The following is a 115,343-nucleotide window of genomic DNA, read 5'->3' as shown; positions in this document are numbered from 1 at the left end:
TGGGCCGCAGAAACATGAAAAAAGTGACGGTTAACGGCTCTGTAACCCTGCACCAGCGGTATGTCTACCGCGGCTATTTACAGATTTCCTGTGTAGACGTGACCCGGAGCGGCCATCCGGCCCTGTGGCATATTACCTGGGATCCCCGGGAAAAAATCGCCACGCGCCCTCTGGCCATCCAGAAGAACGGAACCTGGTATACGTACGGATATGACCTGGCCAAGAATGTCATGGAGGTATTCAACACGCAGGGCACCATTGCCACGGCGTATTCCTATGCCCCCTACGGAGCCGTCACCGCGACCGGAACCGCCCAGCCCATTCAGTGGAGCAGCGAGTTTTATGACTCTGAAATCGGCATGGTTTATTACAATTACCGCCATTACAATCCCCTGGACGGCAGGTGGACCAGCAGGGATTCCCTCATGGAAAAGGGAGGGATCAATTTATACGGATTTGTAGAAGGACGGGTGCCATACACCACGGATTACCGGGGGAATACCGGATTTACCGATATCTTCCCGCCGGACGGCCCCCCTTATTTCAGCCCCCCGGAAGTGGATGAATGGCTCGGGCTGCCTGTAACAATAGACCTGGCCCTGAGTAACGACAAAATGGGCCGTCTTTTACAAAAAGCCATTACCAGAGGGGCCAATAGGATAACTGCCAGTTACGGCAGTCAAAAGTTCTGTGAATTGACCAGTGAAGCAATCACTAAGAAAGTTGAGAAAATAATGAGGGAAAGCAATTTCATGGATAACAATCTGGCTGAAATACGCATGAAAGTGGGCGATTACCAGGATGGCATCTCCCACACCGTTCAGGAAATGGCCGGAATATTTAAAGATTCACGTATTTCATCTACCATGTCATTTTCCATCAGTGCTGAAATGAATGTTCCCTTATGCAGTCTGGGAGGAAAGCAAGTAGGAGGAAAACTGGCGGAAACCCTTACCTGGTCCAAAGGGAATGCTCTGCTCTCCCCGCAGGATAGATTCCGCAGCAGGCTTGGCTTCGTGAGCCAGCAGGATTTCTCTGTCAGAGCCGGATTGACATTAATGGACTTGAAAATAGGCCGTGTTAATATAACTTGTGATTTATCTGCCGGGATCACCACTACGCAATGGAGGAAATTTGAATTTCCCGTATCAGGATCCGTCCAGGTTACGTACTCATTCTAACCACATTGATTATTTTATAACATCTATTATATGTATTTATCAAAATTGTTTGTATTGACATGCATCTTATGGATGAGCGGAGCCCATGGCTCCCTCATCCGGGAGACTGCGGAACCTGTACGGGAAAAATCGCCCGCTCCCGGACAAAACGCCTCTGGAACGGACATTTCCTCATTCAAATACGGTATCTTGCTGGCCAGTAATATCTTGCAGGATTGCCAACAATTGAAAGCCGTTCTTGATTCCATCGCAACACCGGAAACCGGGAAAAGCAAGGAAGAGGAAATTTCCTTTCTCTGGGAACGCGCCGTGCTAAACAATGTTATTCTGGCGGACAGTATCCGGAACAATCCCGCAAAGTACGAGGCAACGAAAGATGAAGCAAAAGAATTGTCCGGCGCCCTGGCAGCAGTTAATCAGCAGCTCAAGGATACTTTGAACCAGTTGCGTGGCCTGCAGGGAAGAAACCTGCTGGAAAATGAATTCGAACTCATGCTTGAAACAAAGCGCTCCATCCTTGAGGGCCATCTGGACAAGCACAAGGCCTATCTTTCCGACCAGTACATCATCAGCGCCTTTGAGAAAAATAAGGGATACCCATGTTTGCTCCAGGGCTTTTTTGCGATGTACCGTGAAAAAGACATGGATGCGGCCAGGCGCCTGTTCCGGGAGGGCGCGCAGAAAGGGAGCAAGGAGGCGCAGCTCATGGAAGCGCTTAGCGCACATCCCGGTCCGCGCAAGATCATGGATGGCATCCTAGAAATTCTTACGCGTTTGAATAAAGCCGCCGCCGGGATCACGGACCGGAACACGGCGGAAGCAGAAGAAGAGGGCCTTGCCACCTTATTTGATTCCCTTGGGTTTCAAATCTCCCTGCTCAACAGAAGTTCCCTGTCTGAAGAAGACTCCGAATACATGCTTCAAACCTGGGCGCCCGCTTACCAAAAATTGATGCAGCAGTTTCATCAGGAATGGACCAGAATAAAATCATCCCAATATTTTGGAAATAAGAATCTGGGAAAAGCCATCTCAGGCAAATCAGTATCCCTGAATGCCGCCATCAATTTGAACACCCTTCTTAAATTACAACCGGAATCATAGGAACACAGGAAGGGATGCAGCCTTGTTCCACCTATTGTTAAAAGGTATCCCCATTGACATTTATTCCAGCCTTTGACGGGCCTGCACTCCAGCAACTCTCCGGAACACCGGAAATTACCTGCTGCAAGCACCATGGCCCTACCATCCGCAGGCCGTTTCCCACCAAGAGGAAACGGCTTGCTACTTTATAGTAGCATGGGGTATCGACTAAACTCCCTCCGGAAAGGCGGAAAAACCACCTCCTTTACCCATTCCGGGCGCTCTGCCATATTCTCCTGCTTTGCTGCTCAAAAAGCGCCGGCATGAAAGCGGACGGCTTTCCCATCCCGTCCGGAAAGCGGTAGCCGCCGTTAAGACAGACTCCGGCAGCCCTATCTGCACCATCCCTTCAACGAAAGAGCCTTCCTGATGGTCGTTCAGATAAGGCCGGTGTCGGCATTTCGATACGCCGTCCCAATTCTCAACCCGGAATAAACCAATGAACAATACGACTCAATCAGGGACCTCTCCAACAGGTCCCGCTACAACCAATAACGCTCCGGCGGTAAAATCCGTCCTTCGCATGGGGGTATTTACGCTCGCCATGATTAACGTTTCCGCCATTGTCAGCTTGCGCGGCATGCCTGCGGAAAGCACGTACGGACTCAGTTCCGTCTTTTACTATATTTTTGCAGCGGTCTTTTTCCTGGTGCCCGTCTCCCTGGTGGCCGCGGAACTCACCACCGGATGGCCGCAGAAAGGCGGCGTTTACCGTTGGGTAGGTGAAGCCTTCGGCAAGAAATGGGGGTTCCTGGCCATCTGGCTGCAATGGATTGAGAGTACCATCTGGTTCCCGACCGTCCTGACCTTCGCCGCCGTCTCCCTGGCTTTCATGGGACCCGGACAGCGATGGGATGAAGCGCTTGCCGCCAACAAGTGGTATGTGCTCATCGTGGTGCTGTGCGTGTACTGGGCGGCTACCCTGCTCAACCTGCGCGGCATGAAGACTTCCGCAGGCGTCACCAAGTGGGGCACCATCATCGGCACCATCATTCCGGGCGCCATCCTGATTCTGCTGGGCCTGAGCTATTGGGCCGGAGGTAACCCGATTCTGCTGGACATGAGCTGGGACAAGCTGATACCGGACATGAGCAATTTCAACAACCTCGTTCTGGCCGCCAGCATCTTCCTGTTCTATGCAGGGATGGAAATGTCCGCCGTGCACGTGAAGGACGTGAATGACCCCGGCCGCAACTATCCGCTGGCCATTCTGATTTCCGCCATCATCACGGTACTCATTTTCGTTCTGGGCACGCTGGCCATCGGCTTCATCATTCCCAACTCCCAGATCAACCTGGTGCAGAGCCTGCTGATTTCTTATGACAGTTACTTTAGCTTCTTCGGCCTTGGCTGGATGAACTGGATTCTGGCCCTTGCCCTGGCCGTAGGCGTTCTGGCCCAGGTAACGGCGTGGGTAGGAGGTCCTTCCAAAGGCTTGTACCAGGTAGGCCTGGCCGGCAACCTGCCGCCCGTCATGCAGAAGCGGAACAAGAACAACGTCCAGATGGGCATCCTGCTCATTCAGGGCTGCATCGTCACCCTGCTTTCCATCATGTTCGTGATCATGCCTTCCGTGCAGTCCGCCTACCAGATTATTTCCCAGCTTACCATCATCCTGTACCTCATCATGTACATGCTGATGTTCGCCTCCGGCATTTATCTGCGCTACCGGGAACCGAATACGCCCCGCACCTTCCGCATTCCCGGAGGCAAGACCCTCGGCATGTGGATTGTCGGCGGCCTCGGCTTCCTGGCCAGCCTGGCGGCCTTCCTGGTAAGCTTCATCCCGCCGAACCAGATTACCGTGGGCAGCAATACGATGTATATTATGCTTCTGGTGGTAGGCACCTTCATCTTCGCCGGCATTCCTTTCATCATCCATGCCATGGCCAAGCCCTCCTGGAAGCGGCCTGTGGATTCTGAAGACGCCTTCGAACCCTTCGGATGGGAAAAAACCAATGGAACCCATCCTACAGTAACCCCAATCCATCCCATATCCCATGAGTAACGTCCCTTCCAATGAACAAATACAGACGGCTCTGGACAATGCGTATGCCTACGCCAAAACCGTCCAGGGAGGCAAAAACGCCTCCTACATTCCCGCTCTGGCCCAAGTTCCTTCCGACCTGCTGGCGATTGCCGTGGTCACTGTCAACGGGGACCTGCTGACCGCAGGTTCCGCAGACACGCCCTTTGCCATTGAATCCATCTCCAAGGCCTTCAACCTGGCCTATGTCATGGACCTGATCGGAATGAAGGAGCTCCGCACGAAGATCGGGGCAGACCCCACCGGGGAGCCCTTCAACTCCGTCATGGCGATTGAACTGCACGGCGGCAAGCCCCTCAATCCCCTGGTCAACGCAGGGGCCATGGCGACGGTCAGCCTGGTCAACGGCTCAGACTCCGATGAAATATGGTCCAACATGATTCATAATTTCAACAACTTCGCCAACACGGCCCTGACCGTGAACCAGGAGATCTACAAGTCGGAAAGCGCCACCAACCAGCACAACCGCGGCATTGCATGGCTGCTTGACAGCTACGGCTATTTTTACAATACGCCGCCCATGATCGTGGACCTGTACACCCGCATGTGCTCCCTGAACATCACCACCTCCCAGCTGGCGCTGATGGGCGCCTGCTATGCCAACGGAGGCGTCAACCCCGTCAGCAAGAAGCGGGTGGTTCAGGATGTCAACGTTCCTCCCATTCTGGCGGAAATGTGCATGTCCGGCCTCTATGATTCCACAGGGGACTGGATGTACAAGGCCGGCCTTCCGGCCAAGTCCGGCGTAGGCGGCGGCCTGGTGGCCGTAGCTCCCGGCAAGCTGGCCATGGCGGCCTTCTCCCCGCCCCTGGACCCCGCCGGCAACACCGTCAAGGGCCAGGCGGCTCTTCAATCCATTATTAAAGAATTGAATTTGAACCTTTTCCGGAGCTGATCCGGGATGAGAAGGTAAACCCGCGGAGCCAAGATCCGAAAGGATTCCCGCGGGTTTACTGTATCCCGGCCATGTGAAAATAACGCAAGGCGGTGCCTTCTGCGCCTGGCGGAACTCGGTTGCCGGGCCATAGACATTAAATCCTGTTTGAGAAGTTGCACAGCTGCATGGGTACGCCGTCTTCCATAACGTGGAAACCGTGCCTTTCATAAAAAGCGGCGTTCCTGCTCTCTTCAGGCATGATTTCAATATAGAGGTAGTCCTTGTACTTCTCCTTGACCATTTCCATCATTTTTCCTGCAATTCGCCTGCCGTGATAGTCGGGGTGCACCAGGACATAGTGCATGTAGGCCACCATCTCACTGTCGTCCAGCAGTCGCACAAGACCGACCAGGCGGTCGCCGTCCCACGCGGTAAACACGGTGGACGAATTCATCAGGGCCTTGTAGAGCCGTGCCGGATACTGGCCGGAAATCCATCCCACGGACAGGAACAGCTCCTGCACTTTTTCCCGGGTAAACTTCTTTTCTTCCGTAAAAACAATCATCTTTCCGCTTGGTTGCAGGGTGAGTGGCCAGCACAGTCCAGGCAATAGACAATGCCATTTACAGCTCTCCTCATGGGACTCATGATAAAGTCCACAGGCCCCGGAGACAAGCAACTATGTGCCGCTCCTTGTGCTTCATTAACAGCACAAGGAGTGGCAGAGGCGCCTGTGGCGCTCTTCCATGCCGGCCAAATGGCAGTTGGTCCCGGACAAGTCCGGACTTTTCTTCATGGAAGCTTAACCACGCGCCCTGGTAAAAAGCTTTCCTTCTCCCCTCTTCCGTAGCCGCAGAGTTGTTTTCCCGCGCTCTTCCCGTGTTTTAAGGACTTGCCACCACAACATTTTTCCCTAGAGTCTTTCCGGTATGCTTGAAGCCCTGCAAAACGCCTTTTTCCAGACCGGGGACACGCTCACGTCCTGGCTGTCCGCCTTCAGCAGTTTCCTGTGGGGATGGCCTCTGCTCATCATGCTGCTGGGCACACACCTGTACCTGACCATCATTCTGCGTTTTCCGCAGCGCTACCTGCTCAAGGCCCTGAAACTGTATTTTGTGAAAGACCATACGGATAAGGGAGACATTTCCCCGTTCAGTTCCCTGATGGTGGCCCTGGCCGCCAATATTGGCGCGGGCAATATCATCGGCGTGGGGGTGGCGATTGCCGCCGGGGGGCCGGGGGCCATTTTCTGGTGCTGGCTGACGGGCGTTCTTGGCATGGCTACACGGTATTCGGAAGGGCTGCTCGCCATCAAGTACCGCGTGGAAAACCCGGACGGCAACATGAGCGGAGGCCCCATGTTTGTGCTGGAACGCGGCATGAAATGCAAATGGCTCGGGGTAGCCTTTGCCGTATTCACGGCCGTTGCCGCCTTCGGCATCGGCAACCTGACGCAGGGGAACGCGGCAGCGGAACAGCTCCACCACGCTTTTGCCATTCCCTCCTGGGGAACGGCTGTGGTGCTGACCATCCTGACGGCCCTGGTGATGCTGGGCGGCATCCGGAGCATTGCCAAGGTATGCGCCTTCTTCGTCCCGTTCATGGCAGTCATTTACATCATAGGCTGCGTCTACATCCTGGCCGTGCAGTCCCACTACATTCTTCCGGCCATCCGTTACATTCTGGACTGCGCCTTTACCGGGGAAGCCGCTGCCGGGGGCGTAGTGGGCGCCGCCGTCATGACGGCCATGCGGACCGGCGTGGCCCGCGGCCTCTTTTCCAATGAAGCCGGGCTGGGTTCCGCCGCCATTGCCTCCGCCGCCGCCCAGAACCGCAACCCCGTACGGCAGGCGCTCATCTCTTCCAGCGGCCCGTTCTGGGATACCGTGGTCATCTGTGCCCTCACAGGCATTGTGCTGACTACCAGCATCCTGGCCCATCCGGACATCTCGTCCGGTGACGGCCCCCGGCTCACTACCCTGGCATTCAGTAAAATCCCTTATGTGGGCTCCCCTCTCCTGACGGTCAGCCTGGTCACCTTTGTGGTTTCCACCATTCTGGGCTGGTCCTACTTTGGTGAAAAAGCCCTGGAATACCTGGGGGGCATCCGGCTGATCACGCCTTACCGCGTCATCTGGGTGGCGGCGGTCTTCACCGGCTGCGTTTCCAAGATAGACCTGGTATGGGTCTTTGCAGACTGCGCTAACGGCCTGATGGCCCTTCCCAACCTCATCTCACTGCTGGCCCTTTCCGGAGTGCTTGTCCAGCAAACGCGGTACTACCTCTGGCAGCACAGGCTGGACGATTATGACGAATCCCACATTCCGGAAGGCAAATAACGATTTTTTTCAATTCAGATTCAAATAATTCTTGCCTTTCGGCCTCCGGTGGTATTTACTTTGCCGCGCAGTCCCTGCAAACCTAAAAGTCGCGTTCGTCTAGCGGTCTAGGACTCCCGCCTTTCACGCGGGCAACACGGGTTCGAGTCCCGTACGCGATGCCACTCCCAAGAAGAAGTGGAAAGAAAAAAGCCTGATTTTATCAGGCTTTTTCTATTTTAGTTTACGGAAGGATGTCACTCTTCTTCCAGTGGATAATATTTATTAAAAAATTTCCTAAATCAGGAATATAATCCCCGACTCCCTCAAGCCTATAGCAATTAGGTAATTCCTGCCACAGAGAAAGATATTCGGACTCTGAAAACTCTCCAATGAAAATCTTTAATTTGTTATTATGGGAATGACATAGTGGAATTTCTAAAGGGTTAAATTGCGGAGAAAACACAATAAGTGTTTCAGGATTTATTTTATTGATCTTTTGTTCTTCTTTCAATAACGAATTACCACTTAAAAGGAGACACTGACATCTATGATTCTCAGGAATATTAGATACAGATTCACAAATACCAATAGAAACATATTTTTTAATAAAGTCATCTTTAAATATATCCTTTAATGAAGACATATATAACTTATTTCCGAAAATAAGAGAATCAGAGACAATCCAAATCCTAGGAACACCAGTCTCTTCACATCCTATTTTGACATAATTTTTTTCTTTTTTTACATAAGAGTCAGAATTTAATATAGCAATAAAAATAATAAGCAAAAAACAAGCAGAACTCGTGCCCAATATAAAAAATTTATTTAAGGGAAATTTGTTTGTGATTCTAAATAAAATCATTCTTCCTAAACAAATACACGGAATAATCCATAACACAAACGATTCTCCTACTGAGCTAAAAAAAGATGAAACAGCAAAAGAAACAATAACAGTTAAAGGTATAGGATTAATTCGAGAGCTTCCAAATGGTAAACATACTCCTACTGCTAGTATCCATAATAAAATATAAGCAAATCTACCAATCCAATTTATTTCTACAAGCCAAGTAAAATGAGAATTGACAAGAGTTCTATATTGTTCACTGGATTCTGCGGGCTGATACCATTTCATAAAAGCATTTCCAGCTTCACCTACTCCCCACCCCCAAGGTGAATCTGCTATCATTTCAGGTACTTTTCTCCAAATAGATAATCTATTCGTAATAGATCTGTCTTCGGAAAAAAAACCATGTACATATCTTTTTTGAGCTCCAAGTACTATACAGTAAGTAAATAGACTAATTATTATTATAAATTTAAATCTCCATTCCTTCCAACTGAACTTATGATATGTAAATGCACCAAAAATAGTTAATCCTACTAAAAGTGCACATATTCCTCCTCTTGAAAACGTATGAAAGATACAAATAACACTCCCCAAAAAACAAATCACTGATACCCACTTTCCCCATTTCCCAAATTTTATTAAAGCAATTGATAATAAAGCGCATTGAACTAATAAAGCTGCAGTCTTATTAGGATTTCCTAATCCCAAATCCAGTCTCCACAATCCATTGTAGAAATATTCTGCTATTTGAGACGTTTCCATTCTTTTGCAAGCTTTTCATTGGGTAGTGGAATTCTATATGAAGAAGACATACTATAAAATTTTTCCGCAGAAAATATATTTTGATTAATGGCATCTCCCCAATAAGGAGGATGGACGAATTCTTTATTCCATAACCCCAAATTTTTATCAAATCCGCCATCTTTTATCCTTTTCTGTTTAGTAGTACAAAGAGTCAAAGCATAATCGAAAAATATGAATCCAAATTTTCTACATCCTTGATGGTCTCTATGTCCTAATCCAGGAATAGCTTTATAAACAATAGGATAAGCCAAAGCTCTACATTGCTGGAAAAAACGTAAACTCCGTTCATATCCATATTCTTGTTCCCCTGTAGTAAGACACCATAGTATATTATTCCCTTCTAGAACAGGTTTATCAAAACTGCTAGGAATATGAACATATACAGCATGAAAGTATTTGGGACATCTCATAGCTAAACGCATAGCGTACTGCGCTGCTTTAGAAGTTCCCCAAAGTAAAAATCCTCCTTCTTTAGGCACTTGATATTCACCGCAAAGCTGGTTTACTCCCCTTTCCCATGCCTGAGCCACATGATCAAAACCATGATCATAATCTCTATAAATATCTTTATTAATCTCGTCCCAACTTCTTCTCTTGTCCCACATTGTCTGAGCCCCCCAACATAACAAAGCGAGATTATTTTTTTTGCAATATTCCATAATGGCAAAAAGTTCGTCACTTTTTTTTGTAAACATAATTCTTTTTCTTATTTCTTCTACATTATTAGCAAGAAGACAAGCAGCAAATACTCCAGCTATTTTTTTTTGGTTCAATTTAGGTAATAAAAAAAGAGTCAATTGATTTTGGCTTCCCTTCCTAATAGTAAAAATGCGCTCTACAAATGGTTTAGAAGCCTCTTCTCGTTCTTTTTTAGGTTGTCTATTGAGATATATTTTTTCCGGAAATGAAAATTGCTGAGGATTTCCCTGTGGATAAACCATAGCGCTAACACCTTCTTTATCACCAAAAACCAGAACGATATACAAATTCTTAGTTTTCCTCAATTTTTCAGGGAAAACAAAAAAAAGACTCTCCTCAATATTTGCTTCAAAAAAAGTTGGAATTGCGTAGCTACCAAAATTTGATCGTTTTACACTAGAAGGAATGGAAAATAAACCAGTAAATTTTTTAGAAGAATCATAAAAATATGCTTTCGCTATAACAGTGGAGCAAAGAGTACGTTTAGCAGTTTTAACTTTCATTTCAATAAATGGCAAAGGTAATCTGCTTTGTTTATTCTTTGCAATATTAACGAGCCGGACAAAAGAAACCCCTCCTTTGTTTTTCACAGTATAGTGCTGAACAGAACCAATAGAATAAAAATCGTCACCGAGTATTGGTTGACATAAAACCATTAACCAAAAAAAATAAAAAACTATATTAAAAATAATTCTCATTTTGATTTATTTAAATTTTTCCATTTTGGTATAAGGGTTTCACTAGGTAGAAATCCAGTTAAGGACGGAACTTTTTTTAAAAACTTTTTACATACTTTTTCTCCTGTTTCTATATCAATCCACACAGAAATATGCGGAATAGAATATTCTTTTATGAGAACTTCAAAATAATCTCTCACAAAATCATCCAGTTCTAAACAAGGTGAATGTCCTACATCAGTGATATTAATCCATAACCATCGTCGTCCTATCTTTCTTCCTTCCTTAAAATAACAGAAAGAAGACCCCAATCTATAATCATTATCACCACACGCAACAATTCCAGGTGGAGTATTTCCCCTTTTACAGGGAGAAGTCCACCATCCAGCAGCATAAGCACACCATCCATTTACTTCCGAGGGAGCCCATTCTACAAATCTAGATACAAAATGTGCTCCCCCAGAAAAGCCATACATATAAAGTGGTCGTTTTTTCGATAACAATCTGCGAAGAAATGCAAGCAATATTTCTCCCGATCCTTTTTCTACATAATAATACCCCTTTCCATTTTGAATATCTTCAATTTTTGAAGCGAAAGAGATACCGATTAAAAGCAATTTATTCTTAACAGCATAATTCTGCCATTTTGCTTCAGCAACCAATGTTTTTCCATTACCATTGAAACCAGGCACTAAAATCAAAATTGCTTGAGGAGAAGTAGCGCCTTGATAACAATAAAAATCGGCTCGCGTCATGCCTGGGACGGTAGGCAAAGAAAAATACGATAATGTCCCCTCTCGGCTTACTCCTTCCTCGGTAAGGAAAAAATAGAGAAGAATAAAAAAAATCCTTACAATATTCAATCTAACGGACAAACTATTTCTTTTAATTACTTACTTTTTTAGAATAACATCCATGGTAATTGTGTCTAATGTATTTTCAAAAGGGATTTTATAATCTTTATTGACAGTTGGAATATTTTTTCCTTCTTTATCAGCGAAATAATAAAGTATATCCAGCATCTCCATAGTTAAGGCTAAAACTTGACGATTCACAGAAAGAAATTCTTTTTCGACAGGTTGATATTTCCCACTACTTACAGACAACTTAAAATTAGGTTTTGGCGAAATATTATTAATCATAAAAATACCCAATTTATAAAAGTCATATATAGGTAGATTATTAATTACATAATATCCCTCTTCATTCGTTTTTACCCTGAATTTTCGAGGAATGTACTCCCGATGTAATTCTTCCGAGGCAGGATTCCTAATTTCAGAAATAAGGATTTCTGCATTAGAAACAGGATCTCCCGATTCCGTTGTCACCTGACCTTTGATGGTAATAGTATCATTTTTAAGTAAAGGAAATAGACGATCATTTAGTAATTTTTCCACTTTCTGAATATTCTCAGCAGATCGCATGGTAGAAAAAACATCTTTCATTTCCTGTGAAAGTGACCGTTGAATTTCTTTTTTAGCTAATGCAGAAAGCGATACATCAGCCGCAATGGAATGCGATACGCTCAATAACAACATTCCAGAGAGTATATATAAAGTTAATGTAGTTTTCATCTCCTCAATATTTAGATTTAGTAATAAGTACCCTAAGGCAAAAAATATGTTTAAGCACTAATTATTTTCGTATCATAAATTATTCCGGATTAGAAGGAAAATCTGGGGTTTCTGAAGTGCATGTGTCATACCCTTTATCAGCACATATATCAATCATCGCACATTCTACAGGATCTACTTCTTTGGAACAAACGTCCGTACTAGATAAACAACCGGGACAATCATCACGATCAGTACCATCGCATACATCAGTAGTAGCCGTTCCTCCATCACAATAATCATCACTAGTACTGTCACATTTATCGACATCATGACCACCACCTGGACATGTATCATATAAGCCATAACTTGTTCCAGTGCATACATCAGTAGCATCCGTTCCATCAGTACATTGATCAGATCCCAGCATTCCTACGCATTTATCTGTACCCCCAGCCCCATCTGAAGTATTCGTGCCATCCGGACAAGAATCATCATCAATCAACGTACATTCATCCGGTTCCTTGGAATTACAATCATCTTCACCTCCGAAACTTCCTGAGCCACATTCATCTCCTTCTCCACCTTCACCACACACATCAACACTAGGATCTCCTCCAGGACACTGATCTCCGGCGGCCTCTCCTCCATTGGGAGGGCACTTATCTTCCGGTTCTTTCCCTGTTCCACAATCATCATGTTCCGGCTTCATATCGGCGCACACATCATCTGGTTCTGCCATGGCCTCACAATTATCTGAGTTTGGATCAACTTGTTCATTGCAAATATCATTACTTACTGTTCCAGAAGCACAATCATCTTCTGCTTTACTACCAGATGGAGGACAAGCATCGCCTGATTGAGCTCCTCCAGGACAATAATCTGCATCAGAATCATCACAGACATCTAATTCAGGAATACCCCCCCCTGAGCACTCATCCTGCTTCTGTCTATTACAACTGTCCTGCTCACCGAAAAAAGTGTTACATGGATCATGATCCTCAGGTGAGGCAAAAACTCTTCCTTCCAGTAGCGTAAAACGAGTAACTATCCCTGCTGTGATTAATTTTGTACAACTCTTAATAAATTCACCTCTACCCATGCGAGATGTACTCGTCAAAAATTTCAAATATTGGGAGTGCTTCATAAATTTATAATTAGAAATAGATTAATTTTAATAATTCTCATTTATTAAATAGAGATTTTTTATAATAAACATAAAATGATTTTTTTACGAATTGTTCCATGCGATCGCAAAAAACGGGTTCACGGAATGTCCCATCAGCATTGGCAATCTCCCATGGACATGGTCCTTTACAAATAGACCATAACCAGCAGGATGCACATTTTTGGGAAATAATCTTATAATATTTTTTCCAGAATTCCTTACATTTATTATAATCTGGCCCATCAAAAATATCACCAATCTGCCATTCCTTCATTCCACCAAAACGGTGACAAGGATAAAGCTTACCGTCTGCTCCAACTGTTGATGTACCACGACAAGCACCACAATGAAAAGGACTAACTTTTGGAGAAAATCCTCCATTTTCTAAATCTCTTACTATATTATTGTATGGGTAGTACTTTGGATTTTCTCCATTTTCTAGTTTATTCAAAATCCAAGGAATCAATACTTTATCTTCTTGCTTGAAGTATTCTTCAAAATCGGAATTATCACAATCAACAGGGCTTGCATTAACAGCATTAATAGCTTTTCCTAAAACAATACGGGTAAAACCAAAATCTTCATAAAATTTGATGAGTTCCATCATATCCGGTAAAGGATGGACCATGGTTCCTCTGACAGTAACCGCTCTGCGTCTTGCCATTAATCGTTTAATTCCTTTCACAGCCATCTCATAAGATCCTTTTCCCCCTTGAGTGGGACACTGCTTATCGTGAAGTTTTTGTGGACCATCTAAACTTACCATTAATCCAAAATTGTATTTTTTAATATAACCAATAATTTCATCATCTAATAAAGTTCCATTTGTAGTCATGGAATAAAATACCTTTTTACTATGAAGCTTTGCCAGATGCTGACTGTACTCTAAGGAAAACCGGATGACAGGTTTATTCAAAAGAGGCTCTCCACCAAAAAAAGTAATGGATACTTGTTCACTCTTTCCACTGAAAGCAAACAACCAAGTAATAGCCATACGTGCCACCTGTTCCGTCATTAATCCTTTACTCGGCATATCTCGGGAAGTTGCACAATAACAGTACTTACAAGCAAGATTACAACTTTCAGAAAGGGCCAATTCCAACTTGTTCCAAGCTCTGGTATATCTTTCATCGAGAAGGTGCTGAAATTTTTCTGGAGTTAATGTATAATCTGGTTGCGTAAATAAACCCTTCTGCGCCATGATTCCCACCTCATTAAAAATATTTTCACATATCTCTAAATCACTACCATTTTTTCTAAGAAATCTTTTCTTGGCTTCTTCGAAAGGGTACTTAAGACAAAAATCTAAAAATTCTTTTGTGAGACGGTCCACTCGAAAAAGTACACAATTGGAAGTATCATAAACAAAATAAACACCATTATGTTCCAATGTGTGATAAGGAGGAGGGAGCACTTTCGTACTCGGAAAAAACTGCTTTTCCTTGAGTTGAGTATTCATAATTATTTGTATTATTAAGATCTATTTTAAATATTCTTTCGCAAATTCTAAAGCATTTTTAGAATATTCCTTCACTAATTTTCCATCTGTGACTAGAGCTACTAATGAACCGGCCGCATCATAAATAAAAAAGGTTTCTTTTCCATCAACAAGTATTCTCATTAAACGTCCATTATCTCCGTAGGAATATTCTTCACAATGTTTCTTTTTTCCTAATGACAACGTTATAGATCTGGTTAATCCTCTCAATTTTCCTGAAGTGAACCAAGTACGTTCCACGGTAACACCATCCGCTCGAAGGGTTATTTCTTTTCCTTTTTCGGTATCCTTATACCAATATTCTTTCTGGTGGTAAAAATTTCCTATACGACTTATAGCAGCATAGAGGCCTTTAGCAGGAAATTTAACAGTATATTTATAATCATCGTCTTCCCTAATAATTCCTGTTTGAAAATCCCAGGTAATCTTCCGTTCCTTATTTCTGAGAATATTATGGATCTTTAAAGTAGAAATTAAAGGATTTTCCTGTTTATAAGTGTACTTTAACACATCTTGTTTTCCGATTTTTACATTAGCAAGAAAATTGAATTTTCTCTCCATATATTTTATTTTCTCTTCCTCCTCCTTTTTAGATTTTTTTTGCACCAATCTAATTTTTTCCTTAACCTCTTCTTGAGTAAAAGTATAATCCATATTAGGATGTTTTCCTTTAAAAATTAATTTATTATTATTAATTTTTCCTTTTAAGAGAACAGAAGAATCATCGGCAAGTTGAAGAAGTCTCCCCTCCTCATAAGTAAAAAAGATTCTTTTTCCATCCTTTTCCATTTTTTCCAATCTTCCTTTTCTATAAGTTAATTTAATACCGTCAATGGACTTTACAAGAAAAGAATCTTTTTTCCTAATAATACTCCAAACAGATGAAGCGATGAATTTATCTTTATTTTGATTACTTTGGCGGAAAAAAAGTACTCTACCGTCTGGCATGTTTACTTTATAACTATTTTCATTATTAGGAACAATTGTTGATTCAAATAAAGGCAACCGCCATCCTCTTCCTAAATGAGGTGATACAAATTTGTTTTGAGAATTAAAAACTACATATAAAGGAAGGCTTAAATCTTTCCCCAAAAAAAGATTTCCAATTCTTTCAAAAATCTCTACATTCCCTTTGACTCCTACTCCCTCAAAATGATTTTGACTCCCACTCCAAAGAAAACTTTTCGAGGTAGAAAAGCCAGAAGCGAAAGCCGAAGAAAAAACTGAGAAACATACTAAACTAACCAAAAATACTGTTTTTGATGAAATATTCATAAATCTTCACTATTTTTATTTATCTGCGGAAAACTCTTTTTCTCCCACAAAACTAACTCCTCTTATCATATTATACAATACACGTCAATAAAAATATTAAAATATTTTAGAAAATAATCCCTAATTAGTTACAATCTTTCTCGGAGATTTTATCGATCACAGTCGTTACTCTTCATAAATTTTCAGTTCATGTCTTACATCCCCCGGATTTGACTTCCAGAAAGCCCTGTTATCTTTTAGAATTTTCACACGCAAACGCCATGGATTACACACCTCTCATTGAAAAACGCCGCCAGCGCCTGGAAGAATTGGAAACGGTCATTGCCGAACCGGATTTTTTCAATGACCAGAAGAGGGCCTCGGAAACCATGAGGGAGCACCGCCGCCTGAAGGAACTGATGGAAACGTGGGATGCCCTGAATGCCACGGAACAGCAATTGGCGGACAACCAGGAACTGGCGAAGACGGATGATCCGGAACTGGCGGAGCTGGCCGCTCTGGAGATTCCGGAACTGGAAACGGCGCTGGAAAAACTGCGCAGCGACGTTCAGTACAGCCTTCTTCCCCGCGACACGACGGAAGACCGGGACGCCATTATTGAAATCCGCGCCGGTACGGGCGGGGATGAAGCCTCCCTGTTCGCCGGGGACCTTCTCCGGATGTACCAGCGCTTTGCGGAAGAACGCGGCTGGCGCTTCGAACACCTGGAAAGCAGCCCTTCCGACGTAGGCGGCTTCAAGGAAGTCGTCTGCCGCATTGCCGGGGATGAAGTCTTCCGCTTCCTGAAATATGAGGGCGGCGTGCACCGTGTGCAACGCGTGCCCGCTACGGAAACGCAGGGGCGCATTCACACGTCCACCGCCACCGTAGCCGTCATGCCGGAAGCGGAAGAAGTGGACATTGAAATCCGCCCGGAGGACCTCCGCATTGAAGTATGCCGTTCCGGCGGAGCCGGGGGCCAGCACGTGAACAAGACGGAATCCGCCGTGCAGATCTGGCACATTCCCACGGGCGTCTACGTCCGGTGTGAGGAAGAACGCAGCCAGATGAAAAACCGTGAGAAAGGCATGAAGATTCTGCGCGCCAAGCTTTTTGAGGCCAAGAAGCGGGAAGAGGCGGAAAAATATTCCGCAGCGCGCCGTAGCCTCATCGGGTCCGGCGGACGTGAAGAAAAAATCCGGACGTACAATTTCCCGCAAAACCGCCTGACGGACCACCGCATCGGCTACACCTCCCACAATCTGGACGGCATCCTGATGGGGCAGATGGAAGACCTGATCATGGCTCTCCAGCATGCGGAAATGCAGGAACGCCTGGCGGAAGCCGGCATGTCCTAACCTTCCCCGCTCTTTTTATGAAAACCTTACTGGAAGTTCTTCAGTCCGGCACGGACTACCTGGCGCGCCAGGGGTGCGAAGAAGCCCGCGCCACCATGCAGCACCTGATGGCCCATGTCCTGCACTGCAACCGCACGGCTCTTTACTCCCAGTTTGACAGGCCTGTTGAGGAAACGGAGCTGGCGCCCCTGCGGGAGCTGCTGAAGCGCAGGGCGGCGGGAGAACCGCTGCAGCACCTGCTGGGCTCCACGGAATTTTTCCGCCGGGAATTCCTGACGGATGCGCGCGCGCTGATTCCGCGCCCGGAAACGGAGGAACTGGTGGAAATGGTGCTGAAGAAGATTCCCCCCCGTCCGGTACGCGTGCTGGATATGGGCACCGGGTCCGGCATCATCGGCGTCACGCTGGCCCTGGAACTCAAGGAACGCGCGAAGGAAGTCGTCCTGGCGGACATTTCCCCGCAGGCGCTGGATCTGGCGCTGGAAAACGCCATGCGCCTGGGAGCCAGGGTCTCCACCATCCAGACGGACCTGTTTGAAAACATCCCCCTGGAAAAAGCCGCCCCGCTCCCGGCGGAAACGGATTCCACCGTGGCCGCCCCGGGAGAGGAAGAAAACAGTCCGGAACAGGAAACGCGCTTTGACGTCATCGTGGCCAATCTTCCCTACATTGCGGACGGAGAGGAGCTTGCCCCGGAGGTCATGAAAGACCCGCACACGGCCCTGTTCGGCGGCCCGAAAGGCTGGGAAATCATTGAACGCTTCCTGGCCCGCGCACGGGATTACCTGAATGATAACGGTTTTGTAGCGCTGGAAATAGGGTATGACCAGGCGCCAGCCGTGACGCAGATCATGGACGGCTACGGCTACAATTACATTGAAGTGCTGAAAGACATGAGCGGCATCGCCCGCTTTCCGTTCGGCTATCGTTAAACTTTAACTTTCCCCTCTCACTCCATGCAGGCGGCGCGTATCCTGGTTGACGGACAGAGCGATCTGGTGCTGGATTACGGCATTCCGCCGGAAGCGGGAGACGTAAAACCGGGCTGCCGCGTCCGGGTGCCCCTGCGCAACAGGACGGCCACCGGCACCGTCCTTACGCTGTCCGAACCGGACCCGGCCTGGAGGGACAAGCTCAAGCCCATTCTGAAACTGATTGACCCGGAGCCCCTGATTTCCCCGGCCATGATGAGTCTGGCCTCCTGGGCGGCGGATTATTATTCCGTAGCGCTGGACCAGATGATCCGCTGCCTTCTGCCGGAAACCGTCCGGCAGGAAAATACGGCGGAGAAAATGCGCAAAGTGGTGCATCTGGAAAAACGCCCGTCCCGTGAGGAACTGGACGCCCTGTACCGCAAGGCGCCGCGGCAGGCCCATATACTGGATTATTTTTCATCTACGGAACAATTGGAAGCCCCGCTGGCGGGATTCGGCCCCGGAGCCCTGAATATTGCACGCAGCCTGGAAGCCAAGGGCTTTATTTCCCTGAGGGAAGAGTCCGTGCACCGCGATCCCAGCACGGGAGAACAATTCGTCCCCAGCCAGCCGATGACGCTGAACCCCCAGCAGGAAAAGGCGCTGGAAGAAATCACGGCCATGTGCGCGGCGGAACAGAAAAAACCGGTGCTGCTGCAGGGGGTCACGGGTTCCGGAAAGACGGAGGTTTACCTTCAGGCCGTTTCCAACGTGGTGAAATCCGGGAAATCCGCCCTGATCATGGTGCCGGAAATTTCCCTGACGCCCCAGACCGTCCAGCGTTTCAAATCCCGCTTTGCGGAACTGCCCTCCTCCGTGGCGGTCCTGCACAGCCTTCTGTCTGACGGAGAGCGCTTTGACGAATGGCACGCCATCCGCTCCGGAAAAGCCCGCATCGTCATCGGTCCCCGCTCCGCCGTCTTCGCCCCCTTGCAGAATCTGGGGCTGGTGATTGTGGATGAAGAGCATGACGCGTCCTACAAGCAGGAAAGCTCCCCCCGCTACCACGGGCGGGACCTGGCCGTGCTGCGCGCGCACCTGGAAAACTGCGCCGTAGTCCTGGGCTCCGCCACTCCATCCCTAGAAAGCACCCACAACGCCCTGACCGGGAAATACGCCCTGGTGAAGCTGACGGAACGGGCGGACGGCCAGCAGCTCCCCCTCATCCGCATTCTGGACATGAAAACGGAGGGAAAGAACAAGTCCGGCCCCAATGTCCTTTCCGAACGGCTCCGGATGTCCATTGACCGGAGGCTGGAAAAGGGGGAGCAGGTTATCCTGCTGCTCAACAGGCGCGGATTTGCGCGCTCCATCCAGTGTCCGGACTGCGGCCATGTGGTCACATGCCTGCATTGTTCCCTCCCCCTGACGTACCACCGCACGGAGGACCGCCTCATCTGCCACCTGTGCGGGTTCAAGGCCCTGCCCCCCCGCGCCTGCCCGGAGTGCCGGTCCGCCAATATCCTGCTCCAGGGGTACGGCACCCAGAAGGTGGAGGAAATCCTGCGCCGCACTTTTCCCGCGGCGCGCATCACGCGCGTGGATGCGGACGTGGCGCGGAAGAAGAACGCCGTCAGGACCATCCTGAACCAGTTCCGCTCCCACAAGATAGACATTCTCCTGGGCACCCAGATGATCGCCAAGGGCCTGGATTTCCCCAACGTAACGCTGGTGGGCGTGCTGAACGCGGACCTGGGGCTTTACATTCCGGACCCACGGGCCGGAGAACGCACTTTCCAGCTCCTGACCCAGGTGGCGGGACGCGCGGGACGCGGCGACCTCTCCGGAGAAGTCATCATCCAGACCTTCACGCCCCAGTCCCCCTCCCTGCAATATGCGCGGCATCATGATACGGACGGCTTCGCGGCCCAGGAGCTGGAAATGCGCCGCGCCTTTGACCTCCCCCCCTTCACCCACATCGCCGTGCTGACCATACGCTCCCAGCATGAAAACATGGCGGAATTCGCCACGCGCACGCTCGCCGGACGGCTCCGCGGGATGCTGCCCCCTCCCGCCACGATGACGGACCCCATGCCGGCTCCCATCCCGCGCGCGCACGGCCAGTTCAGATTCCAGATCACAGTAAAGGGCCCCTCCGCACGCATTCTCTCACGCACGCTCCGGAAGCTGGTTCAGGAAGCCGGACTGGGGGATGACCTGACGGCCGTGATTGACGTGGACGCCATGTCATTCATGTAAGCCGCCTTGCCAAAGCCGGACGGGGATATTAAAATTCCGGCACAACACAATTTACGATCATGCTGCTTCATTTTTATAAAATGACGGGGGCCGGCAACGACTTCATCATGGTGGACAACCGTGACCTGGGTCTTTCCTCCGTGCTGGACAGGGAAACCATTGAAGCCCTTTGCGACCGCCGCTTCGGCATTGGCGCTGACGGCCTGATTGCCGTGGAGCCTTCCCAGGGAAAAGGAGGGACCGTGCGCATGCGCTATTACAATGCCGACGGTGGAGAAGCGGAGATGTGCGGCAACGGAGCACGCTGCTTCGGCAACTTTGCGGCAGCTCTGCTCCGGCATGACAAATCCGCCCCCCTGCCCTTTGAAACGATGGCCGGTATCGTGACCGCCTCCTTTGAAAAAGACGGAAACGTCACCGTCAACCTGACGGACCCTCACTCCCTGCAGCTTTTCGCCCTGAATGCTGATCCCACCGTGGGCGCAGACGTCCATTTCCTGAATACCGGCGTTCCGCACGCCGTAGCGTTCCTGGACAAGCTGGACGGTCTTGACATTCCGCGGCTGGGCGCCTACCTGCGTTATCATGATGCCTTTGCTCCAAAAGGAACCAACGCCAATTTTGCCACCATCCTGTCTCCGGGGCACATCGCCATACGCACCTATGAACGGGGCGTAGAAGATGAAACGCTGGCCTGCGGAACGGGAATGACCGCCAGTGCGCTGCTGCACGCCGTATTGACGGACGCCCCCTCCCCCATCCAGGTGGACGTGGCTGGAGGCGACACACTTAAAGTCGGCTTCCAGCGCATGGGGGACCACTTTACCCATGTCACCCTGACCGGTCCCGCGGACCTTGTCTTTACCGGAGACATTGAGCTCTGAACCAGTGCCCGTGCCGGGCAAGCGCCCATTCTCCCGCCTCAGGGAACCTGCTTGTTCAGCAGGAAACACTCCGCCTTCACATACCCGCCGTAATTATTGCAGAAGGCCTTATAGACGGCAGGCCCCATGTTGGTCTCGCAATAATACTTCACGGTAATAAAATCCTTCCCGCGTTCCACATTCAGAAAACGGGAGGACAGCAGCACCAGGTTCGCCTGGTAGTTCCACAAGGCCATGTCATGCTCCATCTCCTCCTTGATCGTTTCACAGATGAAACTCTCCGGTGGAGGAAACAAAATGGCGCCGACGATGGCAATCAGGCAAATTCCCGGCACTACTCCCAGGGCAAGCGCCCCATGGCATTTCCTGGCCAAGTGGACATGCCGGGGCAACTGACGGCGGATGGTGAAACGGACCAGGTAACCCGCCAGCAGCATCACCGGAAAGGAAACGTTCACGAATTCAAAGGCCAGGCTCATTCCGCCAAGGGCGATAAAGCCGATGCCTTTCCATACCTTCCTGTAAACCGGAATGCATACGCAAAGAATGACGTACAGGATATAGCCCAGCAGGCAAAGAAAAGGCAGAAGCACTCCTGTGAACATGTGCTCCACCATGCAGTCCCACGGATATTCCCTGCTGGGGCAGCAGGCTTCATGAAGAAACATGCATACAATGCTCAGAAGCACCAGTCCGGCCAGAAGAATAGCCTTTAATTTTCTGGATTCATAAAGAAGCCACAGTAAAACCACACCAAAAGGAAGCAAATAACAGCCGATACTGCTGAACACGGTGGACAACATGGGAATGTGCGGGAAGAAATGCATGGCTTGTAATTGGATAATACCCGGTTGAAGCATCAAATGAATGCGTTGACGGTAATCATGATAATTGGAAATAAGACAAATTCAAACATTCGTTTTCAAATAATGAAGAAAAAATCATATTCTTCTCATAAAAAACCGTCCCGGAGGATTACGAAACTTGACAAAACAGACTCCTGAAAAAGATAATAACGCCTTCATGAAGCAATCTTTTCTCATCCCGGCAGCCGTCATTCCGGTTCTCTGCTGCCTGTCCCACTGCACCCGCAAACCGCTTCTGCCGGATTACACTCCCCTGTGCTCCGGAGCGGTCCCCGGGGAGCAGTCCTCCCGCCTCCTGCAGCCAGGAGAAAAGAGAATCTACCGGGTGGGACCTAAAGGCGGCATATATTACATCAATTCCCACAATAAAAAAGTTTACATCAAATCCAGGCGAACTCAATAGAAGAACTGTCCAGCCCCGCATTACTTTCCAAATGGGAAACAAATAATTACCCGGACGCGCCCATATCTTACTTTTGAGAAAATATTCCTCCTAAAAAACTCTCCAGGCTTATTTTCTTCTTGCCAAAACGGAAGAGGGCGGCTAATGTCTGCCGCACCACAACATCAAATGGTGTCGGTAGTTCAATGGTAGAGCCCCAGATTGTGATTCTGGTTGTTGCGGGTTCGAGCCCCGTCCGACACCCCATCCCCTTTCCTTTCTAAAAAAGAGCACCTAGGTGCTCTTTTTTACTATCCAGCCCCCGTCACGCATGCGCAATCCAGAATTCGTCAAAGCCGCTTTTTCCGCCATTGCACCGCGCTATGTGGCCACCAACCATGTGCTGAGCATGGGCGTGGACCTGCTGTGGCGCCGGCGCGTCGTCCAGCTCGTCTCCGAATGGAAGCCGGAACGCCTGCTGGACCTGGCGACGGGAACCGGAGACCTGGCCCTGGCCCTCCTGAACGCGATGCCGGAAATTCACCTGACCGGCTCCGACTTCTGCCAGCCCATGCTGGACGTGGCGGCCAAACGCGGGCTGGACAACCTGGTCTGCGCAGACGCCATGAACTTGCCCTTCCCCTCCGCCTCCTATGATGTGGTCACCGTCGCCTTCGGCCTGCGGAACATGGCCAGCTATCCGGACGCCCTGCGGGAAATGGCCCGCATGCTGCGGCCGGGAGGCCACCTGCTTATTCTGGACTTCTCCCTGCCTGAAAACCTGTTGAAAAGCCCTTACCGGTTCTACCTTCACCGTGTTCTTCCAGTCATCGCCGGGTGGATGACCGGCCACCGGGAGGCTTACGATTACCTGGCGGACAGCATTGAAGCCTTCCCCAGCGGACAGGCCATGAAGGACCTGCTCCGGGACTGCGGCTACCGCAACATCACGGCGGAACCTCTGAACGGAGGGATAGCCAGCATTTACACGGCCCAGAAATGAGTGCGGGAGACGCGAGAGAAGGCATCATACGCGGCAAGGCATCGCGGGCCCGCCTGGGCGGCAAACTTGCCGGACTGTCCCTGCCCCGCCAGATTGCCGTCATTGCCTTCTGGCCTTTCCTGGAACAACTGCTGAGCTTCTTCGTCACCTCGTCCGACCTGTTCATCGCTACCAAAATAGGCGTGGACGCCCAGGACACCATCAACATTTCCGACGGCATGGGCGCCGTCGTCTTCCTCATGTGGTTCGGCTTCGTCATCCAGGGGTCCATCATGATGGGGGCCACGGCCATCGTCTCCCGCATGACGGGAGCCAGGGACTATCCCCAGGCGCAGCACGGCCTGCACCAGGCCGCCATGCTGGGGCTTCTTGCCGGCGTCATCTCCTGCGGCCTGCTCTTCGCGTGCAGCGGCTTCCTGGTCACCCATGTGCTGACCATGAATGAAGCCGCACGGGCCTACGCCCTGCAATACGTGTACGTGGCCGCGTTCGCCGCCCCCTTCAGCGGCGTGGTTTTCGCCATTAATGCCGCCCTGCGCGGCTCTGGAGACACCCGCCTGCCCTTCTGGATCATGATGTGCGTGGGCATTCTCAACGTCATCTTCAGCGTCACCTTCGTCTTTGCGGACGCTCCGCTGGGCGGCTGGCGCATCGGAGGCATTGCGGCGGGAACGGTTTGCGGCTACGCCATCAGCATGTGCGCGCTCATCCTCATCATGCTGAGGCGCAAGAAGAAAATATTTGCGGGACGCCAAAACGACTCCCTGGAAGAACTCGTCAGGGAAAACGGAGAGCACTACGCACCGCCCCTGTATCTTAACTTCTCCAACTTGTGGCCGGACATGGGCATGCAAAAGCGCATCCTGAAAATCGGACTGCCGCAGGCCGTGGAAGTCTTCGGTATGTGGGGCATCCAGATGTTCTGCCTCTCCATCATCAGCGAGCTGCCTATCAAGGGCGTGCTGGGCGTCCACAACATCGCCGTCCGCATTGAATCGCTCAGCTTCCTTCCCGGCTTCGCCATCGGCATGGCGGCCTCCACGCTGGTGGGGCAGTACCTGGGCGCCCGGAACGCGCTCATGGCCCGCATCACCATCTGGAAATGCATGCGGTACGCCATCATCTTCATGACCGGGCTAGGGGTGCTCTTCTGCGTTTTCCCCGCCCTCTTCATGGAGATATTCTCCAACGGGAACATGACCCTCATTGACACCGGCATACCCGTGCTGCGCACCATGCTGCTGGTGGAGCCTTTCTTCGCCGCCTGCATCGTGATGAAAATGTCCCTGCGCGGCGCAGGGGACACCCGGAGAGTCATGTTCATTTCCTACGGCATCATGGGCTTCTTCCGCGTCGTCTGCACCTGGGTGTGGTTCAAGCTTGCCCCGGAAACCATGACCCTCTGGGGCATCTGGCTGCTCTTCGCCTTTGAAATGGCCGTCCAGTCCGTCATTCTCTACAAAATCGTCAAGGGCCGGAGCTGGACGAAACTGCAGGTCTGAGCCTTTTTCCGTCCTGCGCCGTCCTCCCTTCCGTTTGCAAATCCAAAACGTTTACCGCAGGATAAAAACTTTGCTTTTCCCTTCCAATTCTGCTAGCATTCGTCCACGTTGTTCTTCAACGGGCTCGTAGCTCAGCGGTTAGAGCAGGGGACTCATAATCCCTTGGTCGTAGGTTCGAACCCTACCGGGCCTACCAAAACAAACCCCTGCAAGTTAAACGCTTGCAGGGGTTTTCCATTGGTATGCTCAAGCGGAAAAAACCGCGGGCCGCTCCCGTCAGAACTGGTAACGGTAACCCAGATTGATTCCCCAGGGCATGGTGTATTTTTTGCCGAAGGCGGCGTCATAGCTGAAGTGCAGCTGGTTGCGCGCATCCATCTGCCAGATGACGCCGGCGCCGCACCGGAAGACGGAGCCGTCCATGTTGGGCCGCCATTGGCCGTCCCCGGTGTTGACTCGGCCCCCGCTGCTGGCCTGATGGATGCCCTCCGCCGTCACGTAGGGCTGCAGCGCGCCATGTTCCCCAACGCTGAAGGTGCGGCCCAGGTTGACTCCGTAGCGGAAGTTCAGGACATCCGTGCCGCCCAGTTGCGTCTGGAAGGGATTGGCTCCCGTGGTGCAGTAGCCGGCTCCTTCCCCGTGGAAGTAATTGAGCTGAAGCTGCGGTTCAATGAACCAGTCATTCCTGAACCTGAACATTTTGCCCGCTTCTATGGAGGAGCCTACCGCCCACTGGGTGTAGTCCCCGCTGGTGCGGTTGAAGCTTTCATCGTAGGCCCTGAAGTCATGGTAAAAGTGCTGCGCCTTGATGACCAGGTCCACGTAGTAGCCGTGCCGGTTGATCCAGGTGCCGTAGCCGCCGAAGTAGAAGCTGTCCGTGTCCCCCTTGGCTCCCGGCGCCCGGAAGTCCTTGCGCGCGCCGCCGTACCCGGCAAAGAGCCCCGTGTACAGGCGGTTGGCCGGGTCCAGCTGCCAGCCCCGGTCCACCCCGATGTCGGAACCGTAAATGTAGTCGCGGTAGCTGGAGCCGGTGGCTCCGGAACCGACGTTGTACCGGCTGCCGTAGCTGCGGATCCAGAAGTTGTCCACCCAGTTGCCGCTCAGGGGGCCGTTCATGCGCAGTTCACCCATTCTCCGGGTCAGCGTATCCGTCTGGGTGAACCAGAGCAGGCTGATGTCCGAGATGCCCAGGATGCTCTTGCCGGTGTCGTTGACATCGCCGGACGGGTCCTTGGAAGAGTCGTAGACCAGGAACCAGTCTTCCTTGTGGTTGCCTTCCGCGTCCCCGGCCTGGACCACCGCCTTTCTCATGCGCACGTCCGTGCTCCCGTGGAAGGAGGTTTCTCCGTCAGCGTTCCCGGCGTTCGTTCCGTCCACGTCCACCAGCTTCAGGGAGAAGGTCCGGGCGTCCGTCAGGTCGGTCAGCGCATTGCGCTTGATGATGATGTGGTAGGAGCCGGAAACGGAACCGCCCACCTTGATCATGTCCGTTTTCATGGCGGCCAGGCTGACGTTCATCCGGAAGGAGCCGGGAATGTCGCCGTCGTTGTCCATGTTTCCGGTAACGGTCAGCGTCTTGAAGCCGTCCGCGCCGCTGTCCATGAAGTCGATGACGCCGCTGTTCCGCAGGTTCGTCAGGGTGGAATCAGCCGTCATGTTCCAGGTGCTGGTGCCGTCCACGGCCAGGGAGGCCGGGTCAATCATGCCCGTCAGGGTGGTGCCGTCCGCCAGGCGCATGCTCACCGCGGATTCCGGGGCGGCATGCACGTCGCCCCGCACGTCCTTCACGTTGCTGAACACGGCGTTCAAGGAGCCGCTGCCCCTGGCGTCCAGCAGGCGCTGGCCGTCACGGCCCACCGTGTAGCCGGCCATGTTCCGGACATGGAGTTCTCCAGTGGCATCCTCCGCAGCAAAAAGGGTGTCTCCGCTGCTGCCGATGTTGCCGCCGTCCATGTTGACGCGGGAATCCCCCTTGATCGTGACGAGCGGCTTGTTGGCATGGGCGGAAGCGCCGTTCATGGTCAGCACGCCTTCTTCCACCGTAGTCCCCTGCTCGTGCAGGATGCGGCCGCCCTGGAGGGTCAGTTCCCCGGCGCCCGTTTTCACCATGGTTCCGGTCCCCAGCATATCCCCGCGGTAGGTGCTGTCCGCATCCGCCGCATTGCGGAGACGGAGGGTGCCTTCTCCGTTGAAGAGCACCTGCCCCGCTCCCGTCAGGCTGTTGACGTTCTGGTTGGTGCCGTTCATGTCGAACGTCGATCCGCTGCCCAGGACAAGCTGCCTGCTTTCCCCGATGATGTGGTCCGTGGCGGTCTCCGCCCGCAGCGTGGTTCCGTCCGTGACGGTGGTGATGCCGGTGAAGGTATTGCCGCTGTGGGAAAGGGAGATCACCTTGTTAATGTTTCCGGACGCGTGAATGGTCAAATGGCCGGTTCCGGCAAGGTGCGCGGAGAGGTCCGCCGCCGCGCCGGTGGCGTCTTCATTGTCCAGCACCAGGGTTTTGCCGTCCCGGATGTCCACCTGCGTCAGGATGTACCCCACATAAAGGCCGTCCCTCTCCGCGCCCAGGCTGACGCCGTAGTTGTAATGCCCCGTCGCGACGACTTCGTCGCCATGCCGCAGGGAAACCGTCTGTTCGGTGGCGTCCATCGGCATCACGGCGCCGGAATCGCTGTCCACCACTTCCAGGGAAGCGGTGCCCCCCTGCGCCTGTCCCGCAGCGGTTTCCACCAGCTTGACGGGAGCCAGCTCCCTGCCGTCCGGGTCAAAGGCCATGGAGGGGTCTTCATGCGTCAGCAGGTTGGCCGTCGTGTCCACCGTCGTGTCAATGCCGGTCAGCAGGCCCGCATTCACCTTTACCGTTCCGCCCGCCACCGTCAGCGTGCCGTTGGAAGCCACCAGGGAAACGTGGTCCGCGGATAGTCCCGGATGGGCCCCCGTGTGCTGAACGCAGGAGAAGTCAAGCTCGCCCCCGCGGAGGGTCAGCCCACCCAGGGCGTTTTGCCCGCTCCCCCGCCCCACGACGGTGTGGCTGCCGTCCGCCAGTTCCAGCGTGGCTTGGGCAAGGGCCTGCACGTTGCCGCTGCCCGGTCCGTCCAGCCTGAACGTGGCCGTCCCCAGCGTGACGGTGCCCGTGAAGTTCCGGCCCGTATCGGCGGCATGGGATTCCCCGAAGGCGAATTCCTCTGTTTCAGAGAAAAGGTTGACCACCAAATTCCCGGAGCCCGCCAGCGCATTGCGCCAGACATAAACGTTTCCTTCCGCCGGAACGGCGCTGCGAAGGGTCAGGGCTCCGTTCAACAGAACGTCCGCTCTCTCGCCCAGATTGGCCGCCCGGGTGATGGAAACGGCGGCTCCCGCCTCCACGTTCCACAAGGCTCCGTTTTCCCCGTCAAATCCGGAATTGTCCCCGGAAAGGAGCACGTCCGCTCCGGAGAGCACATTCACCCTGCCGGTTCCGCTGATATCGCCGGAAAGAATGAGGGAAGAACCCGACACGTTTACCGTTCCGCCGTTGGCAATCCGGTTGACGAATTCTCCCGTGGCCTTTTCCCCCAGCGTCAGGACGCCGGAGGCCGTTTCCACGGCAATGTGCCCGGTTCCCAGCCCCAGCACGTGTTCCAGCCTGATTTCTCCGGCTTCGATGGAAGTAGAGCCCGTGCGGCTGTTTTCCGCATTCAGGACCACCGTTCCTTCTCCCTTCTTGACGAGTTCCCCGGCGTCCGTTCCATCGTCTGACAACCGGTTGGAAAGGTTCCATTCCGTGCCTTCCGAGGCGTCCAGTTCCAGAACGCCGCCGATGCTTACGGCGGCCTGTCCCAGCGTACCGGAGCCGGCAGCCGTGAGGCGGGAGGACGCGTCAATCGTGAAAGAAGAACCGGCCCCCAGCCGGGAGTTGTTTCCGGCCAGCGTCCATTCCGAATTCGTCAGACGAATGGCCGCGCTTTCCCCTTGCAGCGTTCCGCTCTGCGCGCCACGGCTGTTGACCAGGTCCAGGACGCCGCCGGGCTCGGAACCGAAGGTGACCGTATTGGACAGGTCGCCGGAGGCGGCACCCGTGATGGACAGTTCCCCGTCCAGCCGGATCGCGCCTGTTCCCAGTCCCTTGAAGTCCGTCAGCCGGGCGGCGTTTCCCGCCTGAATGTCCACGGCGGCATTCAACTGGCCGTTGGCTCCGCGGACAACCGTCGTCGTTCCGTCGCCGCCCAGGGTGATGCTTCCCCGGCCCGCCAGCGCATTCTCCCCTTCCAGGGAACCTCCGCCCAGCAGGGTGAGGGAGCCTCCGGCCGTTCCGCCCAGGTGCAGGAAACTTCCGTTGGCGACAGTCATTTTTCCAGAGACGGTCAGAGCGCCTCCTTCCAGCAGAATGCTGCTGCCGTGGTCCATGGCCGCCGTTCCGCCCAGCGCGGCCTGACCGCCTTGAAGATTCATCAGGGCGTCATTGTCCAGCGCGGCGGCTCCCGTGAGAACGAGCCTGCCGGAAGCATTTCCCAGGTCCACCGTACTGCCGGAGAGGGCGGCGGAGCCGCGCACTTCCAGCTGCCCCCCGTTCATCAGGAGTTCCGCCCCGGCTCCGGTCATGGTCAGGCCGCCGATGAAGTGGCTGTCCCCGGTCTGGGTCTTGCCGTTCATGTCCACCTTCGTTCCGGCGGCCAGTTCCAGCTCACTGGTGTTGCCGAAGGCGTTGTCGGCGCCGTAGGTGACTTTTCCGCTGCTCACCAGGGTTTTGCCCGTGTAGTTGTTGGCGGCGTTGGCGATGATGATGCCGTGCTCCCCATCGTCAAAGGCGTGGAATTCAAAGCCTCCCCCCACGGAGGGGGCTCCGGCTTCCTCTCCCTTGGCGGTGCTGGTGAGCTGGGCGCCCATCACGTTGTTGCTTTCCGCGGTGTTGGCAAGCTGGTAGAGCGTGCCGGCCGTGTAGGAATTGATGCGGCTCAGGCCGTAGCCCAGATAGATGCCGTTTTCTCCGGAATTCGGGGCGGCGTCCGTCTTCACCGTCATGATGTAGTCATACACGGCTTCGGCCACTTCCCGGCTGCCGGAGTCGGTCAGCTGCACGTATTGCCTGATGCCCGGATTCCCGGTGACGGTGCCGTCCTCATTGGTGAAGGAAAGCTGGGCGCCGTGGACGGGCAAGGCCGTGCCTTCGGCCCGCACCACCTGATGCTGGTAGGCCTCTGCGTCGTGGTTGTCGTCAAAGAGGGTGCCTTTGGCGTCCGTGATATGGATGGACTGGGGAATGCGCATGGCGACCATTCCGCCGCCGTCCACATTCAGGTCGTCCACGGTCAGCATGCCTGCGGGGGCGCCCTTGGCGTCCGTGCCCACCTTCAGAACGCCTCCGTTCATGGTCAACCCGCCTATCCTGTAATCACCGTCGATGACGGTGGAGCCCCGGCCCGAACCGGAGGCGGAAAGTTCCAGCGTTCCGTGCTGAAGGACTCCCCGGCCGGAAGCGTCCGCCGTGGAAAAGACGTATGTCCCGTTCTTCATGTCCAGTGTTCCCGTAAAGGAATTCCCCGCCGCCGGCGCACGGTCCGCATCAAAGAAGAACCGGCTCTCCTGCGTGCCCAGCACGGCATGAAGAATGCCGTTGCCGGACAGCTTGTTGGCAAACAGCAGGTCCGCGTCTTCCGCATTCGTTCCGGAAAGGGTCAGCTCCCCTCCGTTCAGGAAAATGGAACTGCCCGTGCCGAGATTGTTGAGAACATGGTCCGGAGAAGCCGCGTCCCGGAGCGTGCCGGCGGCGAGGGCCCCGCCCGTAATTTCCCAAGTGCCCGCAAACGCGCTGTTGTCCGCGTCCAGCGTTACCCCGCGGCCGCTGACCAGGACCGTTTCCGCAGCGGTTCCGGCCAGGCGGTTGAAAAAGGTCTTGTCGGAGAAGGCCAGTTCCAGCAGGCTTCCGCCCGCCAGGGTCACTAGTCCGGCGCCCAGGCCTCGCTCCCCGCCCTCCCCAAGCACCACTCTGGTGCCGGAAGCGCGGCGCAATGCCCCGCTACCCGTGATCACGGTACCGCCCGCATACGTATTTTCCCGGCGGATGTTCAGCGTGCCTCCTCCGGTGACGGCCAGAAGTCCCTGGCCGCTGATGGTTCCGCCCGCCGTAACGGTGCGGCCGTTCGTGTCCAGAACGCCCCGCTCCCGTCCCAGGGAAATGGCGTTGGACCACTGGAGGTCGTTCAACGCGCGGATGGTCCCGGAACGACCTTCCATGTTGATCAGGGCGTTCCCGGCGGAGGCGTCCTGCCCCAGCTCCAGAACGGCCCCGTCATGCAGGTTGACCTGCCGGAAGAAATAGTTGCCGCCCAGCAGCGCCAGCGTTCCGTCCGCAACGGAAACGGTTCCCGCGAACGTGTGGTCACGTTCCGAGACGAGCCTTCCCGTTCCCAGCTTTTCCCACGTTCCGGCAGCGGACCCGGCCACCACGTTGTCCAGGGTTCCGGCCGCATTGACTTGCAGCAGCCCTTCCACGGCAATGGCGCCGGCGGAATCTCCCTTGCCCAGGGCATTTGCATGGGTCAGCAGGAGGGTGGCATCCCGGCCTACCGCCGTCTCCGCCTGCACGGAGTCATTGACCCCGGAAATGGTCAGCGTGCCCAGGTTCAGGTGAAGCGTCCCGGCTCCGGCAAGCGCGCCGTTCCCGGCGATGCTGCCGCCCCCGGCAACGGACGGCGTGCCGTCATCTGCATTCGTGCCGATGGTCAGAGCGCCTTCCCCGCCGTTTGCAGTTCCCAGGAAAATGCCGCCCCCGTGGCCGATGCTGACGCCTCCCGTGTAAGCCGCATGGCCGTTCAGGTCAAGCACGGCATTCGCGGAATCCGCGATGAGCAGGGAAGTGTGGCGTCCGGCGCCGCCCAGGGCGGAATCGCCGCCCAGAACCAGCCTGGTTCCGGCCTCGATCGTCGTCGTTCCCGTATAGCTGTTGGTCCCGCTCAGCAGGATGCCGCGGCCTCCGGCGGCATCCTTGAAACTGACATGGCCGGACCCCGCCCTGTCCGCCCCGGCGGGGTCATTCCCGTCCGCCAGCAGGGATTCCAGGGTATAATCCGTCAACGCAACGCTCAGTTCACGCGAAGAGTCGTCCGCATCCAGCACAACCGACAGGGTGCGTCCATCATAAATTTCCACCCGGGAAAGTTCCCGGTAGGCCACCAGGCGCGTTCCGTCCTCCGTTCCCGCCGACCATGCAGTGACGCCGCGGGCGACTTCCGCGCCGCCCTGCACGATTCCCTGCCGTACCGCCTGGAGATCCGCCTGGGTTTTCCCGCCCAGGCGCACGCCGGACAGGGACCACAACCCGGCTCCGCTGACGGCAGTTCCGCTTTCGGCAAGCAGTACGGTGCCCGGTCCGTCAAAGAAGGACAGCCTCCCTCCGTCGTAAACGGCATGTTCGCTGAGATTCAGGTTAAAATCCGTATTCCCCGTCAGGGTGATGGAGCCGGCCTGCAGCCAGGCGGACGCTTCGTTGTCCGCATCCAGGGTCCAGTTCATTTCCCCTCCGGCAAAATTCACGGTTCCCTCCAGCGTTCTGGCGCGCAGGGCCGGGTCTGCCTGGGCTACGGCCTGAAGGGACCCCACGCTCCCGGCAGCCGTCTTCAGATGGGAGACGCTGTCCCCATTCATGAACCATTCCATTTGTTCGTCAACCACATAGGCCGTACTCCGCATTTCCACGGTTCCGGTGAATCCTTTTCCCAGGTCTGCGGCACGACTGCCGAAGGAGAATTGCAGCGGACTGCCATCTTCCGGGAGGCGGTCTTCCGAAAGGTCGATGACCAGCGTGCCTTCTCCCAGGATGTCGTTCGCCAGAGTATAGGGGGCGTCCTGGCTGCCGATGTAGAACATGGCGCCTCCGTGGATGCGGACGGAACCGTTCAGCGCCCCTTCTCCGGTGATTTTAAGGGTGCCGTTTTCCACGACGCTGCCGCCGGTATATTCCTGCGCGACAGTCACCAGCAATGTTCCGGTTCCCCGCTGGACAAGGCTGCCTTCCCCTGCCGCCGTTCCCTGGTAATGGATGTCGTCGCTGCGGTTGAAGGCCAGGGCCGCTCCCGAAGCCACGGTGAGGGAAAGGGAGGGATCAGCCATGGACAGGATGGAACCGGTCCGGCCTCCGTTCCCCACCTGAAGCGTCCCTTCCCGGACGGAAGTGCCGCCGCGGTAGGTATTCTCTCCGGTAAGAACCAGCGTGCCTTCTCCCGTTTTTTCCATAGTTCCGCCGCTGATGATTCCCTGCTGGACAGCCGCCTTTCCTTCATCCACGTTCAGCAGGCCGCTGCCGTTGATGGAGACGTCATTCCCCAGCTCAATGCCCTGGCCGTAGTCCAGAACAGTGCCGTCATTCATCGCCAGGGCTCCGTCTCCCAGGGCCTGGCCGTGGGCCACGGTGAGCGTTCCTTCTTCCAGGATGCTCCCTCCCGTAAAAGCGCTGCTCCCGGACAGGACAAGCCGGCCCGTTCCCCGCTTGACGAGGGTTCCCTGCCCGCTGACGCTTCCGGCATAATCCATGCGGTCGCTGTGATTGAACACGAACTGCGTTCCTTCCGCCAGGCTGGCGCCTGCCGCGAAACCGGCCCCTGTTCCGCCGTTGCCCAGCTGCAGAACGCCTTCCCTCACTTCCGCCCCTCCGGTAAAGCTGTTCCGTCCGGTCAGGATCAGGGAGCCTCCTCCGGTCTTGACCAGCCTGCCCTCTCCGGACATGACGCCGGCCAGCACGGCATCCGTGGCGGAAGAACCGCCGTCCGCCGTCTGGACGGTCAATGCCGTTCCGGCGGACAGGGAAAAATTGTTCAGCACTCCGGTCAGGCTGCGGTCAATCCGTAGGGTGGAATCCCCCAGGACCTCAATGGCGCTGTCGGCATTACCCAGGGAGGAATTCCGGGAAATGGCCAGTATTCCTCCTGCCATTTCCGTTCCCCCGGAGTAGTTGTTGTCTGCCGACAGCACCAAGGTCCCGCTGTTCAGGCGGACTCCCCGGGACAGCGTATTGTCCAGTGTGCTACGCCATTCCAGGAGTCCCAACCCTCCCTTAGTTATATTGCCGTCACAGGAGAAATGATGGCCGTCGCCGATGATGAGCGAGGCTGAAGAAGCTACCGTGATCACCACGTCTCCGTCAATGCGGCTGGAATGGCCGCCGCGGTGGTCCAGCAAAAGCGAATGGGAGCCCTCGATGGCGACGTTTCCGCTCATGGCGATTTCATTGCTGAGCGTCCGGTCCTGCCGCCAAGCTTCCAGCGCGCCGCCGCGGAGCGTCAGAACGCCCGTGCCTACGGCTCCGGAAGAAACGCTCTGGTTGGTCAGGCGTTCGTCCTGGTTGATCCGCAGCGTACCCTCATTCAGGAGGAATCCCCCGCTGAAGGTGCTGTTGCCGCTCAGTGTCAGGACGCCGGCTCCGTTCTTGCTGATCCTGTAGGTGGAATCACTGTCGTGGAAAACGGTCCCGTTGATCTCCAGGTCCGCCCCCTCTTCGTTGGAAATCTTCAAATGGCTGTCCAGGCGGACATTCGTGGAAATAAGGGCGTCTGAATTGCCCGTCATTTCAATCCCGGCGTCAAATCCGGATTCCGGCGTCTGGGCCAGCACCAGAGTGATGCCGCCTGCGGCGCCCCTGATTTCAAACTGCTGGTTCCGCGTGCCGCTGAATTTCAGGTCGCCCACGGTCCGGTCCGCCGTCAGCACGGCGACGGTGCTGGAATCAAGCGCTTCATTGCCGAACGTGACGGAAGCGTTGATGATGTTCGGCACCTGGCCGTCCTTCCAGTCCCCCTGGTCGTCCCAGGAACTGCCCCGCGCGCCCGTCCAAACGTACGTGGCGGCGTACGGCAGAATCTCGTAATGCCCGTCCACCCAGACAATCCGGGCCCCGGTGCTGTACCCTTCAAAGGAAATGTTGCCGATGTACTTGGGGCTGTCCGCGCCGTAGCCGGCCAGCAGCAGCTGGCTTCTCCCGCCGCCGGCGATGTTGCCCTTCCAGCCTTTGATGACAAGGGTGCCGTTTTCATCCCAGGCGCCCAGGCGCCCCGCCTCCATCACCACGTTGCCGGAGGCGGCCGTGCCGCCGAAGTCCAGCGTGGACATGGAGGAACTGCCCAGAGACAGGGTGCTCCCCGTTCCCAGGGACTGGCTCATCCTGTTCAAGGCCAGCGTCCCGCCGTTGAACGTCATGTCCGTTACGGAACCCAGCGCCTTTTCCAGAGCCAGGTTCAGCGTGCCTGAAAGCAGGGTGACGTCTCCGCCCATGTAGGCCCTGAGTGTAACGCTCCTGTCTCCGGCGTCGACGACGATCCGGCTGCCGCCGCTTGCGGAAATCATGCCCTGCCCGGCTTGTCCGTTCCTGCCTGCCAGGGTCTGGTCAAAAGCCGTTCCGTCCCCCTTGCGGCCCAGCAGGAGGCTGCCGCCGCCGGTGACTTCAAACGTGCCGCGCGCCATTTCAAAAAGGCCGTCTTCCAGATAGACGTTCTTCTTCTGGGCGCCCGTGCGCACCAGCAGAAGCCCGTTGAGGCCGTCCAGCAGGATTTCCCCCTGGCCGAAGGGGGTGACGCGGCTGCCGTCCGCCATGGCGCCGATGACCATATCCTTGTCACCCAGCGTGGTAGTGACCAGGCCGTAATTGCCGATGACCAGCGCGTAATGGCTGCTGTCCGGATCATAGCCCGTGCCGAGGAAGCGGCTGCCATGGCCGTCATCCGTATCACCGGAAAAAGTCTTGGTGCCCAGCAGCTCCAGCTCTCCTCCCTGGCCGGCCAGCCATGCCTTGTAATTGGTGGAATTGCCGTCCGCCAGAATGCCGCCGTTGGTCAGGTCGTGCGTCTCCGCGAAGGAAACGATCACGCTGTTGTAAATCTTGCTGTTCCAGGCGGTCTCCGCACTGTTGACCGTGAATTTCCGCTGGTTGTAGGAAAGCCCGGCGTTCAGGTCGGAGGCTCCCGCGCCGTTCAGGTTCAGAGTGATTACTCCTCCCGGCTGTTCTGCTCCGGCAACGCCTCCTTCCTCTACCAGGGAGGAGAAGATCAGCCCTGCATGGAAACGGAACAGGTTGCCGAGCGTACGCACCGACCGGCCCGCTTCCCCCGAGTAAGCCTGAAGGTAGGACTGTGAAGCCGCCGTGGCGCTGGTCCACGCGTAAACTCCTATGGCCTGGTCCCCGAGCACGTTGTCGGCGCCGACGGACACGCGCCCCTCCAGGTTGTTGTAATCGTAGTCCTTTACTCCGATGTTAAATTCCTTGAACACGTTGTCCGGATTGGAGAAGCGGACGAATTCGGTTCCCCGCACCGCGACGGCCGCCTGGGAAGCGTCCACGCGGGAATTGACGACCAGCATGGTGGGGTACTGGCCTCCGGCGTAATACTGCCCCGTGTACAGGAGCCTGTCCGTGGAACCGAAATCCAGGGAGTTGGCGGAATCCAGCGTCAGGGAACCCTTTCCGCCCATGAATCTCAACTCTTCCGAGGTCCCCAGTTCAATATTGTTGTGAAGGACGTAATGGACGGCGGTATTGGTTTCAGGCGAATAAACGCCCAGGCTGTGGTACCGCCCGTTGCCCAAAAAGATGGTTCCCGTCCCCAGGGGGCCGGACTTGATGCCCGCTTCCGGATGCGCCGGATCATTCAGGATGCTGCTGGAGCCTACCTTGAGCGTGACTGTCCCGCCTCCCGTCGCAGTAATGCCGCCGGAAAAAGTGTTCTGCCCCAGGAAAACACCCGTAAGGGAGGTAGTGGACGTGGTTTTGAACTCCAGCATGGAGGGGACATCCCCGTCCGCGTCCGCAACCGTGTAATTCTCCCCGAAGGTCAGCGTGGCGCCGGAATCGGTGGAAACCGTCTGGAGCGGGCCGTACAGAAAGCCGTCCACATCGGAAGCGTCGGCATCGTTGAACGTGATGTTGCCGATGAGAATCCAGGACTTGCCGTCATCGCCGTTCGTGGCTTTCAGATGGAGGTCGTTTCCTACCGTCCGGATGGTATAGCCGGTGAGGTCCTTGCCTCCGAAGCGGCCTTCTCCGTCCACGGTATAGGCCCCCGCCCCCAGCGCATGGTCATGCGTGATCTCCAGCCTTCCGCCCCTCTGGATGACGCCTCCGGTAAACGTATTGTCCCCCTGGAGGCTGATGGTGTTCAAGGTTCCCTTGGAAGCGCTTCCCTCCAAAATCAAGGCGCCGGAAGAGCCGTCGGCCGCGTTGCCGATGCGGCCGCTCAACACAAGCGTCTGGTTGTAGGCGCTGTGGCTGACCAGCAGGCCGCCGAGGGAGATGACCATGTCAGCCCGGATGTCGGGAGACATGGCTCCGGCCATGAAAATCTTGGCGGGAGCGTCCCCCTGGCCTTCCCACGTCAGCACCCCCCGTTGACCGTCGGAAGAGGAATCAATGCAAAAACTGGTGGATTTGGCGCCTTCAAAATTAATCTGGGAAAGAGTGATATCCTCCGTCAGCAAAATCGTCTTCTGGTCCAGGCCCGCATCCTGGTCACGGAAAATGGCGATGTTGCCGCGGGTGGCCGGCACCTTGCCGCCGAACCAGTTGGCGGTGAGCGACCAGGACCGGCTGTCCGCCCCCCCGCCTCCGGTCCATTCAAAAGCGGCGTCCCCGTTCGGAAGCAATTCCCATTTCTTCAAGTCTTCATGGTAATAAAGCTCCGCCCCGCGGGTGTACCCGGTAAAAGCCACCTGGTTGAGCTGGTCCGCCGTCAGGGCGTTTGCCGTCAAAAACCAGACATGTTCCGATGAAACGTCCGGACTGCCCGGCGTATTCCAGGTGCCGGAAGCGTTTTCTATATTGACCAGGTAGGGCAGTCCGCCGTTGGTTCCCCAGTTGCTGACTTTGCTGAAGGTCAATTCCCCGCCTGAACCCAGCTCCATGGTCGCGGCGCCGTTGATGGTCAGCGTGCCGAACGTATTGCTGACTCCCTGGGAGCTGATGATGGAGCCCCCGTACAAATCCAGAGTGGCGTATTCCCCAGCACGGAGGCCCTGAATCTGGTTGTCCCGCGTCAGGGCGAGCCGTCCGCTGGAAAGCCTTACATTGGAGGCACTGACATGGCTGATCGTTTCCTCCAACGTGGAGGTGTACCCTGTACCGTTGATCATCAACCTTAAAAGACCGTCCAAACTGGCTTCGCCTCCGTTCAGGGAACGGACGGAGACGTCCCCTTCCACGGAACCCGAATCATGGCGGTCCATGCTCAGGATCAGGGAGGAGGACCCGCTGTTGAGAAAGTCAACCTGCCCTATCTTCAAGACCTGCCTGCCGTAGGAATTGATGGTCACGGAGCCTCCGAAATTGACGTCGGTCAGCCGGACTTCCTGCGACTTCCCTTGCAGCCACAGGGTGCCGCCGTTTCCGGAAATGTTGACGCCGTTCCGGAAATCCACGATTGTCTGTTCACCGCCCCGGATGTAAAAATTGCCGCTGCCCGCAAAGGTGATGTCGCCCGTGCCGGCGTAATTGGCATTCTGCTCACGTTCCCCGAACACCATGTAATTCAATCCCTCGCCGTCCGTGCCAGTGGCGTCCGCCGCGTACAGCGTATTGCCGTTCAGGGTCAGGCCGCCGCTGAAACTGTTGTTACCGGAAAAATTGTAAATGCTCACCACTCCTCCCGTGGGCGGCCCCAGCACCAGTCCCCCTGCGCCCTGAAGGTCGCGGCCTTCCCGGAAATACAGGCTGCCGGCGCCTGAAATGGTAAACACGCGGTCGAGATGGATCACATCCTTGACGGAGTTACCGGAAGCGGTGAACGCTACCATCCCCTGGGCAAGACGAAAATCATTCTGGATGACAAGCTGGTTGCGGAGTTCCGCGGAATTGCCGTTGCGGCCCAGCGCTCCGCCCTTGATGATCAGGGAACCGGTGCCCAGCACGCCGTTATCCGTCAGCATCAGGGTTCCGGACTCCAGAATGACGTTCCCGCGGTATTCCGTGTTACCCTTCTTCCGGATTTCCAAAATGCCGGATTCCCCTGTGATCACCAGGTCTCCGTCCCCCTGCAGGGCGCCGAATAGCTGCATTTTGCCGTTCTTGCCAATGAACTTCAGGCCGTTTTCCCCGATCAGGATGTTGTTGGAAATGCTGTAAGTATTGTTTTGAGTTCCCACGTACAGTTCCGCCTGGCTCCCGTTGTTGTCAAAAAACAGAACGTCGTTCCCGCTGAGGGAAAAGGACCCGGCCACGTCGTCCGCAATGGTCATCTTGCCGACTACGAACTGTCCCGACGGGGAGTTCAGCTTAATTCCCTTGCCCCGCAAATGGGGATCAAGATTGGCAAACACCATCTCCGCCCCCGCTCCGGCAGGCGCGCGGTTGGCGTCCCAGTTCCCGCCGAAAAGGGCATTCGTATTGGTGGACTTGCTGATGCCTTCCCCCAGGTAGGCCTGGCCGGTCCACGTATAAACTCCCCCCGTATTCACGGAGGCGGGGCGCAGTTCATACGCATCTCCCCGCGCGGCAACCTCAAGCCCCATTTCATCGTTGTAGCCCAGGAAGTGGACCCGGGAAAACCAGGATTCCCCGCTGACGTCATGGTTGAAAAGAAGCTGGTCGTGCCCGTCCTGCCAGCCTTCCAGCGCCAGGTGTCCGGCGCCTCCGGAAAGGCTGTTGCCGGTAAAGTGCAGAATGCCGCCGCCCGAACCCGTTCCGTTGCTCAGCACGATGGTGGACCTGTCCGCCCAGACGGTGCTGGAAGTCCAGGACAAATCGGAAAAGGAAGCGGAAAATCCCCGCGTGTCCAGTGTGGAGGTTTTCCCCAGGGAAAGGGACGGTTCTCCCCCCAGCTGTCCATCCGCGCCCAGCATCAATGTGGAATGGTCGGAAACGGAGGCTTTCGCGGCAAACAGGCCGCCCAGGGAAGAATCCAGCGTGACGGAGTCTCCGGAAAGCTCTTGAAAGCCGAACGTCAGCTCGCCAAACGAGCCTTGCAGGCCGGAACCGTACAGGGTGGCGGAGGAACCGAACTGGACGTTGGGAAGATGGGAGGCAATCCCCTCGTCAATATGCACGTCTCCCCGCAGGATGAACAGGGTGGGAGTGGTTCCGTCAGTTCCGCCGTCCAGTTCCGCGCCTTCTTCCAGGTGCACGGAGGCGCGGTTCATCAGCTCAAAAACGCCGCCGCGGTCCAGGCTGATTCTTCCCCTGACATACACGTCACGCCCGGTATCCGGTGAAAGTTCCAGCCTGCTATTCTCTCCAATGATGGAAAGGGTTCCGGTTCCCAGCGGCAGGGCTTCCCCGTTCTCCGCAGGACCGCCCAGCACATAATCCGCCCCCCTGGCGGTAACGGCCGCGACGCCGTCCCGGACGGAAAAGGAACCGAACGCATGGCTGGTCCCCTGAATTTCAAAACGTCCCAACCCGGACTTGGTGAATCCGCCCGTTCCGGCCGTGGCTACGGTGCTGCCGAATATGAGGCTGGTATTCAGCTCGGTATCAATGCTCCTGTCGCCGTTCAAATCAATGGTCACCTGGTTGCGGGGCGCCAGCGTAATGGCATGCTGCCCGGTGATATTCAAATTGGTGTTCAGCCAGGAAAAATCGTTGGTCAGGACCAGGTCTTTCGTAAGCGCCTGCAGGGAAACGACCTGGTTGCGGAGACCTTCGTCGCCCAGAATCAACACGGCCCCGCCCAGGGACTTGTCGCTTCCCAGATGAAGGGAGCCTTCCCGGACATGGACCTGGTCAATATAGCGGTTGTCCGCAGCCAGCGCGAGAGTGCCTGCGCCGTCTTTGGTCAGCGTATTGATATACGTGGCCTCTTTGCGCATTTCCACGCGGGTGCCGGCGTCCGCATCCACGTTCAGATTATGGTAAAGGTTGGAATACGTGCCGTTGAAAATGACGTTGGAGCGTTTGGAGATGATGGTGAAATCCTGGTCGGTGGAAATGGGAACGTTCAGGTTCAGCGTCATATTGCCGTTCAGGGACATGCCGGGATTTTCCTTGCCGAAGTAAATTCTCGCCCCGCTCCCCGTCAGCGTCAGCGTCTTCTGGTCGTCTGCCGTGCTGACCAGCTGGTTCAGGTAAACGCTGCCGCTCAACGTGATGGTGGTAGCGGCGGACAAAAGCGTGTTGTTGAAAACAACGGTATCATACCGGGCGTAATTCAGGCCCGGCGCTTCAGCGGGATTCCAGTTGGAAGCCTCCTGCCAGGAAGCGCTGGAGGAAGTGGAGGACCAGGTGAATTCATCGGCACGGGAAGCCGCGGCCATGGCGGCCAGCAGCAATGAGGCAAGAAAAAGCGGCAATCTCAATTTCATAAGGGGAATGGGGTATGTGTTTAAAAATGGGATAGGGGATTTTTAAAAGCAGGGGGAGAAAAACGGCCTTCGCCGGGAGCAAATGCCGGTACGCGGATTTGAGCGCATGCGGGGCGTTCCGAAGAACAGCATGCGTTCACGTCAAAGGCCCTGGAACGGGCAGCCGGACTCAAGAATCCGCAAATGTAGAAATAAATGCTACTCTACCATTTACAAAAGCCGGGGCGCCTTTCTCCACGTTAAAGTTGTTTTACCGGACATAACCAACCTTGTGCCGGGAGGAAGGAGCACAACCGAACAAAGCCGATGGAGGAGAGTCGGCCACAGGACAAAAAAAACTTTCTTTAATGAAATAAAGGAATATCGGCCGCAGGGGCGCCGGAAAAGCGGCGGAAGCCATCTTTTCCCGCCGGGAGCGCCAAAGGAAGGAGAAGGCTCTCCCGGGTCCGGACATATGCTGCGCCGGCCCGGCACGGACACAGCCTGCCGGGAACCGTAAACACAGATGAATGGCGGTATTCCCATATTCGTGCTGACCGAAATCGACTGTGTTTGTTCAGCTGAAAACATTCTTTCAACAAACTATGTCAGGGAATAAATCAGCGCAGCAAATGGGGAACAAATACACCTTTGTTCTTTTTTACAATTTGCCTGTTCAATAATACAATAATCCCAAAACAGGAAATGACATTATTACATTAACTATTGTTTTTCAACGCTTTGATCCTGCAAATGAAAACATGTTGCCCGGCAGGGCACAGCCTGATCCTCCGCCAGCCGGGCTGGCCCGTCCTGAAAAGCTCCGGGAATGCGCCATAATCCCGGCGTCTTGAAGCTTTTTCCACAGCCTCGCCGGGCATCACTTCCACCATTCTTGCATTGGGCGCCGCCGACGCCCGTGCAGGCTCTTTTCAGGCCTTCTGGCTCTTCCTTTCTTGCCAAACTGCATCCCGACATGAATCACAAAATCATGACTATCCCTTATTTTTCCATTTTCCTGTGCCTGGGCGCGGCATTTCCCGCTCTTGCCGGGGAAATAGCTTTCCCCAAACTGACCCTGGACGGCCATGTCAATGGCAATGCCGCCATCTCCTGCCAAATCGGCTTCCTGGCTAAAATCAAACATGATGAATAAACAAAAAGCATTCCCACCGCCAAATGGCCCCGGAACAGCGGACGGCCCTGGGCATCATTCCGGAAATGGTTGTCCTTGAATCCGCCAGGGAAAAGCGCGGCAAAAAAACGGCAGGGGAAAGCTTGCCGGGATGCAAAAGCAAAAGGAACAATTTGAGCAGGAACCGGCGCGGCCGGAAAAATACCGTGCGGGTCTACGGCCATACGCCGCCCTTGCCTACGCCGCCGGGCCTTATTCCTGCGGATACCGTGAAATCAAGGAACAACCCTGTAAAATAGCAGGGCTGAAGAACTCCGCCATGCTCCAGAAGGACCAGCTCGTCCATGTTAAAGCCATCACGGAAGGAACGGACATCATCGGCTACAGATCCTTTTCCGTGTTGAAATTCCTTCAATGGAGCACACCAGGAGAAAAGTAGTTGCCGTCCGGACTGTTTTTCCAGAGCCGTTTCTTTTCTCACCCTGTAATTAGGATATTTTTCCGGCAACAACTCTGGACGAACCGGCCGTATAGCACCGTCATGGAAATGATAGTTTCTCCGCTTTCCCTCCACAGGCAGGGAATAAATGGCACATCCGCGCAGAAGAATTCTTAAGAATGACGGAAGAGTTTTTTACTCCACTTTTTCAACTTCGCCTCCAGCTTTTCCCGGGGAGTTTTTCTGCGGCTGCTCAAATGATGGATGAAAAAATTCCTGTAATGATCCAGCCACAGCCCGTCTCCCCTTCTCCTCGCCTGCTCCACGGGGGAAGCAAAGATTTCCAACAGCGCCGCGGTCAGGTTATCTTCCTTTTCCTGCGCGCGCTCAATCTGCCAGGGCAGGCGCTTGGGCTCCTCCACCATGGAACGCCACAGGTCGTCATCCTCGTCAATTCTCCTGATCTCCGCCACTACTTCATCCAGGGAGGAAAAACGGTGGCAATTAATAAACGCCTTGGGATTATATTCCTCCTCAATCAATGGATTGCCCCAGTAGAGAGGAATGGAGCGGGCCTGGAAACTCGTGATGATTTTTTCCGTGGAGTAGCCCCTGTACCAGGCATTCTCACAAGCGATGGAAAATTTATAAGGGGTTTTCAGCAACACGCTTCCTTTCATCCAATCATCGGCTTCCCTGGGAAGGTCACAGGGCGTATTATTTAAATGTTTTCCTATGGCATTGACTTTCTTGTAGGCGGAAAGATGGGAGAACAACTGGATGCGGTACGGATGCCCTTCCCCATGGGAATAAATATAATTGCAGAATCCGCTTTTCCCGTCCAGGGCATCGGCTAAATGATCCGGAGACATACAGTCCAGCGAAGCGCGGTACGAAAAAAGATAGGGAGCTTCCAGCACGCGGCCGTCCAGGCCGGAAGGATCGAACCCGATGTGGTAGTCAAACAAGTTCAAATTGGGGGCAACGGCTTCTCCCAATACATCCATGATCGTAATTCTTCCTGCCGAGTCCTGCAAAAACTGAAGAAATACCTCCCTGGTGGATTTATACAGCCACGGAAAGGCGATAAGGAAATCCGCATTGTCTTTATCAATGTCAAACTCAAGGATGGAGGGATCAATGTTCCTGAAACGGTATAAAAACACCTTGATCTGCCATTCCTCGGCGCCTTCCATGAACCCGATCTTTACCTTCATTGCCGCTTTTCTAAAATACTGGTAAGGAATTATACAGGTCCAAGGCGGATAGTCAATGTGCACAGGATAAGCCCCTGGATATTTTTCTCCCGTAATAGGCTTGTTTAAAACACTTTTTGCACATCAGCGGAATTTCATTTAACCAAAACGGTGCTGAGGGCGTTTTATATGCCCGGATTAATCAACTTCTACAGAATCCCAAATGCGGCAGCGTGGCCAGGCCATGCGTCTTTTAGGGGAAACGAAGACGGCATAAAAATCTTGAAGAACGTCACCATGCAAAAGTTATTTGTCCTCCATTCCTTCCCGCAGTCAGAAAAAGAAGCTGGAAACAAATGCTGAACTTACCGGAGCAAATACGAATAGCCCGCTTTTAACAGGAATTTTCCATCAGAACAGATATAATGACTTTCGCCGTGGACAAAACAAACCTCCCGGGAATTCCCATAGAATTCCCGGGAGGGGAAGATTACGCATGAATGGCGTGCACCATGGCGGACAAGTCGTCGTCATACACGAACTTGCACTGGTCTCCACGCTGTTTGAACAACTCAAACAGGCGCGGCATGTCCGTATCCGGAACGGAAAAGCCTAGTGCATTCAGACGCATCTTTACGGCGTGCCTGCCGGAATGCTTGGTCAGGGGCAGTTCCGTAGCTCCCCAGCCGATTTCCTCCGGGTCCATGACTTCATAAGTGCTCCGGTTTTTCAAAACGCCGTCCTGGTGAATGCCGGAACCGTGGGCAAAGGCGTTCGCCCCCACCACGGCCTTGGAGCGCGAGACGGACAGGCCGCTCATGGCGGCCACCATGCGGCTGGTCCGCACCAGTTCCTTCGTCCGCACTCCGGTCTGCACGCCGGAAAAGAAGTCCGACCGGGAATGCAGCGCCATGATGACTTCCTCCAGGGCCGTGTTGCCCGCCCGTTCACCGATGCCGTTGATGGTGCCCTCCACCTGTTGCGCCCCGGCACGGACGGCTGCCAATGAATTGGCTACGGCCATTCCCATGTCGTCATGGCAGTGGACGGAAAGCCTGGCGCGGCTCACGTTGGGGACGTTGGATTTCAGGTAGGAAATCAGGCGGTAGTATTCCTCCGGCATCGTGTACCCCACCGTATCCGGAATGTTGACGACGGCGGCTCCCGCATCAATCACAGCTTCCACAATCTCCGCCAGGAATTCCGGCTCCGTCCGGGAAGCATCCTCCGCGGAAAACTGCACTTCCCCGCATAATCCGGAGGCCATGGCGACAGCCCTAGTGGCCATCTCCCTGATTTGCCCGCGGCTTTTTTCCAGCTTGTATTTCCGGTGGATGGGGGAGGTGGCCACCACCAGATGGATGCGCTCCCGGTCTCCGGCGACCTTCAACGCTTCATGGGCGGCAATGATGTCTTTCTCCACGCAGCGGGCCAGCCCGCAGACGCGGCTTTTTTTCGTGCGTTCCGCCACAGTGCGGACAGCGCGGAAGTCGCCGTCCGAGATGACGGGAAAGCCCGCCTCAATTACGTCCACTCCCAGAGCTTCCAGTTGCATGGCAACCTGTATTTTCTGCTCCACGGTCATCGCCGCGCCGGGGCACTGTTCCCCGTCTCTCAGCGTCGTATCAAAAATATGTATGTGTTCTTTCATTATAGTAAAAATGTTAAGGGTTCGTTCCTTCGGAAACTGCGCACGGAAACGTTCCTGTTCCGGAATCCTTCCTTTGGCGCAAATCAAGACCAGCCGTTTACTTCCCTCGCGCCGGAACGGCTCACCGGCGCATATCAAGATATCTTCACGGACTACCGTCCGAGAAGTAGCAATAGACGACCTTGAAGGAACAGGGTGTTCATCTTGCTTATTTTTACCATAACTCCGCCCTGAATGGGGGGAACAAGGCAGACGATGCATTTTTGACACGGTTTTGTCAAGGACGGCGGGATGTATGACCTTTTCCGGAGAAGAACCGTGCACGCTCACCTCCCCTTGTGGAGAAACTACATTTCCCGGTGGGAACGTATTTCCTGAATGGAGATGGACAGGGAGGCGCGGCCGCGGTACACATTGCGGTCAATCGTAAAGGCGATGTCCCAGGGGGGATTGGGGAGTTCCCGCTCCGCTCCGTTGAAGAAGATGGCGTCACGCTCCACCATGCCCTGCCGCATGAAGAGCTTCAAATGGTTGGTTCCCACGCGCTTGGGCGGTTCCGTGGGGAAAACGTCGGAACTCATGAAGAGGGGCTGGGGATTGGAGTTGCCGAAGGGCTCCAGCTTTTCATAGCTGTCCAGCAGGTCCAGCGTCAGCGCCTGGAAGGAGACTTCCATGTCAATGTTGAGCACGGGGCTGCGCTGTTCCTCCGTGGTGGTTTCAGAGACGTAACGGTTGAAGGCCTTGCGGAAGTCGTCCATGCGGGATTCCTCAATCACCAGGCCCGCGGCCATGTCATGGCCGCCGCCGGAAACCAGCGTATCCGCACAGTGGTGGATGGCCTGCACCAGGGATACGCCGGGGATGGAGCGGCCCGAGCCCTTCCCCACGCCGCTTTCATCAAAGGCGATGACGAAGGTGGGCTTGTGGTACCGCCTCATGAGCTGGGAGGCCACGATGCCCACCACGCCGGGATGCCACGCGCGGGAACCGAGCACGATGACGTTGTCCCGCTCCGGGTCAAAGGAGTTGTGAAGCATTTCCACCGCATCCGTCCGGATGGCTTCCTCTTCCTCCTGCCGCTTGCGGTTGTGGGAGTCCAGCATCTGGGCGAGCTGCACGGCGCGCCTGTTGTCCATGGTCAGGAGAAGTTCCAGGGCGTCCATGGGGGAGTCCATGCGCCCGGCAGCATTGATGCGGGGACCTATCCTGAAGCCCACATGCGCAGCGTTCAGGAAGCCCGCGTGGTTGGCGGAGTCTGAAGGGCGGATGCCCGCTATTTCCGTCAAGGTTTTCAGGCCCGTATGGCGGCTGTGCGCCAGCCTTCCCAGGCCGTGGCGCACCAGAATCCTGTTTTCATCCACCAGCGGGACGATGTCCGCCACGGTAGCCACGGCTACCAGGTCCAGATAAAGTTTCAGGTCAAAGGTTTTCAGCTTCCGCTCCTTCAGCAGGGCATGGGCCAGCTTGAAGACCACTCCCGCGCTGCACAGGTAGGTGTACGGGCTGTCCTCCTCAATTTTGGCATTGACCACCGCCACCGCGTCCGGCCGGCCCAGCGGCCCCGCCTCATGGTGGTCCAGAATGATGACGTCTATTCCCAGGCCGTTGAGCATGTCCACTTCCTTTACGGAGGAGGTGCCGCAGTCCACGGTAATGAGCAGGCTGGGTTTTTCCGCGCATTCGCAGAGGCAGCGCTCTATGCCCGCTTCACTGAGCCCGTAGCCTTCCCGGGAGCGGACGGGGATAAAGTACTGCGGGTCCAAGTCATAGGACATCAGAATGGCCCGCAGGAGCGCCACGGAGGTGACCCCGTCCACATCATAGTCCCCGTAAATGCACACGGTTTCCCCTTCATCAACAGCCTGGAAAATGCGGTCCACGGCGGCTCTCATTTCCCCCATCAGGAAGGGGTCGCTCAGGTGGGAAAGCCTGGGCTCCAGAAAGAGGTCCGTTTCCGCACCTCCGGTAAATCCGCGCTGCAGCAGGAGCTGCTTGACCAGCAAGGGCAGTTCTGCGGGAAACGCTTTCAAGACCGGATCATCCTCCCTCACGGAGGGGCGGAGAGTCCAATGAAAGCCCGGTGTCATGGAAGTATTTTATCCCGCCGCCCAACAGGGTCAAGGTTGTTTCCATAACAGGCTGTCAAAGCAGAAGAAAAAGGAAGGGCGCCCTGCTCCGGACAAAGGGGTTCTTTACGCCGTAATGAATAATGCGCATTCCCATATGGAAGGAACGGCCTTCATGCCGGATGTCCATGAACGGAAAAGCCCCGTCCGGATTTTCTCCGGACGGGGCCGTCATATCAGGCGCCAGCGCTTGATACCGTTATTTTTTAGAGGAGAAGATCACCTCATTGATGATCGCGTCCGGCTGGGGGGCCTTGTATGTCAGGCGCACGGCGGAAGTCCCGGGGGGAATGGCAAATTCAGAGGCTCCGGGGCCGGCGTTCCTCTTGCCCACAGGCACCCAGGCGCCCTCGCCACGGCGCGCCTGAATGGCAAAGGCGGCGGACCCTACGACTACTACCTTGGAGGCCTTGGGGTTGTCCAGGTTGGGAATGGTCACATCCAGGGGCTTGTCGGCACGGTAGACCGTTTTCAGGTTCCTGTCAGTCAGGGAGACCAGGCTGGTGCCGGGGTCCGAGGGGGGAACGTCAAATTTGAACATGTTCAGGATGATGTCCTGTTCCTTGCCGCTTTTGTTGACCAGTTTCATGCCCTTGATTCCCTTGGGGAGCTGGTTCGCCCTGGCAATGAAGTTTCTGCCCTGCTTGTCCAGCTTCTGTACCACGGGTTTGGCGGAGCCTTCCACGTCCAGCTCAACCTCAGCCCAGGAGTTGAGATCATCCCGTTCCAGGTTGACTTCCAGCCAGGTGGCGTCCGTGGGGCCTTCCAGTTGCAGGGAGATGAATTCGCCGGGCTTCATCTTGTGCGTTTCCATCACGCGGTTGATGCGCACGATTTTGTCGGATTTCTGTACGGAAACCCCTTCCAGCCCCGCCACATTGGAGGCGGCCATGGCTGCAGGAGGCGTGTTGACGGCTATTTCCCGCACGGCGGTCCAGACGGAGCGGCCATTGTCCGTTTTCTTCGGTTCAATGACGCGGTAGCGCACGGCACGGAGGGAGACGGGCTTGGGAGCCTGCCACACCACTTGCATGCCGGAGGTTTCCGGTCCCAGCGGTTTCCACGTCTTCATGTCCCGGGAGCCTTCAAGCTGTCCCCTGGCTACATAGTCGCCGTCCTTGTCATTGCGCCCCATGAGCACTTCCACGCTCCGCACGGGAATCTGCATGCCGTAGTCCACGCCATACCAGTCTCCCGGCTCGCCATAGGCACCGGAATGCCAGAAGGAGCCGCGGTCCCCGTCACAGAAGAGTTCCGCCTTGTCCATGCTGCCGCCCTTGACCAGGGGCTTGGGGGAAAGCGCCGGGGAGCCCGCAATGGCCGGGAAGGCTTTTTTGGAGACGATGTCCGCCAGTTCATTGACGGCGGGCGTCATCACACGGGAACCGGTCTTCACCACGGAACGGTACAATTGGCCTTCCTGGTTGTGGCGGCGGGAGATGCCGTCCATAGCCGCCAGGGCCTGCGTGGCCTGCACCAGCTGGGTTACAGCGTTCTTCGTGTTGTTTTCTTCCAGCGCCGCTACGGCATATTGTCCGGCGCGGCCCAGTTGTTCAAAGGCGTCCACCCACGCGCCGATTTCCTTCATCAGCCGGGGATTGTCCGCCTTGGCCCGGATGACGGGCGCGGCGGCGGCCATGCGCGCGAATTCCTTCTTGAGCAGGGCCGCATCCGCCTTCACTACCTTGCCTTCACGGGCCGCTTCCAGCACGCGCTTGACCACGGGTTCTATTTCCACGGATTCCTCGCGGCGGTAGCCGTGGCCGTTGGGGCCCTGGTCGGAGTTGTGGTTCACAAAAACCTGCATGGCTTCCGCCGCCTGCGGGAACAGGCGCTTGACGCCTTCCTTCCAGGATTCCTCCGATTTAAAGCCGTTGATGTTCCAGGTGTAGTCCGCAAGGCCGAAGAGGGAGACCTTGGACGCCTCCGGCTTGTCCATGGGGTTGGAGACGAAACCGCCCATGGATTCCTTGGCGCCCGGCTCCGTGGCGACGCCGTACACACGGCCCATGCACAGGTTGGAGCGGCAGTAGTCCGTCACCGGGAAGTTCCACCAGACGTAGGAAGGGCGCTTGATTCTTTTGTTCACCCACTGCTGGCCTTCCAGCGTGATGTCATGGCATACGGAATCCCCCGTCCACATGACATGGATGGAGGGGTCCAGACGGTCGCCCAGAATGTCCAGGTAGGTTCCCGGCTTGGGATCAGCCCAGCCGCGGTTGTACTCTGTGGGGCACATGACCAGGGGGGTGACGTCCTTCTTCACCTTGACGAATTCGTTGTTGATCTTGTTCAGCAGAAGGGCCTGCATGTCCCCCCTCTTGCCTTCGCCGAAGATGTCGTCAAAGAATACGGCGAAGGAGCGGACGCCCAGCTTGTACATCATCTCAAACTTTTTAATGACGTTGTTCATGTCCTCTTCCGTCCACTTGATGTCCTTGCCGGGGTGGATGGCCCAGACAAAGTCCACGTGGTTTTCCTTGGCCACCTTCACCAGTTCCTTGATCTGGGCGGCCTGGTCCGCGGGATAGGGGTCCCGCCAGTGGGGGGAGGAGTGGTAGGGATCGTCCTTGGGCCCGTAGATGTATGTGTTCATCTTGTTCCGGCCGTAAAAGCGCAGCTGGCTCAAACGGGCTTCATGGCTCCAGGGGGTGCCGTAGAAGCCTTCTACCGTTCCGCGGAATTCAATGTCCGGCCAGTCCGTGATTTCCCCCACGGGCAGCGTCACGCCCTCACCCCCGGTTTTCGTGCCCAGCTGCCGCAGCGTCTGCATGGCGTAAAACGCGCCGCGTTCGTCATGGGCGCCTATGGCCACTTTTCCCTGCGGGGAGATGACCAGCTTGTAGGCGCCCGATTTTTCCGGAACCCCGTTCAGCAGCTTGCTCCCGGCCGTCTTGGCGGAGCGGATGACCACGGAAGGCTTTCCGGAAAAAGCGACCGTCTGGGAGGAGAGTTTGGACTGCTGGGGAGCCGGATACACGGCGGGCGCCCCCGCAAGAGCGGAACCGCCCAGCAGGGCCGCCACGCTCAAACCACATTGAAGAAGTTGAAAGCCATTCATGATTATGCGCGATAATGGAATCAAAAAAGACTTTCCACCTCAAGAAAAAACGTTTTGTTCAGACACTGCAATATGTCAACAGGAGGAAAACGCAGTCAGGCCCGGAAGATGCCGGCGGATGGAAAAGATTCCCGGGATGAATCCTTTCTCCCCCGGCCTTTTAATCAACCATCCCTGACGTTAAGAGGTTTTTAATTCCATTGCACGGTATGGACGGAAAACGCAGCTTAAGGACGCCACGGCGGAACAATCCGGAAGATGAATGGATTAAACTTCCGTCTCCCGTCCATGGTTTTCCCTCCCAACGGGATGGCCGCGCATTCAGTCCGGCCCTCCCATGTCCCCTTTTGCATCTTGCAGTTCCGTTCTTAAGGTGTAAAATACATTTTCCCTACCCCCCTTCCCTCCCCATGGAATTTTTCATTCTTCTGCTGGTCCTCGGCCTGCTTTCCGGAATGGTCTTCACCTTTGTGAAGGCCTGCCAGGTCACTTCTCTGGAACAAAAAGTCTACACCCTGGAGACGGAAGTCGCCCGGCTGAAAGAACGTTTGGATCCCCGTTCCTCTCCCCGGCATGTCCCCGCAGAGACCAGGAAGAGACTCCCGCCCCCTGCGGAAAGCCCGGCCCAGCCTGTCCGCACGCTTCCCCCTGCCTCTCCGGGCCGGGAACCCGTCCAGGCCCTTTCTCCCCGGCACAGCGTGCAGACGGCCCGGAACATCAAACCCGCCGCAGCCCTGCCCGCTTCCTTTTCCTGGGAATACTTCATCGGCGCCAAGCTGCTCTCCTGGATAGGGGGATTCGTCCTGTTCCTGGGGACCGGCTTCTTCGTCAAGTACAGCATTGACAATGACCTGATCTCTCCGGAATGGAGGGTGGGCCTTACGTACCTGGCGGCAGCCGTCCTGCTGGGCGCCGGGCTGTCACGGCTGAGGAGGAAGTACCCCATCCTTTCCGGCACGCTGACCTCCACGGGCATTCTGGTGCTGTACCTGGCTACCTGCGCCGGGCGCATGTTTTACGAGCTTCCCTTCTTCACCCCTGCCATAGCCTCCGCCCTGCTGGCGGCCACCACGGCGGCCGCGTTTGTCCTGGCGGTGCGGCTGCGGTTCCGGGTGATTGCCTTTCTGGGCATCATCGGCGGGTTCCTCACCCCGGTCATCCTGTCCACCGGCCAGGACCATACGGTTTCCCTGTTCCTGTACATGACCATCCTCAATGCCGGATTGCTCGCCGTCGTTGCCGCCACCAGGTGGACGGCCGCCGGCGGCACGGGCCTAGCGGCTTATACCATCCTGCTGATGGGCTGGTTTGACGAATACGGGAGTCCCTCCCATGTTGCCGCCGTAGCCGTCCTCTCCCTGTGCACCCTGCTGCTGTACGGCGGCTACGGCCTGTATGCCGGCAAGCGGCAGCCTGAACCTGAGAAAAAGGGAATGCCCTTCTTCCTGGCCTTCTGCGCCATTGCCGTGACCTGCCTGGCGGCCTTCCGCCTGGAGTCGGAGTGCAGCTTCCGGTTCCTTTCTTTTTCTTCCCAGGCGCTCCTCCTGCTGACAGGCATGCTCCCCATGATAGCCCTGCTCCCCCTGGCACGCGCCAGAGCCACGTACTGGGGATGCTTCCTGCCCATGGGGCTTTTTACCGTCTTCTTTTTTTACCAGTCTTCCGCAGCGGGGTTTACCCAGTCCCCCCTCTGGCTCCCCGCCCTGCTGCGGGGGCTGTTCTGCCTGTTCATGATTCCGGCGTCCTACACGGTGCTGTCTGCACGCACGCCCTCCGGAGGAGCTTATCTGGCGGAACTCCAGCCGGGCATCAGGATTTCCTGCTTCGCCACGGCGGCTCTGGCGTGGCTGCTGGTCATGCCCCCGTCCGCCTCCACCCCATTATACGTTTTCCTGACAGCCGCCGCATTCTGCGTGATGGCCGTCCGGCACCAGAGGGGGCAGGCCCTGGTGGTCGCGGCAGCCGGGTACACGCTGGCGGCCTCCTGCCAGCAAATTCATCCCGTGGGTTCCGCAGCCGTTTTTCTGGCGGTCTTCCTGCTTCCCCTTGTGCTGGTCCGGCGGTTCCGCAACGGCCTGCTGGCGTGGAGCGCCTCCGCGCTGGCGGCTCCCCTGTTTTACCTTTCCTGGCGGCTCTTCGGGATGGATCATTTTCCGGAGTCCGCCCGTTTCTGGGAGGCAGCCGTCGCCCTCTCCTGTGCGGTTCCTCCCCTGCTGGCTGCCCTGTACTTGCAGAAACTTCCCGCTGAAACGCTTTTGAAACGTTCTTCCGTACTCAGTTTCTACTATGGGGCGGGAATCGGCATGGTGACCCTGGCCATCGGCCTCCAGTGGACCGGAGCCCCCCTGACCGTCGCCTGGTCCCTGGAAGGGCTGGCCCTTCTGCTGCTGTGCGCCAAATTCCCCCTGCCCAGGCTGGCCTGGACGGGTTTTCTCCTGCTGGCTTTCCTGTTTGTCCGCAACGGGCTGTCCCAGGCCTTTGTCCTGCTTGACCCGGCGGGAATGCCGGCCCTGCGCACGATGTTTGCCACCATGGTTTTCTGCTGCATGGCCGGAGCCTGGTGGGTGCAGAGAAAAGTGGCGCCCCGGCTGCCGGAAAACCACAAATCCCGTCTCCGCATCATGGTCACGATCCTGAATATCTTTGGAGCCATTCTGCTCTTCATCTGGATGAACACGGAGATTTCCTGCGGCTTCGCCGCGCCGGGAGACCGTCCGCTGATGATCCAGTTCGGGAGCAGCGTGGCGCAGGACCTGACCATCTCCATCGCCTGGAGCCTCTTTGCCCTGGGGCTGATCGCCACGGGATTTGACATCAGGTCTTCCAGGGTGCGCATGGCGGGGCTAGCCCTGCTGGGCATCACCCTGTTGAAAGCCGTCTGTTACGATATTTCCAGCCTCGGGCAGCTTTACCGCGTGGGAGCCCTCGTGGGGCTGGCCGCCATCGTGCTCATTTCCTCCTTCCTGTACCAGAAGTTCAATATCAAGCTGCGGAACAAAAAGAATCCCCGGGGGGAGGCGCCAAAAAGTTAGCGTCATCTTACTTTAGAAGACAAATTTGACCATTGCATCACCAGCCGGGCGGTCCATAATGCGGAACATGCTCCGGCGCGTTCTGATTCCTTTTCTGTGTCTTCTGGGCCTGTTCTGCACTCTTCAGGCTCAGGATGCCCCCGCCCTGAAAATAGCGGCCCTGCATCCCATCCTAGGAGATATGGCGCGCGCCATCGGCGGCAGCCATGTGCAGGTGGCGGACCTGCTGCGCCCCAACGGAAACCTGCACAGCTTTGAACCCGCACCGCAGGACATCGCCGCCGCCGGGCAGGCGCGCCTGGTGCTGGCCTCCGGCAAGAATCTGGAGCCGTACCTTCCCAAGCTGAAGGACGCCCTGGGCGGAAAAGCGCAAATTCTGGACCTAGGGGCCTCCATTCCGGACGTTCCCGTGGCGGCGGACACCGCAGACCATGACCATGACCACGGGGATGACTGCTGCGCCCACGGCCCCAATGACCCCCACTGGTGGCATACCCCGGCCAACATGAAACGCGCCGCCCGCGCCCTGGCTGCCGCCCTCACCCGGATGGACCCGGCCCATGAACAGGATTACAAGGCGGGACTGGCCCGGTGGAACAGGAAGATGGACCAGCTTTCCTCCTGGGCCAGGAAGGAGCTTGCCGATATTCCGGAAACAGACCGCATCCTGGTAACGGGGCACGCGGCCATGAACCATTTCTGCAAGGAGTTCGGCTTCCGCAGCATCAGCATCCAGGGGGTGAGCCGGGAAGACGAGGGCAATTCCGCCCAGCTGGCCTCCACACTGAAGAAACTGCGCGCCGCCGGGGTAAAAGCCCTGTTCCCGGAATATTCCTCCAACCCCAAGAGCCTGACGGAGATCGCCAAATCCCTGAACATCCCCGTCGCCAAACCGATTAATACCGACGGGCTGGCTCCGGACGGCCACACTTTTGAGACCATGTTCAAGCAGAACGTCGGCATCATCAAGGAAGCCCTTTCCCCGTCACCCAAACCATGACCAGCTCCCCCCTGCGACAGTTTCTCCCGGCCCTGGGAGTCGTCATCCTGCTGGGGCTGTTCCTTTACCGAATGACGGCCGGGACCCCTCCGGCGCAGGAAGCGTCCCGTCCGGCTCCCGCAGAGCAGTCCGCGGACGTCGTTCCCACAGTCATTACGGTCAGGTGCGCGCACCGTCCGGAGTTCCTTTCCATCTCCCAGGGAAGCCGCGTCCTCTGGCAGTCCGCCGCGCCCGGCCTGCATGAAGAAGTGGAATGCGGCCTTCCGCTGGCAAACGGCTCCGTCACCCTCACCGTTTCCGCCCGGTGGCCGGAAAACACGCCGGACACTCCCGTCACGCTGGAACTGGAACCGGAGGGGAGGGAAGCGGCCTCCGCCACGCGGTGGTCCTTCGGCCCTTCCCTGAACGACAGCTACTCCTTCTCATGGAAATAAACAGTCCAGACCCTCACTGCGCCCGGGACCACATCTGCTGGGGGGCCCACGCCAGCCATCCGGACCGCCATCGGCTGGAAGTGCGGAACCTCAGCGTGTATTACGGGCGGCTTCTTGCCCTGAACGGCATCAGCTTTTCCATCACCTGCGGGCACACGCTGGCCCTGATGGGTCCCAACGGCGCGGGAAAATCCACGCTGATCAAGGCCCTGGCCGGCCTGATCCGGCCTGATTCCGGAGAAATCCTGTGGAATGGCCGCCCCCTGCATGATACGCCGGGAGAAATAGCCTACCTGCCCCAGCGTTCCGACGTGGACTGGTCCTTCCCCATCACCGTGCGCGCCCTGGTGGAGATGGGGCGCTACCCGGCCCTGGGCCTGTGGAAAAAGTTCGGGGCGCATGACCGGGACATCGTGGAGAAGTCCCTGCACGTGCTGGGCATGGAGTCCCTGGCGGACCGCCAGATTTCCGAGCTTTCCGGCGGCCAGCAGCAGCGGGCCTTCCTGGCGCGGGCGCTGGCCCAGGAGGCCCACGTCCTCCTGCTGGACGAGCCTTTCACGGGGCTGGACGCCCCCGCGTGCCAGTCCCTGGGGCACCTGCTGGATTCCCTGGCGGCGGAAGGCCGCCTGGTGATCGCCTCCCATCACGACCTGAACACGGCGGCGGATATTTTTGACACTGTCCTGCTGATGAACCGGGAACTGGTCGCCTTCGGTCCCGCCAGGGAAGTGCTTACCACCCGGCGCATCAGTGAGACGTATGGAATGGAACCCCAACCGGAGGCCCGGCTTTCATGATGGACGATTTTCTTCAATTCCTCCGCGAGCCCATCGCCCAGCGCTCCCTGCTGGCCTGCGTCATGATCGGCTTTGCCAACGGCTTCGTCAGCGGGCTGGTTATCCTGAAAAAATCAGCCCTTCAGATCGGCACGCTGTCCTGCGCCCTGCTGCCGGGCATTGCCCTGGCCGTGCTGCTCTTCGGCCTCACCCGCTGGAGCCTGCTGACGGGCGCCGTGGTGGCGGCCCTGCTCGTCGGGCTGGGGTCCCTCTTCGTCTCCCGCACATCCCGGCTGAACCAGGACACGGCTCTGTCCATCCTGCACACCACGGCCTTCGCCGCGGGCTTCATCGTGCTGGTGCGGCTGGGGCTTCAGCAGAAGATAGACGACTGGCTGTTCGGCTCCATCATGAGCCTGTCCGACTCCGACCTGTGGATCGCCTTCGCCATCAGCTCCGTCAGCGTCCTGATCCTGCTGCTTTTCCGGCGCCCCATCCTGATCTATCTGTTTGACCCGGACATCGCCACCACATTGGGCATCCCCTCCCGCCTCATCAGCTACGGCATCTTCACCCTCATCATCCTGGTGCTGGTGTCTTCCCTCCAGGCCGTGGGCGCCTTCCTGACGCTGGGCCTGCTTGTCGGTCCCGCCGCCACGGTGTACATGCTCACCAACAAGCCCTCCCACCTCTTCTGGGGGGGCGGAATCATCGGCGGGCTGGGCTCTTTGCTGGCCTTCTACCTGTCCTTCCCGCTGGGCTGGCATCTGGGCGCAACCATCATTCTGGTGCTGGGAACCATCTTCTGCGCAGCCTATTTGTATTCATCACGGTGCGGGCTTTTGAAACAGCGCAGAAAGAATTCTTCCTCCGTACAATAACAAGGCCCGTTTTCATGACAATCCATGACACGCAGACTACTAGTCCGCCGTGGGGGTTGCCATTATAATGCGGGTTGTGAAAAAATGTGAGATATGCTCTGCACCGGCAACGGTGTTCCTGACACAGATCATCAACGGGAAGTCCACCAAATTCTGCCTCTGCGCCAAATGCGCCCAGGAGCGGGGCCTGCTGGACCCGGACGCCTTTGATCTGGCGGAGAAACTGTTCCCGAACCTTCAGGGGCAGTTCGGCAAGGAAGGAGCAGCGGATCCCTCCGCCCCCATTCCGGCCCTCCAGTCCCTCCCGCTCACAAGCTGCCCGATCTGCTCCTTCACCCTTCAGGATTACAAAAATGTAGGACGCCTGGGCTGCAGTGAATGCTACAACGTCTTTGAAGAAGAGATTCTCCCTCTTCTGGCCCAGATTCAGCCTGATTCCCACCATCACGGAAAGACGCCTGAAAGGGCGGAAAAGCGCGAAACGGAAACCCACACCATCAGTGATCTGGAACAACAACTATCCCTGGCAGTAGCAAGAGAAGATTATGAACGCGCGGCCAAGCTCCGCGATCAAATCAAGCAATTGCGCACGCCGACCAATTAACCTACATGCTCTTTGACGACTTACTGAACAACCCCGCCAAATGGATGGTGGAATCACGGGATGAACACGACATCGTTCTGACCTCCCGCATCCGCCTGGCACGCAATCTGACCGCCACCCCCTTTCCCGGCTGGGCCACGCGCCAGCAGAGGGAAGACACGCTGAAGCTTACTTCCGGAGAAGCGCGCCAAATCCCCGTCATGAAAGGCGGCTACTACGCGGAACTCTCCGGGCTCACCCAGCAGCAGAAGCAGCTGCTGGTGGAACGCCACCTCATCTCCCGGGAACTGGCCGCACGCGCGGAAGGCTGCGCGGTGCTCATCTCACGCAGCCAGAACGCCAGCATCCTCTTCAATGAGGAGGACCACCTGCGCCTGCAGTACATCCTGCCCGGCATCCAGCTTAAAAAGGCATGGGGAGCCATCTCCAAAATAGATTCCGAGCTGGAGGCCAAGCTCCCGTACGCGTACAACACGCGGCTGGGGTACCTTACCGCCTGCCCCACCAACCTGGGCACGGGCATGAGGGCCTCCGTCATGATGCACCTGCCGGGCCTGGTCATCTCCGAACAGATGCAGCAGGTCGTCCAGGCGGCCGTGCAGCTCAACATCACCGTCCGCGGCCTGTACGGGGAAGGAACGGAAGCCACCGGCAACTTGTTCCAGATCTCCAACCAGACCACGCTGGGAGACAGTGAGGACCGGATCGTGGAACGCATGACCCGCTTCACCTCGGACCTGGCCCATCAGGAATGGAACGCGCGCAGGCGGCTTCTCCAGGCCTCCACCCTCCAGGTGAAAGACCGCGTTTCCCGCGCCTACGGCCTCCTGACCAACGCCACCCTGCTCTCCACGCAGGAGGCCCTGGGGCTGCTCTCCTTCCTCCGGATGGGAGCCTCCCTGGACATCTTTTCCCACCAGGCATTAAAAAACGTCAATAAAACCATACTGAACATTCAGCCGGCCCACCTGGCCCGCCTGTCCACCACGGACCAAACCACCCCGGAACACAGGGACCAGATCCGTGCGGACATTATCCGGAAGGAACTGTCCGGAGATTAATGCAACAACAAAACATCTTCATAAAACATGAACAACTTTACGCCTAGGGCGCAACAAGTGCTGGCGCATGCACGCCGGGAAGCGGACCGCTTCAATCATCATTACATAGGGACCGAACACCTGCTCCTTGGCCTGCTCAAGCTGGGCAAGGGCGTAGCCGTCACCATCCTGGAAAACCTGGGGGTGGAGCTTACCGCCGTGCGCAGGCAGGTGGAGGAACAGATAGGCCGGGGTACGGAACCCCAGGCCGAGGGCAACATCCCCTACACCCCCAGGGTGCGCAAGGTCCTGGCCATGGCCAACCGGGAAGCCCAGGAACTCAACCACACGTACGTGGGCACGGAGCACCTGCTCCTGGGCCTCATCCGGGACGGAGACGGCGTGGCCGGGCAGATTCTGCGCCACTTCGGCGTGGACCTGGAACAGGCGCGCCGCGAGCTGCTGGACGTACTCACTCCCAAGTACCAGATGGACGCGGATGAAGACAACATCATCCCGGACGACGATGACGACGAGGAGGAAAACGACTCCCCCGCCATCCCGGCGGATGAGCCTTCCTCCCCCTCCTTTTCCAGGCAGCAGAAGTCCAAGACGCCCGCTCTCCAGGCCTTCGGCCGGGACATGACCCAGCTCGCCAGGGACGGCAAGCTGGACCCCGTCATCGGCCGGGCCTCGGAAATTGAGCGCGTGATCCAGATCCTGTGCCGCAGGAACAAGAACAATCCCGTCCTGCTGGGTGAGGCCGGCGTGGGTAAAACCGCCATCGTGGAGGGACTGGCCCAGGAAATAGCCCAGGGCCACGTTCCGGAACTCCTGCGCAGCAAGAGGGTCATCTCCCTGGACCTGGCGCTGATGGTGGCCGGCACCAAGTACCGCGGCCAGTTTGAAGAACGGCTCAAGGCCGTGATGGATGAAATACGCCGGGAAGGCAACGTCATCCTCTTCATTGACGAGATGCACACCATCGTGGGCGCGGGCTCTGCGGAAGGCTCCATGGACGCCTCCAACATTATCAAGCCCGCCCTCTCCCGCGGGGAGCTCCAGGCCATAGGCGCCACCACGCTCAATGAGTACAGAAAACACATTGAGAAAGACGCCGCCTTGGAACGCCGCTTCCAGCAGGTGCAGGTGGGGGAACCCTCCGTGGAGGATACCATCCAGATTCTGGCCGGCATCCAGCCCAAATATGAGGAACACCACAAGGTGCATTATACGAAGGAAGCCATTGAAGCCTCAGCCAAGCTCTCCCACCGTTACCTCACGGGGCGTTTCCTGCCGGACAAGGCCATCGACATCCTGGATGAAGCCGGGGCCCGCAAGCGTGTCTCCCAGATGACGCGTCCGGACCACATCAGCGAGATGGAAGCCGGAATCGAGCAAATCAGGGAACGCAAGGACCAGGCCGTGGAAGCCCAGCTCTTTGAGGACGCCGCCCGCCTCCGCGACGAGGAAAAGCAGGCCAAGGCGGAACTCCAGAACATGCTGGACACCTGGCGGAACTCCTATGAGACCAATTACGTTCCCGTAACGGATGAAGACGTGATGAGCGTGCTTGCCAAATGGACCGGCATTCCGCTGGCCCGGATGGAGGAAAAGGAGACCACCAAGCTTCTGCGCATGGAGGAAGAACTGAAAAGCAAGGTCATCGGCCAGGACGAGGCGGCCTCCGCCATCGCCCGCGCCCTGCGGCGCAGCCGCGCGGACATCAAGGACCCGCGCCGCCCGATCGGCTCCTTCCTCTTCCTGGGGCCCACCGGGGTGGGCAAGACCTATCTGGCCCGCAACCTGGCGGAAATCATGTTCGGCACCGCGGACGCCCTGATCCAGGTGGACATGAGCGAGTACATGGAAAAACACACCACGTCCCGCCTCATCGGTTCGCCTCCCGGCTACGTAGGCCATGACGAAGGCGGCCAGCTCACGGAAGCCGTCCGGCGCAGGCCCTACTCCGTCATCCTCTTTGACGAAGTGGAAAAAGCCCACCCGGACGTCATGAACCTGCTGCTCCAGATTCTGGAAGAAGGCAGCGTGACGGACTCCCTGGGGCGCAAGATCAACTTCCGCAACACCATCATCATCCTGACCTCCAACGTGGGGGCCGCCTCCGCCAAGAGGCAGAGCACCATGGGCTTCGGCGCCATGTCTGCCGACAGCGCGGATTACGCGGCCATGAAGGAAAAAATCCTGGAGGAAGCGCGCAAGCACTTCCGCCCGGAATTCCTGAACCGCTTTGATGACATCTCCGTCTTCCGCATGCTGGAACGGGATGACCTGGAACGCATCGTGAAGCTGGAAGCGGACAAGCTCATCTCCCGCCTCAAGACCAAGAACATCACGCTGGCCCTGAGCCCGGAAGCCCTGAGCCTGATCATCAAGAACGGCTACGATCCGCAGTACGGGGCACGGCCCATGCGCCGCGCCATCGAACGGCTGCTGGAAGACCCGCTGGCGGAAGCCCTGCTGCGGGGAGACGTGAAACCCGGCGACAAGATTGAAGCCGTGGAAACGGACGGAACGGAAACGCTCACCTTCCTGCACGTCAAGGACAAGGCGTCTCCGAAAGCCAAGACGCCCCGTAAAAGGACGCCCCGCAAGCCGAAGGCGGAATAACCCTACGGACAACCATTAGACAGGAACCCTCCGCATGAATCCATGCGGAGGGTTTTCTTCTTTGGAAGGAACGCCCCCCTGGCGCCGGAACAAAAACCTCTCCGGGCCACGAACAAGCCCTGCTCCCGCTTTTTAAATGGCACGGATTTATAATCCGTTATGAATTAAATCCTGGTGACGGCCATGTCCTCCCTATCCACTTTTAATGATGAGGGAAGCACTCCATGGGAAAACGGAAAATACCGGGCAGCATCAGGAGCGTCCCAGACCTATGCGGCAACTGAATAGGAACTTGAACGTCAGTGAACTTCCCTTTCTCAAAAGCAGCATGTCCTGGCAGACGTGTGAATTCCGGTTGCCGCAGAGGCATTCCGCGTTTCTGGTACGGTTATTCCCAACAGAACAATTTTTCCTTCCGGGAGAAGTTTTAATAATGAAACGAACGTTTAACACAAGTGACTTGCTTTTAGAACTGAAGCTTGACTCCGGATTATAAATCCGCTACTTTCCTATTCCTAGGAAGGGTGTTCTAACATTTCCAATCACATATCTCATTGATAGTATGAAGAAGACATTATTCATTCTGGCAGCCATGGCGGGAGCGGCGGTTGCGGCCCAAGCTTCCACCGTTCTCATTTCGTTCGGGATTAATTCGGGAAATGGTACCGCTGTTATTGACGGTACGTATCTGGGAGAATCCGGCCAAAAAGTGAATAAAATCTCTACTGGAAGCTCCTCTTCCTATACTTCCGGAACACTGGTAACCAGCGGCGGCGACTCTACCGGCATCACCCTGACGACCGGCGGCGTCTGTTGCGGGAGCGGCGGTGTTCTGACTGATTCCTCCGCCAAAGACTCTGCGCTGGGCCTGGACAATAAATTTTACGATATTTTCGGCCAGGATATGTCCACGGGCAATCCCATGGGCGGCGTTATTAACACCAGCGGTTCCGCCAACGCCAATTTCACGATGTCCCTGAACAACCTGTCCGCCGGCACCTACACGCTCACCATGCTGGTAGGGCGCGGAAACAACTACGGTACGGGCAACACTTCTTCCTTCAGCATTGACGGCAGCGGCATCTCCAACATCTCCGCCAGCCTGGACAACTACTCCACCGGTTCCGGCGCTACGCTGAACGGCGCCACCGTCACAGGCAACACGCATACCGGAGACTGGATGGTGGTTACCTATACGTTCGATGTGGCAGCCGACGGAACCCAGCTCAATATCCAGTCCCAGGGCGGAAGCGGAAGCATCAATTCCCTGGCCCTCACCTCCGTTCCGGAACCCGCCGCGGCCAGCCTCGGCCTGCTGGGCCTGGGCGTTCTGCTGATGCGCCGCAGACGGGCGTAACCCCCTGTTTCATCTTCATCAAGCTCCGGCCGTTTGTATAAAAACGGCCGGAGCTTGTTTATTGATCGGGCAGCCTATTGACGCTTCCGCACCTCTTTTGCGTTATGCTCATCAACCTGCTCCGGCCCTGGACACGGCGTGACCGCGCGCATGGAAAACCCCGCACTAAAAAAGGAGCTACGGGCTACATTTCAAACCGATGCAGGTTTTCCAGATGGGAATACCCCATTTTCCTGAGGGTCTCCACAGCCTTGTCCGCCCGCTTGCCCGTACGGCAATACAGCAGAATCACGGCATTCTTATCCGGAAGCAGTTGCGGCGCCAGCTCTTCCAGTTCATCCACGGGAATGTTCACGGCACCCTCCTTGTGGCCCGTGCGGTACTCCTCCGGGGTGCGGACGTCCACCAGCAGAATTTCATGAGGCGTTCCAGCGTCCGGAGACACCACCATGGAGGAAGCCGCAGGAACGCGTTCCGCATTACGCCCCTTCAGCCATACGAAAATGGCGGTCAGTCCGGTCACCATGACCACATAAAAAACCACGTTTTTCACGTTTCCACTTCACTAAACCGCAACGGCGGAATCAAGAAAAAACTCTCAAGCCTTTTTCAGGCTTCGTCATCAATCACCACCGCCTGGGAAGCATAGCCGAAAGCGGGGCTGCCCCACTCCACCACGTCCCCCGGCTTCAAATACTGCGGCGGATTCATCCCCATGCCCACGCCTGCCGGCGTTCCGGTGGAGACTACATCCCCGGGCCACAAGGTCATGAAACGGGAAATGTAGGCAAGCAACTCCGGCACGGGCCAGATCAGGCCGTCCGTATTGCCATGCTGGCGCACTTCCCCGTTCACCTTCAATTCCAGCGGAATGCCGGAGCCGTCCCCCAGTTCCTCCACGGAAATAAACGTGGGCCCCATGGGAGCAAAGCTGTCATAGCTCTTCCCCTTGGTCCACTGGCCGCCGTGCTCCAATTGGTTGGCCCGCTCGGAATAATCGCACATCAGGGTATAACCGCTGATGGCCTTCGCGGCCTCCTCCGGTGAAGCGTTCTTCAGCACATTTTTAATCACGACGGCCAGTTCAATCTCATAATCCAGCTTATCGCAGCCGGGAGGATATAAAACAACGTCACTGCAAGAGGTGATGGCGGAAGGTGATTTCAGGAAAATAGCCGGCTCCTGCACGGGATCGCCGTCAAACTCCTTCGCGTGGGCCGCATAGCTCTTCCCCAGGCACACCAGCTTGGAGGGGGAACAGGGCAGCGCGGTATCAATCATCCAGTCCGGGTCCACAGCCTTGGCGGCGGGATTGTCCAGAAACTCCGCTATGCGCTTCATCTCCTCCCCGCAGGAATCCGTTTCCCCGCAAATGCAGGCATCCACCTCCGCAACCACGGAATCCGCCACCAGGTATTCTCCACGGCTTTCACTCCACAGGGCCATGATGCGTTCCGCCTGGTCATTCAGGTAAAATCTTATTTTCACCCTTTCACTGTACAGTTTTTCCCCTTTTGCGCAAAGAACGGTTCCGTCATTCTTTACCCGGAGCGCCCTCCCGCCGCCCTCCCGCGCCCCTGTGGAGGAATGCAGCGCGTAGGGCTTGCCTTACCGGAGCAAAACACTATTATATGGGCACTTAATCATATCAATCCATGTCCGACCAAATCTACTTTTTTGACACTACCCTGCGCGATGGAGAACAATGCCCCGGAGCATCCATGAACCTACGCGAAAAGCTGGAAGTGGCGCGTCAGATGGAACGGCTGGGCATGGACGTGATCGAGGCCGGCTTTCCCTGCATTTCCGACGGCGACTTTGAAGCCGTGCACACCATTGCCGGTGAAATTAAAAAATGCCGCATCGCCGGGCTGGCCCGCTGCGTGAAGGCGGACATTGAAGCGGCGGCCAGGGCCCTGGAACCCGCCGGGGACCGCGCGCGCATCCACATCTTTCTGGCAACCAGCAAGCTGCACATGCAGTTCAAGCTGAAAAAGGCGGAAACGGAAATCCTGCGCATGGCCGCGGAAGGCGTATCCTACGCCAAACAGTTTGTGCAGGACGTGGAATTCTCCCCGGAAGACGCCTCCCGCACAGACCTGGACTTTCTGACCAGGGTGGTGGAGACCGTCATTGACGCCGGAGCCACCACCGTCAACATTCCGGACACCGTGGGCTACACCACGCCGGACGAATTCTACCGCATCATCCGCCACCTGAAGGAAAACGTCCCGAATATTGACAAGGCCGTCATCTCCGTGCACTGCCACAATGACCTGGGCCTGGCCGTAGCCAACTCCCTGGCCGCCATCCGCGCCGGAGCCCGCCAGGTGGAAGGCACCATCAACGGCATTGGCGAACGCGCCGGAAACGTGGCCCTGGAGGAAGTCATCATGGCCCTGCGCACCCGCGCCGGACAATTCGGCGACGTGACGGACAACATCAACACGCGTGAAATCGTCCGCACCTCCCGCATTGTGGCCCGCATGAGCGGCATGCAGGTGCAGCGCTCCAAGGCCATCGTGGGGGAAAACGCCTTCGCCCACTCCTCCGGCATCCACCAGCACGGCATCCTCAACTGCCGGGAAACCTATGAAGTCATGGACCCGCAGGCAGTCGGCTGGGGCGCTACGGAACTCCCGCTCACCAAGCACTCCGGCCGCGCCGCCGTAAAGGCCAGGCTGGAACAACTGGGCCACGTGCTTACGGAAGAGGAGGTCAACACCGTCTTTGAACGCTTCAAGAAAGTGGGCGATTCCAAAAAATTCGTTTATGACGACGACCTTTCCGCCATTGTGGACGACTCCCTGCATGCCTCCTCCGGCCTGTGGGAACTGGACTTCCTGCAATTTGTGGCAGGCAGCCACGCCCGGCCTACAGCTACGGTTGGGCTGCTCAAGGAAGGCAAAAAGTTTGAGGACAGCTCCACGGGCAACGGAGCGGTGGACGCCGTCATCAAGGCCATTGAACGCATCACCAAACGTAAAGGCACGCTGAAAGGCTACAGCGTCAACGCCGCCTCCGAAGGCAAGGACGCCCTGGGTGAAGTCACGGTGCACGTAGACTTCGGCCTGGCGAAACCCATCGTGGGCAAGGGAGCCTCCACGGACGTCATTGAAGCCTCCGCCCGCGCCTACCTGAACGCGGTCAACCGCTCCATCCGCATGGAAAACATGCCCCAGCCCAACAATCTGGACGCAGGCGCCATCTGATCCCGGCGCTCCGCACGGCAGCGGGGAGGACAACTTCTATTGCTTGATTTTCCCCTGCCGCCGTGCCATAAATTCATAACCTTTTACACGGTACAACCCCATGAAAGCAACATTCCTCCTTCTTTGCCTGGCCGGCAGCGTGCTGGCGGCGCCTCCCGCCAAAAAACAGCCGGCGCCGGCCAATCCCCTCCCTCCCCTGGAAAAAGCTACCATTTCCATTGACGGCCACCCGGAAAGCGTGGCGGCTGATGCGGAAGGCAACATTTACTTCACCTGCATCGGCGCCAAGCTCACGCCCACGGAAAAGGACAAGGACGGCTATCTGGGCGTTATCCCGCACGGCTCCACGGAACCTAAGAAAATCACGGAGGTGGACACCCTGGACGCTCCCAAGGGGCTTCTGTACCAGGACGGCTTCCTGTACTGCACGGATGTGGACATGGTCTACAAGATAGACGCCAAAACCGGCACCATTGAGGGATATGTGGACTTGTCCCCCTCCCGCATGAAATTCCTCAATGACCTGGCGTTCATCAACGGCAGGCTCATGGTCTCCTCCACGGATACCAACCAGATCTTCTATGTGGACACGAATACCAGTTCCTACGGGGAGCTGGTCACCAAGCAGCCCATTTACAAGCCGAACGGCTTGGCCTGGGATCCGGAAAGAAAAGTCATCTACCTCTGCGAATACGCCACGGATGAAAAAGGCAAGCCCAGCGGCCGCCTGCTCTCCATCAACCCCGTCTCCCGTGAAGTCACGGAACTCTCCAAGGAACGGGGACAGTATGACGGCCTGGCCTACCGGGACAACGCCCTTTATTACAGCGACTGGTCCAAGGACAAAAAACCGGAAGCCATCCGCAGGCTGGACCTGAAAACGGGGCGTTCCGCTCCGGTAGCCACCGGCCCCATTGAAGGCACGGCGGACTTCATCCTGTATGACTCCATGATCGTGGCTCCGGGCATGACGGAAAAGAAAATCCACATCATGCCCATTGGCGGGAAAAAATAACCGGAACTATTTCCGTTTTTACAACCTCTCCAGGTCCGCTAGTGGCATCTCCCCCGCTGGCGGCCTTTTTCAATTTACGGCTTGAAGTGCAACGGGGATGCGTTTAGTTAATGGAGATATGAGCAAGATTTCAGACCAAATCATGGAAGGGATGAAAACCGCCATGAGAGCAAAAGACTCTGTCACTCTCAATACCCTGCGCGCCCTCAAGACGGCCCTGACGAATGCGGGCATCGCCAAAGGCGGCCTGGGCACTCCTCTGGAGGAAGCGGAAGAACTGGCCGTGGTCCGCAAGCAAATCAAGCAGCGTGAAGACTCTACGGAACAATTCCGGTCCGCCGGACGTCCGGAACTGGCGGACAAGGAGGAAGCGGAAATAATCGTCCTCAAGCAATTCATGCCTGCGGAGCTCACCGCGGAGGAGACGGCGGCCATTCTGGAAAACGTGATGAAGGAAACGGGAGCCGCCACCAAAAAGGACATGGGCCAGGTCATGAAACTCATGCAGGAACGCACCGCCGGGAGGGTCAATGGCAAGGAACTGGCCCGGATGGTATCAGCCAGACTCTCATGAAAGGCTGCGCCGCCATCATCGTAGCGGCCGGGTCTTCCCGGCGCGCCGGATTTGACAAGCTCCTGGCGCCCCTGCACGGAGTCAAGGTGCTGGAACGCAGTATCCGGGCGTTTGCCGGCTGCCGGGAAATCACGGAAATCGTGGTGGTTTGCCCGGAAGAACGCTTCCGAGCCATTAACGCCGCGGACATGGAGACGGAAGTACCCGTCACCCGCGTGGACGGCGGCAGCGAACGGCACGAATCCGTAAAAAACGGCCTGGCGGCCCTGCTTTACACGCCCGGGCTCGTAGCCGTGCACGATGGCGCGCGCCCCCTCATTACGGTGGAGCAAATCTCCCGCTGCATCCAGACCGCCAGGGAATGTGGAGCAGCCGCTTCAGCCCATCCCGTGACGGACACCTTGAAACGCGCCAATGAAGAACGTTTTACGCTTCCGGAACAGGTGGACCGGGAAGGACTGTGGTGCATGGAAACCCCACAGGTATTTCAATATCAACTGCTCCTGGACGCCTACGCGGCAGTCACGGAACGGAACATGAAGGTGACTGATGAAGTCACCGCCCTGCAGCTCATCGGCCACCCCACCCGCCTGGTGCACAACCATGGGCCCAACCCCAAGATCACCTGGCCGGAAGACATTTCCTGCGCTGAAATTCTGCTGGAACTCAAGCACCGCCGCAATACCTTATGACCAGCCTCCTGTGTACCCCCCCCCGCGCCGTCCTTATCCTGGGAACGGGCTATCTGGGAAAAGCCCTGGCGGAAAGCCTGCGGAAAGCCGGCCACACGGCCCTTACGGCGGACATAGACGCACAGCGGGCCATTTATGAAGCGGATGTCACAAACGCAGACTCCATGCGCAGCCTGGCCGCCCGCATTCCCTCCCCGGACATCATCGTCATGTGCGCCAGCACCCGCGGGGGAAGCGAGGATGCCTACCGCAGCCTCTACATCCGCGGAACGCAAAACACGCTGGAAGCCTTCCCCGGAAAACCGGTCATCTTCTGTTCCAGCACCTCCGTCTACGGCATCACGGACGGCCGCTGGATTACGGAGGAGCACAACGTCTATCCCGCCTCCGGAAAAAGCGGCCTCCTCATTCAGGCGGAACAGGCGGTCCTTGCCGCCGGAGGCACCGTCGTCCGGCTGGGGGCCCTGTACGGCCCGGACCGTTGCGTGCTTGTCTCCCAATACTGTACGGAAGGCACCGCCCTCCCCGGAGACATGGACAGGTGGATCAACTACATCCACCGGGATGACGCCGTGGGCGCCCTGCACCTGCTCTGCACGCTCCGTGAACCGCCCTCCGGCATCTACAACCTGACGGACCGCACCCCCATGCAGCTTGGGGAAATTTACTCTTATCTCTCCGGGCTCCTGGGCAGGCCCGCTCCACAGCCCGAACCGCTCCGGGCGGAGGCGCGCCGCGGCTTCTCCAACCAGAGGATCTCCTGTTCCCGCCTGCTGGCCCTGGGCTGGGAACCGCTTTACCCGAGCTTTGCGGACGGCGTGCACAATGTGCTGGAAGCGCTGGAAGAATAAACCCCGGCGGGACTCCTCCATCCCCACGTCCCAAGCGGCTTTCCGGAGAAGAAGGAAAGGGAGGAACAATGTGCCGGGCATCTGCCGGGGCAAGCGTGGCGCCAGGGCGGCCGTCCCGGCAGTCTTTGACTCTCCCCTTTCTTGACTTGCCGGGCGTGAACGGGCACAATCCTGCGCGCAATGCGTATCATCACAGGACTTCAACCCAGCGGCAAGCTCCACGTCGGCAACTACTTCGGAGCCATGGAACCGGCCGTCCGCATGCAGGAACGCGGAGACTCCTACTACTTTCTGGCGGACTACCACGCCATGAGCACCGTCCATGACGCGGCCGCCCTGCGGGAAAACTGCAAAAACCTGGCGACAGACTTTCTGGCCGTGGGCCTGGACCCTGAAAAATGCGTCTTTTTCCGCCAGTCCGCCGTGCCGGAAGTCAATGAAATGGCGTGGATACTCGGCACCGTCTGCCCGGTGGGCCTGCTGGAACGCTGCCACTCCTACAAGGACAAGATCGCCAAGGGCTTTTCCCCCAGCAACGCCCTCTTCACCTACCCCGTGCTGATGGCGGCGGACATCCTGATGTATGACTCCGACCTAGTGCCTGTGGGCAAGGACCAGAAGCAGCACCTGGAAGTCACCCGGGACCTGGCGGGCAAGATGAACGAACAATTCGGGGAAGGCACCTGCAAGCTGCCGGATGCGCTCATTGCGGAAAGCACGGCCATCGTTCCCGGCCTGGACGGTCAGAAAATGAGCAAAAGCTACAACAACACCCTCCCCATCTTCGGCGAGGAAAAAGCCGTCCGCAAGCTCATCATGAGAATCCCTACGGACTCCACCCCCGTGGAGGAACCCAAGTCCACGGAAGGCTCCATCATCCTCCAGCTTTACAAGCTCTTTGCCTCCGCGGAAGGCTATGAAACCATGGTCCATGACTTCCGGAGCGGCGGCTGCGGCTATGGCGACTTCAAAAAGCGCCTCTTTGACGCGTACTGGGAATACTTCCGCACCGCGCGCGAGCGCAGGGCTGAACTGGAAGCCAACCAGGACTACGTGCACCAGGTGCTGGAAGACGGGGCGCGCAAGGCGCGGGAAACGGCTTCCGTGGTGCTGGACAGGGTGCGCCGGGCCGTGGGCCTGATCTGAACCGCGGGGTTGAAATGCCGGAGAACCCGGAGTGAAACACGTTTTTTAGTGGCATGGAAAAGCACGGAATGTTATACAGGAATATATGAAGAATATTCTGGTAGCCATTGATTTCTCCAACGCCACGGATGCCGTCATTCATCAGATCGGCAAACTGGCGTGCCCCAACGACAGCATCATCCATCTGCTCCACATTGTGGAACCCAGTATCTGTTATGAAGTCTCCGGCGTGCTGCCGGATGAAGTGCCCGTGCCCGTCATGGACCAGACGGAGGAAAACGAAGTCATCTCCATCGCAAAAAACCATCTGAAAAAGACGGCGGAAAAACTCTCCCGGCTGACGGACGCCACCATCATCCAGGCCGTGGAAGACGAATTCGAAATCAGCGAGGCGGTCATCAACTACGCTGAAAAACACCACATCGACATGATCGTGGTGGGCAAACACAACCACGGCTTCCTTTCCACCGTCTTCCTGGGCAGCGTAGCCAGCTCCGTCATGCGTAAATCCCCCGTGCCCGTGCTGGTGGTTCCCGTCACCAAGGAAGAACAATAAAAGCCGCCATCCGCACAAGACCCGTCCCATTTCATGATTACCATACTCTTTATAGGCGATGTGGTCGGCGAACCCGGCCGCACCGCCGTGAAGCACATGCTTCCGGAACTCAAAAAGGAGCACGGGGCGGACTTCATCATCGTCAACGGAGAAAACGCGGCTGCCGGACGCGGCATCACCCCCCGGCTGGCGCAGGAACTGCTGCATGCCGGAGTGGACGTCATCACAACCGGGGACCACGTCTGGGACCAGGCGGAACTGGCGCCGTGGCTGGACTCCGAACCGCGCGTACTGCGCCCCCTCAACTATCCCCAGGGCACGCCGGGGCACGGAAGTGTGGTGGTGGCAACGCCCAGGGGGAAGATAGCCGTCATGCAGGTGCAGGGGCGGTCCTTCATCCAGCCGCCGCTTGAAAACCCCTTCCTCATCTCGGAGGCGGAAGCCAGAAGGCTCAGGGAGGAAGAAGGCGTTAACGTCATCTTTGTGGACATGCACGCGGAAACCACCAGTGAAAAAATCTCCACCGGGTACAATCTGGACGGGCTGGTTTCCGCCGTCATCGGAACCCACACCCATGTGCAGACCGCGGATGAAACCATCCTGGAACATGGCACGGCCTACCTGACGGACGCCGGCATGTGCGGCCCTGCCGCCGGAGTGCTGGGCCGGGAACGGGAACCCATTATCCAGCGCTTCCGTTCCTCCATGCCCGCCAAATTCCCAGTGGCCAACTGGCCCGTCCGCCTCTGCGGAGCCGTCGTGCAGGTGGATGAAGCCACCGGCAAAGCCCTCAACATTGCCCGCATCAGCCAAACCGTGGAAAAACCGGCCTCCTGACCATGCCCAACGCCACAGACCATGAAGCCAGATTCGGCGGCATTGGCCGTCTGTACGGAACCAGCGGGCTGGACCTTCTCCGGAACTCCCGCATGGCCGTCATCGGCATTGGCGGCGTAGGCTCCTGGGCGGCGGAAGCCTTGGCCCGCTCCGGAGTAGGAACCATCATCCTGATGGACCTGGACGACCTCTGCATCACCAACACAAATCGGCAAATCCACGCGCTGGCGTCCACCGTCGGCCAGTCCAAGACGGAAGCCATGGCCGCACGCATCAGGGAAATCAACCCGGACGCGGAAACCATCTCCATCAACAGCTTCTACACGACCTCCAACGCAGAAAAACTGCTGGCGGCGAAACCGGACGTCATCATTGACGCCATTGACTCCCTGGCGCCCAAAGCACACCTCATCGCCTCCTGTTACCGCAGCAAGCAGCTCCTGGTCACCTGCGGCGGCGCGGGAGGACGCGTCAACCCCGCTAAAATAGAAATAGCGGACCTCTCCCGCACCAAGGGGGATCCTCTGCTCTCCAGCCTGCGCTACAAACTCAAAAAAGACTATGGCCTCCCGCTTGGGGAAAAAGCCCGCAAACTGAAAATCCCCTGCGTCTTCTCCCAGGAAACTCCCGTATACCCTACCTGTGACGGAGAAACCTCCTGCAAGCGCGACCCGGAATTCCAGGGGAAAATGGGTTGTGACGCCGGATTCGGCTCCATCACGCACATCACTGGCACCTTCGGCTTCTTTGCGGCCTCCGCCGCCATCCAAATGCTCTTAAACAAGAAACAAACATCACCGCAACCATGAACAAACTCCTGCTTCCCCTGCTGGGGGCTATTCTTCTTCCCGCCCTGACCCAGTGCAACTCCCTGGAAAAAGACATCGCCGGCATCAACGCCCGCAATGCGGAAATTGCCAGAGAACCCAGGGGAAACTACTTTGTCGGCCGCCGCTATCATGTCCCGGCGACCCGCTTCTGGGGCTACCTGCGCCAGCCGGGCCAGACCTGGAGAACGGCCCAGCTCGTCATCATGGATGAAAGCTCCTGCCGTACTCCGGACCGCCTGCCGGAATACGCCGGGAGCCCGCGTTACGCCTATGACAACAACTATGAATACAGGGTGTACGGCAAATACACGGGCAAATACGGTTACGAGCCCAACTCCAATCTGAAGCTGCCTATCTTCAAGCCGACCCGGTTCGAACCCATCAACACCAATCCCGGCTGGCTCTTCAAACCCTCGGAAAAATATGACACCAAGGCCGTCACCCTGCGTCCGGCCATCATGCCCGTGGCAACCTCCCTTCCAGTCCGGTAAAAAAGCCGCCTTCAAAAAACGGAAGCAACAGGATAAAAAAGAAGAAAAAAGCTTGATCTATTCGCTCCTGTGCGCTAAAAACTTCCCGCCTTAAGGCACCCATGCTCGGGTGGCGGAATTGGTAGACGCGCTAGACTAAGGATCTAGTGTCGATAAGACGTAGGGGTTCGAGTCCCCTCTCGAGCACCATTCAATAACCCTCTTTAAGTAAAATGCTTGGAGAGGGTTTCTTGTTGACAGGAGAAGAGGGCCCGAAACGTCAAAGACTGGAGCAACAGCCAATTTTGATGGAATCCCGGAACAGGAAGAAGCATCCGGAGAAAAAACCTTAAACGCCTTCAGCCATCAGGGCCAGGGCTTCTTCACGGGCCGGCATGGAGCGGATGGCTCCCTTGCGCGTCGTCACGATGGAAGCGGCGGCGTTGGCGAATAAAAGCATGTCCGCCAACTGTCCTTCCGTCAGGTTTTCCAGTCCTGTTTCCAGAATCCAGTCCAGGCAGGAACCAAAAAAGGCGTCTCCGGCTCCCGTCGTGTCAATGGTGCTGACCTTTAGGAACGTAGGCTGGTAAACAAGCCTGCCTCCATAGGAAGCCCAACTGCCTTCCCTGCCCCCCGTCACGAGGATGAGGCGGAGATTGCCGAATTTCCTTTTCAGGGCATCCAGTCCTTCCTTCATGGAGGAACAGCCGGTGAGGAAGAGAAGTTCCTCCGTTTCTATTTTCATGACGCTACACGCGCCGCAGCCATAGAGCATTTGTTCCCGGGCCAGTTCCAGACTGGGCCAGAGCGGAGGCCGGAGATTGGGATCAAAGGTGATGAGGGCACCCTTTTCCCGGGCATGGCTGACGGCATGCCGGGTGGCGCGCCGCACGTCGCCGTGCGTCATGGAGATCGTCCCGAAGTGGAAGACGCGCGTGTTTTCCACCAGCGCCATGTCCACCTCTCCGGCGGTCAGCTTCATGTCCGCGCCGGGATTGCGGTAAAAGGAAAAATCACGGTCGCCCTGTTCGTCAATCTGGACAAAGGCCAGGGTGGTGTTGACTTCCCGGGAAGAGACCAGCCCTGAATCGTCAATGCCTTCCTCCTGAAGCGTGCGCCGGAGCATTTTCCCGAACATGTCATGCCCCACCTTGCCGATGAAGGCGGTCCTGCGCCCCAGCCGGGACAGCATGGAGAGGACATTGCAGGGGGCTCCCCCCGGATTGGCCTGGTAAACGGGCAGTTCCTGGGCGCTCACTCCGCAGGGGGTGAAGTCCACCAGCAGTTCTCCGAGAGCTACGACGTCATACATGCTTTTCCAAATGTTGAAGGTGGTTCTTCCGGCGGAAAGGAAAGCCGGGAGAGATAGTGAAGCATAGAACGCGCCGCCTGTTCCGGGAAAGGAAAAAGAGGTTCATTCCAGTCATGCCGGAAAGGGCGCATTTCCGGCATTTTTTCCTTTCCTGAGGAAGCCGCGCCCCAGAGAAAATCCGGGATTTTTCCGCAAACGCTCCCTGCGGCGCGTGATAAACCCGCCGGGTAGGGGAAAAAGTCTGGCATATCCCTAACACCTGCCTCTCCGGAAATGCCCATTAAATGAGACGGCAAATATTGATACCCCATTTCAAGATGAAGAAGGAACTGAAACGACAGGGAAAAGCGAAGATTCCGGGAGCTCCCGTTCCCTATGACAGGACAACCATTCAGCCGGGAATCGTCCACATAGGAGTGGGCAATTTCCACCGCGCGCATGAAGAGTTTTACACGAACCAGCTTCTGGGCATGGGCGGCCGTGATGAATGGGGGATTTCCGGTGTGGCCCTGCTGCCGCAGGACGAGCCCCTTTACAAGGCTCTGAAAAGCCAGGACGGCCTTTACACGCTTACGGTCTGCGGCCGCGACGGCAGGGACGAGTTTTATGAGATAGGCTCCCTGGTGGATCTGGCGTGGGGGCCTGAGCACCCCGAAAAGGTCATCGACAGGATTGCGGACCCCCGGACTAAAATCATCACCCTGACCATTACGGAAGGGGGGTACAATCTGGATAAGGAGACCGGAGAGTTCATGCTCGGCAGCAAGGACGTGAAACATGACCTGGAACACCCGAACCACCCCCGTACGGTTTTCGGCTTCCTGGCCGCCGGATTGCGGAAAAGGCGGAAGGACGGCGCAGGCCCCGTAACCGTTTTATCCTGTGACAACCTCCAGCATAACGGGAATACGGCCCGGAAGGCGTTTACTTCCTTTATCGAAGCCCAGGACCCCGAACTGGCGCAATGGGTGAAGAAGAACGTGACGTTCCCCAACAGCATGGTGGACCGCATCACGCCCGCCGTCACGCCGGACGACGTCAAACGGCTGGACGCACAGAGCGGCGTGGAAGACGCCGCTCCCGTTTATTCGGAGGATTTCATCCAGTGGGTGATTGAGGATGATTTCATTGCCGGGCGGCCGGACTGGGAAGCCGTGGGCGTTGAGTTTACGGACGACGTTTCCGCTTATGAGAACATGAAGCTCAGCCTGCTGAACGCGTCCCACTCCCTGCTGTCCTACCCCGCCTTTCTGGCCGGGTACCGACGGGTGGACGAGGCGGTAGGGGATGAGCGGTTTGCCCGCTACCTGCGCCTTTTCATGGACCGGGACGCGGGCCCCTACGTTCCGCCGCCGGGGAACACGGATTTGGAGCTGTACAAGAAGACCTTGCTGGAGCGCTTCGGTAACAAGGCGGTGAGCGACCAGATCAGCCGCTTGTGCTTTGACGGCGTTTCTAAAATTCCCGTGTATGTGATGCCCGTTTTAACGAAGATGATCAGGGACGGCGCAGACCTGGAACGCCTGGCGTTTTTCGTGGCCGTCTACCGCCATTACCTGAAGCACGGGAAGGATGACCGGGGACAGGCTTACGAAGTGAACGAACCCTGGCTGACGAAAGAGGACCGGAAACTGATCGCCAGCGGCGACCCGCTGGATTTCCTTGCCCTGTCCCCCTTCCGGAGCACGGATTTAAAAGCGTCGGAGAAGTTTGCCGGCCAGTACCTCGGAATGGTGGAAAAGCTTGAAAAAGACGGCGTTCTCCCCGTTCTGGAACAATTGGTTCTTCCGTAGTCATACAATTCTTCCTGCCGTCCGGGCCCGGTTCGGGCGGCAGGAGGGAACCTTCCCAGCCTCTTCCTCTACGCCGCATTCTCACCTTTCCCCCCTCTCATGGAAACACAACCGCGTTCACGCCTGGGCCCCTTCCTTGCCCTGACCTTCATTTATTTTCTCGTCGGGTTCCTGTCCACCGTGAACGGCCAGTTCCAGGGGCCTTTGCAAAGCGCCTTCCTGTCGGACGCCGGCACCCTGAAAAACACGTTCATCACCCTGATTCCCTTTTTCTTCTTTCTGGCGTATTTGGTGAACGGCAACATCGCCTCCCGCTGGATCAACCGCTACGGCTACAAGACCACGCTGATACGGGGCCTCCTGTTCATGGTGCTCGGGCTGGCCGTCTTTTTCCTGTCCGCATGGTTCACCGTCCAGTTCGGGGACCTGCGCACGACAATCGCCGGGGCCGGCATCCCCTACGGCTATTTTATTTTCCTGGCGGGTTCCTATGCCATGGGCACCGCGGCCACGGTTTTGCAAGTCGTCATTAATCCCTACGTGACGTCCTATGAATTGAAGGGAACCCAGCCCGTCCAGCGTCTCAACATTGTGTGCGCCGTAAACTCCTTCGGAACGACGATCGCGCCGTTTTTCGTGACCGGCATCCTGTTTGCCGGACTGCCCATGGAGAGCGTCCACGTGCGGCAGCTGATGCTTCCCCTGCTTGTCCTGGGCGTCCTGATTGCGCTGGTCACCCTGATGACGAAGCGGCTTTACCTGCCCAACATCCGGGACACCACGGCCGGAGAAGGTGAGAAGCTGGAGCGCAGCATCTGGTCCTTCCGGCATTTGACGCTGGGCGTGATCGCCATTTTCTTTTATGTGGGCGCGGAGGTATCCGTGGGCATCAACGTGAACCTGCACGCCCTGGAACTCAGCAATTCGGATGAACCGCTGCTGTTCCTGGGTTCCAGCAACCTGGTGGTGTGGGGGGTGGACCTGGGCATTCCGGCCCTGCTGGCTTCCCTGTACTGGGGCGGCCTGATGGTGGGGCGCATCGTTTCCAGCTGGCTGAACCATATCTCCCCCCGCGTCCAGTTGACGGCGGCAACCTCCGCGGCGGCCATTCTGACGCTGGTCGCCATTTACACCCATAACCTGTGGGTGCTGGTTTCCGTAGGATTGTTCCATTCCGTCATGTGGGGCTGTATTTTCACGCTCGCCACCGTGGGATTGAAAAAATATACCGCCAAGGCTTCCGGCATTTTCATGATGGGCGTGTTCGGCGGCGCCGTTTTCCCCTTCCTCCAGGGAGCTCTGACGGACGCGCTGGGAAGCTGGCGCTGGTCATGGATGCTTGTCTTCCTCTGTGAACTGGTCATGCTTGCCTACGCCCTTGCGGGCTCCCGAGTCAGGAAAGAGGACTTGCTGGAAGGAACGGACTGATTCCTTTTCCGGGGAGAAGCCGGGTCCGGTGGAACAGCCCGTCCCATGTTCCGGAAAGTTGATTTTCCATCTGGGAAAACCATCATGTTCTCCGCCTCTTCTTCATGGAATGATGCGCTCTCAACCATTTCATTAAGAAGAATCATGAAAACAATAAAATCATTCAGCCAGGGGCAGTTGATCAGCCAGACAGGGAATATTTATCCTTCCGGAATATGTCTGGGCCTGGTCACTTATTGGCTCATTGCATGCCATCGTCATGAAGAAAATCAATTCTGGACCGATATTGAACACAGCATCAGTCCGCCCCGCAATCAGCCCATTTCAAAAGCTCCCCTTATTTATGGAGAGGGATACGCGGCAAAAGCCTCCGTTTTCCATGAACAAAACGACATGGCGGATGTCATTGTCCGTAGCCGTGAAAAAATGGTTATCGAAGGGAAGATGGAAATGCTTCATAACGAGACTGTTCCAGCAAACTTCTTCCAAAATAATTTTATTGATTACGCTATTTCCAAGATTTTACAACAGGACGTCACCTACACGATTTTGGACATTTTTGGAGCGGGCCCCAATGGACATGCCATCGGCATTCACAACGAAAAGGGAAAGGTGCACATTTTTGACCCCAACTTCTTCGTTCTGGAATGCGGCAGCAAAACCGATCTGCCGGGGGAACTCAAAGAGGCGTTCCTGACCATTGTTCATTGTTACCAAGGCCGGTTTAACAAAAGCTTTCACCTGGATGTTTTTTATTAAGGAAAAACTGCCGCCCATTCACGGGATAGGTCCTCCGCAGCAGGAGAAAAATTCCTGACGGTAATCCCTCTCGACTTCCATGAGAAGTTGAGAGGGATTTCCCTTTTCCATAACCGGCAAGTCTTCATCCGTGCCCTTCTGACTCACCGATACGAAACCATGTCCCGGAACTGGCGGCAACCGGGTTTATTTTTCATTTTTCTTCATGATTTCCCTCCCATCCTGTAACATGCGCCCATGCAAGAGAGAAGCAGCGGCTTTCAATGGCCCGCCCAGTGGACCCCCGATATTCTCGCCACCCTGATGTTTGTGGTGCAGGACGGAAGGATTCTCCTGATACGCAAGAAGAGGGGAATTGGCGCGGGGAAGGTCAACGGTCCCGGCGGAAAGTTTGAGGCGGGGGAAACGGCCCTCCAGTGCGTGCTGCGGGAGGTCCGTGAGGAACTCTGCATTGACATTGCGGACGCCCGGGAAATGGGCGTGCTGAATTTTTCCTTCACGTGCGGCACCATTCCGGAAATCCGCTGCCACGTGTTCATGGCTTCTTCCTTCCATGGCGCTCCATCGGAAACCCCGGAAGCAGAGCCTTTCTGGTGCCCGGTGGACGAGATTCCCTACGATCTCATGTGGCAGGACGACCGATTCTGGCTTCCCGCCATGCTGGACGGGAAACAGTTTGAGGCATTTTTCACGTTTGAAGGTGACCGGATGCTGGAATTCTGCCTGACCACTGGGGACTGCTCCGGCAAGGAAACACAGGCTTCCATCCCTTCCGTCTGAGCCATCCGGGGAGAAGCCGCACGTGTCCATCCGGCTTCCCCCGGAAGCCTCCGTGTTCAGAAGGAGAGGGAGACGCCCAGAGCGGCCTGATGCTCCAGAAGGGATTCCCTGAAATGCGCCTGGTAGGAGGCGAAGACGGAGCATCTGTCATTGAAGACCATCCTGGACAGCAGTTTGACCTTGAATGACTGCTTTCCGGGAGAATAGCCCTTCCCCTTATACCGGGATTCCCGGTATTCATCCCCTTCCCACCAGCCATCGCGGAACGTGTAATGGGGATCGTTCCGGTAGACGTCCGGGCAGTAGCTCCCGGACAGGGCATTGATCCATATGGTGTTTCCGGACAGACGGAGGACGTGTTCCAGCGTCACCCCCATCGCCAGGGACACATTGTCAAACGTTCCCCGGTTGTCCCGCCTCTGGTTGTAGTCATCGTCGTCCCAGCCATCATCCCAATCGTCGTCATCCCACCAGTAATCCCCCCACCAGGAGGAATCGCCGCCGCCGCCCCGATCATCCCTTTTCACCTTGTTGGCTCCATGCACATACGTCACTCCCATAAAGGGGGTAACGCTGAAGGAGTCCGTCACCTGATAGCGCCAGGAGGCGGAAAGACCCGCCTGGAACGTTTCCGAGTCCCACCTGGAGGCGTTTCCCCACGCATCGTTGTGGCGGCATTTGTTTTCCGTACTGCCGAAGGCCGCATTCGCGGCAAGAAGCAGGCTGGACCGCGGCCCCGTTTCCCGGAAGTAGGCGCCGTACAGGTTGGCCATCCACGCAGACTGCCGGAAGCGGTCCCCCTCCATGGGGCCGTCCGGATAGTCCGGCATTTCCTGAATGTTCTGGTGCCCGAACAATTGCCCGAACGCCAGCCCCAGCAGGGAACCGGATTTTTCTCCATACGTGCCGTAGTCATATCCCAGCGCGTAGCCGGCGGCGGCGTAGTCAAAAGAAGGCTGATTGTTCCGGACGCCGCCATCGCCAAAGCTGCCCAGCGCGCCCGCCCACAGGTTGGAAGGCCCTTTCTGTTGAAAACGGGAGATATTTATCTGGGCTGAGGAGGCTTCCACCAGCGTCTGCACATAGGCCGCGGACGCCCACATGGAGTCCAGCGTGGTTTCCGGACCGCTTTCCGGGAACTGGTTCCAGGATTCGGCGCGCACGGCAGGAAGGCATCCTGCCAGGGCCAGGCTCCATAAGGAGATACGGGATAGTTTCATGGTCGGGTATGATGGGTTCAATGGCCGGAGGCTGGCTCCGGCCTTCATTTTTCAAGCGCGCCCTGGCTCCCGTTTTGTGTATCAAATGTATTTCCCGGAGTCCGGGGAAGTCCTCCCTTCCCGTTCCCGCCTGTCCCAGGCGCATCCCGTACTGGTGCGGGTTTTCATGTTTTCCCGTTTTTTTCTTTCAGGGCACGCCCCTCCCCGGGCGGCTCCCGTCTTCGCCGTCACCACGCGGTCAACGGAGGTTTTCCGCTTCTCCGTTCCGTCCTCTCCCGGCCTTCAATTTGTGTTCTTTAAGCTTTTCTTCACGGGCCAATAATGATAAAGGTGCGGGAGCAACCGTGTGATCCTTGATCGTTCACTTGCTGGCTATTTCAATTCATATTCCATTATTCGACATGTATACCCCTGAATTCAAAAACATCCTCACTTCCACCCTGGACGGACTGCGTGCGGAAGGTCTGTACAAGGAAGAACGCTTCATCGCCTCCCAGCAGTATTCCCAGGTGACGCTGAAGGACGGACGCTCCGTCATCAACATGTGCGCCAATAATTACCTGGGCCTGGCCAATAATCCGGAAGTGATGGAGGCCGCCAAGAAAGCCATTGACGAATGGGGTTTCGGCATGGCTTCCGTCCGGTTTATCTGCGGCACGCAGACCCTGCACCGCCAGCTGGAGGAACGCCTTTCCCGGTTCCTGGGCACGGAAGACACGATTCTGTTTCCCTCCTGCTTTGACGCCAACGGCGGCCTGTTTGAAGGCCTCCTGACCGCGGATGACGCCATCATTTCCGATTCCCTGAACCACGCCTCCATCATTGACGGCGTGCGCCTCTGCAAGGCCAAGCGCTTCCGCTACGCCAACAACGACATGGCGGACCTGGAAGCCAAGCTCCAGGAAGCGGACGCCGCCGGAGCCCGCGTGAAGCTGATTTCCACGGACGGCGTGTTTTCCATGGACGGCATCATCGCCCAGCTGGACAAGATTCACGAGCTGGCCGCCAAGTACAACGCCATCGTCCACTTTGACGACTGCCACGCCACGGGCTTCCTGGGCAAGAGGGGCCGCGGCACGCACGAACATTGCGGCCTGTTCGGCAACATAGACATCACCACCGGCACTCTGGGGAAAGCCCTGGGCGGCGCTTCCGGCGGCTACGTTTCCGGACCTAAGGAAGTGGTGGACATCCTGCGCCAGAAGGCGCGCCCGTACCTGTTCTCCAACAGCGTGGCCCCGGCCATCGTGGCCGCCTCCATCAAGGTGCTGGACCTGCTGGAAGGTTCCACGGAAGCTCGCGACCGCGTGGAAGCGAATACCAGGTATTTCCGTGACGCCATGACGTCCGCCGGCTTCACCATCGGCGGCAAGGACCACCCCATTTCCCCGGTGATGCTGGGGGACGCCGTGCTGTCCCAGAAATTCTCCGCCCAGCTTCTGGACGAGGGCGTATACGCCGTCGGCTTCTTCTACCCCGTCGTTCCCAAGGGCCAGGCCCGCATCCGCACGCAGATTTCCGCCGCCCACACGCGCGAACAACTGGACAAGGCGATTGAAGCTTTCTGCAAGGTGGGCAAGAACTTGGGAGTTATTTCCTGATTCCCGCATCCCCCATGACTTCGGACGCACCACCCATGCCCGGCGGCAATCTGCCGACGCTGCCCGTCAAGCGGGTGGTGCGTCCCACTCCTTCCATCCCGGACCATGAAGTCGTCCGCCAGATAGGCAGCGGCGCGTATGGGGAGGTCTGGCTGGCCCGCTCCCTGACCGGGGCATGGCGCGCCGTAAAAATCGTCTGGAGGGAGGATTTTGAGGACGAGCGCACCTTCAACCGGGAGTTTGAGGGCATCCTGCAGTATGAGCCCATTGCCCGCAACCATCCGGGGCTGGTCCACATCCTGCACGTGGGGAGGCACGACCAGGATTCCCCGTTTTACTATTACGTCATGGAGCTGGGCGACGACGCCCGCACGGGCGTCCATATCACGCCGGACGAGTATATTCCCCGCACGCTCCAGACGGACAAGAAGTTTTCCGGCAACAAGCCCCTGCCGCTGGATTACTGCCTGGAGGTAGGCAGCCAATTGGCCCACGCCCTGCTGTACCTGCATAGCAAGAACCTGACGCACCGGGACATCAAGCCGGCGAACGTCATCTTCGTCAACGGGCGGCCCAAGCTGGCGGACATCGGCCTGGTGGCCCATCTGGACCAGCGCAGCTTTGTGGGCACGGAGGGGTTCATCCCCCCGGACGGCCCCGGCACCCGGCGGGCGGACGTTTACGCCCTGGCCAAGGTTTTATATGAGATCAGCACGGGAAAGGACCGCATGGATTTTCCCGAACTTCCGGATGACCTGCCGGAAGGCACCGTGCGCAAGAAGTGGCAGGCGTTCAACACGATCATCTGCCAGGCGGCGGAACCCCGCGTGGAGGAGTGCACCATTGATTCCGCGGAAGAACTGGCGGAAAAGATAGACGCCCTGCGGGGGTATGAAGTACCTTCCCGCTTCCGCCTTCATAAGAAAAAGAAGCGCCGCAAGCTCAGGCGCACCCTCCAGCTGCTGGCCGCGGCCGTAGCCGGGGCTTTCACCGCGTACTGGGGGGCCCTGTGGCTCAACAACAGCCAGCATCTTCCGGAAGAACCCGCCGCAGACGTCCGCCAGGACCCCCAGGCCGCCACCCCGGAGGAGGAATCCCGGACCGGGTACGTTCTGGTGACCAGCTCCCCGGCGGGAGCATCCGTATATGATGCGGACGGCAATTACCTGGATGAAACGCCCTACGGCCCCATTGAGCTGCCCTCCGGCGCTTCCGTGGCTTATACCATCAAGAAATCGGGCTTCGCGGACAAGGAGGAGGCGGGCACCGTCAAGGGCGGTTCCACGCTGGCCCTGGGCGGCGTGCTGAAGGAGTACCATCCCCCCACGGACAGCCAGCCGTGGAAGGATACGGAGGGAGTCACGTACCTGCCCGCGGAAACGCGCCACGTGGCGCAAGGCCCCCTCACCGCCGCCCTGTTCAACAAGTTCCTGAAGGAGGACCGCCAGAAGGGGAACTACCAGATGAAGCGGGAACAGACGGAACCGGGCCATCCGGAAAAGGACGTGGCCCTGCTCACACAGGACGGCATCACGGCCTACCTGGCATGGCTGAACAAGAAATGCGAACGGGAGGGGCTGCTGGGCAAGGAATTCTCCATCAATGCGGACCCCCTGCCGCAAACATCCGGAGGCACGGACGGCCACAGCGCCTACGTCCTGAACGTCACCCGCGTGTTCCAGGTTCCCATCACCGTCACCACCAATCCGCCGGGAGCCAGCGTCTTTTTCAACAACAGGCTCATTGGCCGCACGCCCATTGAGGAATACGTCAACCAGGTACCCTACGTGATTGAAATCAAACTGCCGGGGCATGCCACCATGCGGCGCCGGGGGCTGGACCCGCAGGATTTATACCTTTCCCTCCAGCTGGAGCCGGACAAATCCGTGATCTTCGGCTCACCCTGGACCAACAGCCTGGGCATGCAGATGGCCCCGGTAGGGGGAAACGTCCTGGTCATGTCCCATGAGGTGCGCGTGAAGGATTTCCAGCAGTTCCTGAAAGCCACGGGGAGGAAAGCTCCGGCCCGGCCCGGCTTCCCCCAGGGGGAGAACCACCCGGTGGTGAACGTCAGCAGGCAGGACGCGCGCGCCTTTGCCACTTGGCTTACCAACAAGGAACGGGCCCAGGGGCTGATTGACCAGCACGATTCCTACCGCCTGCCTACGGACGAGGAATGGAGCTCCTGGGTGCGCCTGACGGATGAAAAGGGGTCCTCCCCGTATGAAAAGACGCTGCCTCATGAAAACTCCCGGGAGGTGTTCCCGTGGGGTTACTCATGGCCGCCGCCGGATAAAACAGGCAATTTTGCGGACCAGTCCGCCCTGATTTACCTTCCTTCCTCCCGCGTCATCGTGGGGTATGAGGACGGACAGCCGTATACGGCGCCCGTGAAGACCTTCCCGCCCAACCACCTGGGCCTGTATGACCTGGAGGGGAACGTCATGGAATGGGTGGACGATTCCTACGGAGGGCCGGAATCCCTCCCCATCCGCAACTACGGCGTAGCCCGCGGAGGCAGCTACCTCTCCTTCCGCCCCAAGCAGCTCACTACTTCCATCCGCACCCCCCTGCCGGAAAACACACGGGATAACGCGCTCGGCTTCCGCCTCATCCTGTCTTCCGACCGTCCCGCCGCCCCCACGGCCCCCTGACGCCGGGGCGCGCCACCTCCGCAGGAGCAGATTTCCCCTGCTCCTCCGTTCCACGCAACAAGCCGTTCCCGAAAGGGGAAGGCCCGCTGCAGCCGGCAGGCCGCCCGGCCTCTCCGGGAAAATGGTTGAAAGGGCCTCCCGTTATGCTACCTTTTCCCCGCACCCTTTTCCCGAATGAAAATCATCGCCATCGCCAACCAGAAGGGGGGAGTGGGAAAAACCACCACGGCCATCAACCTGGCCGCCGCCCTGGCCCAGCTGAAGAAGAAAATCCTTGTCATTGACCTGGACCCGCAGGCCAATGCCACCAGCGGCATGGGCATTGACGGAAAAGACATGCCCAGCCTGTATCCGGCCCTGCTCGGCCAGCTTCCGGCGGAAGAGTGCATTGTGCCTTCCGGCAGAAAACGGCTGGACATCATTCCCTCCACCATGGACCTGGCCGGCGTGGAAATAGAGCTGGCCCGGTCCGGCAACCACCTGACCAGGCTCCGGGAAACGCTCGCCCCCCTGCGGGAGTCGGAAGCGTACGACTATTGCATCATGGATACGCCGCCCTCGCTGGGCGTCCTGATGACTTCCGCCCTTGCCGCCTGCGACGAAGTGCTGACGCCCCTGCAATGCGAATGGTTCGGGCTGGAAGGGCTGGCCAAAATCCTGCACGTGACGGCGCAGATCTGCGCCAGCGGAGCCAATCCCCGCATCAGGCATGAAGGAGTGCTGATGACCATGTATGACGGCCGCACCAACCTCTCCCGCCAGGTCATTGACCAGGTGGAAAAACACCTGCCCCAGATGCTGTACAAGACGGTTATTCCCCGCTCCATCCGGCTCGGGGAGGCGCCCAGCTTCGGCCATACCATCTTTGAACATGATCCTTCCGGCACGGCGGCGGACGCCTATCTGAAGGCCGCACGGGAATTCATCAGGCGCCACAAGCCCTGAACACGTGAAAGGACGGCTTCCACAGGAATGAATTTCATGGATGAGGCGAACGGAAGGACAAGGCAGAAAGAAGCCTCCACCCCGCCCCGTAAGCCTGTTCCGTCCACTTAACTTGCGCCATTCCGGGCACCCCTCCGGGAGCCGGCAGCCCTGAACGCAGGAAAACAGGCATTCACCTTGACTTGCCGCACCCGGCATATGAGAATGCCCGTAGCTTCCGCTTCAGGAACTTTCCCTCATGCCAGCAGAAGAAGGCCATCCAGATGACCAGCCCCGGACGACAGGGCAAGTCCCGCCTCCCGCACCGACGACAGGCCTGGAACAGATTCTGCCCGGCCGCCCCCCTCTTCCCCATGCGGAAGAAAAAGGCGCTTTTTTCGTCTACCAGAGGGAACTGGCGCCCGGCACGCGCCTGGAACAGTATGAAATCATCCGCGTCCTGGGCAGCGGAGGCTTCGGCATCACTTATCTGGCCAAGGACCTGTTCCTGAACCGCAACGTGGTCATCAAGGAAAACTTTCCCTCCAGCTGCTCCTACCGGGACCCGCTGACCGGGCACATCCGCCCCAACAATGAACACGACCTGGAAAATTACACCTGGGCCCTGAAAAGCTTCCTGAGTGAGGCCCAGACGCTGGCGGAACTCAACCATCCCGGCATCGTCAGAATCCTGTCCGTCTTTGAAGCCAACGGCACGGCCTACTTCGCCATGGAGCACATCACCGGGCTCTCCCTGGACTTTCTGGGGGAAAAGCTCCACAGCACGGGCCACCGTTACACGGAGGATGAACTCAAGGGGCTGCTGACGCGCCTGCTCCGTATCCTGGACTACCTCCATTCCCGGCACATCTACCACCGTGACATCAAGCCCGGCAACATCCTGCTGACGGAGGAGGGCACGCCCGTGCTGATCGACTTCGGCGCGGCGCGCCATGCCCTGAAGCTGCACGCCGCCACCGTCCTGACCACCCAGGGGTATTCCTCCCCGGAACAGGCTCTGGGAAAAACGAACATCGGCCCCTGGAGCGACCTTTATTCCGTGGGCGCCACCTTTTACGCCCTGCTCACGGGCCACCCGCCGGAACGGGCGGAAGTGCGCCTGGCGGAAGACGGCATGCAGCCCCTGCACAGTGATCCCGTGCTCACGCGCTTTTATTCCCGGCAGTTCCTGCTGTCCCTGGACAAGGCGCTCTCCCCCCAGATCAACTGCCGCTACCAGAACGCCCGGGAATGGATTCACGACATCTGCGCCATTTCCGGAGAGGAATCCTCCGCCACCATCCACCTGTCCCCGGCAGACATCCACTACATCCATCCGGAAGGGATGCCGCGCCCCTGCGCTGAAAAAAAATCCGGGAACAACAATCCCGCCGCCAGCCCGGGCGGCCTCCATTCCCCCTCCCGGAGGCTGTCGGCACGCACCCTCCGCCGCAACCGCCACATGATGTACCTGATGGTGGGCAGCGCCTGCACCCTTCTGCTGGCCGCCGGAGCGGTCTACCTGACGGACTACCTGAAGAAGGCCCCCATGGGCACCACCATCAACACCATCAAGGAAGCCATCCAGCAGCCCGCCGCCAATTCCAATGGACGGGAACTGACGGCCCCACCCAGGGACCTGGCGTCCATCCGCATTCCGGAACTTAAAATGACGGAAGACGCGGCGCTGGAACCGCGGACGCTCCAGGAATTCCACCTGCGCCTTGATGACACGATCCTCACCCGCTCCGGCCTCCCCTCCATCCTGCCGGAAAAACTGCGCATCTCCTGCATTTATCTTCAAATCACGCCGCCCTCCGGCGGCGAGGAAATTCACCTCACTATCCGGGACTCCAACGGCGCCCTCGTGGACCGCTCCGTCAACCCGGTCCCCTCCTTCACGGTGCCGGGACAGTCCACCAGCACGTTCTTCTTCCCGTCCCTCCCGGAACTGTCCACGGACCGTGTTTACACGTACACCTTTGAAACCGCCGCGCACAAGACCGTTCCCATGCAAATGGCCTGTTTCAAAAGCGAGACGGAACGCACGGAAGAGGCGTTCCCCAAAATCCGTTTCATTGCCGCGCCGCCTGCGCCGGAGCCTGCCCTGCTGCATGACCCGGTTTACAAGGGGCTGGTGGCGGCAGTCACTACGCCAACACCGGGCCACGGAGACGTCCTGAACCATGCGGACGCCACGCCGGACACGCTGGCGGCCCTGGAGCAACTGGCCAGAGCCGGCTACCCCATTGCCCAGCAGGTACTGGGGAAAGCCCTCATGTCTCCGGACTGCCCCGGAGGCCCCCGGCCTGAAGAAGGCGTGGAATGGCTCTACCGTTCCGCCACCGGAGGATGCTACGAGGCCATGAAGGAGCTGGGCATCCTACTCATGGACATCCCCTCCTACTTCCCCCGCCTGCCCCAGCAGCCCCCGCTGGCGTCACGGGATTACGCCCAGGCGGCGCGGTTCCTGAGAATGGCCGTCCAGTACCGGGACCAGGAGGCCATGTACCTGCTCTCCCTCATGTACTCACAGGGGTGGGGCGTGCCCGCTTCCTCGGAACTTTCCCACCTCATGATGGAACGCCTCAACGGCTCCGGCTACCTCACGGACAGCCTGAACCCCAGGGCGGACATTGCGGCGTACTGGCTCCCCCTGCCGCTCGCTTCAGGAGAATCCACCATCCTGCGGTTCACCATTCCGGGACCGTTTGCCCCCACCCAGCTCAAGGGCGTCACGTTGCATAACACAGGCATGAAAGACGCCTTCTCCATCAGCAAGATCAACATTCTCCAGCACGGGCGCCTCATTCTGGACATCATCTCCCCCCAGGAAGTATTGCCCGGCAAAAGCTCCGCCCCCATCGGCATCTCCATCCCGGAAGGACTGCTGGCGGATACCACCCTCCCTCTGGAGGTGGAAATCCTGCTGACGCCCGGAGCCAGCAGCGGCGTGGTGGAAATGCCACCCCCCGCGGAAAAGAAACGTTCCAGAAATGGAACCAACTGACGGACAGCGTCTTCCACTCCGATCCGCGTAGAAGGATTCATAAAACATCCTTGCTTCCATCCTTGGGAATGCTACAAAGGCAACATGACTTCCCTTACCTTCCTTCGCCGCATGCTCCCTGTGGCGGCCGCACTACTGATGACCTCCTGCGGTGACCCTACCGTTTCCTACTGGAAAAAAGCGGCTGACATCAATACGGAATACTCGGAAAAGAGCGACGCGCTGGTGCAGCGCCTCCTTAAACTGAAAAAGAACCCCACCCTTCCGGGCCTGGCGGAAAGCAGTAAGGACGCGGCGGACCTGCTGCGGGAGCGGGATGAAGAACTGGCGGACCTGAGCACGAAAGACGTGGACCCCGCCGTGGTGGCCTACGTGGAGGAAGACCGCCAGCTCTTTGCCAAGGGGCGGGAATTGGCGGAACGCTACCAGCAATACTTTGAAAAATACCTCAAGGGAGGTCCGGAATTCACTCCTGACCCGGCCCGCGCCGCCTCCCACATAGGCCGCGGGCGGCAGGAAATACGCAAAATCCTGGCCTCAGCCCGCCAACTGGAAGAACGGGCGGAAACCCTGCGGAAGGAAAAAGCAGCCGCCCTGGAAACGGAACTTCCCCCTTTGCACTTCCGTCTCCCGGACATGAAGCAACTGCTGTCCAACCGCTGACTGCTCTCTTGAGTACGGACGGAAAAGGGCATTTCTCCCCGGCCCGGGTTGATTTTCAATAAAGGCCAGGAAGCACCGCAGGCCTTTATACGTTCTTCTATGGAACCTCCTGGCCGCGCCATTCAAGAGCCGCCCCCCATCATCCCGCTTTAATCCGTATTTTCCCGGAGAAAGCTGGCCGGATTCTCCCGCAGCCTTCCGCAGAAACAAGGCATCTTTTCCAAAAACGAGATTGACACCCGCGGTTCTTTCCCCTAGTATCCGCGCACAACATCAGCGGCGGGGTGGCCAAGTGGTAAGGCAACGGTCTGCAAAATCGTTATTCGCGGGTTCGATTCCCGCCCCCGCCTCCAAGATGCTGTAAAACCTGTTCAAGTCGCGTTCGTCTAGCGGTCTAGGACTCCCGCCTTTCACGCGGGCAACACGGGTTCGAGTCCCGTACGCGATGCCACTCCCAAAAAAAGTGGAAAGAAAAAAGCCTGATTTTATCAGGCTTTTTCTATTTTGGAGAGAACCGCCGGAAGCGGACGGAAAAAAGATAACTGTGCCGTATGTTGTACACGGTTCAAAAACTGTACAGTATAGTAGGCATCATCAACCGAGGTAATAAATGGATACCGCTGTCCACTCCCTGGATGGCAAAGAGTTCCAGTGAAGGTGCGACAGCGTGGGAGGCTGGCCGCAACGGATTGTCCGCGGGAAAGTTCCTGCTTGAATCACTCCCTGGACTTCCTGGGGACGGGCGCAACATGGTGCTCACCGCCGTGAACAAAGGAATGGCAAAGGACTTTGTGGAGCGTGAACTTGAACGGGTTTCCACCGGCACGATGATCCGGTACGTATCTACGCTATCCGGCGCGTTCAACGTGGCGGTTGACCGTAAGCTTATTCATCTCAACCCTCTTTCCAAGAATTACACGGACAATTCGGGAACCAAATTGATTGATTGGACCCGAAGCTGGTTGTTCCTGCAGATTTCAAGATTATTGAGTAAGAGGAGGTATCCAACGAAGTAATTTTGTCCTTTCCCGCTTTCCCGGAAGGCAGATACGGTTGTTAAGCTGGCGGACATCAGGGGATACCTATCAGGCAAATGCCGCACCTGTCTTGTACATTGATACGCTATTAGAGGGGCTTGCTCCGGTTGGAGTCCCCGACGGTGCTTAACGGCATCGGCAGCAATACTTGCGTGTGCTACGAGCTGGACCCCGATCAGCGCAGCTGAATAACCAACGGAATAATTTTTGAATAGCGTACAATTACAATCCCAGTTTCCCGAATCCGTCAACTGGGGAAAGCTTATCTTGACAGCCGTATTCGCGGACAAGAACGGCTTCATTAAGTCCCGACGTTTCACACAGGATGATATTTCCCAGGAACAGGCAGAAACTTTCAATGAAGTGGCATCACACCTTGCCGTTTTATCCGACAATTGGAAAGCGCTTCAAGTCTGGGTGCGGCTGAGCCAGGCCATCGTCAACCCACTCCCGGAGGAAGGGGAAGTATTCCCGGAATTCAGGGATGCGGTTGCGTTGACCGTGGAAGCAGTCAATGCCGGGGGAGGACGCAGGCTTTTCACCAGTCAGGATGATTCGGAGTCCACGATAGTGGACAGGGCGGTAGTGGCATTATTCAACCACTTCACGACAAACAATAACAAAGAATAACAATCATGAATAAAATTACTTCTATCAACGGAACTCTCCTGGCCTCTTTGAATGAATTGAAGGAGCATACGGAAAATGTAACCGTACATGTTACGGAGGAGGAGCGGACCGCGTGGAACGCTAAAGCCGATGCTTCCGCTCTTTCTACAAAAGCCGATACGTCTGTGTTTGACGCACACAAGAATGATGCCGCAGTCCACATAACAGGGAAAGAGCGTGAAACATGGAACGGCAAGCAGGACAAGCTGACGGATAAAGCGGGCAATATGACGCTGGACGGCGGCCTGACTGCGGCGGAAGCTATCAATGCCAACGGGGGTGTGCGCGTGCCACTGCCCTCCACGGCACAGGAAGCCCTGTCTTACGAGGCATTGATAGAGCAGCAGACCGCTAATGACTGGCGGCAGATGAATAGCTACATAGATACAATGATCCCGTCATGGGTGACAACATTGGTGCGGCAGATTCAACTGGCCACGTCTTATCATGTGGGAACGGCTAATGCGTCCATAAAGGAAGGAATTTTTGAAAACGATCTGCACGATTTTCTGATTACCATGACGCCGGCCTCCGGTATTTCCCTGATTGGTGAATCTACGGGCGCATGGAAATTTGCCTACCTGGGCGATTACCGCAACAGTAATTATGCCTCCGCAGTTGTGTGGCGGGTTATCGTCTCTGACAAGGCGTCTATCCTGCTGGGCAGCACGTCCCAGGGGTACGCATCAACAACGACCCCGGCGGCGGCCTGTTATGCTCACCCTATCCATTGGATAGATTTCAATCATGCCGAAGCGGATTACAGATATCCGTTGCTAAACGCAACCAATAATTACATCAACCGAGACATGTCACCCGCCTGGCAGGTGACGTTATACGGCACAAGGTATCTAGGCAACACGAAGTCCATGTTAATCCGGGGGACGGATTACGGGCGCGACCTTGGCGACCAGCAGTATGTGTGGGCTCTGGTGCCGCCGTCCGTGTACAATACAACCTATGTGTCCGTGGCAATGGCTCCCCGTGCAGAGACCGACCACGAAAACACGATGAATAGGTGGGAATTGTTTGTTGACAGCAAATATGTCATGCCGATGACATCCTTGTTCTGCGGGTCTGGTCACACAGCCTGCGTCACGGCAAAAGCCAAGGCGCACGAGGTAAGCAGTACCTTTCAAGTAGGGCTGCGGATGGGAGGCATGAGGATTGACGCAACCCCCACGTTGGGAGTCAACAATGTACGATCCATCATGGGGCGCGTGGTGATGGACGGGGCAACGCCCAAACCCGTGCCGGAAGTGGCAGCATCAGCACTGGAAGTATCGGCAGAAGGAGGGGAGGTAACGCTAACGGTATCGTCCACGCTGGCGGAGGACCTATACGTGATCAACGACACCATGTGCGGGCATGACCCCGCCGCCGTATGGTGCACCCAGTCTACCGAACAGATACCTTCCGGCGGCGGCCAGGTCACTCTGACGCTGGCGGCCAACACCACCGGAGCTGCCAGAGAGGTATGGGCATTCGTCGCCCACCATTACGGACAGGCAGCCGTGGTCAAGATTATTCAATCAGCTTAAACAACGGCGAGTTCCCCGGGAAAACAGTTTTTGATACCCCCCACCGCTGAAATAGTGAGGTAAATATCAATAAACAGGCACCAACCGGGTCCGGCTCCTTGGTGCACCTTCAGCCTTCCAGCTGCCGGCAACGGCGGCAAATGGAAAATCAGCGGCATCCACGATGCCGCTTTTTTCTTTATCCCCGGCCCTGAACCGGAGCCTTTTTTACGCCATCCCCAAGGTATGTTTCTGGATTCTCTCCCCCATTGTGGTATACTGGCTTCCGCCATGGCAGCCCAGAACGATATCACGCTGAACGGAGCCCCGTATGGACTGGCGGAACCCTGTTCCGTTTCCCGGCTTCTGGAACTCCTGAACATGAACGGAGCTCCCGTGGTGGTGGAGCACAATGGCTCAGCCCTCCTTCCGCAGGATTTTCCCGCGGTGACCGTCGCTCCCGGAGACCGGGTGGAGATCGTCTCCATCGTCGCCGGCGGCTAGTACCCTGATTCCGATACTTCTTTCCCAATCCACTGCCGCCATGCCCTCCATTCACGTCATGTCTTCCACTCTTGCCAGCCAGGTGGCGGCGGGCGAGGTGGTGGAACGCCCCGCCTCCGTCGTGAAGGAGCTGGTGGAAAACAGCCTGGACGCCGGAGCCAAGGCCATACGGGTGGAGATACGCCGCGGCGGCGTGGGCCTGATCAAGGTGACGGACGACGGCAGCGGCATGTCCCGGGAAGATGCCCAACTATGCGCCAAGCGCCACGCCACCAGCAAGCTTTCCTCCCTGGAAGACCTTTTTGAAATTACTCACCTGGGGTTCCGCGGCGAGGCCATTCCCAGCATCGCCAGCGTGTCCCGCTTCAAGCTCTGCACCAGGCAGCCGCAAGCGCTGGAAGGCTGGGAAATACGCATTGACGGAGGCCAGGAGCATGAGCCGAGAAGCTCCGGCGTCTCCCCCGGCACCGCCATTGAGGTTTCCGACCTGTTTTACAATACCCCGGCGCGGCGCAAGTTCCTGAAGTCCGCAGAGACGGAGGCCTCCCATGTGGAGCACCAGCTCCGCCTGCATGCCCTGGCTTACCCCCAGGTGCGCTTTACCTACAAGCGGGATGACCAGCTTATTTTTGACCTGCCGGCCACGGCAGACCTGCGCGTCCGCATTTCCGCCCTGACGGATGCGGCCACGGCGGCGGCCCTGATCCCGGTAGAACCGGTCATCGGCCCCGGCATTTCCGTCACGGGCTTCCTGCTCCCGCTTTCCGAAGCCAGGCGCACCAGAAAAGGGCAGTACGTGTTCATGAACACCCGGCCCGTGGAAGACCAGCTCATCAACCGGGCCATCCGGGACGGCTACGGCGGCTTTCCCACCGGACTGCATCCCGCGCTGTTCCTGTACATGGAGGTGGAGCCCGCCCTGGTGGACGTGAACGTGCACCCCGCCAAGAAGGAAGTGCGGTTCCGCCGTTCCGCGGATGTAGTGAACACCATTGTGGAGGCAATCTCCAACACCCTCCAGAAACACGCCCGCCAGGAAATCCACGCTCCCGCCGCAGAGCCGGACACGGAGAAGCGTCTTCCGGAAGCTCCTTTCCCCGCACCGCGTGAGGAAAAACCTCTCCGGGCGGACCATCCACTGCCGCCTTCCCCGGAAAAAGGAGGCACGGCTTCCCCCCTTTCCGGAACCAGCCAGACGCGCGGAACCGCGCCCGCCCCCCCGCTCCGGCCCATTCCCCTGAAACAGGTTCCCGCCACCCAGGGGCGGCTGGATTTTCAGAATAAGACGGAGGGCGGCACCCCGCGGAGCGCATGCGGAAAGGCAGCCACGGAGAAGGACGCCTCCGCCGGATTTACCTATCTGGGGACCCTCCGCCAGCAATTCGCCCTGTTTGAAACGCCGGAAGGACTGGTGCTGATGCATCCCAGGGCGGCGCGGGAGCGTATCATCTTTGAACGCCTGCGCGCCCACCGGGAAGCGCCGATGCCGTCCCAGCAGCTGCTGGACCCGGTCATGCTGGACCTGGACCCCCGGGACTTTGCCGTTATCCAGCAGGTCGCCCCCCATTTTGACCAGGCCGGAATGACCGTTACCCCCTTCGGGCAGAACACCATCAGGATAGAATCCCTCCCCGCCCTGCTGGAACTGGACAACGCCCGCGCGTTCCTTCTGGAACTGGTAGACCGCCTCACGCAGTCCGAGTTCAGCCGTAACGCCAAACGCATGGCCTATGAAACCTTCATCGGGGAGATTGCCAGAAAATCCGCCTGGAAGGAACGTATCTCCCCGCACCGCGCCCCAGCCATCCTGAAAGAACTGCTGGCCTGCGAGGTGCCGTACTGCACGCCGGGCGGCAAGCCTACGCTGGTTAATTATTCCGTTCCGGAGATCAAGCGCAAATTCGGCATCCAGGCGTGAGGGGCCCTGTTTTCCGCAAAACAGGCTTGTAGCGTTTCATGGCAGGGCGGCTGGTTCATTTCCGGCGGATGCTTCCCGACAACAGGGTGAGGCCTCTCATAACCTCTTTTCCCCTGCCTTCTCAAGGTACCCGGTTTTACACAAGGACGCCAAAAACATCCCGCCTCCCCCGGAAGCTTGCGCTTGGCAACGGAGTTCCCCGCGTCTATACTGCTGCCTGCATTTCCGCCATCCAGTCCACGTTCAGCCATGCCAGACCCTATCCCCAGCAAACCGCCCGCGCCGCGCATTGCTGAAACCGTTGCCGGAAAGGCTCTGGCAGCGCTTCTGGCCCTTTTTTACTTTTCCCTGGCGACGACTGCCGCGGGGGGGGAATGGCACACCCTTTTTCTTCCCGCCTGCCTTCTGGCGGCGGCCCTTCTGCTGTTCTGCTTTTGCATCATCCGGGGAGACAAGATTCCCAGTCCCGGCCCGGCAGGCTGGCTGGCTCTTGGGCTGGGGGGCGGTTATTTTTTCCTGCGCGCGTGGCTTTCCCCCTGGTTTTATTATGAGAGCGTGGCGGACCTGGGCCTGATCGCCACCGCCATGGTCATGTTCATGGCCGGGGCGTATGCCGGAGCGAGCGACGGGAAGAAGAGCGTTCTCCCCGTGCTGGCGGCAGCCCTGGGGCTGCTGAATGCGCTGCTGTGGGGTTACCAGAACCTGACGGGGACGGAGGCCTCCTGGTTCAGGCCGGATTATTCCCTGTTCGGCACGGAGCTGCGCAATATCGGCCTCTTCGGGTACAAGAATTTTTCCGCCCATTTCCTGTCCGTCACGGGCTTTTTCCTTTGCGCCTACAGCGTGGCGTCCGCCAGGAAATGGGGCGCCGCCCTGTTCACGGGACTGGCGCTCATCCTCGTTTCCTTCACCTGCGGCTCCCGTTCCGCCTTCCCGAACGCCCTGGCAGGCGTCACCCTCTGTTTCTTCATTTATACCTCCAGCGTTTTCCGCAACAACAGGAAATTTTACGCGGCGGCCATCCTGTTCATCCTCCTGCTCTTCTTCGGGGCCGCGTACGCCGTGCTGGACCTGGCGAACGGTGCCGGAAAGCTGGGTTCCCTGCTGGATACGTTCTCCTTCGGCAGCAGGCTGGACCTGTCCAGGCTGGCGTGGGCCCTGGCGGACCTGGCGCCGTGGGCTGGCCACGGCAGCAGGATGTTCACCAATCTTTCCACGGAATTTTTCTCCGGCTCCAGCCTCCCCAATTTTGCGCACCATGAATATGCGCAGGCCGCCTGTGATTACGGCTATGCGGGCCTGGGGCTGATGCTGGCCCTGCTGGCCCTGTTCCTCTTTTCCGGGTTCCGGAGCGTGCTCCGGCTGGCGGGCGAGCACCAGAGAACCAATCCCCTGGGGCCCGCGGCCTTCTGCGTGCTGTGCATCGCCGCCTTCCATGCCTACGGAGAGTTTATCTGGCATAATCCGGCCCTGCTGGGCACCAGCGCCCTGTGCTGCGGCATTACCTGCACCGCCTCCCTTTCCAGAGTGAAGGCATCCCGGCGCGCCGGACGCTGGGCCCAGGCTTCCGCGGCCTTTCTGCTGGCGGCGCTTGCCCTTTGTTTCGCGTTCCTGGCCTTCCCGGTCTGGAAGGCCTCCCTGCACGCCGCCCCGCCCTCCTCCAACGGACGGCTCCCCATGCTGGAGGAAGCCGCCTCCGCCAGCCTGGACCCGGACCTGGTACGGCGAAGCATCCTGCACGCCGTGGGCAGCTCCCCGGCTCCGGACCAGGCCCGTCTCCGAGAGCTGGAACGGCAGGAGGAAGAAGCGGAGCTTCTGAGCCCCGGCAATTATGGAATGGCAGCGGCCAAGAGCCTGCTTTACATCCATCAGGGACGCTACACGGAGGCGGAGAAACTGCTGCGCCCGTATCTGGAGCCCGGCAGGTTTGACGACCGCATATTCGCCTGGACCACCATTTACACCAACATGCTGTATTCCTGGAGCGCGGTTACCGCCTCCCGGTCTCCGGGGCAGGCCCTGTCCATGGCCCTGACGGCGCAGGAGCTGATGTCCGCCCAGACGGACCAGTGGCTGTTTTACGGAGCCCTGAACCCCGAAGTCAGGAAAGAACATGACCTGCGCCTCAGCGAGCTCAAGATGCTGATCCTGACGCTGCAGTCCCGCGGAGCGGTTCCCGATTCCTCCTGGCGGAAGTAGGAATTCCGGGCATGGGCAGCCTCTCCTTTCCCCTACATTTTTATTAAATAAATGTATTCATCGGATTTTCAATCCGTTGTCAATAATAATTCATTTAAGGCAAAATTACTTGAGCCTTATCCGGCTCCTCCCTCCCCCTCCTTGCGGGGATGACGGGAAGAGAATAAAAACGGAACAACTCCTTGGATACAAGGGAATCACCATGTCCTTGCGGATTGAAAATCCACCAGTCTCCGGGAAGTTTGCGGACACAGCCGCAACATTAATCCAAAGACAAACTCCAAATAAATGATTCCAAGACTTCCTCTCCCCCTCCTTGCCGCCCTGCTCCTGTCACAGGCGGTTCCCCATGGCGCCGCTTCCGGCCCCATCTCCTGGGATGACCTTGTGCAGGGCTGGCAGGACGGCTCCATCACTGAAACGGTACTTGAGCTGGGCGCGGACGGTTCCATTTCAGAAACAGCCGTCAACGGCGCCGCCGTCACCGTGGCTCAAGGCGCATCCCTGACGCTGAACGGAGGCCGTCACGCCTTGTCCTCCACCACGCAGAGCCTCCAGACCTTCACCAGCCGGGCGTTTGACAACCACGGCACATTGGAAATCAGCGACTGCACCATCACCGGCAATTTCAATACCGCCGTGAGCTGGCATTCCTATTCCTCCGGTGGTGCCATCGCCAACGGACAGAACGCCAGGCTGGCCCTTTCCGGATGTTCCTTTTCCAATAACGGGATGGTTTCCCAGACAGCCGGAGGCGGCGGCGCGCTTGCCGGAGCGGCAGGTTCCGTGATGGGTATCCAGGGGTGCGAGTTCACCGGGAATTACGTTTCCTTCAATGAGCCGTGCCTCAACAGCCCCCAGCAGCACGGCGGCGCCATTTTCAGCGGCGGCGCCGTTACGCTGAATAACTGCCGTTTCTCCGGGAATTACGTCTCCTACCTGAATGCCGGAGCCAACGGCATGAGCATAGCAGCGGGGGGAGCCGTTTCCATGGCCATGTACGGGGGACGGCTGGAGGGGGACGCCCTGGAGTTCCACGGGAATTACACCATGGGCTATGCAGCCTCCGGAGGCGGGATCGATTTGAATAACAATGCCTCCATCAATCTGGGGAATGCCGTCTTTACCGGGAATTACGCCTTCTGCACCGCAGGCCCCATCAGCTCAGGGCGTGCATGGGGAGGGGCGCTCAACCTGGAAACCGGAGCCTCGGGCACGCTTGTCTCCTGCGTCTTTAACGGCAACCACGCTTCCTCCATGACGGAGACGGATTCCAGCGGGGGAGCCATTCACAATTTTACCGGCAGCACGCTGACGCTGGTGAATTGTTCCTTTTACGGTAATTACGCCTCTTCCGGAGATCCGTCCCTGGCGCAGGGGGGAGCCATCTCCAATGAAGGGCGGCTCCGAGTGATCGCCAACGGGCGGGACAGCATTTTCCGCGGCAACAGGGACCGGGTTCCGGCACTTGGCGGCGAAGGCGTTTCCAACGCCATCCACTCCACGTATTACGCCAGCATTGCCCTTTGTGCCGGGAACGGCGGCTCCCTGGTTTTTTACGACGGCATCAGGGGAGAGGGCAGAGAGAGCGTCTTGACAATCAACAAGCCCGATCCGGCAGGCTATCCCGTGGACGGAACCGTGTTCTTCAAGGACGGGGCCTCCATTGACGGGCTTGATACGGAACTGTACCGGGGAAGCCTGGGCATGGGGGAGGGAACGGCCATCCACGGCGCGCTGGACGCATGGCAGGGAAGCAGCCTCATCATTGACGGCTTTACGACAATGGACGGCCAGTACAGCGTGCATGCCGTAAAACCGGGGGTCACCCATACCGTGCTCGTGCGGATGACTGATTCCATGGCGTCGGCCACGGAGGAGAATCCCGTATGGACATTCACGGAAGGTTCTTCCCTGGCGGCCTTTGCAGGCTCCCTGGAGTTTGTGCTGGACGTCAGCCGGCTCGGCATTTCCTATGAAGAACTGCGCCCTTTCATTTTTTCCCATGAAGGGCAGACGCAGGAATTGATGGACAGCGTCAACGGGGCTAAAAGCGTGCGCCTGGTGGACGCCGACGGATGGAGCTACAGCGTGGGCGACTCCTTTTTCGATTACCTTTCCGGGCAGCACGGCGCCCTGCTTCCACCGGAGGAAGAGGGGGGAGACTGGCGTGCCCCGGCGGGAGTAGGCACTGTCCAGGGGAATTCCCAGTGGACGGCCATGCGCAGCCTGCGCAGTTTTGCCGCCACGGCGGGAACCAGGGAGGGCCAGCGCCTGAAGCCGAACGGAAGAACGGCTTTCTGGATCACGGCCACGGGAGATTATTTCACCCAGTCCTCCCAGGCGGCGGCACAGGGTTACCGCTTCCGTTCCCGGGGGTATTCCTGCGGAGGCGCTTATGACCTTTCTCCCGTGTGGACGCTGGGCGCCGCCTTCGGCCAGAGCTTTGGGACGAACGATATTAACGGGGACATGGGTAGCTTTGACCAGGACGCCGTCATGGCCCTCCTGCAACTTTCCCGGTCCATGAAGCTGGGAACGAAGGATTTCTTCCATCTCAGCCTTCAGGGCGGCTATGGTTCCGCATGCAGCAAGGGGGGCTTCACCTCCCCGGACCTGGCGGGCGACCGCCTGTCAGGCTCCTGGAAGGACAGGACATGGCTGCTGGACCTCCAGGGAAGCTGGACACGGGAGCTGAACCGGAAAACGCGGCTGGGCCTTTATTCCGGCCTCCAGTACGCGGAAAGCTCACAGGACGCCTCCACCCTTCAGGGGGAACGCTACGCCTACCGCCTGAAAGACAGCCGCATGAAGGCCCTGCGTGGACGCCTGGGCGTGGAATTCCACCGGAACGGTTCCGCACTGGGAAGAGCGGCTCTGGGCTACGTGCGCACGGGCATGGCGCACGACCTGGACCGCCGCACGCCCCATGTCGCGGTGCAGGGCGTTGCCCGTTCCTGGACGGCACCCGGCAGCAAACCGGGCCGCACCGCCCTTCAGGCCTCCGCCGGATTCCAGATCAACATATCCGGCAACTGGAGCGCCGGGCTGGATTACAGCCTGGAGGCGGGCAACGGCCATCTGGACCAAAGCGGCAGAATGGGTGTCATGCTGGAATTCTAATCCGGAACACCTATCTTCCACCTATCCGCAGGCACTGCGTTTTTCCAGCGTCTCCGGGCCTTTCAGGCCCGGAGACGTTCTTCCGATTCCACCTTTGTTTTACCCGTCAGCCGCCGCGCCGCGCATGCCGCAGGACGGCCGCATGACCTTCTCCGGCTCAACGGATGCATGCTCGGGAAGCTCTATTTCTGTAATAAAACTATTTTTTAAATGAATATTTCCATCAAACGCATTTATGATCCCCAGGACGCCGGAGACGGGTACCGCGTGCTGGTGGACCGGCTATGGCCGCGCGGCATTTCCAAGGAAAAGGCTTCCTGGGATGAATGGGAGAAGAACGCAGCCCCCACCACACGCCTGCGCCAGTGGTTTGACCATGATGATGCCAAATGGGATGAGTTCCGCCAGAGGTACTTTGAAGAGCTTGACAACAATACGGAGGCGGTTTCCCACCTTCTCCAACTAGCCCGCAAGGGAAAGATAACGCTGCTGTATTCCGCCAGAAACACGGAGCACAACGAAGCCGCGGCGCTGAGGGATTACCTGATGAAGCAGTCTTCTTCATAAACCAGGCGCACATTTTTGCACAAGCGCCGTCCGCAAGGCCCAAATGCTGTCACAGGGACCTATGATATGGCCGGATTTCTTCTCTCGTTCATGAACAAGTGAAGAAAATGGAAAGGAGGTGAATATAACATGGCAACCAGTTCCCACATGGGTGGAAATCACAGAGGCGGTTCAAAGAAGCGCTCTGAAACCACCACCAATAAAACCGGGCAGCGCGTCAAGCGTGATGCTTCAACCGGGCAGTTTATGTCCGAAAAGAGCTCCAGCTCCAAGGACAGTCACAAGGAAAAACACTAATTTCCGTGCGCTCACTGCCCAATTCAGGTTCCGGACAAAGTCCGGGACCTTTTTTTGTTTTCCATGCTCCGGAAAAAAGCGGGAGAACCGCGCCGTCAGCGCACTCCCAGTTCTTCAAAAGCCCGCAGGCCAAGGTCCCGGGGAGCTTTCCGGTCCCCCCGGACCACCACGGCAAAAGGCTCTTCCCGGCCCGGCACGTAGTACGCCGCGCTCAGAACCATTTCTTCACCTTCCAAACGGGCGTAAACCCCCACAGGCGTGGAGCAGCTGGCGCCCAGGCGCACCAGGAACGCACGTTCCGCCAGGGCGCAGCCATAGGCTTCCGGATCATTCACGCTATTGAGAATGCCAGCCGTCTCCTTGTCCGCGGCGCGGCATTCCATTCCCACAATGCCCTGCCCCACGGCGGGAATGAAGGCTTCCACCGGCAGGGGGCGCATGTAAAGTTTTCTTCCATCCGCCACGGTTTCCGGAGCATACAGCCCCAGGCGGTCCAGTCCTGCCCTGGCCAGAATGACGGCGTCCCAGCCGGGGTGCTGCGCCAGCTTCGCCAAGCGCGTGGGCACATTGCCCCGCAAGTCCTCAAACCGCAGGCCGGAGCCCCAGTACGTACGCGCCATGAGGCGGCGGCGCACGCTTCCCGTAGCCAGGGTGCCCGTTCCGTTCCAGTCCGGCTCTTTCGTAATCAGCACGTCCTCCACGGCGGCGCGGGGAAGGACGGAGGCCAGCGTGAAGCCGGGTGCCAGCTCGCTGGGCACGTCCTTCAGGCTGTGCACCGCCACGTCAATGCGGCCTTCCTGCAGGGCGGCTTCCAGCTCCTTGATGAAGATTCCCTTGTCCACGATGCCGGAAACGCGGGCCACGTCCGCCAGCGGCACGTCCGTGCGGCGGTCCCCGGTGGTATGGATGATTTCACGGCGCACGTCCAACCCGGGATGACGGACGGCCAGCGCGGCCTGTACCATGTCCGCCTGGGCCAGCGCCAGGGCGCTCCCGCGGGTGCCGATGATGAGGGTGTTTTTACTGGTCATAGAGAGCGGAGTCCGGAAAGTATTTGGAGATATTGTCCTGGATGATGGCTTCGCACCGGGAGACTTCCTGCTCCCGGCTGCGCTTGGCTTCATCCGCCAGCTGGGTAAGGGTGTCAATGTCGTACAGGTACACCTCGTCAATGTCCGCCACGTCCGGTGAGATGTTGCGCGGAACGGAGATGTCAATCAGGAACAGGGAGCGGTACTTGCGGGCGGCGCGCAGGGGCAGCAGCGTTTCCTGCGTGATGATGCAGTGGGGGGCGGCGGTGGCGGCCACCACCACGTCAATGTCCTTGAGGTAATCCCCCCACACGTCGTACCGGATGGCCTGGCCGCCGATGGTGCCTGCCAGTTCCACGGCCCGGTCAAAGGAGCGGTTGGCCACGTAAATGCCCTCCGCCCCGCGGGCGCGCAGCGCGCGGCCCGTCACACGGCTCATGTCCCCGGCTCCCAGGATGAGGACGCGCGTGCCGGAAAGATCGCCGAAGATTTGTTCCGCCAGCTCCACGGCCACGGACCCCACGGAGGTGGCCCCGGCGTGAATCTGGCTGTCCGTACGCACCCTCTTGCCGATGGTGAAGGCTTTCTGGAAGGTTTTGTTGGCGCAGCCCGCGGTCACTCCGGCATCCAGCGCCATCTGGTAGGCCGTCTTCACCTGGCCGAAGATTTCCGTTTCACCCAGCACCATGGAGTCCAGCCCGCTCAGCACGCGGCACAGGTGTTCCAGCGCCTCCGCGCCCAGGTGGCTGTAAAAGTGGGCCCCCATGTCCACGTTCCCGCGCCCGGTCCCCAGGAAATGGGACAGGATGTGCTCCTGCGCGCTTTCAGGACGGTCTGACCAGTAGTAGATTTCCATCCGGTTGCAGGTGGAAAGCACCACGCACTGGTCCACGTCCGGCAGGGAGCGGATGCGCCGCCCTTCTTCCTGGAGCCTGTGGGACGGTACGGCAAAACGCTCACGTATTTCCACGGGAGCGGTCCGGTGATTCAAGCCTAAACAAACCATTCTCATCAGCTTACCAGGAAAATGCTCATGGATGCAATAAAGAGGACCACACAGCAGTAGGCCAGGCCCCTGCCCGGCATCCCGCGGCGGTAGGTCCGCCACAGGAGGGCGGCGTAGCCCAGCGTCAGCAGAATGACAATGACGGTCTTGGCCCCGTTGATGGGGAGGTGCCGCTGCCAGCCCAGCCATTCCCCGGCCAGGAGCAGAATGAACGCCACCAGGATCAGGCGTTTCATGCTGGCTTCCAGCGTGCGGATGGGGGGCAGAAGGCGGCAGGTGCCGGGAATCTGGCGCTTTTTAAGGCATTCATTCTGCATGCAGAACGCCACGCCCGCGGCGGCGGCCAGGCCCCCGGCCCCGTAGGACATCATGGCCACGCCCACGTGCGCCGTCACCCAGAAGTCATGCGTGCCCTGCACATCCGCGCCGGATACGCTGACCAGGAGGGAAAGCGCCGTCAGCAGGGCAATGGCCGGAGCCGTGAAGATGCCCAGCACGGACATGCGGTACGCGCGGCCCAGCAGAAGGTAAAAGAGGTTGATGGTCCAGGAAAGGAAGAAGAGCACTTCCGATGCGCCGCGTATGGGGCACATCCCCGTCTGGTACGCCTTGACGCAGAGCGCCCCGGTCTGGAGCGCAAAGAGGCACGCCATCCAGAGGTGGGCGTATAAAAAACGGCGCCCGGAGGCCAGCAGGCGCCATCCCAGCCCCGTGAAAGCCAGGGACAGGACGAGAGATGCGATGGCCCACCAGTTGTCGTTCATAACTCCGGCACGGGAAAAAGTTCAGGAACGCAGGTCGCGTTCAATGACGGCGTACGCCTGGTGGTTGTGGATGGATTCAAAGTTTTCCGCCTCCACCCGGTACCAGCTGAAGGCGGAATGGCTCTGCGTTTTCAGCGCCACGTTCCGCACCAGGTCTTCTACAAAGACGGGGTTTTCATATGCCTTTTCCGTCACCCATTTTTCATCCGGCCTTTTCAGCACGCTGTACAGGGAGCAGCTGGCGCAGGATTCCACCAGGTCAATCAGGTCTTCAATCCAGACGGGACGGGAGGCAAACCGCACGGAATAAGTGACCAGCCCGCGCTGGTTGTGGGCCCCGTAGGCGCTCATGGCCTTGGAACAGGGGCACAGCGTCGTCACGGGGACGACCACGGTCAGCTTGAAGTCCGCCAGCTTGTTGTCCGCTTCCGCCTCCATTTCAAAGCGGACCACGTAATCCATCATCCCTTCTATTCCGGTCACGGGGGCATTCTTGGCGCGGAAGAACGGGAATTCCATTTCTACATGGGAGCGGCGCGCGGACAGGCGGCGGAGCAGTTCCCGGGGAACGGCCAGGGCCGTGTGCACGTCCAGCAGGGGGCCGTGCTGGTGCAGGGCCTCCACAAAGCGGCTCATGTGTGTGCCCTTGAATTCCTCCGGCAGGTCCACCGCCAGGGAAACCGTCGCCACGGTGGACTGGATGCGGTTGAGCTTGTCCTGAATCTGGATGGGGAAGCGCAACCCCTTGACGCCCACCCGGTCAATGGAGATATTGCGCGTATCCGTCTCGGACTGGGTATCTTTCAGTTCCTGCATGGGAGGATGATGGCTGGAAATAAAGCGGGAGTCTGCCCTGTTACCGGACAAACTCCCGCCTGCAAAGACAATTTCTACCGAAAGAGATTTTCCTTGGCGCTTGTTACGGCAGAAGGTTGATGGAACGGGCCCGCTTGATTTCACGGGTCACCTTGCGGTGCATCTTGGCAGACAGACCGGTCACGCGGCGGGGAAGAATTTTGCCGGTTTCAGAGGTGAACTTGGACAGGAAATCGGGGTTGAGCAGATCGACCTGATCCATCGGGATGTCGAGACGGCGGCGCGGCATCTGGCGATTGCACGTGCGGAAACGAATACGACGTTCTACAGTCTTGGGTTCAGTGGACATAATAATAAAGAATATAGGCTGGCCCGTTATTAACGCATTTCACGATGAAGCGTACGGCGCTTCAGGAAAGGATTGTACTTAACCTTTTCCAGGCGGCCGGGGGTACGCAGGCTCTTCTTGTTGCGCGTGGTGACGTAGCGGGACGTAGGCTTTCCTTCGGCTTTGGCCTCAGTGCATTCGAGGATGATGATGTCTCTTGGCATGATGAAAATGTGTTACGGGGGAGGATTTATACACTATTCTTCATCATCGTCAAGTGAAACAGATAAATCAACATCATTTTGTCCTCCCGCAAAGCCCAGGGCCACTCTGGGGCGGAACCGGGCGTTCTGCCCTTTTTCCTTTTCCCACTGGGCCTGGCATTCCACGGTAAGGCGCGCGAAGGGGATGGCCTCCAGGCGCAGGATGGGAATGACCTTGTATGACATTTCACAAATGCCGTACGTTCCGTTGTCAATGCGGGCAAGCGCCTGCTCAATTTCATACAGGCCGTCCTGTTCCTTGGAAAGAAGGCTGAGGGCGAAGTCACGGTCATAGGCATCGCTGCCGGCGTCCGCCTGGTGCTCACCGGAGCCGGAGGCCTCACTGCCTTCCGGATGGTTCCGGAGGGTGTCGCGGGCCACGCCGCTCATGTTATCCAGCGCCCTGTCGCGCAGGTCCATCAGGTGCTGGCGCTGCATCAGCACAAAGGGTTCCCATTCCGGGTCCGCGGCCAGTTGCGCCTTAGCGGCGGCGATGGCTTCCGTCTGTTCATCCGTCAGCTCATTCCTGGCGGGAGCGGGCGCCGGAGCGGCGGGAGAAGCGGCGGCTTTCCTGGCCGGGGCCTTTTTGGCCGTCTTAGGTTCCGGCTTCTTTTCCACAGCGGCGGCAGGGGTGGCGGCTTTTTTAGCCGGCTTGACGGCCTTTTTCGGTTCCGCAGCCTTTTTCTTTTTAGCGGGAGCCTCTTGCTCTACAGGGGTCTTGCAGGCGGTCTTCCCGCAGGTCTTTTTCTTGGGAGCCGGAGCTTTTTTGGCGGCGGCCTTGCTTTCGGTTTTCTTGGGAGTAGGCATATGAGGTGTCTCTATGGGCTGAGGTTGACGATGTTTCACGAACAGCGGGCGAGACCGCCCAACTGACTAGACTATGAGACACTACAAGCGGCCAAATGTTCATTCAAGAAAATTCAGCCATGAAACAAGTCATTTTCCGCGGCATCCATCCAGCCGTTTTTTTAACGGAAACGTACTTCATTTAACCTTTCCATCGACCCGTAAAATTCTATATTGGTACCATATGACAGCTTCAACCATCCCCACCATCGGCATTGACTTCGGGGGCACCTCCATCAAGCTGGGGGTCGTCAAAGGGACGGAAGTGATCGCGCACGCGCCTTCCATCGCCACCCAGGAATACGGCAATCCGGATCAATTGATTGAAGCCATCGCCCAGTTCGTGAACATGCTGCGGCTGAACCACCCGGAGGTGCAGGCCATCGGCATGGGGATGCCCGGCTTCGTCAACTTTTACCAGGGAACCGTCTACACGCTCACCAACGTGCCCGGATGGAACAACGTTCCGGTGCGGGACATGCTCCAGGCCGCCTGCGGACTGCCCGTGTATGTGGAGAACGACGCCAACTGCATGGCCTACGCGGAATGGAAGCTGGGGGCAGGAAGGGGAAAAAGGCACCTGGTCTGCCTGACCCTGGGCACGGGTGTGGGCAGCGGTCTCATCGTGAACGGGGACCTTGTGCGCGGGGCCACCTGCTCCGCCGGAGAACTGGGACAGACGAGCATCGACTACCGGGGGCGGCTGGGCCATTACGGCAACCGCGGCGCCCTGGAGGATTACGTGGGCAACCGGGAAATAGCGGCGGACGCCCGCACCCTGTACGCCAGCCACGGCGTGGACAAGGCCATTGTGGACTGCAACCCCATCGCCCTGGAACGGGCCGCACTGGCGGGGGATGAAGTGGCCGCCCAGGTATGGCGGGACCTGGCCGTGAAGCTTTCCTGCGCGCTGATGAACTGCTGCTACCTGCTGAATCCGCAGGCCATCATCATCGGCGGCGGCGTGGCGAAGGCCAAGACCCTGCTCTTCCAGCCCCTCCAGGAAATCATGAGGGCCCAGCTTGCCGCCCCGCTGGTGGAAGAGCTTGAAATCCTCCCCGCCCAGTTCGGCACGGAGGCGGGCATCCTGGGGTCCGCCCATCTGGCGCTCAACACCCACTTCGGCGAAACGTTCCGGGCCTGATCTCGTGTCCTCCATCCAAATACTCAGGCTCGCCTCCAAGCTGGGGCTGACTCCGGAACAGGAGCAGGATTTTGTGGCTGCCATGCAGGCCGGGGACCGCGCCAGAAGCGCGCTGGTCATCACCCCGCAGGCTCCGGAAGGCTACGTTCCGCCCCTCCCTGCGGATAAAACGCCGCGTGACTGGGGGCACCCTTCCATTCTGGCGCTCCCGGCGGGAGAAACGGAGGCCCGGCCCGGTTCCCTGCCGGATTACGAACGCGGCTATTACTACCCCTTGGACCTCTCCTCCGTCTGGGAGACCGCCCCGCTGGCCCATCTGCCCTTCCGGCCGGAACGCTGCCTGGACCTGTGCGCCGCGCCCGGCGGAAAAAGCATTCTGGCGCAAACGCGGGTCGCCCCGCGGGTGCACATCTCCAACGAGGTGCACCCCAAACGCCTGGGCATCCTGCGCCACAACCTGCTGCGCTGCGGCTTCATGGGCCTGTACACCCAGCGCCTGCGGCCGGACCAGTGGGCGGAACTCGCCCCCGGCAGTTTTGACCTCATTCTGGCGGACGCCCCGTGCAGCGGGCAGTCCCTGCTGGCCAAGGGCATTCCCAACCCCGGCTGCTTCAACCCCTCCGTGACCGGGGGCAACGCCAAGCGGCAGCGGGGCATCCTGCTGGCGGCGGTCCGCTGCCTGGCGCCCGGAGGCCATCTGCTGTACACCACCTGCACCTACGCGCCGGAGGAGAACGAGCGCAACATCCTGTACCTGCTGAAACGCTGTCCGGACCTGCGCACCGTGCCCGTGCCGGAGCTGGAGCCCTTCCGCTCCGCGCTGGCGCGGGAGGCCTGCTACCGTCTTATGCCTTTCCACGGAGCGGGTGCGGGCGGCTTCACCTGCCTGCTGCGCCGGGAGGGGGAACCCTCCCCCCTGCCTCCCCTGCCGGACGAACTGCTGGCCTGGCCCATCCAGGCCATGAACCGCTGAAAGAACATGAAGATAGGCATCTTTTCCGACCTGCACGACCGCACGGACCACCTGGAACCCGCCATGCGCCAGATGCGCCTGCTGGACTGCGGACATTTCTTTTTCCTGGGGGACTGCACCACCCCGGAAAGCTTCCTGCGCATATTGGAGCTGACCGGCGGCCTGCCCCTGGACGCCGTGCCGGGCAATAATGACCATGAACTTCTCCTGATGCACCGGATGGCGGCCAACTCCCCGGCGGCGCGCCTGCACCCGGAACACGCCGTCATCACCAGGTACGGCATGAAATTCTCCCTCTCCCATTATCCCAAATACGCCATGCGGGAAGCGCGGAACGGCAACGTGGACGCCGCCCTGTACGGCCACACCCACCAGGCCGTGCGGGAAATGTACGGAGACTGCCTGCTTGCCAATCCGGGGGAACTCCAGGGAAGGACCGGGCGCATCGGCTTCGGCATTCTGGATACGGACTCCCGCATCATGAACCTGCACACGGTGGATTTAAGCGCATCATGAATACCCTGGACGTCTGCTGCGCCCTGATTGAGCTGTCCGCCGCCCAGGGAACCCTGCTCCTGGCCGCCAGAAAGGCCGCGGGACAGTCCAACGGGCTGCTTTATGAATTTCCCGGCGGAAAACTGGAACCCGGAGAAAACGCGCAGGACGCCATCATCCGGGAAATCCGGGAAGAGCTGGGGTGCGCCGTCCATCCCGTACGCATGCTCACTCCCGTACGGCACGGGGAAAAGGAACGCATCATCCGCCTCATCCCCTTCCTGTGCCGCCTGGACCCCGGAGCGCTGCCCCGGCCCCTGGAGCATGAAAGCCTGGGCTTCTTCTCCCGCCGCACGCTGGCGGAACTGCCGTGGGCGCCCGCAGACCGCCCCATTTTAAAGGAATGGCTGGAAGGCGCCTGCTGACGGAACGGCATCCCGTTCAGGTTCAGCCACTCCCCGGCGGCTCTCCCGCGCATGTCTTAAAAGATTCCAAAAACACCTTGGATAATATCCCGCCGTGCAGTATATAAGGTGTTGGCTGCTGCACTCGTCAACACCTGGCAAAGTGGCCCGAACCGATATTATACCTAATGGGGGCAGCCCCGACGCAGGGCTGACTAAGTCCTATACCGGATAAGTCAAAACAGCGGCGGAAGTCCCCGCTCTATTGAGGCACGGGAACGTGGCTCATTGCCAGTGACGGTGCAGCGGTGTCTTTTTTCTCCCTTTGCAGCCGGGAGCCCGGCGGGGGCCGTCCCCGGCGGCCTAATTGAACACATGCCCGCCGCGGGGCATGGGCGCCAACAGTTTTTTACGGCTTCTGCCCTGCATGGTTTCCGGACAGAAGCCCGGAGGGCGCTCAAAAGGAACGCATCCGCGCGTTGGCCGCCATGGCCTTCAAATATTCCAGGGCCTTCCGTTCCCTCTCCTTCCGGTTCCTGCATGGCCGGGAGGAACGGCAGAAGGAATGAAGCAGCCTGAACATCAAATCAAATAAATCGTTCTTGTACATATGGTTTACTGGCTATTTCCGGATCACACGATCCTTCACATTTTACTTTGCAAGAAACGTGCCAGTTTTTACCTTTGAATAAAAAGCATGGGTATCAATTGATTGCCGGGAGCACTCTCCGGGCGCCCTGCCCCAGCCCTTACAATTCCGTAAAAAAGAGCACGGGCATTACGATTATGTAAGATAATTAGTTAATATTCCATAACTGTTATGGAATAAAATAAATCCTTAGACATTTCCGGAAATCATGGTAGGATCACTCCCCGTTGCGAAAAAGTTTTTAACATCCGTGCAACTTTTTCATTATTGCGAAGTATATTATAGTCGTGAAGGGATTTATCAAACTCATCATCGTCATTGTCGTTCTTGCAGGCGCCTGGTTCGCCTGGGAACAGTGGAAGGGGAATGAAGCCATTCAGGTGGAGTACCAGACAGAGCCTCTTGAAAAGGGGGACCTGATGATCACCATTGATGCCACCGGCGTCACGGAACCTGATGAACTGGTGGACGTGGGCGCCCAGGTCAGCGGCATCATCATGGAATTCGGCAAGGATTTGAACGGCAAGGTGGTGGATTACTCCAGCCCGGTGAAGGCGGGGCAGATGCTCGCGGAGATTGACAAGCTGCCCGTGCAGCTGGACGTGCAGCGGGCGGAAGCCTCCAAGGCGCAGGCCTCCGCCGGAATCGCCCGTGCCAGGGCGGACATCCAGCAGGCCAAGGCCAAGCACCACCAGGCCAAGCTGGACCGGGAACGCGCGGAAAAGCTGGGACCGGGGGACGCCCTGTCCAAGTCCAGCTATGACCAGTACATTGCGGATGAAGAGACCGCCCGCGCCAACGTAGCCGTGGCGGAAGCTTCCCTGCTGGAAGCGGAGGCCTCCCTGAAACAGGCGGAAGCCGCGCTGAAAAAGGAAATGCGCAACCTGGAATACACCACCATCCAGTCCCCCGTGGACGGCGTGGTGGTCAAGCGCCTGGTGAACATCGGCCAGACGGTGGTTTCCAGCATGAGCGCCTCCAGCCTCTTCTACATCGCCACGGACCTCTCCAAGCTTAAAATCTGGGCCGCCGTGAATGAGGCGGACATCGGCAGCATCCGCAAGGGGCAGGAAGTCATCTTCACCGTGGACGCCTTTTCCGGCCGCAAATTCAAGGGAACGGTAGACAAAATCCGCCTGGACGCCACCATGACCTCCAACGTGGTCACCTACATTGTGGACATTGACGTTCCCAACCCGGACAAGCTCCTCATCCCCTACCTGACGGCCAACGTCCAGTTTGTGGTGGAGGATATCCGGAACGCCTTCCTGGTCTCCAATGCGGCTCTCCGCTTTCAGCCGGAAGTGAGCCTCATCGGCGCGGAACAGAAAAAGGCCCTTGAACAAATGCAGCCCGAACTGGCCGCCCCTGCACAAAACGGACAAGAGAAAAAAGCCGTGGTCTGGGAACTGCGGGACAATCTTCTTTACCCCCACCTGGTCACCAGGGGGGAAAGCAACGGCATGATGACGGCCGTCAAGGGGGAAACGCTCCGGGAAGGCATGGAAATTGTCTCCACGGCGCAGATCCTGAACCGCGCCGGGAACTCCGGGGACGGAACGTCCGCCTCCGCCGGCGGTGAAAACCCGTTCGCTCCCAAGATGCCTCCGCGCCGCAAGCCGAGCACGGGCAATACGAAGGCGGCCTCCGGCAATGGCGGCCCGCCCCCGCCTCCCTGATCCGGGGGCAACGCCACACCAGCCCGCTCAACCATTTTTTTACCGCATCAAGCATTACAACAACGTGATCCGCTTACGTGACATAACCAAGGTGTACCACCTGGGGGAAATAGACCTTCAAGTGCTCAAGGGCATCACCCTGGACATCAAGGAAGGGGAGTTTGTCTCCCTCACGGGGGCCTCCGGCTCCGGAAAATCCACCCTGATGAACATCCTGGGCTGCCTGGACCGCCCCAGTTCCGGCCATTACTACATTGCCGGAGAGGACGTAGCCAAATTCAACGCCGCAGAGCGCGCCACACTCCGGAACAAGCGCATCGGCTTCGTCTTCCAGAACTTCAACCTGCTCTCCCGCACCACTGCGCTGGAAAACGTGATGATGCCCGCCGTGTACGCCCACCCCACCCTCAGCATGAAGGCCATGCGCGAACGCTCCGTGGAGCTGCTGAACCTGGTGGGCCTTTCCGACCGCATGGACCACACCCCAGCCCAGCTTTCCGGCGGCCAGCAGCAGCGCGTAGCCATCGCCCGCTCCCTCATCAACAACCCCAGCATCCTGCTGGCGGACGAGCCCACGGGCAATCTGGACTCCACCACCTCCAAGGAAGTGCTGCACATGTTCAAGGACCTGAACCGCCGGAAGGGGATCACGGTTATCCTGGTGACGCATGATCCCAAAATAGCCGCCTTCACGGACCGGGCCATCAACATGGCGGACGGCCTCATCTGCGAAGGGATTTCCGACACGCTAAGCAAGGACGACGTATGAAATTCCTTCCCCTCCTTAAAACCTGCATCAAGGCCCTGGTGCGCAACCCCATGCGCGCCGCGCTCACCATCCTGGGCATCATCATCGGCATTGCCGCGGTGATCGCCATGGTGGAAATAGGCCAGGGGTCCACGCTCCAGATTAAAAACACCATCGCCTCCATGGGGGCGGACACCCTGAACATCCGCCCCGGCGCCATCTCCAAAAGCGGCGTCAACACCGGCGCGGGCGGCAGGGCCTCCCTGACCAACGCGGACTGTGAAGCCATCATGAAGGACTGTACCATGGTCCTGCGCGCCACGCCCGTGGTGCGCGCCAGCGGCCAGGTCATTTACGGCAACAAGAACTGGAGCCCGGAAACCGTGGAAGGCGGTTCCGTGGAATACCTGAAAATCAAAAGCTGGTATGACATGGAACGCGGCCAGCCCTTCTCCGAGGAGGACGTGGAGCAGGCCAGGCGCGTGTGCGTCATCGGCCAGACGGTAGCCAGGGAACTCTTCGGGGATGAAGACCCGCTGGGCAAGGACATCCGCATCAAGAACGTCATGTTCAAGGTCATCGGCATCCTCCAGAAGAAGGGGGCCAACATGATGGGCCGCGACCAGGACGACTCCATCATCCTGCCGTGGACGAGCATCCGCTACCGCCTTCAGGGGCTGGGGGGCGGGTCCGCCTCCTCCTCCGGCAAATCCACCACCACCTTCAACCGGGCGGACAAGTACACCGCCAATTCCGTGGATTACTACACGGAAACCACGGACCAGCCGTACACGGACGCCCCCCATCCGCGCCGCTTCAACAACATTGACTCCATCATGGCGCAGATTGCGGACCCGGAGCGCTCCTCCGAGGCGATCGACCAGATCACGGAAGTCATCCGCGCCAAGCACAACCTGAAGGACGGCCAGCTGGACGACTTCCGGGTGTGGGACATGGCTGAAATGTCCCGCGCCATGAGTAGCACCACGGAAGTCATGACCAACCTGCTGATGATCGTGGCCATGATCTCCCTGGTCGTGGGCGGCGTGGGCATCATGAACATCATGCTCGTCTCCGTCACGGAACGCACCAAGGAAATCGGCCTGCGCATGGCCGTGGGCGCCCGTCCGCAGGACATCATGCGCCAGTTCCTGCTGGAAGCGGTGCTGCTCTGCGTGGTGGGCGGCGCGCTGGGGATCATGCTCGGCAAGGCCATCTCCATCATCGTCAGCCGCACCATGAACTGGGCCACCGCCTCCTCCCCGGAAGCCATGGCCCTGGCCGTGGGCGTCTCCGTGTTCATCGGCCTGGCCTTCGGGTGGTATCCGTCCTGGAAGGCTTCCAAAATGGACCCCATCGACGCCCTGCGCCACGAATAACCCCCCTTACTCTTTTCTTTTCCATGTCATCCATGTTCAAATACCTCCCCCTGCTGGCCGCCTGCTGCCTGAGCTCCTGCATGGTAGGACCGGACTTCCGGCCGCCGGCCAATGACCTGCCCTCCTCCTGGGCCACGTCCCGCCCCCCCCGCAGCTCCGACAAGGACCTGCGCTCCTGGTGGAACATCTTCGGGGATCCCCAGCTCAACCGCCTGGTCTCCGCCTCCCTGAACAACAATCCGGACATGAAGTCGGCCCTGCTCCGCATCCGGGAAGCCAGGGAAAGGCTGCGCGTCTCCCAGGCCTCCCTGCTGCCCTCCGCGGACGCGAGCGCGGGCTGGAGCCTGTCACCGGACCGGGGCTTCCGCAGCTCCACCTCCCAGGACTTCACCCTGGGGGCCTCCACCTCCTGGGAGCTGGACCTCTTTGGCGGCAACCGCCGCTCCATTGAGGCGTACCGCGCCTCCCTCATGTCCACGGAGGCTTCCGCGGGCGCCGTGCGCACGGCCCTGCTGGCGGACGTAGCCACGGCCTACTTTGACTGGATCACCGCCTGCGAACAGCTCCGCATTGCCCGCGAACAGCTGGAAATCCAGCGCAACACCCTCACCATTGCGGAAAAACGCTACAAATCGGAATTCGCCCCGCGCCTGGACGTGGAACAGGCCACCTCCACCGTAGCCTCCACGGAAGGCCGTATTCCGGCGCTGGAAGCACAAGTGGCTTCCGCCAAAAACCAGCTCTCCGTGCTGCTGGGCACGTACAATTCCCGCGTGGAACTGACGCTTCCCAAAACCTCCGTCTTTGAAAAAACTCCCGTGGTTCCGGTGGGCCTCCCCTCCGAACTCCTGCGGCGCAGGCCTGACGTCATCGCCGCGGAGGCGGACCTGCACGTGGCTGTGGCCAACGTGGGCGTGGCCGTGGCGGACCTTTACCCGCGCTTCAGCCTGACGGGCTCCCTCTCCGGCCGCGGAGGCGACTTCGGCCAGCTCTTCCGGGAAAACAACAACGTCTGGTCCCTGGGCGGCAACCTGGTGCAGCCCCTGTTCCGGGGCGGAGCCCTGAGAGCCACGGTGCGCGCCCAGAAAGCGGCGGCGGAACAGGCCGCGGAAGCCTACCGCAAGACGCTCATTACCGCCGTCTCCGAGGTGGAGGAAGCCCTGATCGCCTACGGCAACTACACCTCCCAGATGCAATACCTGCACAAGGAAAACAACGCCAACAGGGAGGCCTTCCTGCTCTCCCGCACCCTGTACATCAACGGACAGACGGACTTTCTGAATGTCGTCACGGCCCAGCGCTCCTGGCTCAGCTCGGAAGAATCCCTGGTCACCATGAAGCAGAACATCCGCAAGGCCGTCGTCCAGCTCGCCCGCGCCCTGGGCGGAGGGTGGTAACAAACCGCCTCATCCAGTCGGCAAAAATTTCCATTCTGGAAGATAGTTACCGACCTTCCGGGTTAGACTCCTATTTTTGTGTTCATTGATCCTGTAAATCTTCCAGTTCTCGGTAAATTCAGTTACCGAATGGGTTCATGATAATCCTCTTGACCTTTAGACTTGAAACTTCCTTTCTCCTTTTAAACAAAATAGATTAAAAGACCAGAAAAAGAATAAAAACATCTGGGATTGATGCACCATACAACTGTACCTGTATCTGTGAAGTAGGAATATTCAATAACAGGTAAAAAGCATCCTGAAACACATCAAAGCCGGTTGAAGTCTGACAACCAGCAATTGGATAATCATTGTCCTTGCTACCAATTGATGAATTCTTGGTAATAAGAGACTTGTTATCTTTGCTGTTTGTTTTTAGACAGTCCGATTACTG

Annotated in this window: 84 protein-coding genes and 6 tRNA genes (1 of these 90 running past the window's edge); 64 read left to right on the top strand and 26 right to left on the bottom strand. The window is 57.7% G+C overall.

Annotated features, from left to right (window positions below; genetic code table 11):
- From HHJ06_RS05780 to glsA, 4 genes are all read left to right on the top strand, one after another.
- A protein-coding gene (locus tag HHJ06_RS05780) for an RHS repeat domain-containing protein (RefSeq protein ID WP_215428404.1) crosses the window boundary here: on the top strand, positions 1-1,181 show its end. Its footprint begins 4,696 nt before the window's first position; 1,181 of the gene's 5,877 nt are visible here — the last part of the coding sequence; its start codon lies off the left edge, out of view; it ends in the stop codon at positions 1,179-1,181.
- Positions 1,182-1,211: 30 nt separating this feature from the next.
- Positions 1,212-2,282, top strand: a complete 1,071-nt coding sequence (locus tag HHJ06_RS05775; RefSeq protein WP_215428403.1) for a hypothetical protein — start codon at positions 1,212-1,214, stop codon at positions 2,280-2,282.
- A 478-nt stretch (positions 2,283-2,760) separates the two neighbouring features.
- Positions 2,761-4,329 (top strand): putative glutamine/gamma-aminobutyrate antiporter GadC, encoded by a 1,569-nt coding sequence (gadC, locus tag HHJ06_RS05770; protein WP_428994124.1) that lies wholly within the window; start codon positions 2,761-2,763, stop codon positions 4,327-4,329.
- Positions 4,322-5,263 carry a glutaminase A gene (gene glsA / locus HHJ06_RS05765; protein WP_215428401.1) on the top strand — a complete coding sequence of 314 codons (942 nt, stop codon included), beginning with the start codon at positions 4,322-4,324 and terminating at the stop codon, positions 5,261-5,263. Before gadC ends, glsA begins: the two co-directional genes overlap by 8 nt.
- 136 nt (positions 5,264-5,399) lie before the next feature.
- Here the strand turns inward: glsA and HHJ06_RS05760 are convergent, their stop codons facing one another.
- Complete coding sequence (locus HHJ06_RS05760) at positions 5,400-5,810, bottom strand: GNAT family N-acetyltransferase (RefSeq protein WP_215428400.1); 411 nt, start codon at positions 5,808-5,810, stop codon at positions 5,400-5,402.
- Between the two features lie 364 nt (positions 5,811-6,174).
- Between HHJ06_RS05760 and HHJ06_RS05755 the strand changes: the two genes are divergently transcribed.
- The gene (locus HHJ06_RS05755) at positions 6,175-7,584 is read left to right on the top strand and encodes an alanine/glycine:cation symporter family protein (protein WP_215428399.1); all 1,410 of its coding nucleotides are present in this window, start codon (positions 6,175-6,177) and stop codon (positions 7,582-7,584) included.
- An 88-nt stretch (positions 7,585-7,672) separates the two neighbouring features.
- Positions 7,673-7,748: transfer RNA gene (locus HHJ06_RS05750), tRNA-Glu, on the top strand.
- Between the two features lie 59 nt (positions 7,749-7,807).
- Here the strand turns inward: HHJ06_RS05750 and HHJ06_RS05745 are convergent.
- The 7 genes from HHJ06_RS05745 to HHJ06_RS05715 all read right to left on the bottom strand — a co-directional run bounded on the left by HHJ06_RS05745 (position 7,808) and on the right by HHJ06_RS05715 (position 16,087).
- Positions 7,808-9,175, bottom strand: a complete 1,368-nt coding sequence (locus HHJ06_RS05745) for an O-antigen ligase family protein (RefSeq protein ID WP_215428398.1) — start codon at positions 9,173-9,175, stop codon at positions 7,808-7,810.
- A complete protein-coding gene (locus tag HHJ06_RS05740) occupies positions 9,157-10,614 on the bottom strand; it encodes a hypothetical protein (RefSeq protein WP_215428397.1) in 1,458 nt (485 codons plus the stop codon). The genes HHJ06_RS05745 and HHJ06_RS05740 overlap by 19 nt, the downstream gene beginning before the upstream one ends.
- Positions 10,611-11,348, bottom strand: coding sequence for a hypothetical protein (locus tag HHJ06_RS05735; RefSeq protein WP_215428396.1), 738 nt, complete (start codon positions 11,346-11,348; stop codon positions 10,611-10,613). Before HHJ06_RS05735 ends, HHJ06_RS05740 begins: the two co-directional genes overlap by 4 nt.
- Positions 11,349-11,486: 138 nt before the next feature.
- Complete coding sequence (locus HHJ06_RS05730) at positions 11,487-12,167, bottom strand: carboxypeptidase-like regulatory domain-containing protein (protein WP_215428395.1); 681 nt, start codon at positions 12,165-12,167, stop codon at positions 11,487-11,489.
- Positions 12,168-12,246: 79 nt separating this feature from the next.
- Complete coding sequence (locus tag HHJ06_RS05725) at positions 12,247-13,293, bottom strand: hypothetical protein (RefSeq protein ID WP_215428394.1); 1,047 nt, start codon at positions 13,291-13,293, stop codon at positions 12,247-12,249.
- A 37-nt stretch (positions 13,294-13,330) separates the two neighbouring features.
- Positions 13,331-14,773, bottom strand: a complete 1,443-nt coding sequence (locus HHJ06_RS05720; RefSeq protein WP_215428393.1) for a radical SAM/SPASM domain-containing protein — start codon at positions 14,771-14,773, stop codon at positions 13,331-13,333.
- A gap of 21 nt (positions 14,774-14,794) precedes the next feature.
- Complete coding sequence (locus tag HHJ06_RS05715; RefSeq protein WP_215428392.1) at positions 14,795-16,087, bottom strand: hypothetical protein; 1,293 nt, start codon at positions 16,085-16,087, stop codon at positions 14,795-14,797.
- A gap of 260 nt (positions 16,088-16,347) precedes the next feature.
- On the opposite strand from HHJ06_RS05715, the gene prfA reads away from it, so the two are divergent.
- The 4 genes from prfA to dapF are packed head-to-tail and all read left to right on the top strand — an operon-like array spanning position 16,348 to position 21,481.
- On the top strand, positions 16,348-17,424 hold the full coding sequence (prfA, locus tag HHJ06_RS05710; RefSeq protein ID WP_215428391.1) for a peptide chain release factor 1: 1,077 nt from the start codon (positions 16,348-16,350) through the stop codon (positions 17,422-17,424).
- 17 nt (positions 17,425-17,441) lie between these two features.
- Positions 17,442-18,356 carry a peptide chain release factor N(5)-glutamine methyltransferase gene (prmC, locus tag HHJ06_RS05705; protein ID WP_215428390.1) on the top strand — a complete coding sequence of 305 codons (915 nt, stop codon included), beginning with the start codon at positions 17,442-17,444 and terminating at the stop codon, positions 18,354-18,356.
- A 24-nt stretch (positions 18,357-18,380) separates the two neighbouring features.
- Positions 18,381-20,597 (top strand): replication restart helicase PriA, encoded by a 2,217-nt coding sequence (gene priA, locus HHJ06_RS05700; protein ID WP_215428389.1) that lies wholly within the window; start codon positions 18,381-18,383, stop codon positions 20,595-20,597.
- A 59-nt stretch (positions 20,598-20,656) separates the two neighbouring features.
- On the top strand, positions 20,657-21,481 hold the full coding sequence (gene dapF, locus HHJ06_RS05695; protein WP_215428388.1) for a diaminopimelate epimerase: 825 nt from the start codon (positions 20,657-20,659) through the stop codon (positions 21,479-21,481).
- A gap of 38 nt (positions 21,482-21,519) precedes the next feature.
- On the opposite strand, the gene HHJ06_RS05690 is transcribed toward dapF, so the two are convergent.
- On the bottom strand, positions 21,520-22,284 hold the full coding sequence (locus HHJ06_RS05690; RefSeq protein WP_215428387.1) for a hypothetical protein: 765 nt from the start codon (positions 22,282-22,284) through the stop codon (positions 21,520-21,522).
- Between the two features lie 637 nt (positions 22,285-22,921).
- Here HHJ06_RS05690 and HHJ06_RS05685 point away from each other — a divergent pair.
- From HHJ06_RS05685 to HHJ06_RS05670, 4 genes are all read left to right on the top strand, one after another.
- Positions 22,922-22,996 (top strand) — tRNA-His (locus HHJ06_RS05685).
- Positions 22,997-23,060: 64 nt separating this feature from the next.
- Positions 23,061-23,732 (top strand): ubiquinone/menaquinone biosynthesis methyltransferase, encoded by a 672-nt coding sequence (locus tag HHJ06_RS05680; RefSeq protein ID WP_215428386.1) that lies wholly within the window; start codon positions 23,061-23,063, stop codon positions 23,730-23,732.
- Positions 23,729-25,234 (top strand): MATE family efflux transporter, encoded by a 1,506-nt coding sequence (locus HHJ06_RS05675; RefSeq protein WP_215428385.1) that lies wholly within the window; start codon positions 23,729-23,731, stop codon positions 25,232-25,234. Before HHJ06_RS05680 ends, HHJ06_RS05675 begins: the two co-directional genes overlap by 4 nt.
- Before the next feature lie 120 nt (positions 25,235-25,354).
- Positions 25,355-25,430, top strand: a tRNA-Ile gene (locus tag HHJ06_RS05670).
- Between the two features lie 80 nt (positions 25,431-25,510).
- On the opposite strand, the gene HHJ06_RS05665 is transcribed toward HHJ06_RS05670, so the two are convergent.
- Positions 25,511-41,485, bottom strand: a complete 15,975-nt coding sequence (locus HHJ06_RS05665) for an autotransporter outer membrane beta-barrel domain-containing protein (RefSeq protein WP_215428384.1) — start codon at positions 41,483-41,485, stop codon at positions 25,511-25,513.
- A 970-nt stretch (positions 41,486-42,455) separates the two neighbouring features.
- Between HHJ06_RS05665 and HHJ06_RS05660 the strand changes: the two genes are divergently transcribed.
- Entirely contained in the window at positions 42,456-42,620 is a 165-nt protein-coding gene (locus tag HHJ06_RS05660; protein ID WP_215428383.1) for a hypothetical protein, read from the top strand.
- A 130-nt stretch (positions 42,621-42,750) separates the two neighbouring features.
- On the top strand, positions 42,751-43,038 hold the full coding sequence (locus HHJ06_RS05655) for a hypothetical protein (protein WP_215428382.1): 288 nt from the start codon (positions 42,751-42,753) through the stop codon (positions 43,036-43,038).
- 173 nt (positions 43,039-43,211) lie between these two features.
- On the opposite strand, the gene HHJ06_RS05650 is transcribed toward HHJ06_RS05655, so the two are convergent.
- From HHJ06_RS05650 to HHJ06_RS05635, 4 genes are all read right to left on the bottom strand, one after another.
- Positions 43,212-44,255 carry a glycosyltransferase family 10 domain-containing protein gene (locus HHJ06_RS05650; RefSeq protein ID WP_215428381.1) on the bottom strand — a complete coding sequence of 348 codons (1,044 nt, stop codon included), beginning with the start codon at positions 44,253-44,255 and terminating at the stop codon, positions 43,212-43,214.
- A gap of 469 nt (positions 44,256-44,724) precedes the next feature.
- Complete coding sequence (locus HHJ06_RS05645) at positions 44,725-45,885, bottom strand: 2-isopropylmalate synthase (protein ID WP_215428380.1); 1,161 nt, start codon at positions 45,883-45,885, stop codon at positions 44,725-44,727.
- Positions 45,886-46,232: 347 nt separating this feature from the next.
- Positions 46,233-47,915 (bottom strand): single-stranded-DNA-specific exonuclease RecJ, encoded by a 1,683-nt coding sequence (recJ, locus tag HHJ06_RS05640; RefSeq protein WP_251841434.1) that lies wholly within the window; start codon positions 47,913-47,915, stop codon positions 46,233-46,235.
- Between the two features lie 295 nt (positions 47,916-48,210).
- Positions 48,211-51,072 (bottom strand): beta-N-acetylglucosaminidase domain-containing protein, encoded by a 2,862-nt coding sequence (locus HHJ06_RS05635; protein ID WP_215428378.1) that lies wholly within the window; start codon positions 51,070-51,072, stop codon positions 48,211-48,213.
- Positions 51,073-51,482: 410 nt separating this feature from the next.
- Between HHJ06_RS05635 and HHJ06_RS05630 the strand changes: the two genes are divergently transcribed.
- From HHJ06_RS05630 to HHJ06_RS05590, 9 genes are all read left to right on the top strand, one after another.
- Positions 51,483-54,104 carry a DUF2339 domain-containing protein gene (locus HHJ06_RS05630; RefSeq protein WP_215428377.1) on the top strand — a complete coding sequence of 874 codons (2,622 nt, stop codon included), beginning with the start codon at positions 51,483-51,485 and terminating at the stop codon, positions 54,102-54,104.
- A 67-nt stretch (positions 54,105-54,171) separates the two neighbouring features.
- Entirely contained in the window at positions 54,172-55,104 is a 933-nt protein-coding gene (locus HHJ06_RS05625; RefSeq protein ID WP_215428376.1) for a metal ABC transporter substrate-binding protein, read from the top strand.
- Positions 55,101-55,538: a hypothetical protein gene (locus HHJ06_RS05620; RefSeq protein WP_215428375.1), complete on the top strand. Its 438-nt coding sequence runs from the start codon at positions 55,101-55,103 to the stop codon at positions 55,536-55,538. The genes HHJ06_RS05625 and HHJ06_RS05620 overlap by 4 nt, the downstream gene beginning before the upstream one ends.
- On the top strand, positions 55,529-56,335 hold the full coding sequence (locus HHJ06_RS05615) for a metal ABC transporter ATP-binding protein (protein WP_251841433.1): 807 nt from the start codon (positions 55,529-55,531) through the stop codon (positions 56,333-56,335). The genes HHJ06_RS05620 and HHJ06_RS05615 overlap by 10 nt, the downstream gene beginning before the upstream one ends.
- Positions 56,332-57,195, top strand: a complete 864-nt coding sequence (locus HHJ06_RS05610) for a metal ABC transporter permease (protein WP_215428374.1) — start codon at positions 56,332-56,334, stop codon at positions 57,193-57,195. Before HHJ06_RS05615 ends, HHJ06_RS05610 begins: the two co-directional genes overlap by 4 nt.
- 112 nt (positions 57,196-57,307) lie before the next feature.
- Positions 57,308-57,799 carry a UvrB/UvrC motif-containing protein gene (locus HHJ06_RS05605; RefSeq protein WP_215428373.1) on the top strand — a complete coding sequence of 164 codons (492 nt, stop codon included), beginning with the start codon at positions 57,308-57,310 and terminating at the stop codon, positions 57,797-57,799.
- Between the two features lie 5 nt (positions 57,800-57,804).
- Complete coding sequence (locus HHJ06_RS05600) at positions 57,805-58,860, top strand: protein arginine kinase (protein WP_215428372.1); 1,056 nt, start codon at positions 57,805-57,807, stop codon at positions 58,858-58,860.
- 27 nt (positions 58,861-58,887) lie between these two features.
- The gene (locus HHJ06_RS05595) at positions 58,888-61,470 is read left to right on the top strand and encodes an ATP-dependent Clp protease ATP-binding subunit (protein ID WP_215428371.1); all 2,583 of its coding nucleotides are present in this window, start codon (positions 58,888-58,890) and stop codon (positions 61,468-61,470) included.
- Between the two features lie 562 nt (positions 61,471-62,032).
- The gene (locus HHJ06_RS05590) at positions 62,033-62,827 is read left to right on the top strand and encodes a PEP-CTERM sorting domain-containing protein (protein WP_215428370.1); all 795 of its coding nucleotides are present in this window, start codon (positions 62,033-62,035) and stop codon (positions 62,825-62,827) included.
- 184 nt (positions 62,828-63,011) lie between these two features.
- Here the strand turns inward: HHJ06_RS05590 and HHJ06_RS05585 are convergent, their stop codons facing one another.
- On the bottom strand, positions 63,012-63,380 hold the full coding sequence (locus HHJ06_RS05585; RefSeq protein ID WP_215428369.1) for a rhodanese-like domain-containing protein: 369 nt from the start codon (positions 63,378-63,380) through the stop codon (positions 63,012-63,014).
- A gap of 56 nt (positions 63,381-63,436) precedes the next feature.
- Entirely contained in the window at positions 63,437-64,315 is an 879-nt protein-coding gene (locus tag HHJ06_RS05580) for a fumarylacetoacetate hydrolase family protein (RefSeq protein WP_215428368.1), read from the bottom strand.
- A gap of 167 nt (positions 64,316-64,482) precedes the next feature.
- On the opposite strand from HHJ06_RS05580, the gene HHJ06_RS05575 reads away from it, so the two are divergent.
- The 11 genes from HHJ06_RS05575 (at position 64,483) to HHJ06_RS05525 (ending at position 73,220) form a co-directional block, all read left to right on the top strand.
- Entirely contained in the window at positions 64,483-66,039 is a 1,557-nt protein-coding gene (locus tag HHJ06_RS05575; protein WP_215428367.1) for a 2-isopropylmalate synthase, read from the top strand.
- Positions 66,040-66,139: 100 nt separating this feature from the next.
- Complete coding sequence (locus tag HHJ06_RS05570) at positions 66,140-67,054, top strand: SMP-30/gluconolactonase/LRE family protein (protein ID WP_215428366.1); 915 nt, start codon at positions 66,140-66,142, stop codon at positions 67,052-67,054.
- 118 nt (positions 67,055-67,172) lie between these two features.
- The gene (locus HHJ06_RS05565) at positions 67,173-67,628 is read left to right on the top strand and encodes a GatB/YqeY domain-containing protein (RefSeq protein WP_251841432.1); all 456 of its coding nucleotides are present in this window, start codon (positions 67,173-67,175) and stop codon (positions 67,626-67,628) included.
- Positions 67,625-68,320: a 2-C-methyl-D-erythritol 4-phosphate cytidylyltransferase gene (gene ispD, locus HHJ06_RS05560; RefSeq protein WP_215428364.1), complete on the top strand. Its 696-nt coding sequence runs from the start codon at positions 67,625-67,627 to the stop codon at positions 68,318-68,320. Before HHJ06_RS05565 ends, ispD begins: the two co-directional genes overlap by 4 nt.
- Positions 68,317-69,171 carry an NAD-dependent epimerase/dehydratase family protein gene (locus tag HHJ06_RS05555; RefSeq protein WP_215428363.1) on the top strand — a complete coding sequence of 285 codons (855 nt, stop codon included), beginning with the start codon at positions 68,317-68,319 and terminating at the stop codon, positions 69,169-69,171. The genes ispD and HHJ06_RS05555 overlap by 4 nt, the downstream gene beginning before the upstream one ends.
- Positions 69,172-69,351: 180 nt before the next feature.
- Positions 69,352-70,317 carry a tryptophan--tRNA ligase gene (gene trpS, locus HHJ06_RS05550; protein WP_215428362.1) on the top strand — a complete coding sequence of 322 codons (966 nt, stop codon included), beginning with the start codon at positions 69,352-69,354 and terminating at the stop codon, positions 70,315-70,317.
- An 85-nt stretch (positions 70,318-70,402) separates the two neighbouring features.
- Positions 70,403-70,873 (top strand): universal stress protein, encoded by a 471-nt coding sequence (locus tag HHJ06_RS05545; protein ID WP_102713589.1) that lies wholly within the window; start codon positions 70,403-70,405, stop codon positions 70,871-70,873.
- A gap of 33 nt (positions 70,874-70,906) precedes the next feature.
- Entirely contained in the window at positions 70,907-71,710 is an 804-nt protein-coding gene (locus tag HHJ06_RS05540) for a TIGR00282 family metallophosphoesterase (protein WP_215428361.1), read from the top strand.
- Between the two features lie 2 nt (positions 71,711-71,712).
- The gene (locus HHJ06_RS05535; RefSeq protein WP_215428360.1) at positions 71,713-72,519 is read left to right on the top strand and encodes a tRNA threonylcarbamoyladenosine dehydratase; all 807 of its coding nucleotides are present in this window, start codon (positions 71,713-71,715) and stop codon (positions 72,517-72,519) included.
- Complete coding sequence (locus HHJ06_RS05530) at positions 72,516-73,031, top strand: hypothetical protein (RefSeq protein ID WP_215428359.1); 516 nt, start codon at positions 72,516-72,518, stop codon at positions 73,029-73,031. The genes HHJ06_RS05535 and HHJ06_RS05530 overlap by 4 nt, the downstream gene beginning before the upstream one ends.
- Before the next feature lie 103 nt (positions 73,032-73,134).
- A tRNA-Leu gene (locus HHJ06_RS05525) sits at positions 73,135-73,220 on the top strand.
- A gap of 139 nt (positions 73,221-73,359) precedes the next feature.
- Here HHJ06_RS05525 and HHJ06_RS05520 read toward each other — a convergent pair.
- The gene (locus HHJ06_RS05520) at positions 73,360-74,322 is read right to left on the bottom strand and encodes a PfkB family carbohydrate kinase (protein WP_215428358.1); all 963 of its coding nucleotides are present in this window, start codon (positions 74,320-74,322) and stop codon (positions 73,360-73,362) included.
- Between the two features lie 317 nt (positions 74,323-74,639).
- Between HHJ06_RS05520 and HHJ06_RS05515 the strand changes: the two genes are divergently transcribed.
- From HHJ06_RS05515 to HHJ06_RS05500, 4 genes are all read left to right on the top strand, one after another.
- The gene (locus HHJ06_RS05515; RefSeq protein ID WP_215428357.1) at positions 74,640-76,115 is read left to right on the top strand and encodes a mannitol dehydrogenase family protein; all 1,476 of its coding nucleotides are present in this window, start codon (positions 74,640-74,642) and stop codon (positions 76,113-76,115) included.
- Between the two features lie 99 nt (positions 76,116-76,214).
- A complete protein-coding gene (locus HHJ06_RS05510; protein ID WP_215428356.1) occupies positions 76,215-77,543 on the top strand; it encodes an MFS transporter in 1,329 nt (442 codons plus the stop codon).
- Between the two features lie 45 nt (positions 77,544-77,588).
- Entirely contained in the window at positions 77,589-78,302 is a 714-nt protein-coding gene (locus tag HHJ06_RS05505; protein WP_215428355.1) for a YopT-type cysteine protease domain-containing protein, read from the top strand.
- Between the two features lie 237 nt (positions 78,303-78,539).
- Entirely contained in the window at positions 78,540-79,082 is a 543-nt protein-coding gene (locus tag HHJ06_RS05500; RefSeq protein ID WP_215428354.1) for an 8-oxo-dGTP diphosphatase, read from the top strand.
- A 56-nt stretch (positions 79,083-79,138) separates the two neighbouring features.
- On the opposite strand, the gene HHJ06_RS05495 is transcribed toward HHJ06_RS05500, so the two are convergent.
- Positions 79,139-80,302, bottom strand: coding sequence for an autotransporter outer membrane beta-barrel domain-containing protein (locus tag HHJ06_RS05495; RefSeq protein ID WP_215428353.1), 1,164 nt, complete (start codon positions 80,300-80,302; stop codon positions 79,139-79,141).
- A gap of 401 nt (positions 80,303-80,703) precedes the next feature.
- Here HHJ06_RS05495 and kbl point away from each other — a divergent pair, with 401 nt between their 5' ends.
- The 10 genes from kbl to HHJ06_RS05445 all read left to right on the top strand — a co-directional run bounded on the left by kbl (position 80,704) and on the right by HHJ06_RS05445 (position 92,401).
- A complete protein-coding gene (kbl, locus tag HHJ06_RS05490) occupies positions 80,704-81,903 on the top strand; it encodes a glycine C-acetyltransferase (RefSeq protein ID WP_215428352.1) in 1,200 nt (399 codons plus the stop codon).
- Between the two features lie 14 nt (positions 81,904-81,917).
- Positions 81,918-84,557 (top strand): SUMF1/EgtB/PvdO family nonheme iron enzyme, encoded by a 2,640-nt coding sequence (locus HHJ06_RS05485; RefSeq protein WP_215428351.1) that lies wholly within the window; start codon positions 81,918-81,920, stop codon positions 84,555-84,557.
- A gap of 174 nt (positions 84,558-84,731) precedes the next feature.
- Positions 84,732-85,502, top strand: a complete 771-nt coding sequence (locus HHJ06_RS05480) for a ParA family protein (RefSeq protein ID WP_215428350.1) — start codon at positions 84,732-84,734, stop codon at positions 85,500-85,502.
- A gap of 238 nt (positions 85,503-85,740) precedes the next feature.
- Positions 85,741-88,491 carry a protein kinase domain-containing protein gene (locus HHJ06_RS05475; protein WP_215428349.1) on the top strand — a complete coding sequence of 917 codons (2,751 nt, stop codon included), beginning with the start codon at positions 85,741-85,743 and terminating at the stop codon, positions 88,489-88,491.
- A gap of 84 nt (positions 88,492-88,575) precedes the next feature.
- Positions 88,576-89,154: a hypothetical protein gene (locus HHJ06_RS05470; RefSeq protein ID WP_215428348.1), complete on the top strand. Its 579-nt coding sequence runs from the start codon at positions 88,576-88,578 to the stop codon at positions 89,152-89,154.
- Positions 89,155-89,432: 278 nt separating this feature from the next.
- Positions 89,433-89,507: transfer RNA gene (locus HHJ06_RS05465), tRNA-Cys, on the top strand.
- A gap of 22 nt (positions 89,508-89,529) precedes the next feature.
- Positions 89,530-89,605: transfer RNA gene (locus HHJ06_RS05460), tRNA-Glu, on the top strand.
- 100 nt (positions 89,606-89,705) lie between these two features.
- Complete coding sequence (locus HHJ06_RS05455) at positions 89,706-90,170, top strand: hypothetical protein (protein ID WP_215428346.1); 465 nt, start codon at positions 89,706-89,708, stop codon at positions 90,168-90,170.
- 228 nt (positions 90,171-90,398) lie between these two features.
- Positions 90,399-90,821 carry a hypothetical protein gene (locus HHJ06_RS05450; protein ID WP_215428344.1) on the top strand — a complete coding sequence of 141 codons (423 nt, stop codon included), beginning with the start codon at positions 90,399-90,401 and terminating at the stop codon, positions 90,819-90,821.
- A 5-nt stretch (positions 90,822-90,826) separates the two neighbouring features.
- The gene (locus HHJ06_RS05445) at positions 90,827-92,401 is read left to right on the top strand and encodes a hypothetical protein (protein WP_215428342.1); all 1,575 of its coding nucleotides are present in this window, start codon (positions 90,827-90,829) and stop codon (positions 92,399-92,401) included.
- Here HHJ06_RS05445 and HHJ06_RS05440 read toward each other — a convergent pair.
- Entirely contained in the window at positions 92,398-92,673 is a 276-nt protein-coding gene (locus HHJ06_RS05440; protein WP_215428340.1) for a hypothetical protein, read from the bottom strand. The two genes, HHJ06_RS05445 and HHJ06_RS05440, sit on opposite strands and share 4 nt — an antisense overlap.
- On the opposite strand from HHJ06_RS05440, the gene thiS reads away from it, so the two are divergent.
- The 6 genes from thiS (at position 92,672) to HHJ06_RS05410 (ending at position 100,988) form a co-directional block, all read left to right on the top strand.
- Positions 92,672-92,884 (top strand): sulfur carrier protein ThiS, encoded by a 213-nt coding sequence (thiS, locus tag HHJ06_RS05435; protein WP_215428338.1) that lies wholly within the window; start codon positions 92,672-92,674, stop codon positions 92,882-92,884. The two genes, HHJ06_RS05440 and thiS, sit on opposite strands and share 2 nt — an antisense overlap.
- 58 nt (positions 92,885-92,942) lie before the next feature.
- Positions 92,943-94,802 (top strand): DNA mismatch repair endonuclease MutL, encoded by a 1,860-nt coding sequence (gene mutL / locus HHJ06_RS05430; protein ID WP_215428335.1) that lies wholly within the window; start codon positions 92,943-92,945, stop codon positions 94,800-94,802.
- 249 nt (positions 94,803-95,051) lie between these two features.
- Positions 95,052-97,001 (top strand): O-antigen ligase family protein, encoded by a 1,950-nt coding sequence (locus HHJ06_RS05425; protein ID WP_215428333.1) that lies wholly within the window; start codon positions 95,052-95,054, stop codon positions 96,999-97,001.
- Positions 97,002-97,289: 288 nt separating this feature from the next.
- On the top strand, positions 97,290-100,124 hold the full coding sequence (locus tag HHJ06_RS05420) for an autotransporter outer membrane beta-barrel domain-containing protein (RefSeq protein ID WP_215428331.1): 2,835 nt from the start codon (positions 97,290-97,292) through the stop codon (positions 100,122-100,124).
- Between the two features lie 210 nt (positions 100,125-100,334).
- Complete coding sequence (locus HHJ06_RS05415; RefSeq protein ID WP_215428329.1) at positions 100,335-100,691, top strand: DUF488 domain-containing protein; 357 nt, start codon at positions 100,335-100,337, stop codon at positions 100,689-100,691.
- 129 nt (positions 100,692-100,820) lie between these two features.
- Positions 100,821-100,988, top strand: coding sequence for a hypothetical protein (locus tag HHJ06_RS05410; protein WP_215428327.1), 168 nt, complete (start codon positions 100,821-100,823; stop codon positions 100,986-100,988).
- A gap of 95 nt (positions 100,989-101,083) precedes the next feature.
- Here HHJ06_RS05410 and hemC read toward each other — a convergent pair whose 3' ends face one another.
- The 7 genes from hemC to HHJ06_RS11850 form a co-directional block, all read right to left on the bottom strand.
- Positions 101,084-102,019, bottom strand: coding sequence for a hydroxymethylbilane synthase (gene hemC / locus HHJ06_RS05405; protein WP_215428325.1), 936 nt, complete (start codon positions 102,017-102,019; stop codon positions 101,084-101,086).
- Positions 102,009-103,010, bottom strand: coding sequence for a glutamyl-tRNA reductase (gene hemA, locus HHJ06_RS05400; RefSeq protein WP_251841431.1), 1,002 nt, complete (start codon positions 103,008-103,010; stop codon positions 102,009-102,011). Before hemA ends, hemC begins: the two co-directional genes overlap by 11 nt.
- A 20-nt stretch (positions 103,011-103,030) precedes the next feature.
- Positions 103,031-103,789, bottom strand: a complete 759-nt coding sequence (gene ccsA / locus HHJ06_RS05395) for a cytochrome c biogenesis protein CcsA (RefSeq protein WP_215428321.1) — start codon at positions 103,787-103,789, stop codon at positions 103,031-103,033.
- A 21-nt stretch (positions 103,790-103,810) separates the two neighbouring features.
- Positions 103,811-104,605 carry a GTP cyclohydrolase FolE2 gene (gene folE2 / locus HHJ06_RS05390; RefSeq protein WP_215428319.1) on the bottom strand — a complete coding sequence of 265 codons (795 nt, stop codon included), beginning with the start codon at positions 104,603-104,605 and terminating at the stop codon, positions 103,811-103,813.
- 103 nt (positions 104,606-104,708) lie between these two features.
- Positions 104,709-104,954, bottom strand: a complete 246-nt coding sequence (gene rpsR / locus HHJ06_RS05385) for a 30S ribosomal protein S18 (protein WP_022396980.1) — start codon at positions 104,952-104,954, stop codon at positions 104,709-104,711.
- A 29-nt stretch (positions 104,955-104,983) separates the two neighbouring features.
- Positions 104,984-105,157 (bottom strand): 50S ribosomal protein L33, encoded by a 174-nt coding sequence (gene rpmG, locus HHJ06_RS05380; RefSeq protein ID WP_022396979.1) that lies wholly within the window; start codon positions 105,155-105,157, stop codon positions 104,984-104,986.
- A 33-nt stretch (positions 105,158-105,190) separates the two neighbouring features.
- Positions 105,191-106,003: a TraR/DksA family transcriptional regulator gene (locus tag HHJ06_RS11850; RefSeq protein ID WP_215428317.1), complete on the bottom strand. Its 813-nt coding sequence runs from the start codon at positions 106,001-106,003 to the stop codon at positions 105,191-105,193.
- Between the two features lie 223 nt (positions 106,004-106,226).
- Between HHJ06_RS11850 and HHJ06_RS05370 the strand changes: the two genes are divergently transcribed.
- The 8 genes from HHJ06_RS05370 to HHJ06_RS05335 all read left to right on the top strand — a co-directional run bounded on the left by HHJ06_RS05370 (position 106,227) and on the right by HHJ06_RS05335 (position 114,910).
- Entirely contained in the window at positions 106,227-107,186 is a 960-nt protein-coding gene (locus HHJ06_RS05370; RefSeq protein WP_215428315.1) for an ROK family protein, read from the top strand.
- A 4-nt stretch (positions 107,187-107,190) separates the two neighbouring features.
- Complete coding sequence (locus HHJ06_RS05365) at positions 107,191-108,159, top strand: RsmB/NOP family class I SAM-dependent RNA methyltransferase (RefSeq protein ID WP_215428313.1); 969 nt, start codon at positions 107,191-107,193, stop codon at positions 108,157-108,159.
- Between the two features lie 6 nt (positions 108,160-108,165).
- Positions 108,166-108,675 (top strand): metallophosphoesterase family protein, encoded by a 510-nt coding sequence (locus HHJ06_RS05360; protein ID WP_215428311.1) that lies wholly within the window; start codon positions 108,166-108,168, stop codon positions 108,673-108,675.
- On the top strand, positions 108,672-109,079 hold the full coding sequence (locus HHJ06_RS05355) for a (deoxy)nucleoside triphosphate pyrophosphohydrolase (protein WP_215428309.1): 408 nt from the start codon (positions 108,672-108,674) through the stop codon (positions 109,077-109,079). Before HHJ06_RS05360 ends, HHJ06_RS05355 begins: the two co-directional genes overlap by 4 nt.
- Positions 109,080-109,994: 915 nt before the next feature.
- On the top strand, positions 109,995-111,386 hold the full coding sequence (locus tag HHJ06_RS05350) for an efflux RND transporter periplasmic adaptor subunit (protein ID WP_215428307.1): 1,392 nt from the start codon (positions 109,995-109,997) through the stop codon (positions 111,384-111,386).
- A gap of 64 nt (positions 111,387-111,450) precedes the next feature.
- A complete protein-coding gene (locus tag HHJ06_RS05345) occupies positions 111,451-112,155 on the top strand; it encodes an ABC transporter ATP-binding protein (protein WP_102713939.1) in 705 nt (234 codons plus the stop codon).
- Complete coding sequence (locus HHJ06_RS05340) at positions 112,152-113,513, top strand: ABC transporter permease (protein ID WP_215428305.1); 1,362 nt, start codon at positions 112,152-112,154, stop codon at positions 113,511-113,513. Before HHJ06_RS05345 ends, HHJ06_RS05340 begins: the two co-directional genes overlap by 4 nt.
- A gap of 32 nt (positions 113,514-113,545) precedes the next feature.
- A complete protein-coding gene (locus tag HHJ06_RS05335) occupies positions 113,546-114,910 on the top strand; it encodes an efflux transporter outer membrane subunit (RefSeq protein WP_215428303.1) in 1,365 nt (454 codons plus the stop codon).
- The last annotated feature ends 433 nt before the right edge of the window (positions 114,911-115,343 follow it).

Source organism: Akkermansia muciniphila, assembly GCF_018709685.1.
Classification (GTDB): domain Bacteria; phylum Verrucomicrobiota; class Verrucomicrobiia; order Verrucomicrobiales; family Akkermansiaceae; genus Akkermansia; species Akkermansia muciniphila_E.
The sequence above is the reverse complement of the archived record's forward strand: the minus strand, read 5'-3'. Positions and strand labels throughout refer to the sequence as shown.

Coding starts and splice junctions, on each gene's coding strand:
- HHJ06_RS05675 (WP_215428385.1), top strand. CDS start 23,729: ATGAGTGCGGGAGACGCGAGAGAAGGCATCATACGCGGCAAGGCATCG.
- HHJ06_RS05715 (WP_215428392.1), bottom strand. CDS start 16,087: ATGAATATTTCATCAAAAACAGTATTTTTGGTTAGTTTAGTATGTTTC.
- HHJ06_RS05420 (WP_215428331.1), top strand. CDS start 97,290: ATGATTCCAAGACTTCCTCTCCCCCTCCTTGCCGCCCTGCTCCTGTCA.
- HHJ06_RS05475 (WP_215428349.1), top strand. CDS start 85,741: ATGCCAGCAGAAGAAGGCCATCCAGATGACCAGCCCCGGACGACAGGG.
- HHJ06_RS05595 (WP_215428371.1), top strand. CDS start 58,888: ATGAACAACTTTACGCCTAGGGCGCAACAAGTGCTGGCGCATGCACGC.
- HHJ06_RS05665 (WP_215428384.1), bottom strand. CDS start 41,485: ATGAAATTGAGATTGCCGCTTTTTCTTGCCTCATTGCTGCTGGCCGCC.
- HHJ06_RS05545 (WP_102713589.1), top strand. CDS start 70,403: ATGAAGAATATTCTGGTAGCCATTGATTTCTCCAACGCCACGGATGCC.
- HHJ06_RS05440 (WP_215428340.1), bottom strand. CDS start 92,673: ATGGCGGAAGCCAGTATACCACAATGGGGGAGAGAATCCAGAAACATA.
- dapF (WP_215428388.1), top strand. CDS start 20,657: ATGCTGCTTCATTTTTATAAAATGACGGGGGCCGGCAACGACTTCATC.
- HHJ06_RS05720 (WP_215428393.1), bottom strand. CDS start 14,773: ATGAATACTCAACTCAAGGAAAAGCAGTTTTTTCCGAGTACGAAAGTG.
- HHJ06_RS05625 (WP_215428376.1), top strand. CDS start 54,172: ATGCTCCGGCGCGTTCTGATTCCTTTTCTGTGTCTTCTGGGCCTGTTC.
- HHJ06_RS05470 (WP_215428348.1), top strand. CDS start 88,576: ATGACTTCCCTTACCTTCCTTCGCCGCATGCTCCCTGTGGCGGCCGCA.
- gadC (WP_428994124.1), top strand. CDS start 2,761: ATGAACAATACGACTCAATCAGGGACCTCTCCAACAGGTCCCGCTACA.
- HHJ06_RS05555 (WP_215428363.1), top strand. CDS start 68,317: ATGACCAGCCTCCTGTGTACCCCCCCCCGCGCCGTCCTTATCCTGGGA.
- HHJ06_RS05615 (WP_251841433.1), top strand. CDS start 55,529: ATGGAAATAAACAGTCCAGACCCTCACTGCGCCCGGGACCACATCTGC.
- trpS (WP_215428362.1), top strand. CDS start 69,352: ATGCGTATCATCACAGGACTTCAACCCAGCGGCAAGCTCCACGTCGGC.
- HHJ06_RS05335 (WP_215428303.1), top strand. CDS start 113,546: ATGTTCAAATACCTCCCCCTGCTGGCCGCCTGCTGCCTGAGCTCCTGC.
- rpmG (WP_022396979.1), bottom strand. CDS start 105,157: ATGCCAAGAGACATCATCATCCTCGAATGCACTGAGGCCAAAGCCGAA.
- HHJ06_RS05535 (WP_215428360.1), top strand. CDS start 71,713: ATGCCCAACGCCACAGACCATGAAGCCAGATTCGGCGGCATTGGCCGT.
- HHJ06_RS05655 (WP_215428382.1), top strand. CDS start 42,751: ATGCAAAAGCAAAAGGAACAATTTGAGCAGGAACCGGCGCGGCCGGAA.
- HHJ06_RS05645 (WP_215428380.1), bottom strand. CDS start 45,885: ATGAAAGAACACATACATATTTTTGATACGACGCTGAGAGACGGGGAA.
- HHJ06_RS05355 (WP_215428309.1), top strand. CDS start 108,672: ATGAATACCCTGGACGTCTGCTGCGCCCTGATTGAGCTGTCCGCCGCC.
- HHJ06_RS05610 (WP_215428374.1), top strand. CDS start 56,332: ATGATGGACGATTTTCTTCAATTCCTCCGCGAGCCCATCGCCCAGCGC.
- HHJ06_RS05360 (WP_215428311.1), top strand. CDS start 108,166: ATGAAGATAGGCATCTTTTCCGACCTGCACGACCGCACGGACCACCTG.
- thiS (WP_215428338.1), top strand. CDS start 92,672: ATGGCAGCCCAGAACGATATCACGCTGAACGGAGCCCCGTATGGACTG.
- HHJ06_RS05495 (WP_215428353.1), bottom strand. CDS start 80,302: ATGAAACTATCCCGTATCTCCTTATGGAGCCTGGCCCTGGCAGGATGC.
- HHJ06_RS05650 (WP_215428381.1), bottom strand. CDS start 44,255: ATGAAGGTAAAGATCGGGTTCATGGAAGGCGCCGAGGAATGGCAGATC.
- prmC (WP_215428390.1), top strand. CDS start 17,442: ATGAAAACCTTACTGGAAGTTCTTCAGTCCGGCACGGACTACCTGGCG.
- HHJ06_RS05735 (WP_215428396.1), bottom strand. CDS start 11,348: ATGACGCGAGCCGATTTTTATTGTTATCAAGGCGCTACTTCTCCTCAA.
- HHJ06_RS05600 (WP_215428372.1), top strand. CDS start 57,805: ATGCTCTTTGACGACTTACTGAACAACCCCGCCAAATGGATGGTGGAA.
- HHJ06_RS05635 (WP_215428378.1), bottom strand. CDS start 51,072: ATGAATGGCTTTCAACTTCTTCAATGTGGTTTGAGCGTGGCGGCCCTG.
- HHJ06_RS05590 (WP_215428370.1), top strand. CDS start 62,033: ATGAAGAAGACATTATTCATTCTGGCAGCCATGGCGGGAGCGGCGGTT.
- HHJ06_RS05565 (WP_251841432.1), top strand. CDS start 67,173: ATGAGCAAGATTTCAGACCAAATCATGGAAGGGATGAAAACCGCCATG.
- prfA (WP_215428391.1), top strand. CDS start 16,348: ATGGATTACACACCTCTCATTGAAAAACGCCGCCAGCGCCTGGAAGAA.
- kbl (WP_215428352.1), top strand. CDS start 80,704: ATGTATACCCCTGAATTCAAAAACATCCTCACTTCCACCCTGGACGGA.
- HHJ06_RS05575 (WP_215428367.1), top strand. CDS start 64,483: ATGTCCGACCAAATCTACTTTTTTGACACTACCCTGCGCGATGGAGAA.
- HHJ06_RS05630 (WP_215428377.1), top strand. CDS start 51,483: ATGGAATTTTTCATTCTTCTGCTGGTCCTCGGCCTGCTTTCCGGAATG.
- ispD (WP_215428364.1), top strand. CDS start 67,625: ATGAAAGGCTGCGCCGCCATCATCGTAGCGGCCGGGTCTTCCCGGCGC.
- HHJ06_RS05500 (WP_215428354.1), top strand. CDS start 78,540: ATGCAAGAGAGAAGCAGCGGCTTTCAATGGCCCGCCCAGTGGACCCCC.
- HHJ06_RS05725 (WP_215428394.1), bottom strand. CDS start 13,293: ATGAAGCACTCCCAATATTTGAAATTTTTGACGAGTACATCTCGCATG.
- HHJ06_RS05690 (WP_215428387.1), bottom strand. CDS start 22,284: ATGTTGTCCACCGTGTTCAGCAGTATCGGCTGTTATTTGCTTCCTTTT.
- HHJ06_RS05415 (WP_215428329.1), top strand. CDS start 100,335: ATGAATATTTCCATCAAACGCATTTATGATCCCCAGGACGCCGGAGAC.
- HHJ06_RS05520 (WP_215428358.1), bottom strand. CDS start 74,322: ATGTATGACGTCGTAGCTCTCGGAGAACTGCTGGTGGACTTCACCCCC.
- ccsA (WP_215428321.1), bottom strand. CDS start 103,789: ATGAACGACAACTGGTGGGCCATCGCATCTCTCGTCCTGTCCCTGGCT.
- HHJ06_RS05740 (WP_215428397.1), bottom strand. CDS start 10,614: ATGAGAATTATTTTTAATATAGTTTTTTATTTTTTTTGGTTAATGGTT.
- HHJ06_RS05745 (WP_215428398.1), bottom strand. CDS start 9,175: ATGGAAACGTCTCAAATAGCAGAATATTTCTACAATGGATTGTGGAGA.
- HHJ06_RS05755 (WP_215428399.1), top strand. CDS start 6,175: ATGCTTGAAGCCCTGCAAAACGCCTTTTTCCAGACCGGGGACACGCTC.
- hemC (WP_215428325.1), bottom strand. CDS start 102,019: ATGACCAGTAAAAACACCCTCATCATCGGCACCCGCGGGAGCGCCCTG.
- priA (WP_215428389.1), top strand. CDS start 18,381: ATGCAGGCGGCGCGTATCCTGGTTGACGGACAGAGCGATCTGGTGCTG.
- HHJ06_RS05760 (WP_215428400.1), bottom strand. CDS start 5,810: ATGATTGTTTTTACGGAAGAAAAGAAGTTTACCCGGGAAAAAGTGCAG.
- HHJ06_RS05570 (WP_215428366.1), top strand. CDS start 66,140: ATGAAAGCAACATTCCTCCTTCTTTGCCTGGCCGGCAGCGTGCTGGCG.
- HHJ06_RS05340 (WP_215428305.1), top strand. CDS start 112,152: ATGAAATTCCTTCCCCTCCTTAAAACCTGCATCAAGGCCCTGGTGCGC.
- HHJ06_RS05485 (WP_215428351.1), top strand. CDS start 81,918: ATGACTTCGGACGCACCACCCATGCCCGGCGGCAATCTGCCGACGCTG.
- HHJ06_RS05455 (WP_215428346.1), top strand. CDS start 89,706: ATGTTGTACACGGTTCAAAAACTGTACAGTATAGTAGGCATCATCAAC.
- folE2 (WP_215428319.1), bottom strand. CDS start 104,605: ATGCAGGAACTGAAAGATACCCAGTCCGAGACGGATACGCGCAATATC.
- mutL (WP_215428335.1), top strand. CDS start 92,943: ATGTCTTCCACTCTTGCCAGCCAGGTGGCGGCGGGCGAGGTGGTGGAA.
- rpsR (WP_022396980.1), bottom strand. CDS start 104,954: ATGTCCACTGAACCCAAGACTGTAGAACGTCGTATTCGTTTCCGCACG.
- HHJ06_RS05480 (WP_215428350.1), top strand. CDS start 84,732: ATGAAAATCATCGCCATCGCCAACCAGAAGGGGGGAGTGGGAAAAACC.
- HHJ06_RS11850 (WP_215428317.1), bottom strand. CDS start 106,003: ATGCCTACTCCCAAGAAAACCGAAAGCAAGGCCGCCGCCAAAAAAGCT.
- HHJ06_RS05680 (WP_215428386.1), top strand. CDS start 23,061: ATGCGCAATCCAGAATTCGTCAAAGCCGCTTTTTCCGCCATTGCACCG.
- HHJ06_RS05370 (WP_215428315.1), top strand. CDS start 106,227: ATGACAGCTTCAACCATCCCCACCATCGGCATTGACTTCGGGGGCACC.
- glsA (WP_215428401.1), top strand. CDS start 4,322: ATGAGTAACGTCCCTTCCAATGAACAAATACAGACGGCTCTGGACAAT.
- HHJ06_RS05510 (WP_215428356.1), top strand. CDS start 76,215: ATGGAAACACAACCGCGTTCACGCCTGGGCCCCTTCCTTGCCCTGACC.
- HHJ06_RS05505 (WP_215428355.1), top strand. CDS start 77,589: ATGTTCCGGAAAGTTGATTTTCCATCTGGGAAAACCATCATGTTCTCC.
- HHJ06_RS05540 (WP_215428361.1), top strand. CDS start 70,907: ATGATTACCATACTCTTTATAGGCGATGTGGTCGGCGAACCCGGCCGC.
- HHJ06_RS05530 (WP_215428359.1), top strand. CDS start 72,516: ATGAACAAACTCCTGCTTCCCCTGCTGGGGGCTATTCTTCTTCCCGCC.
- HHJ06_RS05515 (WP_215428357.1), top strand. CDS start 74,640: ATGAAGAAGGAACTGAAACGACAGGGAAAAGCGAAGATTCCGGGAGCT.
- HHJ06_RS05660 (WP_215428383.1), top strand. CDS start 42,456: ATGACTATCCCTTATTTTTCCATTTTCCTGTGCCTGGGCGCGGCATTT.
- HHJ06_RS05425 (WP_215428333.1), top strand. CDS start 95,052: ATGCCAGACCCTATCCCCAGCAAACCGCCCGCGCCGCGCATTGCTGAA.
- HHJ06_RS05730 (WP_215428395.1), bottom strand. CDS start 12,167: ATGAAAACTACATTAACTTTATATATACTCTCTGGAATGTTGTTATTG.
- HHJ06_RS05410 (WP_215428327.1), top strand. CDS start 100,821: ATGGCAACCAGTTCCCACATGGGTGGAAATCACAGAGGCGGTTCAAAG.
- HHJ06_RS05620 (WP_215428375.1), top strand. CDS start 55,101: ATGACCAGCTCCCCCCTGCGACAGTTTCTCCCGGCCCTGGGAGTCGTC.
- HHJ06_RS05445 (WP_215428342.1), top strand. CDS start 90,827: ATGAATAAAATTACTTCTATCAACGGAACTCTCCTGGCCTCTTTGAAT.
- HHJ06_RS05775 (WP_215428403.1), top strand. CDS start 1,212: ATGTATTTATCAAAATTGTTTGTATTGACATGCATCTTATGGATGAGC.